Source organism: Herminiimonas sp. GW821-FHT09C12, assembly GCF_059416385.1.
Window position 1 is genome coordinate 632,044 of the sequence record NZ_JBWKPC010000002.1, and the last position, 115,343, is coordinate 747,386.

The window sequence follows — 115,343 nt, forward strand, 5'->3', positions numbered from 1 at the left end:
GCCAGCAACTACCGCAAAACCGCGCCCATGTTCACCGGCACGAGCCGCTTCGATGGCTGCATTGAGTGCCAGCAAATTGGTGCGGGCAGCAATTTCACTGATGACTTCAGTGATGCCATGAATGCTACGTGATTTGTCCTGCAGTACACGCATCATTTCCGACGCTGCTTGTGCATCATCGCGCGCCTTGCTGATCTGTTCCAGTCCCAGATTGACCTCAGCGCGGCCAGCGACACTTTCCGTACGCACTTCGGCCGCAACTTGGGAGGCACGTTCAGCATTGGCGGCAATTTGCTCAGTGGTGCTGGCATTTTGCTCTGAACCTGCAACGATGCCATTGGCCGCCTGCACATCCTGCGCAATTTTATTCTTGATCGAATCGACGAAAAAAGAAGTCTCGGCAGCACCGATCATGATGTGATCGATTTCGCTGCCTACCTTGTTAACAAAGTCCAGACTCTTGCCGCCGCCGCGATGATGCAGCAACTCGAGCAAACTAGCGCTGACCAGCGCTGCTATCAACAGCAGCCAGGGCAATGCCAATGTGCTGTCGGTCAGTTGCCAGGTGCCGAGCGCTAATCCGACACCCACAGCAACTGCTGTCAACAGCGTCGCGGCCCGTGTTAGCCACCGGGGAAAACTTTTGTTTTTATTCCTGAACATATCGCGGTCTCCACGCAAATGATCTGTCGTGCCTTGATTTTTTTGCTTGGCAGGATGCAGATTGGACTTAAAAAACGACAAGTTTCAATGCCACTGAGGCTTTTAGACGAGGGCGACATTCCTAGCTTCTTCTTGTGGCAGACGTGTAATTCTTGTTTTATGCAACTTGATACTACTCACACTAACTTACGCCGAGCTTATGCCGAAGTGCGTTAGATGTAAGCAGGAACAGGAATTTTCTAACTCTAAAACTCACTACGATATGGTGTGAAAATGAAAACATTCAATTTTCACAAACTAGGACTCAGCCAAAATTTGGCTCTATTTAGGCGATCTGATCCGTAGTGGGACAAGGTGATCGGTATGTACGAATTCCTGCACGCAGATCAATTAAATCAAAGAGTTAGGGATTTTGGGAGGCAGGTTGGCGATGTGGCGAAGATTCGTGCAGGTGCATTCATATCAGGTATGCGGATGGTACCTATATGCAAAGATACGCATATTGGAGATGTTTGCAATGATGCGTACTATGGCAGGCAAGTTGGCCATGCACTCGCTGCTTTGATGAAAACCTTTGTCAAAATGTTCACAATAAGAATGATCATGGTGATTCAATTCACTCCTTTATGGCGCAGGCAGAAACTTCACTGATGATCAATCCTCCATTACTGTTGGCCGCCGGTAGCTTGCGCACTGTGATGGATGAAATCATCATCGCTTATCAGGCGCAGGGTGGTGCTGTTTTTAAGGCGAAGTACGGTCCGTCGGGGAAGTTGAAGCAAGAGATAGCAGCGGGTGCCAAAGTGGATGTATTCGCTTCAGCATCGACTGATCATACTGAAGCACTGGCGCAGCAAAAGCTGCTTGCGGCATCAACGGTATTTACACATAACGAGCTGTGCGTGCTTGCGCGGCCGCAACTAGATGTGCGTGAAGATAATCTGTTGGAATTGCTGACGGATCCGACGGTACGGGTGGCGACTTCTACGCCGTTAAGTGATCCTATGGGTGATTACACTTGGCAGTTCTTTCAGAATGCAGATAAAAAGCAGCCAGGGTTTTATCAAACACTCAGTGCCAAGGCTTTGAAATTATCCGGTGCAAGCATGCCGGTAGCTGGCGAGAAGCTGCCTTACATTACTGCTTTTGAAGACGATAAAGCCGATGTCTACATCATGTATCGCACCAATGCTCTTGTAACGAAGCAAACCTTGCCGGAGTTGAATGTGGTGCGGATACCGGATGACTTGAATGTGCGCAGTGCTTACGGAATTGCAGCGGCTTCGCAATCTGAAGAGGGCAAGCGTTTTGTGCATTTTGTTCTGTCATCGGCAGGGCAGGAGATTTTGCAAAGACATGGCTTTAACGAGCAATGAACGATAACGGTTTTAGAAGAAAAGAATGAAGAACAGTACGACTCAAGATGTAGTCAGTCGAGCAGATACATTTGTTATTGGCGGCATCGTTTAATCATGCAGGGACTTTTTGACTTCGAACAAGATGGACGCTATCCATTGCGTCGTATTCCCATGGTCATGCGCTTCAATTTGGATGCATGCGGAATTAGAATTTCTCTCACAGCATGGATCACCTTGAGTCGTGACGAGCGCGAATTACTGGTGACCTTGCCATGCTCGTCTGACGCTGAACAGCGTGTCTATCGTGAGCGTTTGACTGCGATGCTGGCACCGCATGCCGATAATCCAGATGCAGCAATTGAGTCTGTAGAAATTGATACATCTCCTGCCTGGAGAAATACGCAGCTGATTCCACCAGCTGTCATTGCCAGCCTTACTGAACTTGCTCTGCCACTACCTACAGTTGCACAGTGGCGTTCTCTGAGTGATCTGCAACGATTCGCATTGATCAAGCTAACGCGTTCTGGTCACAAGAATGCGAATCTCCTGCCAGCGATGAAAGAGTTTGGTTTGATCTGACGTTTATTCAGAGCGAATATCATCCCTATATTTAACGAGAAGAATTCTTGCACTGAATATATTGTCTCCATGGAGTAATTGCACTACCGCTTGTCCTACGTGACAATCAGACGTGTCCGATATCTATATCCGTTGAGTATCTATAACATTCGTTGCAATTACCGGAGCCGGCGGTTCGAAAATATACCGGCACCAATTCTCCGCAATATCTAGTTGAGTCGCATAGTCTGCTTCTTAACTTTCTCAAAAAATCCAATACCACATCAACAATCAACGGCTTTACGCTATCCTGTTGGCCATGATCAAGCCAACCATTCGGAAACAAGTGATGACTATCAAAATCAGTTCCCATTTCGATGCCGGAGCAATCGATGTGCTGCGCGCCGAGTCGGCGCAATCTATCGAGCTTAATTTGCGCAAGGATTCCAATGCAGATATTGCGCAGTGGTTTTATTTCCGTCTGCAAGGCACGCGTGGAGAGCGCTGTACATTGCGTTTTCTGAATGCAGGCGATGCTACTTATCCGGATGGCTGGAAAAATTATCAGGCTGTTGCCAGTTACGATCGCAAGAATTGGTTTCGTGTTGCGACGGCCTTCGATGGCAAGGTCATGACGATTGCACATACGCCGCAATTCGACAGCGTGTATTACGCCTACTTCGAGCCATATCCATGGGAGCGTCATCTGGATTTACTGGCGCGTGCACAAATGTCTGCACTAGTACGTGTGGAGGATTTGGGCAGTACCGTTGAAGGTCGCGATATGAATGTGCTGGTGATCGGTGATCCATCAGCATCGAAAAAAATATGGGTGATCGCACGTCAACATCCAGGTGAAACGATGGCGGAATGGTTTGCGGAAGGTATGGTAGATGCTTTACTTGATCAGTCAAATGCGCTTGCGCAAAAACTATTGAAACATGCTGTGTTCTATATCGTTCCGAATATGAATCCGGACGGTGCGATACATGGAAATTTGCGCACCAATGCAGCAGGTGCCAATCTGAATCGCGAGTGGATGACGCCAACACTGGAAAGCAGCCCAGAGGTATTTCATGTCAAAAATAAAATTCATGAAACCGGTTGCGATCTGTTCCTCGACATACACGGTGATGAAGGCTTGCCTTATGTCTTCGTGGCCGGGAGTGAAATGCTGGAAGGTTTTTCGCCACAACAAGCCAGCGAGCAGGAAAATTTCATCGAGCAATTTTTGCGTGCCAGTGAAGACTTTCAAACCGAGGTTGGTTATAGCGCAGGGAAGTATCGTGCGGATATGCTGAAGCTAGCTTCCAAATACATAGGCCATACATTCAAATGCGTTTCTTTGACGCTGGAGATGCCATTCAAGGACAACGCACGCTTACCAGAACCGAAAGTCGGCTGGAATGGTGCGCGCAGTGCGAATCTGGGTAAAGAAATACTGTCACCGATTCTGGATCATCTTGAGCGTGGTGCAAGATGAGCGTCGAGATAGAACGTAAATTTTTAGTTCGGGGTACGGACTGGAAAAAATTGGGGCAGGCTGTTGCAATACGCCAGGGTTATCTTTCGTCAGATCGTGATCGTATCGTGCGTGTGCGTATCGAAGATACATCGGCAACCTTGACGATCAAGGGACGCATGGTCGGCATCACGCGCGGCGAATGGGAATATTCGATTCCCATTGATGAGGCCGATGAGTTGCTGAATGGTTTATGCGAACGACCGTTAATCGAGAAAACACGGACACGCATTGTTCACGATGGTCTGGTGTGGGAAGTGGATGAATTTTTTGGCGATAACCAAGGTCTGGTTGTGGCCGAGATCGAGCTGGAAAGTGAAGGGCAGGTCTTCAGCCAGCCGGATTGGGTCGCCGAAGAAGTGACGGACGACCCGCGCTATTTCAATGCCAATTTATTGCGCCACCCATTTACTGCTTGGTAAGTTTGGTTTAATAGATGGCGCGCTGATCTTAGTGCAGATGTGTTGATCCTGCAGGCGCGCCTTCTGGCATTTCTGCATGGACCAATTCTGCGCTCATATCAGCGTAGAGTGGCGAGCCACAATCGTCGCAAAACTCCATTGCAAAACATTCCGTGTGGCGTTTGACATTCACGATGCCGCATTCTTCCAGCAGGGCGAGAATTTCTTCAATTGGCGACTTGCGTTCGATGTCAGCAGAGATCACCGGATCTGTTGATGTTTCGACGCTGCGATACTGCAGCTCTGCATCATCTTCTTCGCCATACAGTGGCCACACGATGCCATAAACCACATCAGTATCTTTTTCCAGCGTAAAGCCGATACGATATTCATCGACGCGGCCGTCTGTGGATTCTTCACCAAAGCTACCGATAATCGCCTGCAATGCACTGGGCTCTACGTTCAGCGTATGTGTCAGGTAATGCACCGCTGCACGTATCGATGCCGGACGGATTTGCTTGTCGCCTTCGCGACAGGCGACGAAGTAGGCTTCTGGCAGCAATAACTCAATACCGCAGCCTGGCAACAAGCGCGCGATATTTGGCATGGCTTGCGCATTCCATTGCGCCAATGCTTCATCACGTTCTGCCAGATTAGCCGACGCTTGCCAGCGGAATAGCGGTTCGCCTGCGACGGCAGTGACAACGGCCAGCAGATAGCGTGTATCGGCGAGAAAGGGCGCTGTTTCGGGCGCTTGTGTAGGTTGCTTCAGTGCGGCGCCTTTTAGTGCCGCTTGCGCCATGCGGTGCGTGAATGCAAAAGTTTCTGCATGATTGCGTGGCAATTGATCGATTGAAAATAATGCAGATGCCATGACCATCTTGGTATCGGTGGCCAACATGTGTGCATGTAAATGGGCGGACAGAGTCGTGGTCACATCTGTCGGTATTGCACCGGACGCAATGGAAAATCGTGTCCACGCCAATATCGGCATGGCAATCAGCAGTGCATCGTAAAGTACGCCATCCTGTTCAATCTGACAGGATTCGCTGGCGGCTTCCGCGCATTCCATCAAGGCGTCGTAGGCAGCAGATTCCTGTTTGAACAAATGATCGAGTGCAGCATCGATGGTGTCTTGGTGATCATTTTTTAACAGCTTGCGCAGCAATGTATCCAATTGCCGTTCCCAGTTACGTTCTTCCAGGCGGCTCGCGGCTTGAATGATGGCTTGGGCGAGCGTTGCCAATCGTTGGCTGTCGACAGACAGTTTCTGGCTAGTATTTTTGGACGGACGACGCATGAATGAATAATCTGCAGAAGGAAGATGAACTTGTATTGTAGTGGATTACACCGACACCAAGTGCTTGCATGCGACTTTGGACATGAAGCGTGTAGATATCGTCCACACATTAAAAAAGCCGCATGAATGATTCATGCGGCTTTTTGCATTCCATGCGCAGAAAGCGCATGAAATAAAGTCAGCTTACGCAGCCAGCAATTGGCGAAGAACGAATGGCAGAATGCCGCCGTGCTTGTAGTAATCGACTTCGATCGGTGTATCGATGCGCAACAGCACTTTCACTTCTTGCGCTTCGCCATTGGCACGATGGATCACCAGCGTCACTTCTTGTTGTGGGCGCAGATTGCCTTCGAGACCTTTCAGGTCGAAGGTTTCCTTGCCTGTGATGCCAAGTGTGGTGACGCTGTCGTTACCGAGGAATTGCAATGGCAATACACCCATGCCGACCAGATTCGAGCGATGGATACGTTCGTACGAACGTGCGATCACAGCTTTAACGCCCAACAGTTGTGTACCTTTGGCCGCCCAGTCACGCGACGAACCTGTGCCGTACTCTTCGCCAGCGAAGACCATGGTAGGCGTACCGTCATTGACGTAACGCATTGCTGCGTCGTAAATCGACATTTCTTCACCGCTAGGTTGGTGCAGAGTGATGCCACCTTCAACACGCGAACCGTCTGGTTTGACTGGAATCATCAAGTTCTTGATACGCACGTTGGCGAAGGTGCCGCGCATCATGATTTCGTGATTGCCGCGACGTGAGCCGTAGGAGTTGAAATCGGCTTTCATCACGCCTTTTTCGCTCAGGTATTTACCAGCTGGGCTGGTGTCCTTGATCGAACCGGCAGGCGAGATGTGATCGGTAGTGATCGAATCGCCAAAGACGCCCAATGCGCGTGCAGCAGTGATACCGGTTGCAGCCGCTTTTGGCTCCATCGTGAAGTCGTTGAAGAACGGTGGTTCAGCGATGTAGGTCGATGTTGGCCAGTCGTAGACTTGACCTTCAGCGACGCCCTTGATGCCTTCCCACAGCTTGCCTGGTGCAGTTTTGACTTGTGCGTAGTTGTCTTTGAAGACTTTGGCATTCATCGCAAACTTCATCAGCTTGGCTACTTCCTGGCTGGTTGGCCAGATATCGCCCAGATAAATGTCACGCATCTTGCCATCAGCACCTTTGCCGCGACCGACTGGCTCAGTCATCAGATCGCGTGTCATGTTGCCGGCGATCGCGTAAGCGACAACCAACGGTGGCGAGGCGAGGAAGTTGGAGCGAATGTTCGGATGAATACGCGCTTCAAAGTTACGGTTACCGGACAATACGGCCGATGCCACGATGTCGTGCTGCACAATCGCTTCGTTCATCGCTGGTGTCAGGTCGCCAGCATTGCCGATACAGGTTGTGCAACCGTAAGCGGTAACGCCGAAGCCGAGTTTTTCCAGGTACGGCAGCAAGCCGGCAGCTTGCAGATATTCCGTCACAACACGTGAGCCAGGCGCGAGCGAGGTCTTGATGTGTGGCGATACTTTCAAACCTGCTTCGACTGCTTTCTTCGCCAACAGACCTGCAGTCAGCAAGACGCTTGGGTTTGATGTGTTGGTGCAGGAAGTGATGGCTGCGATTAGCACATCGCCGTTTTTGACTTTAACGCCGTCGCTGTTGGTATAGACCGCATCCAGATCTTCGATCTTTTTGTTGAAACCGTTTTCCGACGTTGGTTTGGCAAACAGATCTGCGAAGTTTTGTTTGACGTGACCGATTTCGATACGATCTTGTGGACGCTTAGGACCAGCCAATGATGGTGCAACGGAACCGAGGTCCAGCGCGACGACATGGGTGTAATCGATTTCGCCGGATTTTGGTACGCCGTACAGGTTTTGTGCTTTGAAATAGGACTCGAACGCGTCGATTTCAGCTTTGGTACGACCTGTACCTTTGAAGTAATCAATGGTTGCATCATCGACAGGGAAGAAGCCCATCGTTGCGCCGTATTCTGGAGCCATGTTGGCGATGGTAGCGCGGTCGGTCAACGACAGCGATTCTGTACCTTCGCCGAAGAATTCGACGAATTTTCCGACAACTTTTTCTTTGCGTAGCAATTCAGTGATGGTGAGGACCAGATCGGTCGCAGTCACACCTTCACGCAATTGACCTGTCAAGTTCACACCAACAACGTCAGGTGTCAGGAAATAAACCGGTTGGCCCAACATGCCAGCTTCCGCTTCAATACCGCCGACACCCCAACCGACTACGCCAATGCCATTGATCATGGTGGTGTGCGAATCAGTACCGACCAGTGTGTCTGGGTAGTAAACGTTGTCTTTCTTGTGTACGCCGCGCGCCAGGTATTCTAGATTGACTTGATGCACGATGCCGAAGCCTGGTGGCACAACACCGAAGGTGTCAAATGCCTGCATGCCCCATTTCATGAACTGATAGCGCTCATTGTTGCGCTGGAATTCCAGTTTCATGTTCAGGTCGAGCGCATTCTTTTGACGGAAGTGATCGATTTGAATCGAGTGATCGACGACCAGATCTACTGGCACCAATGGTTCGATGCCTTTTGGGTCCTTGCCCAATTTGCTGGCGACGTTGCGCATGGCAGCCAGATCGGCCAGCAATGGCACACCAGTGAAATCCTGCAGCACAACGCGTGCAACGACGAAAGGAATTTCATCGGTGCGAGTAGCATTTGGCGACCAGTTGGCCAATTGCTTGATGTGTTCCTCGGTAACTTTTTTACCATCGCAATTGCGCAGTACTGATTCCAGCACGATACGGATGGAAACCGGCAAACGGGAAACGTTCACGCCGAGTTTTTTGCCCAACGCAGGCAAGGAGTAGAACTCGCCTTTTTTGGAACCTGAAATATTGAATTCCTTGAGTGTATTCAATGTATTGCGCGACATGATTTCTCCTTAATACTAATAACCGATACGAAATTTAATGCACGATGCCGTCAGATTTCGGCGGCGGCTTGCGGCATCGCTGTAACTATTCAACCTTTTGTGGCTTGTGCTTTTGCTTGTTCTGGATTTCTGCATTCATTGGCCAATTGCTGGCCTTTCTTTGAGTCGAGCAGCATGGCTTTGGATGGAATGTTGATCCATACCAGACCTGCTTTACGATTTTCAAAACGGTTTGCGCCGGTGCTGGTGCCGATGCGGCCTAAACGATGGACTTTGTCTTTCCAGCGGATGGCGATGTGCTTGTCGTCGTTATCGTTGGTGTAGATGGTGACCTTGTTGCCAAGCTCGCAGTTGAAGTTGGTCACAACAGAGCCTTCGATATTGGCTTCGCCAAGATCTTCCTGGTTATCATCATCGGCGACTGCTGCGGCAGCAGGAGCTGCAACGGCTGCTGCTTTCTTGACTGTTTTTTTAACTGGTTTTTTGGTGGTCGTGCTTGAGGTTGCGGCGCTTGCTTGTGCAAAAGCAGGAGCGATTGCCGACGACATGCCGATCATCAGAAATGCGCAGAGTATTTTTTTCATGCCGGAATCTCCAGTAATTGATTCAACTGCAGTAATTTTTCTGCAGAGGAACTGTATTCATAAAATAGTGTGTGCTGATTCAGGCAGCGGTATTCCGCTGGCCTGCGCACGCTGCAATATCGTCCAGTAATAACGGTAACTGGCGCGATCGTGCAGCTTTCCATTGTGTTGTATCGGGCCCCATTGAACGGCTTGTGCTTGCGACAGTATTTCTGCCGCCTCGTTCACTTCGGATAGTCGTGGTGCAAATGATTTCAATATCGGTTTGATCTGGCTCGGATGTATGCTCCACATCCGTGTATAGCCAAATTCAGCTGCGGCGCGATGTGCGTCGCTGGCAACGACGGAGGTGTCGTTGATTTCGGTTGTGACATTGTGCGACGGTGTTTTGCCATGAGCATGGCAGGCGGCTGCGATTTCCAGCTTGGCGCGCACCAATAGTGGATGCGTAAATTGTCCCGGAGTGCGCATGGCATTACCAGGAATGGCACCGTAGTGAGCAGAAACAAAATCCATCACGCCGAAGGACAAGCATTCAACTTGCGGTAAGGCGGCAATGGCAGATGCGTCGGCGAGTGCGCCATGCGTTTCTATCAAGACGTGGACGGGTAAATTGTCACGGCCTTGCTTTTTTGCATGATGATTGATGAGCGTAATCGCGTTTTCCACATCGGCAACACTATCGACTTTAGGCACGACTAAATAGGCTAGTCGTTGCGCTGCGTGTTGCAGAATGATTTCGATGTCCTGCTCGAAGAATTCGCTGGTGACGTCGTGTACACGAGCACCAATTCGGCCGAATAAATTTTCTTCGCCGGCAACGAGTGTGCCGAGCAAATGCGCATGGGCGGCTTCATTGCCATGTGCTGCGCCATCTTCACAATCAAATGTAATGTCGAAGACCGGACCTAGTTCCTGTTGCAGCGCCAGGGATTTGCGCATCAATTTTTCGGAACCGGCATAGTGATCACATACCGGGATAGAAACCGGCGGACATTTGCCTTGAAAGAGGACTTCTGAAGGATGCATGTGTGGTGCGTTAATGACGTAATGGTCAGACTTGCTACGAGAAAAATGGACAAGCGATCCTGCGATCACTTGTCCATCGCTGTGAACATCAGCCTAAGAGATGCTTCACACCTTCACGTTCTTCCATCAATTCCTTCAGGGTCAGATTGATGCGCTCTTGCGAGAATGCATCGATTTCCAGGCCTTGAACGATTTTGTATTCGCCGTTTTCAACAGTGACCGGGAAACCGAAGATGGTGTCTTTCGGAATGCCGTAGGAGCCGTCCGATGGAATACCCATGGTGACCCATTTACCGTTGGTGCCGAGTACCCAATCACGTACGTGATCGATGGCAGCATTGGCAGCCGATGCCGCGGAAGATACGCCGCGTGCGTCGATGATGGCTGCGCCGCGTTTGCCAACTGTAGGCAGGAATACGTCTTTGTTCCAGACTTCGTCGTTGATCGCATCTTTAACCGATTTGCCATCGATCGTTGCGAAGCGATAATCTGGATACATGGTTGGCGAGTGATTGCCCCAGACCGTCAATTTTTCAATTGCGGTGACTGGCTTGCCGGTTTTTGCCGCGATTTGCGACAAGGCACGGTTGTGATCTAGACGCAGCATGGCGGTGAAGTTTTTCGCTGGCAGGTTAGGTGCCGATTTCATCGCAATGTATGCGTTAGTGTTGGCTGGGTTGCCAACCACCAGTACTTTGACGTTGCGCGATGCGACTGCATCCAGCGCTTTGCCTTGTACCGTGAAAATTTGTGCATTTGCTTCCAACAGATCTTTACGTTCCATGCCTGGGCCGCGTGGACGTGCACCTACCAGTAATGCGACGTCGATATCCTTGAACGCTGTCATTGGATCGCTGTGTGCAGTTACGCCAGCCAGCAATGGAAACGCGCAATCGTCGATTTCCATGATCACGCCTTTCAGCGCTTTTTGTGCTTTTTCATCGGCGATTTCCAGCAATTGCAAAATGACAGGCTGGTCTTTACCAAGCAAATCGCCGTTAGCGATGCGGAACAGAAGGGAATAGCCGATCTGGCCGGCGGCGCCGGTAACGGCGACACGCATTGGGGCTTTAGCCATGTTGAATCTCCAAGGTAATGATGAAGTTAAGGTCAGGTATTTGGAAAATATTCCGCGTGGCGCAATGATACAGTTGTATACCTGAGAAGTCAGCGCGGTTATTTAAATGCATTGGTCAATAATTGACCTCGATCCGAATAGCGGAAAGAGGTTAGGGCTGTGTTGATCGCGAGTTTAGGCTTCTGTGATTTGGCTGTCAATATATATCTTATGTCTTATATAAGACATGTTAATTTCCATCTTTTGCTAGACGGCAAAGGTGGTTTTGTGGTGAAATCCACACTATGAGTTCAGCACCTACTTCTTCGCCGAATAAAAATGCAGCCAGCCCTGCTGCTGGCGGGGCTGCGAGTTCTTCCCCAACATTCAGCCCGCTTTATCAGCAAATCAAGGCATTGATACTGCGCAGTCTGCAATCCGGTGAATGGCGTCCTGGCGAGCTTATTCCGAGCGAAATGGACTTGGCAACTCGCTTCAAGGTTAGCCAAGGCACAGTGCGCAAAGCCATTGATGAGCTTTCTGCGGAAAATCTCGTCGTGCGCCGGCAAGGGAAGGGCACATTTGTCGCAACGCATCATGAAGCACGTGCGCAGTTCCGTTTCTTGCGTCTGAAGCCCGACGTTGGCGAACCACTTTATCCCGATAACACCATTATTGATGCCAAGCGCTTGCGTGCGCCTGCAGATATTGCGCGCCAGCTTGATATCAAGGCAGGGGATTCAGTTGTTTTTCTCAAGCGCATGCAGACATTCGATGGTGCACCAACGATTTTAGAAGAGCTTTGGTTGCCGGGATCGATTTTCAAAGGTTTATCGGTTGAGCGCGTATTGCAATACAAAGGGCCTATGTACGCTTTGCTGGAAACTGAGTTCGGTACGCAAATGATACGTGCGGTCGAAAACATCAAGGCCGTGGTTGCCGATCAAGTTGCTGCGGATTTATTGCAATTGCCGGTCAATACGCCTTTACTCAGTGTGACGCGGATTTCATTTAGTTATGGTGATAAGCCGGTCGAGGTGCGACGCTCCTTTTATGTGACAAATAATTATCATTATCGCAATGAGTTGAATTAAGCATGCATCGCAATATGCATTTTTATTCGATTAATTATTAAATAGGTAGATCAGTACGTATGAGTAATACATTATGTTGGTGCACATTATGACAAATAATATGTATTGGTGTGGTGCACCAAAATCGGTGAAAATCAGCGGTTCATCTCGTTTGGGAAAGTCACGCCATGTCTGATTCACTCAAAACAAGCAAGAAGCAGTTCCGTAACATCAACATTACTGACCTCGGTCATTATCGTTTGCCCTTAGCCGGGATTTTGTCGATATTGCACCGCGTCAGTGGCGCCTTGATGTTTGTGTTGCTGCCATTCATTTTGCTTTTGCTCGATAAAAGTTTGTTGTCAGAAACCTCTTTTGAGCATTTCAAGGGCATAGCTTCTCATTGGTTCGTCAAACTGATTATCCTCGCGTTGGCATGGGCTTATCTGCACCATTTCTGTGCGGGTATTCGTCACTTGTTGATGGACGTGCATGTCGGTCTGGATAAAAACACGGCAAAAAAATCGGCTGTCATCGTCTTTGCGTTCAGTCTGCCTTTGACCGCACTCGTCGCACTTAAATTGTTTGGAGCATTCTGATGGCGAATGACAATATCGGACCACATAGACTGGTCGTCGGCGCCCACTACGGTTTAAAAGACTGGTTGGCACAACGCGTAACCGCGATTGTGATGGCATCTTATACGCTGGTTCTGCTGATCGCTTTCTTGACCGCGACTGACTTCAGTTATGAAGGTTGGGCGGGCTTGTTCGCTCAGCAATGGTTCAAGATGTTTTCGTTTGTGACTTTCCTTTCCTTGTTCTATCACGCGTGGGTTGGTATGCGTGATATCTGGATGGATTACATCAAACCGGTTTCTATACGCCTCGCATTGCAGGTTGCCACGATCTTGTGGCTGGTCGCTTGCGCCGGATGGACGGCGCAGATTCTCTGGAGAGCGTAACGTGACAGCAATTAAAAGCAGCATTCCCTCACGCCATTTTGACGCCATCATCGTCGGTGCCGGCGGTTCCGGCATGCGCGCATCGCTACAGCTTGCAGAAGCAGGCTTGAACGTTGCGGTCTTGTCGAAAGTATTCCCAACGCGTTCGCATACTGTTGCCGCTCAAGGCGGGATCGGTGCTTCGCTCGGCAATATGGCGGAAGACAATTGGTATTGGCACATGTTCGATACGGTCAAGGGTTCGGATTACCTCGGTGATCAGGATGCGATCGAGTTCATGTGCCGCGAAGCGCCGAAAGTGGTCTACGAGCTGGAACATTTCGGTATGCCTTTTGACCGTAATTCGGACGGTACGATTTATCAGCGTCCATTCGGCGGTCACACTGCGAACTTCGGTGAAAAGCCAGTACAACGCGCTTGCGCTGCGGCGGATCGTACCGGTCATGCTTTGCTGCATACACTCTACCAACGCAACGTTCGCGCTCGTACCCACTTCTTCGTGGAATGGATGGCGATCGATCTGATGCGCGACGCCGAAGGCGACGTGATCGGTGTCGTGGCGCTGGAAATGGAAACCGGTGAAGTGATGATGCTGGAGGCCAAAACCACTTTGTTTGCAACCGGTGGTGCAGGGCGCATCTGGGCAGCATCGACCAATGCATTTATCAATACCGGTGACGGTATGGGCATGGCGGCACGTGCAGGCTTGCCACTGGAAGATATGGAATTCTGGCAGTTCCACCCAACCGGCGTCGCTGGTGCGGGTGTACTGATTACCGAAGGCGTGCGCGGTGAGGGCGGTATTCTGGTGAATAGCCAGGGTGAGCGTTTCATGGAGCGTTACGCGCCTACGCTGAAAGATCTGGCGCCACGCGATTTCGTTTCGCGCTCTATGGATCAAGAGATCAAAGAAGGTCGCGGTTGCGGTCCTCTTAAAGATCACGTGATGCTGGATTTGCGTCACATTGGCGCAGAAACCATACAAAAACGCCTGCCATCGATTCTGGAAATCGCACACAAATTCGCCAACGTCGATGCGACGCGCGAACCGATTCCAGTCGTACCGACTATCCATTACCAAATGGGTGGCATTCCAACCAATATTCACGGTCAAGTTGTTGAACCGAAGAATGGCAACCCGAATCATGTTGTGAATGGCTTGTACGCGATCGGTGAGTGTGCCTGCGTATCAGTGCATGGCGCGAATCGTTTAGGTACCAACTCATTGCTGGATCTGTTGGTGTTTGGTCGTGCAGCGGGTAATCATATCGTTCAGAGCAATCTGAAAGGCCGCGAACATAAGCCATTGCCAGCCGATGCCGCTGATCTCGCTTTGTCGCGTTTGTCGCACTTGGAAAACAGCACGGGCGGCGAGCGTGTGCAGGATGTCGCTAACGACATTCGCTCGACCATGCAACGTTATTGCGGCGTGTTCCGTACTGATGAATTGCTGCAAACCGGCTACAAGAAAATCATGGAATTGGATGAGCGTCGCAAGCATGTGTCGTTCAAGGACAAATCCCGTGTTTTCAATACCGCACGTATCGAAGCATTGGAACTTGATAACTTGATCGAGACCGCCAAGGCAACCATTACCTCAGCGGCAGCGCGCAAAGAATCGCGTGGTGCACATGCGCATCGTGATTTTGAAAAACGCGATGATGAAAACTGGATGAAACACTCGCTGTTTTATTCCGAAGGCAACCGACTTGATTACAAGCCAGTGGTGACCAAGCCGCTGACAGTTGACACCTTCAAGCCTAAACCACGTACTTTCTAAAAGGTCAGAACATGGCACGGACTCTCAGACTTCAGATTTACCGCTATGATCCTGACAAGGATGCAAAACCGTACATGCAGGACGTGACGGTTGAGTTGCAAGATCATGACAAGATGCTGCTGGACGCTTTGCAGCGTATCAAGGCCGATGTCGATGATTCGCTGGCGCTGCGTCGCTCCTGTCGCGAAGGTGTGTGCGGCTCGGATGCAATGAACATTAACGGCAAGAACGGTTTGGCATGCACGACCAACTTGAATGAGTTGAGCGAGCCTATCGTTTTGCGCCCATTGCCAGGTTTGCCAGTGATTCGCGATCTGATCGTGGACATGACGCAATTCTTCAAACAGTACGACTCGATCAAGCCTTACCTGATTAACGATACAATCCCGCCTGAGAAAGAGCGTTTGCAGACACCTGCAGAGCGCGAAGAACTCGATGGCTTGTATGAGTGTATCCTGTGTGCTTGTTGCTCGACTTCCTGCCCGTCGTTCTGGTGGAACCCTGATAAATTTGTCGGCCCGGCCGGCTTGTTGCAGGCCTATCGTTTTATCGCCGACAGTAGGGATCATGCGACCAGCGATCGACTGGATAATTTGGAAGATCCATACAGATTGTTCAGATGTCATACAATTATGAATTGTGTGGACGTTTGTCCTAAAGGTTTGAACCCGACACGCGCAATCGGAAAAATCAAGGAATTGATGGTCCGTCGCGCTGTATAGTGCGCGGATATTGACGAAACGCATGACGATTTTGTCGTGATGCGTTTCTTCCGCAAGAAGCAATGACGTGGAAAAGCGTTAAACAGGTTGAATAAGAGTCCATGTCCATAACCCATCAAGCTGATCCTGTAAAACGTGCGCGCCTGAGATGGCGTGGTCGTCGCGGTTTGCTGGAAAATGATTTACTTCTGACGCGTTTCCTGGATAAGCATGAGGAAACGCTGACGGATGAAGAGGTCGAAGCCTTTTCGATATTGATGGAGTTGCCAGACAACGATTTACTGAATTTGCTATTGGCACGCAATGAACCGGATGGTGAAGTAGATACACCTCAAGTTCGTGCGCTGTTAAGCAGATTGCGTGCAATTTAAAGCGCACTGCAATACCGATTTTATTTTGCGATTTATTCATAAATCGACTCACCCCCTCGTTATTAGAAGGAAGAGCCATGCCCCACTCCCAATCTGACATCAAAGCCACACTGTCGTTTTCTGACGGTTCGCCATCAGTGGAGTTGCCGATTTACAAGGGAACAATAGGCCCTGACGTAATCGATATTCGCAAACTCTACGGTGCCAGCGGAAAATTCACGTATGACCCAGGCTTTATGTCGACTGCATCGTGTGATTCAACGATCACTTACATTGATGGCGACAAAGGCGAATTGCTGTATCGCGGTTATCCGATTGAACAATTGGCAGTGAAGTGTGACTTCCTTGAAACTTGCTACTTGTTGCTTAAAGGCGAGTTGCCGAACGTAGAGCAGAAGAAAACCTTCGTCAACACCGTGACCAAGCACACGATGTTGCATGAACAAATGCAATTCTTCTTCCGTGGCTTCCGCCGTGATGCGCATCCGATGTCGGTACTGGTTGGTACGGTTGGCGCGTTGTCTTCGTTCTATCATGATTCGCTGGACATCAATGACCCGCATCATCGTGAAGTATCCGCGATTCGTTTGATCGCGAAGATGCCAACGCTGGTTGCGATGTCTTACAAATATTCTGTTGGCCAGCCATTCGTGTATCCACGCAATGACTTGTCGTACAGCGCGAACTTCATGCATATGATGTTCTCGACACCAAGTGAAGAATACAAAATCAGTGACGTGCTGGTACGTGCCTTGGATCGCATTCTGATCTTGCATGCAGATCACGAGCAAAATGCATCAACTTCGACAGTGCGTCTTTCCGGCTCCAGCGGTGCGAATCCATTCGCCTGTATCGCTGCTGGTATCGCTTGTCTGTGGGGCCCTGCGCACGGTGGTGCAAACGAAGCCGCATTGAACATGTTGAAAGAAATCGGTTCAGTCGACAATATTCCGGAATTCTTGGCTAAAGTGAAAGACAAGAACTCCGGCGTCAAGCTAATGGGCTTCGGTCACCGCGTTTACAAAAACTTCGATCCACGTGCCAAACTGATGCGTGAAACCTGCCACGAAGTGTTGGAAGAGTTGGGTCTGCATGACGACCCATTGTTCAAACTGGCAATGGCACTGGAAAAAGTGGCCTTGGAAGACGAATACTTTGTGTCGCGTAAGCTGTACCCGAACGTCGATTTCTACTCAGGTATCGTGCAGTCGGCATTAGGTATTCCTGTTTCCCTGTTCACAGGTATTTTCGCGATGGCGCGTACCGTGGGTTGGGTTGCTCAATGGAATGAAATGATTTCAGATCCTGAACAAAAAATTGGCCGTCCACGTCAATTGTTCATTGGTGAAAAACAACGTGATGTCTCGGATATAGCGAAGCGTCCATAAATTAGTAAATAAGGCAGAAAGTGAGTCATGAGATTCGCTTTTTGCCGATTTGTTTTATGTTATTCTCGTTTCAGATTATTAGATTTCAGCAGCTATAGATTAAAACGTCCTTCCCCACAACTTGATGTGCAATCCGCTAACCGGTCAGGCCGTGCCGCGGAAGGTTAAATTAACCCGCTAATCTCGCGAAACGCGAAGAAAGGTGAGCAAGATGATGCAACAAAGCCAATCCAATTCTTATTTGTTTGGAGGGAATGCACCGTACGTTGAAGAACTGTACGAAGCATATCTCGACAATCCCGGTTCCGTACCAGACAACTGGCGCGCGTATTTCGACGCCATGCAGCATGTGCCTGCCGTTGATGGTTCAACCAAGCCTGACGTCGCGCATGCGTCTGTCATCGCATCTTTTGCCGAACGCGCCAAGAATGGCCCGATACGCACAGTTACCGCATCCGAAGATGTTGAAATGGGACGCAAACGCGTCGCTGTTACGCAACTGATTGCTGCTTACCGCGTGCTGGGTAATAACTGGGCCAATCTTGACCCATTGCAACGCCAGGAACGTCCATCGATCCCGCAATTGGAACCTAGCTTTTACGGCTTTACCGATGCGGACATGGATATCGTGTTCAACATCAGCAATACCCATTTCGGTACAGAAACTTCATCGCTGCGCGATTTGCTGAATGCATTGCGTGATACATACTGCCGTTCGATCGGACCGGAATTCATGTACATCAGCGATCCTGCGCAAAAGCTTTGGCTGCAGGAACGTTTTGAATCGGTACGCTCCACCCCAACTTTTTCCAGCGAAAAGAAAAAGCACATTCTTGAACGCCTGACGGCAGCGGAAGGTCTGGAACGTTATCTGCATACCAGATACGTTGGACAAAAGCGTTTTTCGCTAGAAGGAAGCGAGAGTTTCATCGCTGCGCTTGATGAAACGATACAACGTGGTGGTGAAAAAGGCGTGCAAGAAATCGTGATCGGTATGGCCCATCGCGGACGCCTGAACGTACTGGTTAACACCCTCGGTAAAATGCCGCAGGAATTGTTCGCTGAATTCGAAGGTCGTCATGGCGACGATCTGCCATCCGGCGACGTTAAGTACCATCAAGGTTTTTCATCCGATATCAGCACGCCAGGCGGTCCTATCCATCTGTCGCTGGCGTTTAATCCTTCACATCTGGAAATCGTTAACCCAGTGGTGGAAGGTTCAGTGCGCGCACGTATTGAGCGTCGCGGTCAGAACGATCCGTCGCAGCAAGTACTGCCTATCCTGATCCACGGCGATGCAGCGTTTGCTGGCCAAGGCGTGATCATGGAAACGCTGAATCTGGCGCAGACTCGCGGCTACGGTACAGGTGGCACCGTACACATCATCATCAATAACCAAATTGGCTTTACCACGTCAGATCCACGCGACTCGCGCTCGACGTTGTATTGCACCGACGTTTCGAAGATGATCGAAGCGCCCGTGATTCACGTTAATGGTGATGATCCTGAAGCGGTTGTTTTCGCAGCGCAGATCGCACTGGATTACCGTCTTGAATTCCGTAAGGATATCGTGGTCGACATCGTTTGCTACCGCAAATTGGGTCACAACGAGCAAGATACACCAGCGCTGACACAGCCACTGATGTACAAGAAAATTGCTGCACATCCCGGCACACGCAAACTGTACGCCGACAAATTGGTGACACAGGGAACGATCGCTGCGGATGAAGGCGATGCCATGGTCGCGGAATACCGCGATGCAATGGATGCAGGCAAGCATACGATCGATCCTGTTATTTCCAACTTCAAGAGCAAATACGCAGTCGACTGGATGCCGTTCCTGAATCGCAAATGGACCGATGCCGCTGACACTGCAGTCCCGATGACGGAGTTGAAGCGTCTGGCTGAACGTATTACAACCTTGCCGGAAAACTTCAAAGTTCATCCACTGGTTGAAAAAGTACTGGCTGACCGCGCAAGCATGGGCCGTGGCGAAATCAATCTGGATTGGGGCATGGGTGAGCATCTGGCCTACGCATCATTGGTCAGCTCCGGTTATGCCGTGCGTTTGACAGGTCAGGATTCTGGTCGCGGTACATTCGTCCATCGTCACGCAGTTCTGCATGATCAAAATCGTGAACGTTGGGATGCAGGTACCTATGTACCTCTGCAAAACGTCTCGGATCAACAAGCCTGGTTCCGTGTCATCGATTCCGTTTTGTCGGAAGAAGCTGTGTTGGCTTATGAATACGGTTACTCCACAGCTGAGCCAAATACGCTGGTTATCTGGGAAGCGCAATTTGGCGATTTCGTCAACGGCGCACAAGTTGTCATCGATCAGTTCATCAGCTCCGGCGAAGTGAAATGGGGTCGTGCATCAGGTCTGGTCATGATGCTGCCGCATGGTTACGAAGGTCAGGGACCGGAGCATTCATCCGCACGTCCAGAACGCTTCCTGCAACTGTGCGCAGACAACAATATGCAAGTGGTACAGCCGACTACTTCGGCACAAATCTTCCATTTGTTGCGCCGTCAGATGATTCGTCTGTTCCGCAAGCCATTGGTGATTTTGACGCCGAAATCGCTGTTGCGTAACAAGGATGCCGGATCGCCGTTGAGCGAACTTGCCAAAGGTTCGTTCCAGACCGTGATCGGTGAAGTAGATGAGAAGATCGATGCGAAGAAAGTGAAGCGCGTCATCGCATGTTCAGGTCGCGTTTATTACGATTTGGTCGCTGCTCGCAAGGAACGCGGACAGAACGATGTTGCCATTATTCGTGTCGAACAGCTTTATCCGTTCCCACATAAAGCGTTTGCGGCTGAACTCAAAAAATTCCCGAATTTCAATGAATTGGTGTGGACTCAGGATGAACCGCAGAACCAAGGTGCCTGGTTCCAGATCCAACACAATATTCTGGAAAATATGGCAGACGGACAGAAACTTGCCTATGCCGGCCGTCCAGCCAGCGCATCGCCTGCCGTGGGTTACTACGACAAGCATTACGCACAGCAAAAAGCACTGATTGATGCTGCATTTGCCAAATTAAAAGGTTTTGTACAAACCAAATAAAGACCCTGCGGCATTCCAGAAGCTGGGATGTCGTATGAACAACCCGAAACGGAGAGTTAAAAATGGCAATTCTTGAAGTAAAAGTTCCGCAACTGTCGGAATCTGTTGCAGAAGCAACACTGCTGCAATGGCATAAAAAAGTAGGTGAGACCGTCGCTCGCGACGAAAACCTGATCGATATCGAGACCGATAAAGTCGTGTTGGAACTACCTGCGCCTGCCGCCGGTGTGATTACACAAATCGTGCGCGACGATAACAGTACAGTCGTTGCCGGCGAGGTTATCGCGCTGATCGATACGGATCTGTCCGCGGTGGTTATTCCTGCGCCTGCTGCTGCAGCCGCTGCGGCGCCAACTGCATCGGTAGCATCCGCACCGGCAAGTGCTCCAGCATCATCGAATGCAGCTAGCGGTATCGCAATGCCGGCAGCTGCAAAAATGCTGTCAGAAAACAATCTGGCCGCAGGTGATGTTGCCGGCACCGGTAAAGATGGTCGCGTCACCAAAGGTGATGTCATCAATCAACTGGAGAAGAAACCAGCGCCTGCACCAGTGGCTGCCGCCAAACCTGCGTTGCAACAAGTTGCTACGCCAGCGCCATCCCTTGCTTCGCTCGCGAATCGTCCGGAAGAGCGCGTGCCTATGAGCCGTTTGCGCGCACGTATTGCAGAACGTCTGTTGCAATCGCAGGCAAGCAATGCCATCTTGACGACCTTCAACGAAGTCAATATGCAGCCGGTAATCGATCTGCGTACCAAGTACAAAGACAAGTTCGAAAAAGAACATGGCGTCAAACTTGGCTTCATGTCCTTCTTCGTTAAAGCGGCCGTTGCTGCGTTGAAAAAATATCCAATCATCAATGCATCTGTTGATGGCAACGATATCGTCTACCACGGCTATTTCGATATCGGTATCGCAGTCGGTTCGCCACGCGGTCTGGTTGTGCCTATCCTGCGCGATGTTGATCAAATGTCGATCGCTGAAATCGAAAAGAAAATTGGCGAATTTGGTAACAAGGCCAAAGAAGGCAAGCTGACGCTGGATGATTTGACCGGTGGTACTTTCTCCATCTCGAATGGCGGCATCTTTGGTTCGATGTTATCGACACCGATTATCAATCCACCACAATCCGCGATTCTGGGTATCCATGCGACCAAGGAGCGTGCTGTTGTTGAGAACGGCCAAATCGTGATTCGTCCAATGAATTATCTGGCGATGTCCTACGATCACCGCATCATCGACGGACGTGAGGCTGTATTGGGTCTCGTTGCGATGAAAGAGGCATTGGAAGATCCTGCGCGCTTGTTGCTGGATCTCTAAAACCGGGTAAATAAAAGACACAAAGGCGCAACCATTTTGCTGCCTGCGTGTCTTTTTTTCTAAGTGGATAATTTAGCGGGATAAAGATATGTCGAAGAATTTTGATGTGGTGGTGATAGGCGGCGGCCCTGGCGGCTATGTTGCAGCGATACGCGCGGCGCAGTTGGGATTTACCGCTGCCTGTATTGACGAATGGAAAAATGAAAAAGGTGGTCCTGCACCTGGTGGAACGTGCACCAACGTTGGTTGCATTCCATCGAAAGCATTGTTGCAATCGTCGGAAAACTACGACCATGCAGCGCATGCATTTGCCGATCACGGGATCGAAGTAAAAGGCCTGTCGCTGAATCTGAAGAAGATGGTGTCGCGCAAGGACACGGTCGTTAAACAGAATAACGACGGTATTCTGTATTTGCTCAAAAAGAACAAAGTGACTTTTTTCCATGGTCGTGGATCGTTTGTAAAAGCGATCGATGGCGGTCATGAAATCAAGATAGCCGGTGCGACTGAAGAAAGCATTTTTGCTAAACACGTCATCGTCGCGACAGGTTCAAATCCGCGCGAATTGCCAGGCGCTGCATTTGATGAAAAGCTGATCTTGTCGAATACTGGTGCGCTTGCAATGACGGATGTGCCTAAGCGTCTTGGCGTGATCGGTGCAGGCGTGATTGGTCTGGAAATGGGTAGCGTATGGCGTCGTCTTGGTTCTGAAGTGACGGTGCTCGAAGCATTGCCAGCTTTCCTCGGTGCAGTCGATGGACAAGTTGCGAAAGAGGCGTTGAAGCAATTCACCAAGCAAGGTCTTGCCATCAATCTGAGCGTCAAGATCGGTGCGATTACTGCTGGCAAGAACGATGTGACCGTCAACTATGTTGATGACAAAGGCGCTGCGCAAAAAGCAGTCTTCGACAAGCTGATCATATCGATAGGCCGGATTCCGAATACTATCGGTCTGAATGCAGAAGCCGTTGGTTTGAAGCTCGATGAACGTGGCTTCATCGCAGTTGATGGCGATTGCAAAACAAGTTTGCCAAACGTATGGGCAGTAGGCGATGTGGTACGTGGTCCTATGCTTGCGCACAAGGCTGAAGAAGAGGGCGTTGCGGTCGCAGAACGTATCGCCGGTCAGCATGGTCATGTTAATTTCAACACCATTCCTTGGGTGATTTACACCTCACCGGAAATCGCATGGGTTGGCAAAACAGAGCAACAACTCAAGGCGGAAAACATCGCTTACAAAGCTGGTTCTTTCCCGTTCCTGGCAAATGGTCGTGCGCGCGCATTGGGTGATACCACTGGTTTCGTGAAGTTTCTTGCTGATGCAAAAACGGATGAAATCCTCGGCGTGCACATCATCGGCCCTATGGCATCGGAACTGATTTCAGAAGCTGTGGTCGCAATGGAGTTCCGTGCATCATCTGAAGATATTGCACGAATCTGTCATGCTCATCCTTCTTTGTCGGAAGCAGTAAAAGAAGCAGCGCTGGCAGTGGATGGTCGGGCGTTGAATTTCTAGGAGCGTAGATGCGATACGCAGCTTTGCTATTACCTTTACTCTTGAGTGCCTGTGCATCAACAGGTTCTGGAGATGGTCGCGTGTTAATTACGACTGCAAGTAACGGGCAGGAGTTTGGTGGTGCTAATTGCGTTGTGATGACCAATGCTTCCAGCTGGAATGTGGTCACACCGGCTTCTGTGCAAGTTGGGAAAAGTAATGGCGAACTGCGTATTATCTGTAATAAATATGGTTACAGAACGTCGGAACTAAGATTGCCTCCTTATGGAGGTCAGCCAACGGGTTCCAGAGTTGGTCTTGGTCTCGGCGGCGGTAGTGGTGCTGTGGGACTCGGTTTGGGTCTCAGTCTTCCGATTACGTCGGGTGGCGGTGGTTACCCGGCACGTGTTGTGGTAAACATGAATCCGCAGTAAGCACGTAGTGCTGTTGACATACTTGGGCGAGCAATGACTCGCCCATTTTTATCTTGAGAGTCCATAAAAATTGGGCAGGACCATAAAAATGAATTGGATTTTCACCGAATGAATGTTCGCGAATTTTATGATCAGGCTTTGTCGCAACGTGGATTCATTGCCGATGAATCGCAGCTCAATGCCGTCAATCGTTTGCAGCAAGCGTATGACGAATGGGTAGAGTACAAGGCGCAGCGCGCCAATGCCTTTTTACGTTTTTTGCGACCTCCGGAAATTCCGCGCGGCATCTATATGTGGGGAGGTGTTGGTCGCGGCAAATCCTTCTTGATGGATAGTTTCTATTCGGTGGTGCCGCTAGTACGCAAGACGCGTGTGCATTTCCATGAATTCATGCGCAGCGTGCATCGCGAGCTGGATGAGCTGAAGATGATCGCCAATCCACTGGATGAGGTGGCGAAGCGGATTGCCAAGAAATACCGTCTGATTTGTTTCGATGAATTCCACGTCATCGATATTGCTGACGCGATGATTCTCTACAATCTGTTCAAGGCACTGTTCGAAAACGGTGTGTCTTTCATCATCACCTCGAATTTCCATCCCGATACCTTGTACCCGGATGGACTGCATAGAGATCGTATGTTGCCGACTATCGAATTACTGAAAGAAAAACTCGATATCGTTAATGTCGATAGTGGCAATGATTATCGCAAGCGTGCATTGGAACAGGTCGACGCCTATTACTGGCCGTTGAATGAAAAATCGAGTGAGGCAATGCGTGTTGCGTTTGCCCGTATCGCTGAAACTGTCGATGAAAATCCGCATCTGAGAATCGAAGGGCGTGATATCCAGGCGCTGCGGCGTGCCGGCGGTGTAATATGGTTTGACTTCGCGACGCTATGTGGTGGGCCGCGCTCGCAAAATGATTATCTTGAACTGGCCAGCCGTTTTCATACGCTTTTTCTATCTGACGTTCCGGTGATGTCTGCTGGTATGTCTTCGGCCGTACGGCGGTTTATCTGGTTGGTGGACGTGTTATATGACCACAAGATTAAATTGCTGATATCGGCCGAGGTGCCGATGGAGGAGTTGTATACTGATGGTGCCCAGATTGCTGAATTTCAACGTACCGTTTCACGCTTGATTGAAATGCAATCATCCGAATACATGGAAGCCGAGCGTCGCCATGAGGGCAATTCAATTTTGTAGGTTGTATAGCTAGGGTTTAGTTAATGTGGATGCACAGTATATGAAACAGGTATTGAACATATTCATCGCCGGCTCGATTCTGTTATCGAGTCAATCGGTCTTTGCCCAATCAACTACGACAGTTGAGGCTGATTCACAATCGTACTCAGTGAGTGCCTTGATTGAACGTTATCCTGCCAATTCGATTCAATCATCAGCGGCAGCAAGCAGTGCATTAGCCGATGTGACAAAAGCACGGTCGTTTATTGAGTCGCGTTTTGCTGCGGGTCAACGTGCATGCTACAAGGAGTTTTTTACAAATTCCTGCCTGGCCAAGGTTAAGGAACAAAAACGCGCTGATTTAGAGGTGATCAAGCCGATTGAAATCGAAGCAAACGCATATACACGCCATGCCAAGGTGGCAGAGAGTGATCGTCGTTTGGCAGAAAAGGCGGCACAAAGCGAAGGTAAGGCAATATCAATGCAGAACAAGACTGACGCTGCAGCTGGCAAGTCGACTGAAGCTAATGATTTGACGAAAGATGCACAACGCAAAGTACGTGCCGAGAATTACGCTAAAAAGAACGCCGACTATGCCGAGCGGCAAAAGTTGTTGCAGGAAAATGAACAAGCCGATGCCAAGAAGCGCGCCGAAAATGTTGAAAGATATGAAGCAAAGGTGCGGGAATCAGAAGCGCGTCAAAAAGAAGTTGCTGCAAAGAAAGCTGAAAAAGCACGCGAACAGGCGAACAAGCAATAAATTCGGCAATGTTTGTGTAATTCATAATGCTTGTACAAATGGCATGAGCAGAAGTGAATTACAGGTTTTAAATAGACGGACAAGAAGTGAGTGGGGCGATGTCTCAAAGCAATATTAAGAGATTATCAAAATTTAACTCTTTTCTCTTTTATCCGGTATAATCAAGCATCGTTGAGATTCGAGTTAGTAGTGCAGTATTAGTCTGTCATTCCTGTCTTGGTTGAAACGATCTAACGGGCAACTGCCCAACTTAACTGAAATTAGGAATTGCAATGGCAACTGGTATCGTAAAATGGTTCAATGATTCGAAGGGCTTCGGCTTTATTACACCTGACGAAGGCGGCGAAGATTTGTTCGCTCACTTCTCGGCAATTCAGTCGAGCGGCTTCAAATCACTGCAAGAGAACCAACGCGTTTCTTTTGAAGTGACTGCTGGCCCTAAAGGCAAGCAAGCTTCGAACATTCAGCCTATCTAAGCTGAATCTAGCGAAATAAAAAATCCCCGGTTCGCTGGGGATTTTTTTTGCCTAAAAATTCGTTGAGGCTAAATGTTTGTAGCGTTGGCGAGGTTTAGGCCAATTGAATAGCGGTCAAGATTGTGTCAGTGCTTGTCGCAGATTGCGTTCCAACTGCCACTCTTTATATTCGGCGCTGCTTTGCGTTTGCACCTTGCGCTCAGATGTGCTTTTCTCTGCGTGAGAAGTGACGAGGCGATGCGCAATGCGATGATCGGGCATGGTCGTGCCATAAAAAACGACATCGTCACCGTGTTGAATTAACAGCGTAGGGAAGTTCTCCACATCGAAGTCGCCCACGAGGTCGGCACGATCCTCGATATCAATCCAGATGAAGAGCTTGTCAGGGTGTTGTGATGCCAGCTCGTCAAATCCTGGGCGATAGTTTGTGCAGACGTCGCACCAAGCCGCGCACAGACATGCCACGACCCATACGTCGTCTTTCATGCGCTGGGCTAACTGCTGCTGGTTTTCCGGTTCTAGTGTGATGCTTGGCATAGCGGTATTTTACCGGTTTCTGCCGCTGCTAGAGCGACCGTCCTTTTATGAAATGAAGAATGCCTGCGTAGAGTTGTATTTGTTCTCAGCACCTACTGCTATGCACACGGTAAAATACCGCTATGTCTACTATTCTCGCTATCGAAACATCCTCTGAGCTGGCATCGGCTGCCTTGTTGTGCAATGGCATAACGACGAGCAGAGAAGCGGCCGGCGTCACTACGCATTCGCAAAGCATCTTGCCTATGGTGCAGACTTTGCTGGCGGATGCAGGAATTGCATTGAGCGATTGTGATGCGATTGCTTTCGGCGCAGGACCTGGTTCGTTTACCGGTGTGCGTACCGCTTGCGGTATTGCGCAAGGTTTGGCGTATGGTGCAGACAAGCCGTTATTGCCGACGGTTACATTGCTGGCGCTGGCGCAAGCCTGTCGAGAACAAACTGGCGCATCCGATGTGCTTGCTGTATTGGATGCACGCATGGGAGAAGTGTATTGGGCGCAGTATCGTTTTGTTGCCGAGTGGCAGATCATCATTCCGCCGATTTTGTCTGCTGCGGTTGATGTGTTACCGCAGGGAGATGTCATTGCATGCGGTAATGGCTTGCAGGCTTATGCTGCAGATTTCGCTGCGCGTTCATTTTTTGCGAATGGTTTGAAAGATATGCTGCCGCATGCGGTGCAGATTACGACATTGGGTGCAGCTGCATTTGCGCAAGAATTGGGCGTATCTGCCAGCGTGGCAGAGCCGCTGTATCTGCGCAACAAGGTAGCGCTGACAACGAGTGAACGTCTGGAAAAGGCTGCAAAGGAGGCTGCATGAGTTCTGTGCAAATTCCTATCCCTCATTTTGAATCTGGGTCATCTGCGCTCAAGCTTTATTTTTATCGCATGCAACCGACTGATATCAGTGATGTGCTGGCGATTGAAAATGACGTCTATCCGTTCCCATGGACGCGTGGGAATTTTCTGGATTCCATTAATAGTGGATACGAAACATGGATATTGCGCGATGGTTCCGGGGCATTGAATGGCTATTTTTTATTGATGCCTTCGTTTGATGAGGCGCATCTGCTGAACATTACAGTGCATCGTGATCTGCATGGAAAAGGCATAGGGCTTTTGCTATTGAACAAGGCGAAAGCAATTGCGATGGAAAGAAAGCTGGAAGCGATCTTGCTGGAAGTTCGTCCGTCGAATACGCGTGCAGAAAAAATTTACCAACGCTATGGGTTTACCCGTATCGGCGTACGCAAGGGTTATTATCCTGCGCCCAATAATCAGCGTGAAGATGCGCTAGTCATGAAGTTAGCCCTATGAGCAATCAAGATCGTCGTACGGCATTTCTGAATGAAATGGGATTGGGGCCAGTTTGGTCGCAACGTACGGCTGCATTGCAAACACTCGAGCATGAGTCTGTACTATTGACGGAAAGTGCGGAGACGGTAGAAATTTCTGTGCCAGTCGCAGCTCCAGTGCCACAGCAACGTGTCGCCGAGCCGACGTTATCGGCCTGGGGCGATGAGACTCCGGCCGCGCCCGTAACTGTACCTATGACTACAGCTGTCAGCGCAGTGGTGAAACCCGCCAGTGATATCGCCAATATGGGTTGGGAGCAGTTGAAAGAGGTCGTCAGTAATTGCACGGAATGCGGTCTATGCAAAGGTCGGACGCAAACGGTGTTCGGCGTCGGTGACCAAAAAGCAAAATGGTTATTTATCGGAGAAGGCCCTGGCCGGAATGAGGATTTTCAAGGCGAGCCCTTCGTCGGTCCTGCCGGAAAACTGCTCGACAATATGTTCATTGCAATGGGCTTGAAGCGTGGCGAGAATGCATATATCGCCAATATTGTGAAATGCCGACCGACCGATGCGAGCAAACGCGATCGTCCACCTACAGCCGAAGAAGTCGATGCATGCATGCCATATCTGCAACGACAAATTGCCTTGATCAATCCAACCGTGATTGTTGCACTTGGCAAGACGGCAGCACTATCCTTGCTGAAGCAGGATCCGGCAACGCCGGTCAGCAAGTTGCGTGGCACAGTGCATCGTTACGACGAGATACCTGTTGTCGTGACTTATCATCCGGCCTATCTGTTACGTAGTCTCAAGGACAAGAGCAAAGCCTGGGCAGATTTGTGTCTAGCCATGCAAACTTATACCGCCAGGGAAAACGGCTAAGTTGGCCGATTCTTTCCAACATCAATTTCACCAGCGTTGGGGCCATCTCAACGATACACATGTGCGCGCATTGGCATGGTTGCTGGATGCGCCTGATCTACTCGATCCACAAGCGCCACAATGGCAGGGCAAGATCGCCACGTTGCAAGGCAGCTTGCCGGACGACGTCGCTGATTGGTTGCTTGCACTTGATCGTCAGCCTGACGCTCTGCATCGCTACTTGGACGTACAGGCTTTCACGCGTTTGGGACGTTATGCAGAAAAGCTGATGGCTTTCTACTTCGAGTATCGCGGCATACTCGCGGCGCATGGAGTTCAGGTAAGAGCAGGGAGGAACAGCACGATAGGTGAGTTTGATTTTCTATTACGGATAGGTAATCAACTTCTGCATTGGGAATTCGCCACCAAGTTTTATCTTCTTGAATCTAGTGGTGCTGGTGAAGATGCCGATTATTTTGTCGGTCCCAATCTGGCGGATACGCTGGGTGCAAAAATGCACAAGATATTGGATCGCCAACTCTTGTTATCGCAACATCCCGCAGCACAAGTACATCTCCCAATTCCTGTGAGTCAAGCGCAAGCTTTGGTGAAGGGATGGTTGTTTTATCACAGCGCTGATGAGGCTGATGCGATCGCATTCGGAACTCATAGCGAGCATTGCCGTGGATTCTGGTGTGCGTTGAATGAGATGGAAAGCGTGCAAGCGGAACGCTATGCAGTTTTGCCGCGTTTGCATTGGCTGGCTCCAGCGAAATTAGCGCTGAACCAAACAATGGACAAACAGGCTCTGCAGGATTTGCTGACCGAGCACTTTATCGATGACACGATGCCAGTATTGGTTGTTCTACTGGAAGTGGAGGGCGAGAACGCGATTGAAGCCAGCCGCGGATTTATCGTACCCAACGATTGGCGTACTCGTGCCGGACAGCGGATAAAACTGGTTCATCCGCTTACCTAGGAATTGCTGGGTTAGTGTTTTGGTTCGCCTATGAGCGACAAGGAATCGTGTTCACGTTGATTGGCTGCGTGTCTGCGCATGATCAAGAACATGATGCCGGAGACGGACATGCCGAACAGTACGATGACGATATTGATATTCAGATTCAGTTTGACCATCAGTGCATAGAGCAGCAGCATGGTTAGTACTGACAGATTTTCATTGAAATTCTGTACAGCGATGGAATGTCCTGCACTCATCAACACGTGACCGCGATGCTGCAGCAAGGCATTCATAGGCACGACAAAATAACCGGATAGTGCGCCTACCAGTACCAGCAGCGGATACGCCAGCCAAACGTTATGTACCATCGTCATGACAATGACGACCAATCCCATGATGACGCCGAGCGGCATGACGGATAGCGATTTCTTTAACGGAACAAAGCGTGCCGCGGCAATTGCCCCAATTGCGACGCCAACGGCAACAATACCTTGCAGAATGGCTGCCTTGTCTAGAGGCATGTTCAGGGATTGCTCCGCCCATTTCAATACGATGAATTGCAATGTTGCACCAGCGCCCCAGAACAAAGTGGTGACCGCGAGCGAAATTTGACCGAGTCTGTCTTTCCACAAAGTGGTGAAGCAATTGGCAAAATCACCAATTAACTTGATCGGATTGCGTTCTTGATGAGGATAGCGTGCGCCGGTATCAGGGATACGGAGATTGAAGAGTGCCGCGAGCAAATAGGAAACTGTAATGATGCAGAGAGCGGCTTCTGCTGGCGTATCGATACCGAAATTGATGATAGGGAAGTCAAAGGCAAGTAACTTGGCGGCGAGCTGAGGGTTGATCAATGCACCACCCATCACGGTGCCCAGAATAATAGAGGAAACGGTGAGGCCTTCAATCCAGCCATTGGCTGCAACCAGTTTTTCAGCTGGCAATAATTCGGTCAAAATTCCGTATTTGGCTGGCGAGTAAGCTGCAGCACCAAAACCGACCACAGCATAAGCGAATAGGGGATGTACATCGAAGAACATCATGCCGCAACCGAAGATCTTGATCAGGTTGGTGATGAACATGACGCGCCCTTTGGGCAATGCGTCTGCAAAAGCGCCGACAAAAGCGGCAAGTAATACATAAGACAGGACAAAGAATAGCTTTAGTAATGGAGTCATCCATTCGGGTGACTTCATTACCGTTAATAAGGCTATGGCCGCTATTAGGAGGGCGTTGTCGGCGAGCGAAGAAAAAAACTGCGCCGCCATGATGGTATAAAAACCGCGATTCATTCGCATTAATCTATTTTTACTATTGTCTCTGGCTGACTTTATACCATGAAACTATGGGCCTCCGAATGAATTGCACATCAGTAGCGCAACACGTCCGGTAAAATAAAGACATTCAACTTAACCGAATGTCACGATTTAACTTTTTTCACATTCCCGTATGCCTAGACCGCTTGTAGCTACCATTGATATTAACGCTTTGCGAACCAATTTGGAACGCGCGAAAAATTGCGCGCCACGTTCTAAAGTCTGGGCCGTCGTCAAGGCGAATGCTTATGGCCATGGCTTGGAACGTAGCATACGCGGTTTTGCTGATGCAGATGGATTAGGTTTGATTGAATTGGATGGTGCGGCAAAGTTGCGACAACTTGGTTGGCGCAAACGAATTTTGTTGCTGGAAGGTTTTTTTGATCCATCTGATCTGACAACCATTTCTGATTACCAGCTGGATACGGTTGTGCATTGCAGCGAACAGCTGGGGATGCTGGAAAAAACCAAGTTAACGGCAAAAATCGATGTTTATCTCAAGATGAACAGTGGCATGAATCGTCTGGGCTTTACGCCGCAAAACTATCGCGCAGCTTATGAACGCTTGCGCGCAATACCTGCCGTGCGCGATATCTCCTTCGTCACACATTTCGCCAATGCAGAAGATCCGAGCAATGCAGGGTTGAGCTTGGCTGAACAATTGAGACGTTTTTATGAGGCGACAGAAGGTTTGCCAGGCGAAAGATGTTTGTCCAATTCGGCTGCAGATTTGATGCATCCAGAATGTGCTGCGGATTGGGTGCGTCCAGGCGTCATGCTTTATGGTGGAACTCCGGGCGACACAACAGCCGAAGAATTCGGTTTGTTGCCGTCTATGACTTTGAACAGTGAAATTATCGGCATACAGCATATCGTTGCTGGCGATGCAGTTGGCTATGGCAGCGCTTTCGTTGCAGACAGGCCGATGACGATAGGCGTGGTGGCTTGCGGTTATGCAGATGGTTATCCAAGGCAGGCACCGACAGGGACACCGGTTGTTGTCGATGGCGTGAAAACACAACTGATCGGGCGTGTTTCTATGGATATGATTACTGTCGATCTCACGCCGATTGCCACTGCACGTGTCGGCAGCAAGGTCACCTTGTGGGGGAATGGCTTGCCTATCGATGAAGTGGCCAATGCCGCAGGTACGGTCGGTTATGAATTGATGTGCGCGATTGCACCACGCGTACAAATCGTTGAACTCAACTAGAAGAATAGAAATCCATCCAGATGGCAAAAGCCAAAACCAATTACACCTGTAGCGAATGTGGCGGCGTCACCAACAAGTGGGGCGGACAATGTCCCGCCTGCGGTACCTGGAACACGCTGGTAGAAACCGTTATCGAATCAGGCTCGAATCGTTTTTCCACGCAGCATCAAGGTCTGGCGCAAACTGCGCCGGTGTTGAGTTTGGCCGACATTGAAGCGATAGACGTACCGCGCTTTGGTACCGGCATCGAGGAATTCGATCGCGTGCTGGGCGGCGGATTAGTCGCCGGTGGCGTGGTGCTGATTGGTGGCGATCCTGGTATTGGTAAATCGACCTTGCTGTTGCAAGCCTTGGCTAATCTTTCGCGCATCAAGAAAGTTTTGTACGTTAGTGGCGAAGAGTCGGGCGCGCAGATCGCATTACGCGCGAAACGTCTGGCAGTCGATGCCAAGGATTTGAAGCTGCAGGCTGAGATCCAGTTGGAAAAAATTCTGAATACGTTGGCCGAGCACAAGCCGGATGTAGCAGTAATAGATTCTATCCAAACTGTGTACTCCGATGCACTGAGTTCAGCGCCGGGTTCGGTTGCACAGGTGCGTGAATGTGCTGCGCAGCTAACACGTATCGCCAAGCAAACTGGTGTCACCATCATCATGGTTGGGCACGTGACGAAAGAGGGCGCATTGGCAGGCCCACGTGTGCTGGAGCATATTGTTGATACGGTGCTGTATTTTGAGGGTGATACACACTCCAGCTTCCGCCTGGTGCGTGCGATCAAGAATCGTTTTGGAGCAGTCAATGAGCTAGGCGTTTTTGCAATGACGGAAAAAGGCTTGAAAGGTGTTTCCAACCCTTCGGCACTTTTCCTCTCGCAACATGACAATCCTGTGCCTGGTGCCTGTGTGATGGTGACGCAAGAAGGTACGCGACCATTGCTGGTAGAGATACAAGCCTTGGTCGATACCTCGCATCTACCTAACGCGCGACGTCTTTCCGTCGGTCTGGAACAAAATCGTCTGGCGATGTTGCTGGCGGTTCTGCATCGTCATGCAGGTATCGCTGCTTTCGATCAAGACGTTTTCATCAATGCAGTCGGCGGTGTGAAAATTACAGAACCGGCAGCCGATCTGGCAGTTTTGCTAGCAATACATTCTTCAATGCGCAGTCGACCTTTGCCACGTGGTTTAGTCGTGTTTGGTGAGGTTGGCTTGGCTGGTGAAATTCGTCCTGCGCCGCGTGGTCAGGAACGTTTGCGCGAAGCGGCCAAGCTGGGATTTTCTCTCGCACTGATTCCAAAATCGAATATGCCCAAGCAAAAAATTGAAGGCTTGACCGTCATAGGCGTGGAACGCATTGATGAAGCCTTGAACCGTGTGCGCGAACACGAATAGCTTGCAGGCGACTTATAGAGTCAAACGAAATGCTGTTTCAGTAAGGTAGCGGCTTTGACGCCGCTGCGTACTGCAGATTCCAGTGTTGCAGGATAATCGCTGGCCAGATAATCCCCGGCGAGAACGAGATGGGGAAACACGGTTTTTTCTTCCGGACGTTGCAAGCCCGGCGTACAGGAAAACGTCGCACGTTTTTCTGAAATGACCTTGCTCCATTGCGGCTGCGCCAATTGTGGCATTTGTAGCGAGCTGGCCAGTTGCGCTGCAATCGCTGCAGACAAGGCTTCTTGTCCCAGTTCAGTTGCCGCTGTTGATACGCTCACTACCACTGCAAGCAAGCCATCCTGGCTTGCATCTAGTTGCCCACGATCAAAAACAAATTGCCCCCAATATCCTTGATCCGCATCGTCGGCCAATGCATAGAAGGGTGCGGCGAGTCGCGTCTCTGCGGGGTATTGCAAATAGCAGGTAGTGATGGGTTCGTAGTCGAACGTTGGGACTTGTGCCTCTGCTGCTGATCCTGCCAATAATGCCGCTGCTGTCGTCGCTGGCGTTGCTATGACGACAGCGTCAAATAATTCTTCAATCGATTCTTCGTTTTTCAGCGTGAGCAGCCATTGTTGATCACTGGCTGTTATTTTTTGTACGTTAGCGCCTGCTTTGACGAGACCTTTGTTTTGCTCAATAAAAGCAGCGGCTTGTTGTGGCAGCAAGGATGTCAGGTCTGTGCGCGGGATCAGCATATCGGATGCTGCGCGTGCAGCACCGAGACTATCTCGTAATACATTCAGAAATACTTGCGCAGATGCGCGTTCCGGCGGTGTATTGAGCGCCGCTATACATAGTGGTTGCCACATCAGTTTGATCAGGCGTTCGGTCTGGTCGAAACGTTCCAGTAATTCACTTACGCTGCAATCAGTATGCAAGCGCCAATCCATCCAACGCGCGGTAGTGGAAAAACGTGCGAGCGCCATCTTGTCTGCACCGCCCAAACCGGTAGCACGCAACAGTGCAGCAAGCAGATGCAAAGGCGCTGGTAGGCGAGGTGCAACAAAGTCCATGCCGTCACAGCCGGATGGATAGCGCATTTGCAGCGGCAGACGTAGCAGTGCATCGTCTGCTGCCACACCTATGGTTTTTAACAGGCGTAGGGTTTCGGTATAGGCACCGAGCAGGATGTGTTGTCCGTTGTCCAGCAGCTTGTCTTGAATCTCGACGGCGCGAGCGCGGCCGCCCAAGGTACGTGATGATTCGAATAGTGTGACGGCATGTCCGGCAATTGCCAGTTCGACCGCCGCTGAGCAACCTGCCCAGCCAGCCCCGATGACTGCAATTTTTTTTGCTTCAGCCATTAACCGCGTACATAGGTGATCCACGCCAGCCATAACTTGCGGATAGGCGTGAGAGAAATGCGCTGGTTCAATACATGAAAGCCATCGCGTTCGACTTCGGTCAGTACGGCGCGATAGATCGCAGCCATGATCAGGCCTGGACGCTGCGCGCGTCTGTCTTCTTTAGGTAATAAGGCAAAGGCTTCGTCATACAATTTTTGCGCGCGTGTGGCTTGAAATTGCATGAGCTTTTCGAAGTTGTCGCTGTGGCGTGCATTCAGGATGTCGGCTGCGGTGACGTTGAATTGCTGCAGTTCGTTGACGGGTAGATAGATGCGGCCTTTGCGTGCATCTTCGCCGACATCGCGGATGATGTTTGTCAGTTGAAATGCCAATCCCAATTTTTCAGCGTATTGCAATGTTTGCGGATTCGTCACACCAAAAATCTTGGCGGATAAAATGCCGACCACGCTGGCAACGTGCCAGCAATACTTTTGCAAGCCGATAAAGTCGAGATAGCGATTCTGGTCGAGATCCATCTCCATGCCATCGATGATGGCAATCAGGTGTTCGATATCGAGGTCATATACGCTCAGATGCGGTTGTAGTGCTTTAGTGACTGGATGTGTAGGTGTGCCAGATGTCATCGTGGCGACTTCCTTGCGCCACCAGATCAGTTTGGTGCGTGCAATTGATACATCAGTACATTCATCAACAGTGTCATCGACTTCGCGGCAAAAAGCGTACAGCGCGGTAATGGCGCGACGGCGATCCGGCGTCAGGAACAGAAAGCTGTAATAAAAGCTGGAACCGCTTTGAGCGGTTTTTTGTTGGCAGTATTCGTCGGGAGACATAAATAGGTAGATGCGAGTAGGGCGCTAGACGCTGAATGAAGCCGCTATGCTAGCCGACTAAGGCAATCGGAACAAATAATGTCTGGCGATTTCGAGTAATTTGTTGGGTGAAGCACGTTTGAACGCTGGGATTGCAAATTAGGCTTGACGAATTATTGCGCCTTCATGCGGATTGCACGCCACAACAAAATCAGCCAATCGCTTTTTCCTAGTTTCGGGCGATGGCGAAACATATCGTAATCTGACGCTTCTATGCGCTCCAATATGCGCAAACCGCCTTGCACAACCAGACGTAGCTCCCAGCCTATGCGCCCGGGCAGGCGTAATGCCAGTGGTGCGCCGGACACCAGCATGGTGCGTGCACGTGCCACTTCAAATTGCATTAGCTTGCGCCATGCATCGTCTACGTCCTGGCTGGCAATTTGTTTTTCAGCAATGTTGAACGTCTGCATATCTTCCAGAGGCAGATAAATACGTTCTTTTTCCCAATCGATCGCGACATCCTGCCAAAAATTGATGAGCTGAAGCGCAGAGCAAATGGCGTCTGAGTCACGCAGATTTTCTGCATTGGCCGCACCGTATAAATGCAGCATCAAGGTACCGACCGGATTGGCAGAGCGACGGCAGTAATCCAGCAGAGCATCAAAATTCGCATAGCGCGTGGTGACAACATCCTGCTTGAATGCAGACAGCAGATCGCGGAATGGTTGCAAAGGCAATTGATACTCTGTCACGACTTGTTCCAATGCCCTGAACAGAGCCATATCGGGCGTTTGTCTTGCCTCGATTTGATCCAGACCTTTTTCGTATTCTGCCAGTGCCGCTAATCTTTCCTCAGGAGTGGCATCGCCTTCGTCGGCCAGATCGTCTGCGCTACGGGCAAACGCATAAATGACCTCAACTGCCGGACGCAACTTGGCTGGCAAGAGTATGGATGCAACAGGGAAGTTTTCGTAATGATCAACGGACATGGATGCTTGAGAGGCGTAATCGGTAAGTGAAGGCTAATTTCTTTATTGGCAAAGAGTAAAAGTTTCTTTGCGGGATGCTGATTGCTAGCCCGCATAGTAATTGAAAATAGATGCGCAGCTGTCAAATCAGCTAGTGTTTCTCGTCTATTGATCAGTAACTTTGTTGCTTGCAGCAGTCTTAATTCATTGCTTAAATGCGAGATAAATTTGCCTGTCTAAGCATGCACTTGATTGGCTAGAGTAGGCAAAGTGTCAAAAATCAGCGCAGGCTTCGTAAAATCCAGTAAAATCCCGGGTTGAAGTTGAACAGCCGATACAAAAGGCAGTGCAGGGCGACCCTAATTTTCACTTCGTGGTCGCCTTTTGCTTTTGTATTTGCGCACTTAGTGCACATTCCCGCGAGGATGGCGAAATTGGTAGACGCACCAGGTTTAGGTCCTGACGCCAGCAATGGTGTGGGGGTTCGAGTCCCCCTCCTCGCACCACAGAATTTTTTATTTTTTGGACGATTCACATGGCAACTGCAGTCGAAACTCTGGACAAACTTGAACGCCGTATCACGATCACCGTGCCTATGGCTGATGTACAAGCGGAAGTTGAAAAACGCCTGAAAGTCCGTGCTCGTACGGTCAAGGCGCCTGGCTTCCGTACTGGTAAAGTGCCGATGAAAATGGTCGCGCAACAGTACGGCTATCAAGTCGAAAACGAAGTATTGAACGACAAAGTAGGTCGTGCATTCAACGAAGCTGCTAGCGAAAACAATCTGCGCGTTGCTGGTTTTCCAAAAATCGAACCGAAAACTGACGATGCTGCTACAGATGGCACCATGGTTTTCAATGCAACGTTTGAAGTTTACCCAGAAGTTAAAGTGGGTGACTTGTCGGCAGCCGAAGTGGAAAAAACCACGGTTGACGTTAGCGATGCAGAAATCGATAAAACTATCGACATCCTGCGTAAGCAACGCGTGCACTACCACGTCAAAGGCGAGCAAAGCGCGCACGGCGATGGCGGCTCCGATCTGACAGCTAAAAATGGTGATCGCGTCACTATCGACTTCGTCGGTACTATCGACGGCGTTGAATTCCAAGGCGGCAAAGCTGAAGACTACGCTTTCGTCTTGGGCGAAGGTCGTATGTTGGCTGAATTTGAAGCTGGCACTATCGGCTTGAAAGTTGGCGAATCGAAAACCTTCCCATTGGCTTTCCCTGCTGATTACCACGGTAAAGACGTGGCAGGCAAAACAGCTGAATTCACGATCACATTGAAGCAAATCGAATGGGCGCATCTGCCGGAAGTCGATGCTGAATTTGCAAAATCGCTGGGCATTCCAGATGGCGACCTGCAAAAAATGCGTGAAGATATCAAAGTTAATCTGCAGCGCGAAGTCAGCAGCCGTATCAAGGCCAAGACCAAAGACAGCGTCATGGATGCACTGATCAAGAACAGCGAGTTGGACGTTCCTAAAACTCTGATCGATCAAGACGTAGAGCGTTTGATGGAAATGACGCGTCAAGATATGACTCAGCGCGGTATGAAAGTCAGTGACTTGCCATTCCCACCTGAATTGTTCACCGAGCAAGCAGAGCGTCGCGTACGTCTTGGTTTGATCTTGGCAGAAGTCGTGAAAGCGAACGATCTGCAAGCAAAACCAGAACAAGTTAAAGCGCAAGTTGAAGAATTCGCGCAGAGCTACGAAGACCCACAACAAGTTCTGAAGTATTATTTCAGCGACCGTAGCCGTTTGGCCGAAGTTGAAGCCCTTGTATTGGAAGAAAACGTCGTCAACTACGTGCTGGGTAAAGCGAAAGTAACCGAGAAACCGGTTGCATTCGATGAATTGATGGGTAACAACGCACAAGCTTAAGCACTTGTGCGCTCATAAGGAAAGCACATGACCACAAGCATGACTCGTACTTCTGCTCTTGATACCGATATGCTCGGTATGGTTCCAATGGTGGTCGAACAGAGCGGTCGCGGTGAACGCGCATACGATATTTATTCGCGTTTGCTGAAAGAACGCATCATTTTTCTGGTTGGTCCAGTGAATGATCAATCGGCTAATCTGGTTGTTGCGCAGTTGCTGTTCCTGGAAAGCGAAAATCCAGACAAGGATATTTCCTTGTACATTAACTCGCCAGGCGGCTCGGTTTCGGCCGGCATGGCGATTTATGACACGATGCAGTTCATCAAGCCGAATGTCTCGACTTTGTGCACAGGTTTGGCTGCGTCGATGGGTGCTTTCCTGTTGGCAGCTGGTGAAAAAGGCAAACGTTTCTCCTTGCCTAATTCACGCATCATGATTCATCAGCCTTTGGGCGGTGCGCAAGGCCAAGCTTCGGATATCGAAATCCAGGCACGCGAAATCTTGTATTTGCGTGAAAGATTGAACGGTATTCTTGCTGAAAGAACCGGCAAAACGATAGACGAAATCAGTAAAGATACTGATCGAGACAATTTCATGTCGGCCGATGCTGCTGTTGAGTACGGCATGATCGATAAAGTTTTGACAACGCGCGCTTGATTCGTTGGCTATGTAATAAGTGACGCCCGGGCGCATCAACGTTCGGGCGTTTTGTTTTGTGGCGCAGGCCATTTCACACTAACTTTTTTGCATGGCGTGACGAATTTGTAATTCGCAGGTAATATCAATCCATACCCAACCATAGATAACGCGCACCATGTCAGAGAAAAAATCCTCAACCGGCGAAAAACTGCTCTACTGCTCGTTTTGCGGCAAGAGCCAGCACGAGGTGAAAAAGCTCATTGCTGGGCCATCCGTGTTTATTTGCGATGAATGTATTGATTTATGCAATGACATCATCCGCGATGAAGCATCGAGTGTAGAAAGCGTTGCTGGTCCGCGTACGGATCTGCCAACACCACAAGAATTATGTGAATTGCTGGATCAATATGTGATCGGGCAGAATGCGGCAAAACGCATTTTGTCAGTCGCTGTCTACAATCACTACAAACGTCTGAAGCATCTCGGCAAGAAGGACGATGTAGAACTGGCGAAGAGTAATATTTTGCTGGTCGGTCCTACTGGTTCTGGCAAGACCTTGCTGGCGCAGACACTGGCGCGCACTTTGGACGTGCCGTTCGTCATCGCCGATGCAACGACGCTGACTGAAGCTGGTTACGTTGGTGAAGATGTGGAAAACATCATTCAGAAGCTTTTGCAGAACTGTAACTACGAAGTCGAACGTGCGCAAAAAGGTATCGTCTATATCGATGAAATCGACAAGATCTCGCGTAAGTCCGATAATCCATCGATCACACGTGACGTTTCCGGTGAAGGTGTACAGCAAGCTTTGCTGAAGTTGATCGAAGGTACGATGGCTTCAGTGCCACCACAAGGTGGTCGCAAGCATCCGAATCAGGATTTCGTACAAATCGACACGACCAACATCATGTTCATCTGCGGTGGCGCATTTGATGGCTTGGCGAAGATCATTTCCGAGCGTTCGGAGAAGAGCGGTATCGGCTTCTCGGCTAGCGTGAAGAGTCGTGAAGAGCGTACTGCCAGCCAGGTCATGCTGGATACAGAACCTGAAGATTTGATCAAATTCGGTTTGATTCCTGAATTGGTCGGTCGTCTGCCTGTGGTTGCAACATTGCGTGAATTGGATGAAGAAGCATTGATCCAGATCTTGCTCGAGCCAAAGAATGCGCTGATCAAGCAATATTCCAAACTATTGCAAATGGAAGGTGCAGAACTGGAAATCCGTCCTGCTGCCTTGCAGGCAATTGCGAAGAAGGCAATTGCACGCAAAACTGGTGCACGCGGTTTGCGTTCGATACTTGAGCATGCATTGCTGGACGTCATGTTCGAATTGCCGAATGAGCAAAATGTTGCCAAGGTTGTCATTGATGAAGGTACGATCACAAATGGCGCGAAGCCATTGCTGATCTATCATGAACAGCCGAAAGTATCTGGAGCAAAACAGTAAAGTTTTGTAAAAACAGGCAGAAATTACCAAAAACGGGCTTTTTTAGCCCGTTTTTCAATTAAAACGCAGTACAATTAAAACCAGCAGGGATCATTCAGGCTTCCATAGTAAAGCCACTTCGAAGACAACTTCGCGGGTGGCTTTTTTATTTTTCTGGATGATTTTTGTTGCTGTCCGGGCTTGTGTTTTGGCCGTTAGCGCCAACATCATTAACACGTTTATAGATAAGGCTCGCCATGACGACTACTATTTCCACTGAACAAACCCAACTGCCGCTGTTACCGTTGCGTGATGTCGTTGTCTTCCCGCACATGGTAATTCCTCTGTTCGTCGGTCGTCCTAAATCAATCAAGGCGCTCGAAGCTGCGATGGAGCAAGGCAAGAGCATTATGCTTGCCGCGCAAAAAGCCGCTGCCAAAGACGAACCGTCAGCCGATGATATTTATGAAATCGGTTGCGTCGCCAATATTCTGCAAATGTTGAAGCTGCCAGACGGCACCGTAAAGGTGTTGGTCGAAGGCGCGCAACGTGCACGTATCCATCACATCAGTGAGCTGGATACGCATTTCGTTGCTGATCTCACGCCGATTGAGTCCGAAGCGGGCGATGAGTCCGAAGTGGAAGCGATGCGTCGCGCGATCGTTCAGCAGTTCGATCAATACGTAAAACTGAACAAAAAAATCCCGCCAGAGATTTTGACATCGCTGGCAGGCATCGATGATGCCGGCCGTCTGGCTGACACCATCGCTGCGCACTTGCCGCTCAAACTTGAGCAGAAGCAAGTCATCCTGGAAATCTTCAACGTAGCGAAACGCTATGAGCATCTGCTCGGCCAACTGGAAGGCGAACTCGACATTCTGCAAGTTGAGAAGCGCATCCGTGGTCGTGTAAAGCGCCAGATGGAAAAATCGCAGCGCGAATACTATTTAAACGAGCAAGTCAAAGCGATTCAAAAAGAATTGGGCGAAGGCGAAGAGGGCGCTGATCTCGAAGATCTCGAGAAGAAAATTATTGCCGCCAAGATGCCTAAGGAAGCATTGGCCAAGGCTCAGAATGAGTTGAAGAAACTCAAGCTGATGTCGCCGATGTCAGCCGAAGCAACGGTCGTGCGTAACTACATCGATACCTTGCTTGGTTTGCCTTGGAAGAAAAAATCGAAAGTGAACAACGATCTGGCCAATGCGGAAAAAGTATTGGAAGACGATCACTACGGTCTCGACAAGGTGAAAGAACGCATTCTGGAATACCTCGCCGTGCAACAACGCGTCGACAAACTGAAAGCGCCTATCCTGTGCTTCGTTGGTCCTCCAGGCGTGGGTAAAACCTCGCTGGGTCAGTCGATCGCTCGTGCGACGAACCGCAAGTTCGTGCGTATGGCCTTGGGTGGTGTGCGTGATGAAGCCGAGATTCGCGGTCATCGTCGTACTTACATCGGTTCTATGCCTGGCAAGATTTTGCAAAGCCTGGCGAAAACCGGCGTGCGCAATCCGTTGTTCCTGTTGGATGAGATCGACAAACTTGGTATGGATTTCCGTGGCGATCCGTCGTCGGCTTTGCTTGAGGTACTTGATCCTGAGCAAAACCACACGTTTTCGGATCATTACGTTGAAGTCGATTTCGATTTGTCGGACGTGATGTTTGTTGCGACGTCGAACTCGTACAACATCCCGCCAGCTTTGCTCGATCGTATGGAAGTGATTCGTCTGTCGGGTTATACCGAAGATGAAAAAACCAGCATCGCGCAACGTTACTTGTTGCCTAAGCAGATCAAGAACAATGGTCTGAAAGAAGACGAGATTAGCGTGGCTGAATCCGCGATACGCGACATCATTCGTTACTACACACGTGAAGCCGGTGTGCGTTCGCTGGAACGGGAAATTTCGAAGATCTGCCGCAAGGTCGTGAAAATGTTGCTGCTCAAAAAGCAGGATAAAAAAGTCACGATCTCGACCAAGAACCTCGATAAATTCCTTGGCGTGCGCCAATTCGATTTCGGTGTGGCTGAGAAAGAAAACCAAATCGGCCAGGTCGTCGGTTTGGCATGGACCGAAGTCGGTGGTGATTTGCTGACGATCGAATCGATGGCGATGCCAGGTAAGGGCGGCATCATTCGTACCGGTACCTTGGGCGACGTGATGAAGGAATCGATCGAAGCAGCGCGCACAGTTGTGCGTAGCCGCGCGAAGAAACTGGGTATCAAAGCCGATATCTTCGAAAAGAGCGATATCCATATCCACGTACCTGAAGGGGCAACGCCTAAGGATGGTCCATCGGCTGGTGTAGCGATGACCTTGGCGATGGTGTCGGTGTTCACGGGTATTCCTGTGCGTGCTGATGTTGCGATGACGGGCGAGATTACCTTGCGTGGCGAAGTGCTGCCTATCGGTGGCTTGAAAGAGAAACTGTTGGCGGCGCATCGCGGTGGTATCAAGACTGTTTTGATACCTGAACAAAACGTGAAGGATCTTGCAGAGATTCCAGACAATGTGAAGAACAAGCTTGAAATCGTTCCAGTTCGCTGGATCGATAAAGTGCTTGAAATCGCATTGGAACGCGCGCCAGTACCATTGACGGATGAGGAAGTTGCGGTGGTTGATACTGCTGTTGCCAAACCTGCTGAGCCAACTGATCCCAGTGTCATGAAGCATTGATAGTTAGCATTTAAAAAGCGCTCTTCGGAGCGCTTTTTTTTCGCGTGAAAATATCGTATGCATGAATGTTGAGAATCCAAAACAGAAAAAAATGTTAATTTTCAGAGGTAAAAGCTTTGCAAAGCGCTTGACACAAGGCTTTGCGGCTTGTTTAATACTTCCTGCAGATTTTTCTGCGTCCGCATCGTCGTCTTACTACTTTTTCGTAAGAACGAGATGCGGTATTAAACCTTTGTGAGGGGACGTAAGTGAATAAAACCGAATTGATTGACCACATTGCTGGTTCCGCTGATATTTCCAAAGCTGCGGCAGCACGCGCGCTTGACGCTGTGATCGGTGCAGTCAAAACCACATTGAAAAAAAATGGCACTGTTACCTTGGTTGGTTTCGGTACATTTTCCGTAGGTAAACGTGCAGCACGTACGGGTCGTAACCCACGTACTGGCGAAGCCATCAAAATCAAAGCAGCTAAAGTGCCTAAATTTAAACCAGGCAAGGCTTTGAAAGACGCGGTTAACTAGTAGCAAATTGATTCAACATACTGTAAAATAATTTCTTTTGCGGCGTGGTGACAACGCTGTATGTTTGTCTGGTTAAGCAAAGATTTGGGTGCTTAGCTCAGTTGGTAGAGCGGCGCCCTTACAAGGCGTAGGTCGGCGGTTCGACCCCGTCAGCACCCACCATCAGTCAAACTCGCAAAATAAACATCAAGTAGTTTAGGAGTGGTAGTTCAGCTGGTTAGAATACCGGCCTGTCACGCCGGGGGTCGCGGGTTCGAGTCCCGTCCACTCCGCCAAAAACCAAAAAGGCGAACGAGAGTTCGCCTTTTTTCATATATGCGACGTATTGATCGCGCTTTGTCTGTGATTGGTTAGCCATGTTTGATTTCATTCGCACCCACCAACGTCTGATGCAGTTTTTGCTGCTGCTGGTAATTTTCCCTTCGTTCGCATTGTTCGGATTGGAGAGCTACACCAGTATGGGCGACTCTTCCACGACTGTTGCAAAAGTTGATGGTCAGCCGATTACGCAACCGGAATGGGATGCGGCGCAACGCGACCAGATGGAGCGTTTCCGCCAAATGTTTGGCGAGCAATTCGATCCGAAGATGTTCGATACGCCAGAAGCGAAACAAGAAGTTCTGGAGAATCTGATTGCACAACGCGTGTTGGCAGTCGAAGCCAAGCGCGAAAAATTATCCGTCTCGGATCAAACCTTGCAGCAAACCATTATGGGCATGGGCTTGACCACGGCCGATGGCAAGTTTGATATAGAACGATACAAGTCACTGTTGGCAGCGCAAGGCATGACGCCAACGATGTATGAAAGCAATTTGCGTCATGACTTGACCATGCAGCAAGTCAATGCAGCGATCCAAGCAACAGCGTTTGCGCCGGACTCACTGGCCAAGCGTTTGTCTGAGCTGGGCGAGCAAGAACGTGAAGTGCAATACCTGACTTTCAAGGCACCTGACTATGCTTCACAAGTCAAGGTGACGGACGACATGCTCAAGGCGTATTACGACAAGAGCAATGAGTTTTCCGTGCCGGAAGAAGTGAAGGCTGAATACGTTGTGCTGACGGCTGATGCGCTGGCTTCGCAAATCAATGTGAGCGATGCCGACATCAAGTCGTACTACGAGCAAAATGCAAAGCACTATGGCGTGGATGAACAGCGCCGTGCCAGCCACATTCTGGTCGCAGTGAATAAAGATGCATCCGATGCAGACAAGGCCGCAGCGAAAGCCAAGGCTGAGAAATTGCTGGAAACACTGCGCAAGAATCCAGCGGAATTTGCCAAACTGGCGAAAGAGAATTCGAACGATCCAGGTTCTGCAGAGCGTGGTGGTGATCTCGGCTTCTTCAGCAAAGGCATGATGGTCAAACCATTTGAAGATGCGGCTTTCAAACTGAAACAAGGCGAGTTGAGTGATCTGGTGCCATCGGATTACGGCTTCCACATCATCAAAGTGACGGCGATCAAGCCCGCCACGACCAAATCTCTGGATGAAGTCAAAAGCGAAATCGCCAACGACATCAGAAAACAACTGGTGGTGAAAAAATATGCGGAAACCGCAGACGTTTTCAACAATACGGTCTACGAGCAAGCTGATAGCCTGAAAACAGTGGCCGACAAACTGAAGCTGAAAATTGAAACAGCTAATAATCTGTCGCGCCAACCGAATCCTGCTATCGCACCGACTGCACCGTTCAATAATCAGAAATTCCTGGCTGCATTGTTCTCCGAAGATTCGTTGAAAAACAAACGCAACACGGAAGCAGTAGAAGTTGCGCCAAATACACTGATCGCTGGTCGTGTGATTGAGTACAAGCCTGCAAGCAAGCGTCCTTTCGAAGAGGTGAAGGCGCAAGTACGTGACCGCGTGATTCAGGTTGAAGCTACTGCTCTGGCTAAAAAAGCTGGCGAAGCAAAATTGGCTGAGTTGAAAGCGAAAGATGATGCGACTGGCTTCTCGGCAACGCAAACAGTCTCGCGTGCGAAAAGCCAAGGCGTGAATCCAGCCTTGTTCCTGGCAGTGATGAAGGCAGACACCAGCAAGTTACCTGCGTATGTTGGCGTTGAAGTGCCGAATCAAGGTTACGGTGTATTGCGCATAGTGCGCGTGGTACAACCAACGAAGGTTGATGATGCCAAGCGTCAAGCCGAGAAGCAGCAAATTACTGCAGCGCTGGCTCAGGAAGAGATGCAGGCATATATCGATGTCTTGAAACAAAAAGCCAAAGTGAAGATTCTTAAGCCTGCTGTTGCCAAGACAGATGCTGGAGAATAAAGACTTTATGCACTAAGGTGCATTGAATAAAAAAGCCGCTGAAAAGCGGCTTTTTTATTATGTGCTGCATGCGTGATCAAATAATCAGGTCGATGGCGGCAAGTCGATTTGCTCTGCTGCAGTATTGAACTCGGCGTCAGATAATCCTGATAGATCGATTTGTTGCGCCTCCTTTACATGCACAAAATTTCTCTCGATTGATCGGCTATATGCGGGGTCATAGTGATCTCGCAGTAATTCACCGACCAGTTTTTCCATCTCTTGATTGGTAGCCATTGCTTGCCATAGTGCGATCTTTTCGCGACCGTGGAGTTGTACCAGACAAGCAAGTTGGGTATTCAGCAGAGTCGGATCATTGAGGAAGTGTGAGTAATCCTGCATGAGTAACTTGATTCTGTTGTCGTGACTCAGATTGAGGGCTATGCATTTGGATTTACGCATGCTTTCGATCAAGGCATCCGGGACACGCAGATCGCCGACTTTTTTGCTTTCTGACTCTATGTAGATGACTCGTTGAGGATCGAATTGGCGCAAGGTTTGCCAGATATCGCTTTCAAATTTTTTCTGCGAAGGTTGCGCTTCACTTGGTAAATTGCCGAGTACCGAACCGCGATGTGATGCCAGTTTTTCCAGATCAAGAACTTGAGCGCCGTTGCGAGCGAGTGTTTGCAGCAAACGACTTTTACCACTGCCGGTCGGGCCGCAAATAACCTGAAAGGTAAAGCGCGATGGCAGCTCGGCCAATTCTGTATTTACAAAGCGGCGATACTCTTTGTAACCACCTTCTAGTTGCACTGCCGGCCAGCCTATGCGCGCCAGTATGAGTGCCATGGCGCCGCTGCGATTGCCGCCGCGCCAGCAGTAAATTAAAGGTTTCCAGTTTTGCGGTTTGTCTATGAATTGCGTTTCGATATGGCTGGCGATGTTGTGCGCAATCAGTGCGGCACCAATTTTTTTTGCTTCAAAAGAGCCGATTTGTCTGTACATCGTGCCGACGCGATGACGCTCTTCATCATCCAGCACCGGACAATTGATCGCGCCAGGAATATGATCCAGTGCAAATTCGCTGGGACTGCGGACATCAATGACGGCATCGAACTGCTCCAGCGTCGGCAATAATTCAGCAAAAGGGAGCAGGGCGGGGTACTTCTTCATGTATTCACTTTGTGAGCAATGGCTTGAGTTGCGGCCAGATATTGTTGAGTATGATGGGATGCGCTTCTGCTGCGGGATGCATGCGATCAGCTTGAAAGAGTTGCGGTTTGTCAGCGACATCTTTCAGCATGAAAGGCACGAGTGCGGATTTTGTGTCTTTGGCAATTTTAGGGAACAGGTCAGCGAACTGTCGTGTGTAATCGGTGCCGTAGTTAGGCGGTATTTGCATGCCGACCAACAGCACTTTGGCTTTCGCATTCTTTGCTTCCGTCACCATGCCGCGTAAATTCAACTGGGTGGAAATGAGCGACAAGCCACGTAATGCATCGTTGGCACCAAGCTCAATCACGACGATGGCAGGTTGATATTTATCGAGCAATGTTTGCAAGCGTGTCTTGCCGCCGCTGGTTGTTTCACCACTAATGCTGGCATTGATAATGGATGCGCTGATTTTTTCTGCGGCCAGTTTTTCCTGTAGCAGATTGACCCAGCCTTCACCACGTTGCAAGCCATATTCTGCGGATAAGCTGTCACCGAGCACGAGTATGGTTTTTGATGCAGAATAAGCGCTCATTGTGAACGATGCGAGTGCGATCAATGCAATGGCTCGCAATACTTTCCCCACCTGATACGAAAACTTGAAATCAATCGGCATGCCTGAATCCTCTACTTTGTATCCTGCAATCGAAGCGCTCAACCTGACTAAACGTGTAGCTGACGCGACTGGTGAACTGACTATTCTGCAAGCTGTTGATTTTACCGTGCAAGCGGGCGACACGCTTGCTATCGTTGGTGCGTCCGGATCGGGCAAGTCGACTTTGCTTGGTTTGCTGGCTGGACTGGATACGCCTTCCGAAGGCACGGTCAAGCTGGATGGCACCGATATCTTTGCCTTGGATGAGGATGGACGTGCTGGTTTACGTAAATCCAGACTAGGTTTTGTCTTTCAATCGTTTCAATTGCTGGGACATTTGAATGCGGTAGAAAACGTCATGTTGCCATTGGAGTTGCGTGGCGATAACAAGGCGAAGGAAAAAGCTGAAGCCATGCTGGCACGTGTTGGTCTGGCTAGCCGTTTGAAGCATTATCCAAAATATCTGTCCGGTGGCGAGCAACAACGGGTGGCATTGGCGCGCGCGTTTGTGAGTGAGCCGCCATTATTGTTCGCCGATGAGCCTACCGGCAGTCTGGATGCGGCAACAGGTGCGTCGGTGATTCAGTTGATGTTTGAATTGAATCGCGAGCGTGCATCGACGCTGGTGCTGGTGACACATGATCCTTCGATTGCTGCTTTGTGCAAACGAACGATCACGATTGCCGCGGGACGTCTGGTCTAATTTATTCGTGCTGGTTTTGCATAAACCAGACGATTCAAGATAGAGCGAATTTCAGGAATCAGTTCGCTCGCGGTAAGGCCTATCGGCCCGATTCCATTTTCCACTAATTCATCCGCTGCTTTGCCATGCAGCCATACTGCAGCGACGGCTGCTTCCCATGCCGGATAATTTTGCGCGAGCAAAGCGCCGCATAAGCCGGCCAATACATCGCCAGAACCTGCCGTTGCCAATGCTGGATTGCCCGTGGTGTTGATGACGATCTCGCCGTCAGCTGTCGCGATCACTGTACCAGAACCTTTTAGTATTGCTGTCGCCTGGAATGTCGCAGCCAGAGTGCGTGCTGCTGCGAGGCGGTCTGCTTGCACCTGTTGCGTTGTGATACCAAGCAGACGCGCAGCTTCCAGTGGATGTGGCGTCAAGATGGTAGGTGCGTGACGTAACAGTAATTTTTGTCTCAAGCCTGATTCGACCGCGATGAGATTCAATGCGTCGGCATCCAGTACTAAGGGTGTGTTGGCAAGGATCGCTCTGGCGAGACAGTCGTGTGCCGGTCGCGATGTTCCTAATCCTGGACCGGCGACTGTCGTCGTGCTCTCGTAATCCATATTGCCAGCCAAACGGCACATCAACTCGGCTTGCTGATTGTCATAAGTAATTGATTCCGCCAGGCTGGCGATAAACACACGTCCGGCTCCGCATTTGGCCGCAGAACGTGCGGCGAGTACGGCGGCACCGACCATGCCATGTGCACCGCCAAGTATGCTGACGTCGCCATAACTACCTTTATTGGAATTGTGTCGTCTGGGACGTAAAGTGCTACTGAACAATTCGGTGCGACTTAATTGCATGTGAGATGTCGGGAACAAATCCTCTGCAATATCCAGAGTCGCTACGCTGACTTCGCCGGCATGATCGCGCCCGTCACATGTATGCAAGCCAGGTTTGTTGCCGATAAAAGTAATGGTGTGCGTTGCTTGAACGACGATGCCGAGATCGTCGCCGACGATGGCACCAGTGTCGGCGTTTAATCCGCTAGGTACATCCAGTGCGAGAATCTGGCAAGGTAAAGTATTGATTGCAGCAATTAGATCATGCGTACTACCTGTGATTGCACGCGTGAGGCCAATGCCGAACAGACCATCGATGACTAGCGCCCAATCGGTGGTGTTCAACGTAGCAGTATCGACGGTTTCCAGAAATGTGGCTTTGCCGGTTTTGGCGCGTTTCAATGCTTGCTGTGCATCGGCCGGAAGATTCTCTGCAGCAGATGTCAGAAAAATAGAAACGTTCAGACCGGCATTCGCCAGCTGGCTTGCCGCTTCAAGTGCATCGCCACCGTTATTGCCAGGGCCAGCCAAAACCAGAATGCGACCGGCTTTGTCACGTTCTTGTTGCAGCGTGTAGGCAAACTCTGCCGCGGCTTTGCCGGCACGTTGCATCAAGGTGTAAGAGGGTAGTGTCGTGAGCGCCGCTTGTTCTATCTTGCGAATATCGGCAACGGTGTAAAGCGTATGGATGTCGGTCATGGTCGGATCTGCAATCAAATGAGTGCGATGGCATGGGCGATCGCTGGCGCATTTGATTTTAGACCAATTACATCCGCATTAATTACCGATAGCGTAAAGGCGTTAGTCCATCGATATCGATATCAGGTGTGCGATCAGAAATGATGTCGGCCAATACTTTGCCCGATCCTGCTGCCATTGCCCAACCGGTAGAACCGTGGCCGATATTGACGAAGACGTTTCTGACTGAAGTGGCACCGATAACTGGAGGACCGTCAGGCAACATCAGGCTGGTACCTGACCAGAATGTGGCGGTGTTGTAATTGCAGGCATCGGGGAACCAGTCGTATCCGACTTTCAGCAAGGTGTTTAATGCGGACTGACGCAGCTCTTGTGCAGACGAGCCTAATTCGGCTGTGCCTGCGACACGGATGCGCTTACCCATGCGCGTGATGGCAACTTTGTAGGTTTCATCCATCACAGCCGCGACCGGTGCAGATTCAAAGTTGCGGATAGTCGTCGTTGCGGAATAACTTTTCACAGCGCAAAGTGGAAGATGCAATCCCAGTGGCGCGAGCAGCTTGGCACTGTCTGCGCCAGTCGCGAGGACGACACTATCTGCGCTAAAGCTGCGATCATCAATCTGCATGACTACGCCGCGCTCGGATTGCTGGATTGTATTGACCTTGCTACCGAAATGAAACTCCACACCCATGGCTTGCGCAAGAGCGCGAATCTGACGCGTAAAGAGCGGGCAATTGCCTGATTCATCCTCTGGTAAATACAAGCCGCCGGCAAGTGGCGTATTGGGATTGAGTCCCGGTTCTAACGCGTGTGCATTGGCAGCGGTGAGTACATTGTGCGGAATGTTGAATTCGGTGAGGAAGTCGAAAGCGGTTTGTGCCAGTCGCAGATCCTGCTCAGAGCGAAACAGTTGCAGATAGCCGGGAGTTTGTTCGTAATCGAGTTGATGCTGTTCGCGCAATTGCTGCATGAGGTCGCGACTGTAAAACGCGATGCGCTGCATGCGTTCGCGATTGATGCGATAGCGTTCGAGATTTGATTCTTTCAACCAGCGGCGCATCCAGCGCAACATGGAAGGCTTCCATACCTGGTTGAGCGCTAATGGAGATTCTGCTTTCAGTAGATAAGATAGGAGGGAGCGCGGAACGCCAGGCGCTGCCCATGGTGCGATGCTGCTGGGAGCCAGAATGCCGGAATCGCCAAAGCTGGCTTCTTCTGCCACATTGTTGTGGCGTTCTATGACGACAACTTCGTGTCCTGCTTCAGCCAAAAAATAGGCGGTACTTACCCCAATGACACCTGCACCGATAACCGCTACTTGCATTACTTCTATCCTTCCCAGAATTAGCCCATCATGTTACCAAGCGGATACATATAGACACCAGCAGTAGCAATGCAATTTTTTGAAAAAACGTTGGAAAATGGTTGTAAAGCGTGATTTATCTATGGTTTGACACAAGCTATATGAGGATTTGGACGCTTGCTTGCGTAAAAGCAGATAGCCGACGATGTCATCTGGCAATAAAAAAGCCGCGCCAAGCTGGCACGGCTTTTTCGGATAAATGGCTCAGATCAATACGTATGACGCGATCTGAAAAGAGATGCCTGAGTTGTCACAAAGGCTTGCGGCCACTGATGATACGCAGTAATACGATCACGATAGCGATGACCAGCAGAATATGGATGAAGCCGCCTATCGTATAGGAACTGACCAAACCGACCAGCCACAGGATAACGAGTACAACAGCAATGGTATAGAGCATGAGATCTCCTTTTTGATCAGGTTCATAAATGTGCCTGCCCTTATGCATGCAGATATTCACCTTCCTTTACAAGATAAACAATAAGCAACTTGTCGTCCGTGCGTTATCGTACATAGGGCAATGGTGCCTCTTCACGCATAGAAATTGCGATGCGTGATTGAAATGCATGTGGGACAATCTTTTTCATTCTTCTATTCCATTTTTAAAGGCGCGGTTTTATTCATTGCGCCATTCCCCTAAACACAAAATGACTGATAAAAATATAGATCCGGTGGCGTCACAGAGCACGGATGTCGTTACTGGCATACCAGCCAATCAGACCGGCACGACGACAGTCATTCATTTGCCGGTTAATTCGCGTGGTGTGGCGTTGACGATTATTGCGATCGTGGCGTTTGTCTTTGCACTGTCGGTTGCACATGCTTTTTTTATCCCGCTGTTATTCGGTATTTTTATTGCCTATACCTTGAACCCATTGGTCGTCTGGCTGGAGCGCATACGTATTCCGCGTTTGCTGGGAACGTCGCTGGTGATTGTTGCACTTCTGTGCAGCGCATTATTAACAGCAAATAATTTGCGCGATGAATTCAATTCGATACTGGTCAGCTTGCCGACGGCGACGCAAAAATTGTCACGCTCACTAAAGAACTTGCAGAAGGGACAAACCAGTACGATTCAGCAAATGCAAGCAGCGGCAACAGAAATTGAAAAGGCAACCAATCAAGCCGCAGGTGTACGGCCGGTGATCAAGAGTACGGCGACTGAGCAATCTGTTTTTAATCTGAGCCAGTGGTTATGGGCAGGATCGATGGGCGCGGTCGGATTTTTGAGCCAAGCGGTGATGGTGGTGTTTCTGGTGTTTTTCTTTTTGCTGTCAGGCGATACCTTCCGGCGAAAATTGGTGAAAATCAGTGGCCGTTCCTTATCGTCCCGCAAGATCACAGTACATATTCTGGATGCGATCAATAAGTCGGTTCAGAACTACATGTTCATGCTGTTGGTGACGAATGTTTTATTCGGTTTGCTGGTGTGGATCGCTTTGCGCTGGATCGGTTTGGAAAATGCTGGTGCATGGGCGGTTGCTGCAGGCTTCCTGCACATCATTCCTTATTTCGGGCCGCTGTTGATTGTGGCTGCGACCGGAGTGACGGCATTCATGCAGTTTGGGACGTTTTCATCTGTCCTGGCCGTCGGTGGCGCGACGCTGGCGATTGCAACTATTGTTGGTACCTTTGTGACGACATGGATGACGGGCCGTATCGCCAAGATGAATGCTGCTGCGGTATTCGTTTCCCTCTTGTTTTGGGCGTGGCTCTGGGGCGTATGGGGTATGTTGCTTGGTATTCCCATCATCGTCATCATCAAGGTGATATCCGAGCATATCGACGGCTTGCAAGCGGTGGCAGAATTACTGGGTGAATAGTTACATTGTTGTTTGAATGACTTGCCACATTGCTCAAATGCAGGCGTATTATATTTACAGCAATATGCCCGGCAGGCTGGTGAGACGTCTCATCGCTCTGTCTATCATCAACCTAAACAAGGATGAGCAACATGCAGAATACTGACGATCTTGGAAAGTTACTTTTGCGCTTGGTGTTGGGCGGACTGATACTGCTGCACGGTATTGCAAAACTTATTGCAGGACCTGCATTCGTCATTAGTGTGGCGACTGATGCAGGGTTGCCGGCGGCAATTGGTTATCTGGTGTATTTGGGTGAAGTGGTTGCGCCTATTCTGTTGATCGTCGGTATCTGGTCGCGTGCGGCGGCGCTGATTATTGCCGGCAATATGGCGTTTGCCATATTTTTGGTCCACATGAAGCAGCTTTTTACCTTGAACGACCAAGGTGGCTGGGCGCTGGAATTGCAAGGCATGTATCTGATTACCGCGCTGGCTTTGGTGTGCCTGGGAGCAGGGCGCTTCAGCATAGGCGGCCGTTCCGGTAGATGGAATTAACAGATAGATAACAGCTAATTGCTGGTGGAAGATAAGGGGCGACATGAGAATGTGGCCCCTTATTGCATTTTTACCTAATGTTTGGCTTCGGTTTCGGCAGTCTAGGGGGCGTGTCGCGGTATAATCATGCTTTCTGATTTAACTCGCGGGATGGCGGCCGTATCTGTCCGTTTTTTCGCATCAACTACCTTCTCGCCATGCTGATTTTGCCAGGTTCCAACGCCCTGTCTGCTTTTCGTACCGAACGCCTCTTAACCCAACTGCAACAAGTCGATCACGCCATAGTCGGCGTCACTGGACGTTTCCTGCATTTTGTTGATTCCGCTGCGCAGCTTTCGCCGGATGACATCAAACGTCTGGATGCTCTGCTGACCTATGGCGAACCGTTCACAGCGAAGCTGGAAGGCGATGAGTTTGTCGTGATTCCGCGTTTCGGCACAATTTCACCGTGGGCCAGCAAGGCAACCGATATCGCGCATAACTGCGGGATGGCAGACATTCACCGTATCGAACGTGGGATAGTCTATGTCGTGCACTTGAAATCAGGCTTGCTCGGCGGCGCGAAAAAACTGTCGGATGAGAGCATTGCAGCAGTGCAAGCTCTGCTGCACGATCGTATGACCGAAATGGTACTGCGTAGCGCGGATGAGGCGGCTGGTTTGTTCGGCGAGTTGGATGCCAAACCTTTGGCCTTTATCGACTTGATCCAAGGCGGTAAAGACGCATTGGTCAACGCCAATACTGAACTCGGTCTCGCATTGTCTGACGATGAAATCGATTATCTGCTGGCTGCATTTACGACTGCCAAGCGTAATCCGACTGACGTTGAATTGATGATGTTTGCGCAAGCAAATAGCGAACATTGCCGTCATAAAATCTTTAATGCCGACTGGACGATCGACGGCGTAAAACAGGATAAATCCCTGTTTGCAATGATCAAAAATACGCATCAACTGGCGCCGCGCGGCACCGTGGTGGCGTATAGCGATAACTCGTCCGTCATCGAAGGCGCAACGGTTACACGTTTCTATCCACGTGGTGCAGCAAGCGGCAACGTGTACGAAACGTCGGAAGAGTTGACGCATATCTTGATGAAAGTCGAGACGCATAATCATCCGACCGCAATCTCCCCATTCCCGGGCGCATCGACAGGCGCAGGCGGCGAAATCCGTGACGAAGGTGCAACCGGTCGCGGTGCCAAGCCTAAAGCAGGTTTGAGCGGTTTCACTGTTTCCAACCTGATGCTGCCGGATGCCGTGCAAGCATGGGAAAACGATCATGATGTGACTGCGCCAATCGCAGGTGCTGCGTCATCGCAAGCTTATGGCAAACCAGACCGTATCGCGTCTCCATTGGAGATCATGGTCGAAGGTCCTATCGGTGCCGCAGCTTTCAATAACGAATTCGGTCGTCCGAACCTCGGCGGCTATTTCCGTACCTACGAACAAAACATAGCAGGTTCGGTCAACGGTTATCACAAGCCGATCATGATCGCCGGTGGCATCGGTAGTATCGCTGCCAATCATACGAAAAAACACGATTTGCCAGTCGGCAGCCTGTTGATTCAGCTTGGCGGTCCTGGCATGCGCATCGGTATGGGCGGTAGCGCTGCGTCGTCGATGGCGACCGGTACCAACACTGCGGATCTGGATTTTGATTCAGTGCAACGCGGTAATCCAGAGATGGAGCGTCGTGCGCAAGAAGTCATCAATGCTTGCTGGGCAATGCAAGATGCCAATCCGATTTTGTCGATTCATGACGTAGGTGCTGGTGGCTTGTCGAATGCATTCCCGGAAATCACCAACGACGCCAAACGCGGCGCGATTTTCGATTTGCGTAAAGTCCCGCTGGAAGAGAGCGGCATGGCACCTAAGGAAATCTGGAGCAACGAATCGCAAGAGCGTTATGTCTTGGCGATTGCGCCGGAAAGTCTGCCGCAGTTCACCTATCTGTGTGAGCGCGAACGCTGCCTGTTTGCAGTGGTCGGTACAGCGACGGAAGAGCGTCAACTGAAAGTGATCGATCCTGAAAACGGCAATAATCCAGTCGATATGCCGATGGACGTATTGCTGGGCAAACCGCCAAAAATGCATCGCGACGTGCAGCACGTACAGCAGGATTTGCCGGCGATCGATGTCACTGGCATCGATTTGCTGGAAGCATCAATACGCGTCTTGCGTCTGCCTACAGTTGCTGATAAATCCTTCCTGATCACGATTGGTGATCGTACTGTTGGTGGCACGACTGTGCGCGATCAAATGGTCGGTCCATGGCAAGTGCCGGTCGCCGATTGCGCGGTCACCACGATGAGCTTTGATGGTTATCTGGGTGAAGCGATGGCGATGGGTGAGCGTACACCGCTGGCTGTCATCAATGCTGCTGCATCCGGTCGCATGGCCGTGGGTGAAGCATTAACCAATATTGCGGCCGCGCCGATTGCCGATATCTCCGATATCAAGCTTTCCGCCAACTGGATGGCAGCATGTGGCCAGCCTGGACAGGATGCTGCTTTGTTCGATACCGTCAAAGCAGTTGGTATGGAGTTGTGCCCAGCCTTGGGTATCAGCATTCCGGTCGGTAAAGATTCGCTGTCTATGCGTACCACATGGAAAGATGAGGGCGAAGACAAAGCTGTTATCTCGCCAGTGTCGCTGATCGTATCGGCATTTTCACCAGTGTATGACGTACGTAAATCGTTGACGCCGCAATTGCGTACGGATGCAGGCGATACCGTCCTGATCGCGATTGATCTGGGACGTGGCAAGAATCGTCTGGGTGCATCGTGCTTTGCACAAGTCATGCAGCAAATTGGTAATGAAACGCCGGACGTCGATAGCGCAGAAGACCTTAAAGGTTTCTTCAACGCGATCCAGCGTTTGAATAAAGAAGACAAATTGCTGGCTTACCATGATCGTTCCGATGGTGGCTTGTTCACCACCTTGTGCGAAATGGCATTTGCCGGTCACAGCGGTTTGTCGGTCAATCTGGATATCCTGACGCTGGAAGGCGAACACGCCAGCGATGGCGGCGATGCGAAGAACTGGGCGACGCAAGTTGCCGAGCGTCGCAACGATCTGACTTTGCGCGCCTTGTTTAGCGAAGAGCTGGGTGCTGTGATTCAGGTACGTGCTGAGCAGAAGTCGGACGTGATGAATGTTCTGCGTGAATACAATCTCGGCGCATGCAGCCACATCATCGGTAAACCAAATGGCACCGACACGATCGAGTTCACACGTGATGCCAAGGCTATCTACAGCCAGTCGCGTATTGATCTGCATCGTTTCTGGAGCGAAACCAGCTGGCGTGTCGCGCGTCTGCGCGACAACCCTGATTGTGCCGACGCAGAATACGATCGCATCCTCGACAAGCTCGATCCAGGCATTACGCCGAAATTGGTTTTCGATCCGCAGGAAGATGTCGCAGCACCATACATTGCGACCGGCGTGCGTCCTAAAGTGGCAATCCTGCGTGAGCAGGGCGTCAACTCGCATATCGAAACCGCGTATGTGATGCACAAGGCTGGCTTTACTGCAGTCGACGTACACATGAGCGATTTGATTACTGGTCGCGCGCATCTGAGCGATTTCAAAGGCGTGATCGCTGTCGGTGGCTTCTCTTATGGTGACGTGCTGGGCGCAGGTGAAGGTTGGGCAAAAACGATTCTGTTCAATATCCAGTTAGCTGAACAATTTGCGACCTTCTTCAGCCGTCAGGATACTTTTGCATTGGGTATCTGTAACGGCTGTCAGATGATGAGTAATCTGAAATCGATTATTCCTGGCGCACAAGCATGGCCTAAGTTCACGCGTAACAAGGCTGAACAGTTCCAGGCGCGTTTCTCTATGGTCGAAGTGGCAGATTCCCCATCCATCTTCTTCAATGGCATGGCGGGTACGCAAAGTGCGATTGCGATTGCGCACGGCGAAGGTTATGCAGACTTCTCGTTGACTGGCGATATTAATGAAGCGTTGGTGGCTATGCGCTTTGTGGATAACAAGGGTCGTGCGACAGAAACCTATCCGTACAATCCTAACGGTTCGCCGCAAGGTATTACTTCGGTAACGACGCCGGATGGTCGCTTTACTGTGTTGATGCCGCATGCAGAACGTGTGTTCCGTAGTGTGCAGCAGAGCTGGCATCCTGAGGCTTGGGGTGAGGATTCGCCTTGGATGCGTATGTTCCGTAATGCGCGTAAGTGGGTGGGTTAATGTTGTGATGGGCTGCAGGCTTGTTTGATTGCAGTTGGAATAAAGATGCCGTTCAGTTTTTGACTGGGCGGCATTTTTTTCGCCAATGTTGTTTGTTATTTCCGCAAAGGTGGAAATCAAGGATTGCGAAGAGCATTCAGTACTAATGAAAAAGCAGGAGAAGAATTTCGACGGCTTGGGTAATACAGATGGTAGCCCGGGTAGGTCGTGCACCACTCTTCAAGTACCGGTATCAAGCGGCCCTCGGCAATATGTTGTTGCACGGTATCTTCCGGCGCATAGGCCAGACAGAACCCCTCCAGGGCGGCTGTTAGCATTTCGGGCGAGGTATTAAAAATCAATTGCCCTTGTACGTGCACATGCAGTTCCTGCCCGTCTTTCGCAAATTCCCAGGCATAGAGACCGCCGTGCGTAGGTAGGCGTAGGTTCGCGCAATTATGATCAGTGAGGTCTTGCGGCGTTGCTGGTATTTTGTGTGTCGCAAAATACGATGGTGAACCTACAACGATCATCCTGAAGTCGGGACTGATGCGGACTGCGATCATGTCTTTGGCGACTTGATCGCCTACCCTCACACCAGCATCGAAGCGCTCGGCGACAATATCGATCAGCCCGTAGCTGATTGTGAGTTCAATTTTTATCTCTGGATATGCAGGCAATAGTTTCGATAGTTTCGGCCATAGGATTGTTCGAACCGCATGGTCGTGCGAATTGATTCTAATAGTGCCCGCTGGCTTGTCTCGTTGCTCACTCAGCGAAGCCAATTCAGTTTCAATCCCTTCACAATAAGGACCGACACTTGCGAGGAGGCGCTCGCCCGCCTCGGTGGGAGATACGCCGCGTGTCGTACGTGTAAGCAATCGAATGCCGAGTCTTTCCTCAAGCACGCGAATGGTATGGCTAAGCGTCGATTGCGAGAGTCCAAGCTGAGCAGCAGCTCGCGTAAAACTACGCTCCCGCGCTACTACGACAAAAGCCGCAACGTTGTTAAGATTTACACGGTCCATTTATTGAAATTTTGCATATCGGTTTGCAAAGTATATGCCTTCTCAAGGGAACTGTGGCGACCTATAGTTTGGTCCGTGGCCATCGTCGGCGGCCGGACAATGTTTAGTCGGCACAAATCTTGGAGAACGCTATGCAAAAACGTAAATTGGGAAATAACGGCTTGGAAGTGTCGGCAATCGGACTGGGCTGTATGGGTCTAACCTTCGGCTACGGCCCTGCAACAGACAAAGCAGACGCGATTGCGCTCATCAGAGCTGCATTCGAGCGTGGTGTCACGCTATTTGACACGGCAGAAGCTTATGGTCAGATAAATGAAGAAATGGTCGGTGAGGCGGTGGCGCCTTTCCGCGATCAAGTAGTGATTGCAACTAAATTCGGTTTCAAGGATGGCAATGCGGCCACTGGACTCGACAGCAGACCGGAGCGTATTCGCCTGGTCGCGGAACAATCCCTCAAGCGATTGAAGACCGATTGCATCGATCTGTTCTATCAGCACCGTGTCGATCCGAATGTTCCTATGGAAGACGTTGCAGGTGCAGTTCGAGATCTCATCAAGGAAGGCAAGGTCAAGTACTTCGGCATGTGTGAAGCCGGTGTGCAGGCTATCAATCAGGCACACGCCGTGCAGCCGCTCTCCGCCTTGCAGAGCGAATACTCGATGTTTACGCGTGAGCCGGAAATCGAAATCCTGCCGACTCTTGAGAAATTAGGCATTGGCTTCATTCCATTCAGTCCGCTTGGAAAAGGTTTTCTCACCGGCAAGATAGACGCCAATACGACGTTTGCCAGCGGTGACGTCCGCAATAACTTGCCCCGTTTCGCAGACGAGGCACGTGAAGCCAATCACAATCTGGTTTCCTTGATTGGAGAGGTGGCGAAGCGCAAACAAGCCACTCCGGCTCAAGTCGCATTGGCATGGCTTCTTGCTCAGAAACCCTGGATCGCACCTATTCCCGGCACGACAAAACTGCATCGTTTGGCAGAGAACGTCGGTGGTGCCACTGTCGAACTTACCAATGCAGACCTGCGTGAAATCGGTGACGTTTTGGCCAAGGTTCCGGTGCAGGGTGAGCGATATAACGCGCAGATGATGAAGACGATCAACCGCTAAGTCCAAGGCCATGGGCAGCGATGATGTTCTTCTCGCACATCGCTACCTGTACAAAATTTTTTAAAGGAAAAAATGATGAGTAATCAAACACTCAGGGGGCGTGTCGCGCTCGTCACCGGTGGGACAAGCGGCCTTGGTTTCGGTGCCGCGAAACGTCTTATTGAACACGGTGCCATTGTCTATGTCACAGGTCGGCGGCAAGAGGTGCTTGATGCCGCAGTAAGTAAACTTGGCGCAAGTGCTGTGGGAATTCAGGCCGATGTCACAAGCAAGAGTGACATGCTGCGCGTGGCAGAAACGATCAAGAACGCGCATGGTCAACTGGACATTCTGTTCGCGAATGCTGGTGGTGGTCATGCAACACCACTCGCACAATTGACTGAAGAGCAGATTGACAGCGAACTCAGTATCAACATCAAGGGAGTCGTTTTAACAGTGCAGAGCATCCTTGGCATTCTGCGCGACGGCGCATCCATTATTCTCAATGCGTCCATTACAGCTGATATGGGCTTGCCGGGCTTTGCTGTTTATGCAGCGACCAAGGCCGCGGTGCGTTCACTCGCGCGTAGCTGGACCACCGATCTCAAGCACCGGAAGATTCGGGTCAACACGATCAGCCCTGGCGTGGTACCTACTGAAGGATATAGCCATGAGCAAAAAATGACCGATGCCGAGGTCGCAGACTACGTCAGCCGCGTATCGACAGAGATTCCGGCAGGGCGGGTTGGAACGGCCGAAGATATTGCTGATGCCTTGGTGTTCCTTGCGTCAGATGCGAGCAGTTATATCTGCGGCATCGACCTGGTGGTCGATGGTGGCATGACCCGTGTATATGCTGGCAAAAATTGATGGTGGCAAGAATGGAAAATATTAAAGCACAGGAGCGCCACATCGTTTGTGAATTGCGTTGTGAGACTGCGGATCGGGAACGGGTTCGGGAACTCGTTCTGCAATTCGTCGAACCAGCCCGACGTGAGGCCGGTTGCCTCTATTACGATCTCCACCAAAAAATGGATGACCTTAATACTTTTTACATCATCGACGGATGGGTAGATGAAGAAGCAGTTGCTGCTCACGCTGCCAATCCACACGTCGCCAAGGTGATGAAAGAACTTGGACCGCTCCTCGTATTCGGACCGTCAATCACACTATTTAAGCGTGTAAGTGACTAAAAGAAAGGGCTTCTTTACGGAGCTGAAAGGCGCTCGTAATTTTCACCATAGGATTCATGACATGACTAAAGAATTAACAGCTGCACAAAAAGGTTTTGGCGATTTCTCTCCCAAATTGGCCGAACTGACGGACGATGTACTGTTCGGCGATGTCTGGGCTCGCCCAGAGTTATCGCAACGCGACCGTAGTCTCATTACAGTCGCAGCGCTAATCGCTATGGATCGCCCCGATCCGTTACGCTTTCATCTGAAAAAAGCGCTTGAGAATGGTGTCCAATTACAGGAACTGAAAGAGGTGATAACGCATCTTGCTTTCTATTCCGGCTGGCCGACGGCGATGAGTGCAATCTTCATTGCCAAAGAAATCTTTTCGAAAGAGTAAGTGTCACACTCGTTCAAGACTTGATATCGGCTTACCTACTGAAATTCAATAAAACTATCTAACCCAATAAAAAAGGCGCTCCGAAGAGCGCCTTTTTTCATACCAGTAGAAGATTATTGAATCTTCGCTTTGGCACGCAATTGCTGTTGGAACGCCTGCAGTTTTTTCTGTTGCAGCGATTCAGCGATTTGCGGTTTTACTTCTTCCAATGTTGGCACTTTTGCTGTGCGTACATCGTCGAGTTTGATTACGTGGTAACCGAATTGGGTTTTAACTGGTGTTTCCAGCAATTGACCTTTTTGCAGTCCAACCATCGCGTCCGAAAACGGTTTCACGAAAGAGGCTGGGGAAGCCCAATCCAGATCGCCGCCATTTGCTGCGGAACCAGGATCTTTTGACGATTGCTTGGCCAAATCTTCAAATTTGGCGCCGGCTTTCAGCTTGGCGATGATCGCTTTTGCTTCGTCTTCTTTTTCAACCAAGATGTGACGAGCGTGATATTCCTTGTCGCCAGCTTGTGCTTTGAAACGGTCATATTCAGCCTTGATGTCGGCATCCTTGACTGGATTCTTTTTCAGATAGTCGGTAACCAGTGAGCGAATCAGGATCGATTGACGTGCGATTTCGATCTGGTTTTTGACATCGGCTTGTGCGTTCAAACCCAATTTGTCGGCTTCTTGCACCAGGATTTCACGGTTGATCAGTTCATCCTTGACCATCGCGCGCAGTTCAGGCGAATCTTGCTGACCTTGTGAGGTCATTTGCTTGATCATGACATCTGCACGGGATGACGGGATAGGTTTGCCATTCACGACTGCCAGGTTTTGTGCCATCGCAGGCAATGCTGCTGATACGATTAAAGCGGCCAGCAAATGAGCAGGTTTTAAGGTCATATATTTTCCTAATGGAAGTTATTTTATTAGAGAGTGACAGCTATTAATTTTTGGCGCGCGTCAGACTTCGGATGGCGCTAAAGCAGTAATGGCTAATGCATGTATTTCTTTGTGCATCATGTCATCGAGACAATCATACACCAGCCGATGGCGATTTATACGGCTCTGCTTTTCAAATTGCGTGGAAATAATACGCAGCCGGAAATGCCCACCACCAGAGGCCGCGCCTGCATGACCAGCATGCAATGCGGATTCGTCCTCCAGTTGACATTCCAGTGGCGTAAAAGTTTCCGTCAACCTGGCTCGAATGGTGTCCATCCTTGTACTCATTGCGGTTCTTTCACGTGTTTAGACAAGAGCAGGCTTTGTACAACGATGAAAGCAATCATCAATCCCATGCCACCGAACAACTTGAAATTTACCCAAGTCGCGGTAGAGAAGTTGAAGGCGACATACAGATTAATCAAGCCCATCGTGATAAAAAAAGCAACCCAGGACAAATTAACGCGATGCCAGATGCCCTCAGGCAAGGACATTTGCTTCTCCATCATGGAGCGAATCAGGTTTTTTTTGAGGAAAATCTGGCTAAACAGCAGTGCTGCGGCGAAACACCAGTACAAGACGGTTGGCTTCCATTTGATGAAAGTTTCGTTATGGAAGTAAATCGTGGCGCTGCCGAAGACGACGATGATGGCGAGTGAGAGCCACAAGGTTTTGTCGATTTTTCTGCCTCTTGCCATCAGGTAGCCGATCTGGAAGACGGTTGCAATGATGGCGATGGCCGTTGCCAGCAGAATAGGTGCTTGCGTTGCCGTCACTAGGCCATCGGAAACCACGCCTGACAGATATTGCTGGCCGAAGGCCTGCGCTGCTTCGGTATTGCCTTCGCCCCATTTAAAGACGCCGAAGAAGAGAATGACGGGGAATAGATCGAACAGGAATTTCATTTCAACATAGCCTTATTTCAAATCGGGAGCTGGATCGAAGCGTAACGATGCAGAATTGATGCAGTAACGCAGGCCGGTTGGTGGCGGGCCGTCATTGAAGACGTGGCCCAGATGCGCATCGCATACATTGCAGATGACTTCTGTGCGGATCATGCCATAGGCACGGTCTATCTTTTCTTTGACGTTGGCAGGGTTCAGCGCCTTGAAATAGCTGGGCCAGCCGCAGCCGGAATCGAATTTGGTATCGGATGCGAATAGCGGCGTATTGCAGCAGACGCAGGTGTAAATGCCGAATTCGTGATGATCCCAATAGCGTCCGGTAAAAGGTGCTTCGGTCGCAGCATGACGTGTGACGTCATATTCTTCGTCATCCAGCATGGCGCGCCATTCGGCGTCGGTTTTGATTACTTTGTCTATCATGATGAACAACTCACTTCCAGATCGTTGGCCCAGTCGGGCGGTAAGGCGGCATATTTCTCGTTTTCCGGCTGTTCGTCAAACGGTTTTTCCAACACTTGCAGTAATTTTTCTACTTCGGAAAAGTCTTTATTCTGCGCTTTTTCGATCGCGACTTGTGCGAGGTAGTTGCGCAGGATGTATTTTGGGTTGACCGCATCCATTGCAAGCTTGCGCTCGCTGTCTATGCTGTTTTCCTGCTTCAAGCGTGCGACGTATTGTAGCGCCCAGGCATCGTAGGCGGCACGATCGATAAATAGATCGCGTAAAGCTTCTTGTGTTTCGCTGTCTGCGATTTGTACATTGCCTAGTTGGCGGAAGAAAGTCGTGAAATCGACATGACTGTCTTGCAAGATGCCAAATAATCCGTCGAACAGCTTTCTGTCATCGGACTGCTTTGTTTTCAGACCGAGTTTTGCACGCATGAGTTCTTCAAACTTTTCAGCAAAAGCAGGCTTGTAGATTCTGAGTGCGGCTTGCGTTTCATCCACGTCGCCTATCAGTGGCAATAGGGCTTGGCCTAATGCATAGCAATTCCATTCGCCGATCTGCGGCTGACGTGCATACGAGTAACGACCTTGTTGATCAGTGTGATTGCAGATGTGGGTTGCATTGAATGCTTCCATGAAGCCGAACGGACCGTAATCCAGTGTCAGGCCGAGTATAGACATATTGTCGGTATTCATCACACCATGCATAAAGCCGACGGCTTGCCAGTGCGCGATCATCTGCGCAGTGCGTAGCGTTACCTCAGTCAGTAAGGCTTTGTATGGATTGTCGCTGCTACGGAATTCTGGGTAGAAATTGTCGATGACGTAGTCAGCTAACGTCTTCAACTCATCGTGTTTCTCGTTGTAGAACCAATGTTCGAAGGAGCCGAAACGCACGAAGCTTTGTGCCACACGGGTGGCGACTGCTACGGTTTCACGCTGTTCGCGCATGACGATTTGATCCGATCCGGTGACGCAGAGCGCACGCGTGGTCGGGATGCCAAGTGCTGCCATCGCTTCCGAACAGAGGAATTCACGTATCGACGAGCGTAATACTGCGCGGCCATCACCCATGCGTGAGTAGGGCGTAAGTCCCGCGCCTTTCAACTGCAATTCCAGCCTGCCGGACGGATAAACATGGGGAGCAGGAACATCGCCGAGCAAAATGGCGCGACCATCACCCAGTTGACCAGCCCAGACACCGAACTGATGACCGGAATAGACGGCCGACAATGGTTTGGAATTATCTAGAATCCGATTGCCGGTGAAGGTCTCAATAAAAGATGGAGTTTCGACTTCGGAAAAATCCAGCCCTATCAATGCTGCAGTCGATGCGCTGGCGCATACCAGATACGGATTAGGTAAAGGCGTAGGCATCAATGCGGTGTAATGCGCCGGAGGCAAAGCCGCAAATGAATTACCTATCGGTAAATTATCCATGCTGCTCATGTGATCGGCGGGGTACGGCGGTTTCGGGGCATTCATCTACATTCCTTGGGCATCTGCATGATCAATCGCGCGTATTGTCGATCGGCATTGTATGCGTATGTGCTTGTCTATTGCGTGTATCGCTACTGACGTAAAACGCGTATTTTGACAGAGAAGAGAGAATGAGATGTGTTCGGGAGCAAATTGCCGCGACCTTGCCCTTGGGCAAATCAAATATCCCATGTTTATGGTATAAAACCATCACTTGTACAAAAGACATTTAATCAATGACTATTCGCATTTCTTCTCTTCTCCTGACTGCTGCCTTCTCATTTTCTGCTTCCCACGCGTTGGCGGAAAATGTTCGGATTGCTTTCATTGATCCACTCTCCGGGCCATTTGCGCCTGTCGGTCAAAATCTTTTGCGTAGCTTCCAGATGCTGGCAGAGCTATCGAATGAAAAACAATGGGGCGGAAGTAATACAGTTGAGGTGGTTGGCTTCGATAACAAGGGTAGCCCGCAGGAATCGCTGATTCAGTTGAAGTCTGCCATCGATCAAGGTTATCGCTACATTACGCAAGGTAATGGCTCCGGTGTCGCATTGGCGCTGATCGATGCGGTGAATAAACACAATGAGCGCAATCCGGGCAAGGAAGTACTGTTCCTGAATCATTCAGCTGGCGATCCAGCGCTGACAAACAGTAAATGCAGCTTTTGGCATTTCCGCTTCGATGCGAACTCGGAAATGAAGATGGAATCGCTGACTACCTTCATCGCCAAAGATTCGAAGATCAAGAAGATTTACGTCATCGGCCAGAACTATGCGCTGGGTCAGGAAGTTTCGCGTTCGACTCGCGCTTATATGGCGCGCAAGCGACCGGATGTGAAGATAGTCGGCGACGACCTGCATCCCATCGGGCAGGTAAAGGATTTCTCGCCTTATGTGGCGAAGATGAAGGCTTCAGGCGCAGATACGATCATTACCGCAAACTGGGGTGCCGATCTGGCTTTGCTGGTGAAGGCCGCGCGGGATGCAGATCTGAAAGCTAATTTCTATACCTTCTATGCTGCAACGACCGGTGTGCCGACTGCCATGGGTGCGGCCGGACTGGATCGCGTGAAGTACGTGGCTTACTGGAATTTGAATAACGAGAGCTATGCCGGCAAGGACATCATCGAGAATTTCAAGAAGAGATATAACGATGATTATTACGCGATGGCCTCTTATACAGTGATGGCAATGCTGGGCAAGGCATTCCAGCAGGCAGGTTCGACCGATCCATTGAAAGTGGCACTGGCGATGGAAGGCATGAAAGTAAAAAGCTTGAATGGTGATGTGGAGATGCGCAAATCCGATCATCAGGCGCAGCAACCCTTGTATATTGCTACCTGGGTGAAGCAGAACAACACCGATGTGAAGTTCGATCAGGAAAATACTGGTTATGGCTGGCGCACCGATCAAAAGATCGACGCCTATGTCGCGGCACAGCCGACATCGTGTCAGATGAAGCGCCCACGCTAATTGACGTGATGCCTGCATCGCAGGGCATCTTCCTTCCAGAGTATCAATGACAAATCGATCGTGTCTATTAGCGATCGAACAGGAGAGAGCAGAGTTGTGGAATTTACGCTGATCTCATTGCTGAACGGTTTGAGCTACGGATTGCTGTTGTTCATGCTCTCATCCGGGCTGACGCTTATTTTCAGCATGATGGGCGTATTGAATTTCGCGCATGCCAGCTTCTACATGATAGGTGCGTACTTCGCCTATAGCATCAGTACGGTTACTGGTTTCTGGCCGGCGTTGGTGCTGGCACCGCTGGCGGTTGGTTTGCTCGGTGCGCTGGTCGAGCGTTACGGTTTGCGTGCCATCCATAAATACGGACAGATTCCCGAACTGCTTTTCACTTTCGGTTTGTCGTATGTGATCGTCGAAGTAGTGCAACTGATCTGGGGCCGCGTCGCCGTGCCTTACGAGATCCCGGCGGAACTGCAAGGTTCGCTCTTCACGCTGTACACCACCACTTTTCCAATTTATCGTGCCTTCATGATGCTGATTGCCATTCTGATGCTGCTGGCGATCTACATTACCTTGACGCGTACTCGCATAGGCTTGGTGATACAGGCGGCATTGACGCATCCGCAGATGGTCGAAGCGCTCGGCCATAACGTGCCGCGTGTATTCATGTGGGTGTTTGCCGGCGGTTGTGCGTTGGCGGGTTTGGCTGGCGTAATAGGTGGGAATGCCTTCGTGACCGAACCGAATATGGCGCATGCAGTTGGCAGCATCATTTTCGTTGTCGTCGTCGTGGGCGGCATGGGTTCGCTGGGCGGCGCATTGCTGGCTTCGCTATTGATAGGCATATTGCAAACCTTTGCCGTTGCGCTGGATTATTCGCTGTTGAATGTATTGACGCCACTTGGTGTGAGCGTGAATGAAACGACGTTCGGCTATAGCGTGATGAAGCTGACGATTTCGCAGATTGCGCCTATCTTGCCGTATCTCTTACTGGTGCTCATTTTGATCTTCAGGCCTAAGGGTTTGCTGGGTACGCGGGAATCTTGAACGTGCGTACATCTTTCAATATCAGTCGTTGGATAGTCTGGGGTGGTTTCGCGCTCATCTTGTTGATTGCGCCGCTGATCTTCAGCAAAGGTGCATCACTATCGGTGTTGTGCCAGATGGGTACTTTCATTATTTTCGCCTTGTCGTACAACATGTTGCTGGGGCAGGGCGGCATGTTGTCCTTTGGTCATGCAGTGTATTCAGGACTGGGCGCATTCTGCGCTATCCATGCGATCAATCTGGCGACGGCAGGCAGCTTGTCTATTCCGATTACGCTGATTCCTTTGGTCGGCGGGATTGCCGGACTTTTCTTTGGCGCATTGTTCGGTTATGTCACGACGAAGAAATCAGGTACGACTTTTGCCATGATTACACTGGGTATCGTGGAACTGGTCTTCGCTTGCTCGCTGATGTTTCCTGGCTTCTTCGGTGGCGAAGGTGGGATTTTCACGAATCGCGTCATAGGCCAGCCTTTCTTCGGCATTACTTATGGACCGCAGATAGAAGTCTATTACCTGATCGCATTCTGGCTGTTTATCAGTACGGTGGCGATGTTTGCATACACGCAGACGCCGCTGGGCCGCATGATGAATGCGGTGCGCGACAATCCGGAACGTGCTGAATTTGTTGGCTACGATCCGCAATGGGTGCGTTATATGACCTTGATGCTGTCAGCATTCTTTGCCGGTATCTCTGGCGGTTTGACGGTGATCAATTTTGAAATCGTCAGTGCCGAGAATGTGAGTGCTTTACGTTCCGGCCTCATTCTTCTATTCACCTTCATCGGCGGTATTGGTTTTTTCTTCGGTCCTATTCTGGGGGCGATTGTCGGGGTGTTTCTGACTGTGGTGTTGTCCAATTACACAAGTGCATGGCAGCTTTATTTGGGTGTTTTTTTCGTCTTGATCGTGATGTTTGCACCGGGCGGAATTGCGGGTGTGATTATGCAAATGGTGCGTTTGCAGAAATATGGACAATTCAAACGCCTACTGCCGCAGCTTGTGATCGCATCGTTGGCCTGCTTATTGATTGCATGCGGTTTCGTGCTGATGGTCGAAATGCTGTATCACCTGACCATGGATGCAGCACACGGTAGTGTGGTGAGTTTGTTTGGCTTGAGGATCGATGCGGAAGGAATGCACGGCTGGCTGTGGGCTGCTGCATTGATCGTTATTGGTTTTTCCGGATGGTGGCGTGTACGCGGAAAATTGCGAAGTGCGTGGAGTGCTGCCCATCTTGAAATTGAAACTATGCAGCAGGTGCAGACATGAACAGCTTTGCACTTGAACTGAAAGATGTACACAAGAGCTTCGGCAGGGCGGAAATCATACGTGGCGTCAATTTGCAATTACAGCAAGGTCAGCGCTTCGCCTTGATAGGACCGAATGGCGCGGGTAAATCGACCTTGTTCAATTTGATCTCTGGTCGTTTCCCGCTCAGTAGCGGCGATATTCTGTTGAACGGCTTGAGTGTTGTTGGACGCAAACCTTATGAAATCAATCGACGCGGTTTGTCACGCAGCTTTCAGATCACAAACATTTTTCATCGTTTAAGTGTGTATGAAAACCTGCGCTGCGCAGTACTGTGGTCGCTCGGTTATCGCTATTCATTTTGGCAACGCTTGAATGGTTTGAAAGATGCGAATGAACGCACGGAGCAAGTGCTGGAAGAAATCGGCTTGCAGGCGCGTCGCCATATAGAAGCAGATTTGCTGACGTATGCAGAACAGCGCGCGCTGGAAATCGGCATCACGATCGCTGGTGGAGCGAATGTGATTCTGCTGGATGAACCAACTGCAGGCATGAGTCGTTCTGAATCCGATGCGGCGGTCGAATTGATACGCAAGGTAACAGTCGGTAAAACCTTGTTGATGGTCGAGCACGATATGGATGTGGTGTTCGGTCTGGCCGATCAGATCGCCGTGCTGGTCTATGGCGAAATCATTGCCTGCGACACGCCGAGCAATATTCGCAATAACGCATTGGTACAAGAAGCTTATCTGGGCAACACGATCACAGCGTCAGGTGCACTATGAGCGCACTGCTGGAAATCAAAAATATGCATGCCTTTTACGACAAGAGTCATGTGCTGCATGGTGTTGATCTTGTGATCAATCAAGGTGAGATCGTCAGTCTGTTGGGGCGCAATGGCGTAGGGCGCTCGACCACAGTAAAAGCTGCGATGGGTTTGGTAGCGGCGACCGGCTCAATACGCTTCAAAGGTGAAGAAATCCTTGGTCTGAAAACCTTCCAGATTGCACACAAGGGTTTGGGTTATGTGGCGGAAAGCCGCGATATCTTCCCGACGCTAACGGTGGCGCAAAATCTTTTACTTGGTGAGAAGAGCGGAATGCAATCGCGCTGGACGACAGATGATATGTACCAACTATTTCCACGTTTGAAGGAGCGTCAGCATGTGCAGGCTGGTGTGTTATCCGGTGGTGAGCAGCAAATGCTGGCCTTGTGTCGCACTCTGATGGGTGATCCCGATTTGATCATGATAGACGAACCGACTGAAGGCTTGGCACCGCAAATGGTGGCCTTGGTTGCTGACTTCTTGAAAGAATTGATGAGGCGTGGTGTATCGGTTTTGTTGATAGAACAGAAGCTCGCGATTGCCTTGGAAATATCGCAACGCGTCTATGTAATGGGACACGGAAAAATCGTGTTTGAAGGAGCACCGCAAACCTTGCAGGCAGATGCGGCAATCAGGCAAGAGTGGTTGGGAGTCTGAGCTGCATATAAGGCAAAAACAACTTGCTTCCACATGACATGCCGTCAGGATGCAAAGCCAAGTTTTTAAAGCAACGATAAAAGTGATTTAAGCGCTCAATAGCTTAGATAGTCTCGCTCAATGACACACGATTGCGGCCTTCTGCCTTGGCTACATACAACGCCTTGTCTGCGATACGTATCAGATCCTGCGGCGCGCTGTTGCGTAGTGGCGTGATGGCAGCAGCACCGGCACTGATGCTGACCAGGCCACCTGCATTTGACGTATGTGTGAGCCCCAGATCAAGGACTGCGCAGCGTATTCGTTCTGCAACCGAGACTGCACCGTGGGTGCTGGTGGAAGGGAGTAGTACCGCAAATTCTTCGCCGCCGTAGCGCGCAACCAGATCGCCGGGACGTGCAGGTATGGCCATCAGTGCCTGCGCGATTTTTTTCAAGCATTCATCACCTTGCAGATGGCCATAAGTGTCGTTGTATTGTTTGAAGCGATCGACATCAAGAATGATCAGCGCAAGCGGTTCTGCGTTTCTCATGGCGCGCGCATATTCTGTCTCTAGCGCCACGTCAAATCGGCGGCGATTAGCCAGGCCAGTCAAGCCATCTTGTAGTGCCAATGCCGCGAGCTCTTCATTTTTTCTTTCCAGATCTTCTTTTGCCTTGCCCAGTTCAGTCTGGGTTTGTTCTTCTATGGCGATCTGACGCGCCAGACGCAGTCCCAGAAACCAGAGCAAAGCAATGACCAAGCTGCTACCTGCTGCCAGTCGCATGGTCTGATGGCGCCAGTTGGCAAGAATTTCGTTCTTCGATAAGGCGGCTGAAATGATAAGGGGATAGGTGTCGAGATGACGATAGCTGTACAAGCGCTCAACATTGTCGACCTTGGCTAGCAGCATCGCGCTTCCTGAAGGTCCGTGGGATAGGTACTCTTGAAAAAGTGGACCTTGCGAGAAATTTTTACCTATGAATTTTTCATCGAATGGATTGCGTACGATCAAGGTACCGGTGTCGTTTAACAGGACGATCGCACCTGAATTGCCTATATCAAAGCTTTCATAAAAAGACCTGAAATAAGCCATTTCGACAGTTGCCAGCATGACGCCGGCAAAGCTGCCATCAGGGTGATTCAATCTGCGTGAAATGGTAACTATCCATTCGCCCGTTGAACGACTGCGTACAGGAGGACCGATGTGCGGGCCACGATCGCTGGAGTTGCGGTGATAGATGAAGTATTCGCGATCAGCATTATTCAGATGCTTCATCAGCGTTTTCTGCGAATTGACCACCCATCGTCCTGTTTCGTCATAGACGAAGAGGCCGTGTAACAAAGGGATTTCCGATACGCGCTGCTGCATGAATTGATGTATGCGTTCGAGATGAGGCGCATCCAGTTTGTCTGTTTCCAGAATTTCGACCAGACCGACGATCACATTATCGACGCTACCTATGATGTCATTGGCATTCTGTGCCAATGCACGTGTCATGTTGGTGGTGGATGTCTCTGCCTGCCGTAGTACTGTGACACGCGCATTCCAGCTATTCCACACCATGAATGCGACAAAGAAAAATGTCACCAGGATGCCAAATGCAAGCGCAGCGCGTTTGAGCGAACGTTTCTTTACTACAGGGCCTGTGGGGAGGGATTGCTTGGTCAAGTCGCGTACCAGAGGGAAAACCAGTGAATTATAACGTACCGAGTTTTGCCTCCTTTTTAGCTCACTCTTCGAGAAAGCTATGCTGTGTAGCGAGTACTAAATATGTGGCTCTAAAATCATAAAAACTATCGATTCCATAAAATCAATCAATTTTCTATTAAGTGTCTTTCTCCTTACACTGCATTCATCAATGCTTAACCGAGAAGGCTGCGAAATGAATGACAAACAATCTGAGCTATCCCGTTTGGTAGCGCATCTCGTATTCATCTTGCCGATAACCAAAATTTCATCACTCGACTCTCACTCTGGGTTAAGTTACAGATAACTTGGGATAGTCACTGTCTATTCGATATAGTTAAATAACAAAATTCTATTTTTAATAGTTTTTGCATAAACTTTGCAGGTCGTCACTATCAAGGAGTCTGTATTGTCCCGTTCATTGTTTCAGTCGTCATCGCCACTTTGGCTGGAAGTCCTGGCAGCTTTGGCACAAGCCCATTGAGCGGGATATCGAGCAGTGGTTTGTAGCGGTTCATTCTTTTTCATCAATTTTTAGCGGTTCATTTCGAACCGTGACAACTCAAAGGAGACTCCGTCATGTCAGCCGAAGCCAAGTGCCCATTTCATGCCGCCGGTGGTGGTACGACCAATAAAGACTGGTGGCCTAACCAGTTACGTGTTGACTTGCTGCACCAGCATTCCAATAAGTCCAATCCGCTGGGTGAACAGTTCAACTACGCCGAAGAATTCAAGAAGCTCGACTACAAGGCACTGAAGGCCGATCTGGTCAAATTGATGACGGACAGCCAGGATTGGTGGCCTGCTGACTTCGGCCACTATGGTCCGCAATTCATACGCATGGCCTGGCATGGCACGGGCACATACCGTACTCAAGATGGACGCGGCGGCGGCGGGCGCGGGCAACAACGCTTTTCGCCACTCAATTCCTGGCCTGATAACGTCAACATCGACAAGTCGCGCCGCCTGCTGTGGCCGATCAAGCAAAAGTACGGTCAGAAAATTTCCTGGGCTGACTTGTTTGTGTTGACTGGTAACGTGGCGCTGGAATCTATGGGTTTTCGCACTTTTGGCTTTGCCGGTGGCCGCGCGGATGTATGGGAACCAGATATCGACGTGAACTGGGGTGCGGAAACTACCTGGTTGGGTACGGACAAACGTTTCCACGGCGACCGCGAGTTGGATCCAAATTTGGCTGCAACGCATATGGGCCTGATTTATGTGAACCCGGAAGGTCCGAATGCCAGTGGCGACTATATGGCTGCGGCCAAGGATATACGTGCCACTTTTGGACGCATGGCGATGGATGACGAGGAAATCGTTGCGCTAATTGCCGGCGGTCACACTTTCGGCAAATCTCACGGTGCGGCACCTGAGTCACACAAAGGGCCAGAGCCGGAGGGCGCGCCGATAGAAGCGCAAGGCTTGGGTTGGATCAGCAACTTCGGTCAAGGTCACGGCAAGGACACCGTTTCCAGCGGTCTGGAAGTAACCTGGACCAAGACCCCGACACTGTGGAGCAATAACTTCTTTGAAAACCTGTTCAAGTATGAATGGGAAATTACTAAATCGCCTGCTGGCGCGAAGCAGTGGGTGGCCAAGGATTCCGAGGACATCATCCCGGACGCGCACGTCAAGGGCAAGTTCCACAAGCCAACGATGCTGACCACCGATCTGACGATGCGTTTTGATCCGGAGTTCGGCAAGATTTCCCGGCGCTTTTTTGAAGACCCGCAAGCGTTTGCTGAAGCCTTTGCCCGTGCCTGGTTCAAGCTGACGCATCGCGATATGGGTCCACGTGCACGCTATCTTGGTCCTGAGGTACCGAAGGAAGAACTGATTTGGCAAGACCCGATTCCGGCTGTGGATTACAAGCTGGTGGATGCTGCTGACGTGGCTGCGCTCAAGGCCAAGTTGCTGACCTCGGGTTTGTCGGTGAGCGAACTAGTGGGTACGGCGTGGGCTTCGGCTTCGACTTTCCGCGGCTCTGACAAACGCGGCGGTGCCAACGGTGCACGTATTCGTCTGGCACCGATGAAGGATTGGGAAGTCAACCAACCTGCGCAACTGGCTAAAGTGCTCAAGACGCTTGAGAGCATACAGGCTGACTTCAACAAATCAGCTGCGGGTGGCAAGAAGATTTCACTGGCCGACCTGATTGTGTTGGCGGGCAGCGCGGGGGTAGAGCAGTCGGCCAAGGCTGCAGGCGTGAGCGTGACGGTGCCATTCACACCAGGGCGCAACGATGCGCGTCAGGATCAGACTGATGTGGATTCCTTTGCCGTGCTTGAACCGCCAGCTGACGGTTTCCGCAATTACGATAGCAAGAAGTACGCTGCATCTGTTGAGGCTTTGCTGATAGACAAGGCACAGTTGCTGAATTTAAGCGCGCCTGAACTGACGGTGCTGATCGGCGGCTTGCGCACGATTAACATCAACGTTGGCGGCGCCAAGCATGGCGTGTTCACTAAAACGCCGGGCGTGCTGAACAATGACTTCTTCGTCAACTTGCTCGATATGGGTACACAGTGGAAACCGCTGGCGACCGATGCCGAGGTGTTGGAAGGTCGTGATCGCAAGAGCGGTGATGTCAAGTGGACCGGCACGCGGGTGGACTTGGTATTTGGCTCCAACGCTGTGTTGCGTTCTGTGGCCGAGGTGTATGCCGAATCCGACGCGAAGGAAAAATTCGTCAAGGACTTCGTCACTGCCTGGGTCAAGGTGATGAACGCTGATCGCTTCGATTTGGCGTAAAGCGATCTTGACTAGTTAGACTGCTTGAAAAAATGAAAGCGATGCATCTGTTAGGGTGCATCGCTTTTTAATTTGCGCACTAATATAAATCGGCCATAATCGCTGCTCGTATAAATCCAGACAAACTGCCATGCAAATATCCTCCGCTATCCCGATCATCCGCATCTTTGACGAAGCCAAGGCGAAAGAGTTTTATCTCGATTTTCTCGGCTTTACAACTGATTGGGAACATCACTTTGGGGATAATTTTCCCTTGTATCTGCAAATAAAACGCTCGGATTTGATTTTGCATCTGAGCGAACATCATGGCGATGCAACGCCAGGCTCCGCGATTTTTATTCCTATTGACGATATCAATACCTTGCACACGGAACTCCTGAACAAGGATTACAAGTATGCAAAACCTGGCGTACAAGATTTACCTTGGGGACGCATGATGGATATTGCCGATCCATTTGGTAATCATCTACGTTTTTGCCAACAGGTTTGAGGAGACGCTAGAAGATCTACTCGTCTTAAGTCTGATTAAAAACAATGCACCATGTCAAAAATAAAACGATCAAGACGATGTAGATGGACGTGATAGAAAATAAAAAACGCTATGACCACCAGAAGCGGTCATAGCGTTTTTGATGCCATTACAGATTGAGAATTAGAACGCCCAACGTGCCTTAACAGAAGCAGTTTGATTATCGAAGTCCTTACGCACTTCAAAATCATAACGAGCAGAAATCTCCAGCGTCTTGCTCACCTGGCCGATGATGCCGACACCACCACGTGCCAACCACGGACTAGGATTGATACCCGTCGTCGTAAACGCCAGAGTCGGTGCACCAGCAAAAGAAGAGGTCAGACTCGTCCCTTCATTGATCACATCGTAACCCACGCCCAGATTAGCAATCAGAGCAGCACGCTTCGACAAGGCATGCGACACCTTGCCATCCACACCCAAAATCAATTCTTTGGCATTGTTCTTGTTCACATTCAGATTCAATGCGCCTACACCTGTTTCGCTATACCCATCATTGCGTACCCATGTGTAATCTGCACGGATCGAAGGCTTAAACACAGTCTTGTCATCCAGACGCAAGTTGTGTCCCAAAGCGACACCGGCGTGCGTACTAATGCTGTTATAAGACGAACGTGCAGTGCCTATGCCATTGATTTGACGCGTGCCATCATTGTCATGCACACCGATATCGAACTGATAATCCAGATGTGTTGCTGAAGTCACCTTATGACTACCGTAGACAATCGCTTGATAACTACTCACGCTCGCATTTTGTGTGGCAATACTTGAATTTCCATCGATTTTGCTGCGTGCATACGCAAACGCAGCACCGATACGACCCACATCAGAAATATCACCATCCACGCCAAACACCATGCCGTAAGTATTAGCGCTATAACCAGACGCACCACCGCGGTCTGACTGATTCGCCCAGCTACCAAAAGGCTTCATCCACACATGTTTGTCGCTATACAAGGTATCGCCTGACGACGCACCGAGGACTGCATTGTTAATGCCATCCTGGCGTTGCTGTACCACACCCGACATGCCATGGATCGCTCCGACGGTTGCCTGTGTGGTACCTGCACCGATGGTTGGGAGGATTTGCGAAACACGATCAGCGACTTGACGCTCGGTGGTTAAGCCAGCGCTGGTCAGCGATGCGAGGAAAGTATTGATCTCTGCTGGTTGGTTAACCATATTGACCAAGAGTGTATCGAGCACGCTGGCTGCGCCAGAAGCCGAAGATAAACCTGCTCCTTGTACCGCACTGAGAACGGTACTTAAGCTTGTCGCGGTAACGGCGAGTAGGTCGATTTGTTGGGCACCGTTTGAATAGGCATTAAAGTCCATACCCAGAATATTGTCGATGACGCGAAGGTCGGACAATTTGCCGGAGCCTGTGATGACATTGCCTGCGACGGTAATAGTGCCAAAGGGAACCTGGACAACCTTTGTGATGATGTCACCGATAACGAAGGTATTGGTTGGCGTTGCGTTGACTTGTATGGTGCTGCCTGCAGCGAAGTTTGCATCTCCAAATATAGCTAAGCGGCCATGCTGGGTCGCATTGGTCGCGTCGAACTTGAATATACCGCTAGCGCCTTGGCTATAGTTTCCACCTACATAACTTGCATCATTGTGAGTATCAATCGTGCCGTTGTTGTCGAGGTTAATGCTGCCGTTTAACGTTACTTTTCCATCCAGCAGGCCACCAACAAAGTTGTTGACGGTACCAGCACTGGAAGATGCGTTCATATAGAGTGAATTGACAGATTGCCCACTTCCACTTGCTACGATGGTGCCGTAGTTATTAAGAGTGCCACCAGCAAAGTCATCGACAATGAGGCCTCTTGCATCTTGTGAAGAGGTGGCGCTGATAATGCCGCCTTTTAAGTTGTTGAGGGTATCGCTAAACGTTTTGAGGTAGATGCCATTAGCAGTTGTGCTGTGCAGTGCAGTAGCTGTAGATGACGCTGAAGCGCTGATGGTACCGGAGTTATTGATGGCGCCAATGCTGAAATTTTCAGTATAGATACCATTAGCGGTAGCTTTGTTTGTTGCAACAGATGTTGCGCTGATGGTGCCGGTATTGTCCAAGCTAGCGTTGCTGGAGGTAGTCGCTGCAACAGTGAATAAGGTTGGTGCTGGCGTGTTGTCTACACCAGAGAGAATATAGATGCCATTGGTTTTAGCATCTATTGCAGTAGCTGAGGTGCTGATGCTGCCTGCGTTTTCCAATTTCCCCGTAAAACTGTTGATTTCGACAGCGTTAGCAGTAGCATCAGGGTTGACGTTTGATCCTAGTGCATTAGCACTGATGGTGCTGTTTTTCAAGTTGCTGACTGTACCGGACAGATCATCGATATAAACAGCAGCAGCATAAGCACCTGTTGTACTGGTCGTTGTAGCGTTGATCGAACCAGAGTTGGTGAATATTCCAGATAATCTATTGTCGAACAAAATGCCATAAGTACTCTGTAGCGAGGTGTTTGTGTCTATCGCGCCATTGTTAATAAAGGTAGCGCTGAATGAAGTGCCAATGGTTACCGCGGTACCTGTAGCAACCTTGATGCTGCCGGTGTTACTGATTGTGACGTCTTCATCGCCAAAACTTTGCGGCGAGGTCAATGCGGAGTCGAGGCTAATCGGACCTGGTACAGCAGCTGCGATACCAGGAGCGAGTAGCAGTGTTGCTACAGCGGTTGCAATAGCCGTACGTGTGGACGAAGATTTGCCTTTGGCTTTGGCGTTTTCACCTGTTACGACAAAACACTGACGCACGGCACTCCAGATAACCCGGTGATTCTTGTTCATTACTACTCCCTGAGAATTTTATTATTAGTGATGAGGTGTATGCCTGCGTTTGTTGCCCTGTCACCGTTAATCGCAGCGACCATCAAACAATCAAGGAAATGCGACCTTGCGGCCGTTTTGCCAACTCACGCGGAATCCAAGCTGCGAGATTGTGGGGGCAATCCTGAAGGCGGCTATACCATGCGTCTCGTTTTGCGGCGGAAATGAGAAATATATTTTGCGAGGTGAGGTAATTAGCCCGTAGCCGAGGTTTTTAAGCAGGCTGGAAGTTTGAATGTGTATTGAACGAGAGAAATGGCGGAGTGTCGATCAGCGTAGGCTGGTTCGATGATGTTGGGACGCAGATAACGTCTGATGGTATTGCGAGAGATATCCAGTTGTTTGGATATCTCCCCCAGAGAGACCTGGTTTAGTTCCGCGCGTGAGTGAGCTGAAATCCAGTAAGATTTTTGATTTCTTTCAGTTGCTCGGTCAGCAGAGTAATTGTTTCTCCGCGTGTGCGATCAATGATCGTGGCAATAAAATGCCATTCAATTTTATGATCACTTTGAATTACAGAAAGTGATCGTTGGGCAATCACGTATCCGTGCGATTGAGCGAATTGATACAGCACATCTGTGTCAGGGACTTCATCGTGATTGAACTCCATGACGACAGCAATTCCTTCCTGCGAAGGTAATAAATTTTCCAGTTTGCTACCGTAAGCCATACACGCACTGGAGAGCAGTGAAAGACCGATAGCGGCTGGATAGAGTTCAAGTCCAACTAAGATGCCGATCGCGGAAGATGCCCAAATGGAGGCGGCCGTTGTGAGTCCGTGCGTCGAGTATTGCTCATGTACGATCACACCAGCACCCAGGAATCCAATACCGGTCACTATGCCCTGAATCACGTGTGTAGGATCAGGTGCTGCGGTCGCTAGTGCGCGTGCACCAAACCATGCGTCAGGGTGTCCGAGAACTGCAACCAAAGCTGCTGACGCCATGCAAACCACACCATAGGTGCGCATACCTGCTGCATGGCCATGATAAAAACGTTCGTAGCCTACTAACGCACCTAGTACCAAGGCTGCTAATAACGTAAAGCAAAGGTGAATGCTGGCATCGAGGATGGGCCCTGACCAATACACGGAAAAAGCGTGATCGAATGAAGACATAAGTGAGTTGGTTAGTACTACCGTTTTAAAGGATGGTCATCAAGGGCAAACAAGCCTGCATCGTATGCTTCGCAATATATACACCAGTCATCTTTGACTTGATCTGCGAGCTCATGGCAAATAGAGAGTAAGTTACTACGCCATTTTTTACGTCCGGAAAAATCGATGAGCGTGTCAGCAATCGCTGAACCTTCACGTCCCGAGCTACGCAACTGTGCCCATGCGACGCATTCTCCCATTACTTTAACAACACCGATTAAATGATCGATATGGTGCTGTTGACCTGTGAGTGGGACGCGATCTTCCGTGGGCTGTAAAGCACGCAAGACATAGGGCTGATCTTGAATTTCAACTGCGTGCAAGAAGGCGATGGAAACTGCCTGCATTCTTTTTTGCAAAGTGACGACACGTTCTGCATGACTTTTCCATTTAGGCTGAAGGTGCCCTAAATGCTTTGCGATTGATGAGGGCAGGGCTTGCTTCAAATCGAGTAAATAGTTCTGGTTAGGCGAGCCTTTTCCCTCGACCAGAATCGCATAGCGCGCAACACCAAGACTCCCTGTCCCAGCAACGCGACGTGCGATATCAATGACCTTGTAAAAATCAGGCTTATCTTGCGTTCGGGCGAAGCTTTGCATAAAGCGATGTATCCGATTTCTATCTATGTCTGAAACCGGTAACAGTTTCTTTCCATCGACGCGAAAATGGCGTTGTCCTTTTTTGTTTTGCGTTCTCTTATTCAGGAAATCGACTCTTGAGCGTAGACGTACTTGCTCTAGTAACTCGCCTACCAAGCCTGAAGAAGTCTCCCTTTCTACCCATCTGGCTTTGCCTGTGGCAAGCGCATCGACGTAGGCAGAGATAAATTCCTGCGCAAGGATAGTGGCATCCGTATTGGACAAACCAAGTAAAGGAACGCCGACGAGAATGCTGACAATCAGCCGAGATAGTTCCCATGGTATTGGAGCGAGTACGGCCTCATCAAAATCATTGATATCAAAATAGGGGAGTCTGTTATCGCCTTTGTAGCTGCCTAAATTTTCGATATGCAAATCGCCGCAACACCAGACCAGAGGTGACGCTTTAAACATGCCGTTCTTAGGCAATCGGTCATAGAACAAGTGGCAAGTCCCACGCAGAAACACGAATGGGTCAGTACGCATCGCGGCGTACTTCATCGCGAGTCGTTCAGGATCTCGCCCTTGATTTGCCTTGCGTATGCGATTGATGACTTTCATGCGACTTCCTTGATCGGATTGTAAAAATACGAATCAAATGTGAAATCAGATCTTTCCGGCTTGGCTCTAAGTTATCAGACTTTGTCTCATCTAAAGAGTAATTAAATGAGCTTGAGTAATATTGAGGTGAGGCCTCAGGTGCAGCTTCAGATGAGCCTTCGTCAGGCTTGGCTAAGGATACCAATCACCGGATGACGTTACCGTTCGTGCTTTAGCAGTTTTCAGCGAACACTTTGTTAACTCATTAAACAGAAGTTGCAAAAGTTGAAGTGGTAGTAAAATTATGCACGTCTAAATTAAGACGGGTTTCCACTCGGAAATTGATTGCCTAATTGATCACGATTTGGTCGCATTTGACCCTCGTGGTGCTCCTGTGACTTGCTGCATCAGTACTCTGATGATCAGTCTATGTCCTCGTGTTTTCTATGTCGCGTACACCGCTGCATAGTGAGCATGAAAAATGGATGTCATTTTTAATGAACGTGGATTAAATAATGTTTAAAAAAAACTACCTTGCCTTATTGGCTTTTGCTTTGTCTCTGGTTGTCATGCCTGTGCATGCAGCAGAAATCAAAAAAGTAGATGTCATGCTCATCGGCGGCGGCATCATGAGTGCAACCCTGGGTATTTGGCTCAATGAGCTGGAGCCTACCTGGTCCATGGAAATGGTCGAGCGACTCGACGGTGTTGCCAAGGAAAGCTCAAACGGCTGGAACAATGCAGGAACTGGCCATTCAGCCTTAGCTGAACTGAACTACACGCCGGAAAACAAGGATGGCAAGGTTGAGATTGCCAAGGCTATCGAAATCAATGAAGCGTTCCAGATTTCACGTCAATTCTGGGCGTGGCAAGTCAAGAACGGTATCTTGAAAAATCCTCGCTCCTTCATCAATTCGACACCGCACATGAGTTTTGTGTGGGGCGATGAGAACACCAAATATTTGAAGAAGCGCTATGAAGCGCTGCAAGCCAGCCCTTTATTCAGAGGCATGCAGTACTCTGAAGATCCTGAGCAGATCAAGAAGTGGGTTCCGCTCATGATGGAAGGACGTCCTGCGAATCAAAAGATTGCTGCTACCTGGACGCCTATCGGCACGGACGTAAACTTTGGCGAGATCACGCGCCAGTTCGTCGGCACTCTTCAAACGAAACCGAATTTCTCCCTGAAGCTTTCCAGTGAAGTACAAGACATCACGCGTAATGCGGATGGCACTTGGCGCATCGCTTACAAGAATCTGAAGGACGGTACCAAAACACAAACTGATGCCAAGTTCGTGTTCATCGGCGCTGGTGGTGGTGCTTTGCATCTGCTGCAAAAGTCAGGTATTCCGGAAGCCAATGAATATGGCGCATTTCCTGTAGGCGGATCTTTCCTTGTTACCGACAACCCAGCCATTGCTGAACGCCATTTGGCCAAAGCTTATGGTAAGGCATCGGTAGGTGCTCCTCCGATGTCGGTTCCGCATCTGGATACCCGTGTTCTGGATGGCAAGCGCGTTATTTTGTTTGGACCATTCGCGACTTTTTCTACCAAGTTCCTGAAGGAAGGTTCGTATCTGGATCTGTTCACGAGCGCGACTACGCACAACGTTTGGCCTATGGTGCGAGTTGGTGTCGAGCAGTATCCACTGGTTGAATATCTGGCTGGTCAACTGATGCTGTCTGACGATGATCGCCTGAAAGCATTACAGGAATACTTCCCGAATGCGAAAAAAGAAGATTGGCGTTTGTGGCAAGCCGGTCAGCGCGTACAGATCATCAAGCGCGATGAGAAAAAGGGCGGCGAGCTGAAACTGGGAACAGAAGTTGTTAGTTCCAAAGATGGCAGCATTGCAGGTTTGCTGGGTGCTTCTCCTGGTGCATCGACTGCAGCGCCTATCATGCTGAACGTGCTTGAAAAAGTGTTCAAGGACAAGGTCGCGACACCAGCTTGGCAGAGCAAGATACGCCAGATCGTTCCGAGCTATGGCACCAAGCTCAACGACAGCCCTGACAAGGTCTATCAGGAATGGGTATATACCAGCCAGATTCTTCAGCTGACACCGCCTCCTGCAATCGATCGCACGGTAGTTCCGCAAGCTGCACCTGCGCGACAACCTAAGAATGAACCAGCTGATCTGGCGTTGTAATGTTCACTTGCTCGAAACCTGATCCACGAGCCGCATAGTTGGTATTCAGGATTGAGCAATAGTTATAAAAAAATCCTACTCATGAAAATGAGTAGGATTTTTTTTGAGCTGATCGATGTGGACTTGCTTGAAATGATTTGAAGCTGCCGAAGTGTAGTGGATGATGACACTTCTATAACCAGTATTCCAAACGTCGTGCCATCCATTCGCGCATGCGATCCGAGAATGGGCGTTGTGCCCATTGCTCAGCAGTGATTTCTATTGAATTACTCAAATCTTCGTTGAATGCGCTTTCCATCACATCTCCAAAATTCTTGTCCAGTGCAATCAGATTGACTTCGTTATTGTGCAAGAAGCTGCGCATATCGAGATTGGTGGAGCCGACGGTGGACCAGTAGCCATCGATGACAGCAGTTTTGGCATGTAACACGGATGCCTGCAGTTCAAATATGCGCACGCCGCTGGCAAGCAACTCGGTATAAAACGAACGTCCTGCATGCATGACTAGTCCCGCGTCAGATACGCCGGGGAATACCATCTTCACATCCACGCCACGCTTGGCTGCATCGGTAAGCGCTTGTATTAATTGCACATCCGGAACGAAGTAGGCATTCGTAACGTGTATGGATACTTTTGCTTCCTGCATCGCGAGTACATAGGCTTTGTACACCGCGTAATCGCCGTCGGGTACGCTGGCAATGACGCGCACGATTTTTTTTCCCATGGGTTTTAACGGCGGGAAGTAATTCCGTTCAGCGAGATTGTCTGGCTTATGACTTGCCCATGTTTGCATGAATAGCCATTGGAACGAAGCGACAGCCGGTCCTTCTACTTGTATATGCGTATCGCGCCAACCTAGATCAACGTTATCTTTTTTACGTGAGCGGAATAACGATTTAGATGAGTAATCGCTGGTGATGTTGATGCCGCCGGTGAATGCAATCATGCCGTCGACGACTAGAATTTTGCGATGATCGCGATTATTCAAGTGCCAGGAAAAGAGCTGCTTGAATGGGTTGACGGGATTAAATTCGAGTAAGTTGATACCACTGTCACGCAATTGCTGGAAAAATTCTGGTGGTGTGCCGATGGAACCGATGCTGTCATAAATGATGTTGACCTGTACGCCTTCGCGCTGCTTTTGCATGAGTAGTTCTGCGAACTCTTTGCCCAAAGCATCTTGATTGAAAATATAGGTTTCCAGATTGATGTGATTTTTGGCATTTTTGATGGCGGCGAGCATGGCTGCCATTGTTTCCGGACCATCGTTGAGCAGGGTGAGTTTATTGCCCGCGATGAGTGGACTGCCAGTTGCGGCTTCTTCCAGAGCAGCTAATTCCGGTAGATTGACGTTATCGCTACGCAAGCGTTTTGCCAGCAAGGATTCTGATTTTTGTTTGGATAGATTGCCTTGGCTGGTTTGTATCGAGATTGAGTCTTGCGGTGTTAATGATGTTTTTAAATAGCGAACATCAGGCAGCGAGGCGCAGGCAGTAAGTGCAAGGCTGAGTAGCAGCAGAGAGAGTCGAGTGAAAAATGAAACGCGTATAAGGTTACGGAGCATTTTTGTCTGATATTTCGTTGGCTATTTCACGGGGATCATTATTCATCTTGCCATCAATTTGTACTTGAAGCAGGGTTAATTTTTATTCACCCAAATAGCCGTGACATTGGAAAAAATATCTGTGATTTTATTACTTTGTATGCAAATGTCAGAATGCGCTAGCTCGCTGTAATAGAACATGGTTCTTTGCTGCTCGAACATATATATCGGAAAATGATGGGTGTAAAAGAAAAGCCCATTTAAGCGGGCTTTTCTTTGTTCAGCGCAGCGTATCGTTGTTTTTGACGATAAATGCGGCAAGGCTGCTCAAGCAGGCAGGGCAGTATTTAATGCAAGTCCCACATTCTGATCATGCAATTTAAAGCTCCCAACAGTTTGTGCTAAGTGCTCCGCCTGATTTTGCAATGACGTAGCGGCAGCGGCTGCTTCTTCTACCAAGGCAGCATTTTGTTGCGTTACTTCGTCCATTTGGCTGATGGCTTGATTGACCTGTTCAATTCCTGCGCTTTGTTCCTCGCTGGCCACTGTAATTTCCGCCATGATGTCGGTCACGCGTTTTACGCTGTTAACGATTTCATCCATAGTCGTGCCTGCTTGTTCGACCAGTTTCCCACCGGTATCGACTCTTTCCACTGAATCTCCTATCAAGGCTTTGATTTCTTTTGCTGCAGATGCAGAGCGTTGTGCGAGATTGCGTACTTCTGCTGCAACTACTGCAAAGCCACGTCCTTCTTCCCCAGCTCTGGCTGCTTCAACTGCAGCATTCAAGGCAAGGATATTGGTCTGGAATGCAATGCCGTCGATGACGCTGATAATGTCGACGATTCTTTTCGATGCATCGTTGATCGCCCCCATCGTCAATACGACCTGAGATACGACTTCACCACCTCTGATTGCGATGTCTGAGGCGTTTGCTGCCAATTGGTTGGCCTGCTTGGCGTTATCTGCATTTTGTTTGACAGTAGAGGTGATTTCTTCCATCGAAGATGCAGTCTCTTCAAGCGCGCTGGCTTGCTGTTCTGTGCGGGCAGATAAATCGAGATTGCCCGCCGCAATTTGATTTGAACCCGTCGCAATTGCATCCGTACCATTGCGAACTTTCGTCACGATGCGCATGAGATTTTCATTCATGTCTTTCAAGGCATGAAGGAGCTGGCCAGTTTCATCCTTGGATGTGACGTTTATCTGTGTCGTGAGATCGCCTGATGCAACTGTGCGGGCAATATCAATCGCGTCGTTCAAAGGGCGTGTGACGCTAGTGATAATCCAATAGGTGAGGGTGGCTCCAACAACGGTCAATATTGTCAGTGCGAGTAAAATTGTTTTCGTCGCAAGATCATTTTGATCCTGTGCAGTGATGCGATTTTGTTCACGAATTTTTGCAGAGCCTTCACTGACGAAGGTGACAATTTGATCGATTTTTTGCGTAGGCTCGCGATCCAAACCTTTTACCAATGCATCGACATCTTGTGCACTCGTTTGCTTTGCATGGTCGTACTGCGTCAGTGCTTCAAGATAATTTTTTTCCAACTTAACCAATGCTGTATTTGCTTCATCTACCAGTGCTGTGCTGAGCTGGAGTTTACTGAGTACGCCGCTCAGTTTATTCAAACCTTCGTGCGTCTCTTTACCTTGTTCAATGAACGCTGCTTTGTATTTAGTGAATGCATCAATATCGTGACCACGCAGCAGAATGTTTTTCCATTCTTGAATTTGAATCTTGAAGTCGACTTGTGCTTTTCTGGCCGTGTCGACGGCATGTTCGACGTTAGAAGCTTGTTCAAGCGTCAACGTCATGAGCGCATTGGTTCTGTTGAGAGTACTCCAGCCTGTCAAGCCCAGAGCTACTGATCCTAGAATCAAAAAAGTACTTAACAGAATCAGACGACTGGAAATCTTTACATTTTGTATACGCATAAAACTACTCTCATGAATCAGGCAAGACGCCATAACCTTTTAACGGCGGTGAGCACATAAACTCAAGCAATTACCAGCATATTTGGTGGATTAAGAAATCTCATCAATCAAGTGCGATACGTGTAAAGAATTTCGCAGATGTGCCGATAAGATAGATGAAGCGTCATTCCCGGCGTATTGATTTGAGGCGAATATGGACGTAAGCAATATTGCAAGTTTGGCGACCAGCATGGCACAGCAGCGCACGAATAGCGACGTGTCTCTGACCGTGTTCAAGAAGGCGATGGACATTCAGAGTGCAATGGCGACGACTTTGATCGATGCAATCCCGAAAGTGAATTTACCTGCGAATATCGGCCAAAACATCAATACCAAAGCCTGATCACCGACTTCCAGATCGGTAGAAGCTATGCGACTATAGCGACACGATTTTGGAGTAAGGGAGCAGGTATGCCGGTAGAAACGATAGCATCGATACTTGAGTTCTGGTTTGGTACGGACGAGGACGATGCCAAAGCAGCCGAACAGCAAGGCAAGCTTTGGTGGTCCAAGGATACGACTGTTGATCAGACGATCAGGGATCGCTTTCAAGAATCTACTCTGGCAGCCGCGAATGGCGAGTTGGATGTATGGGCAGCGACGCCGCGTGGTTTGCTTGCGCTGATCCTGTTGACGGATCAATTTCCGCGCAATATGTATCGCGGCTTGTCGACTTCTTTTGCCTTCGATCCTCTGGCTCTGCAATGGAGTCTGATGGGACTTGATCATGGCTTCGATCAAGCGTTACGACCTATAGAACGCGTTTTTCTTTATCTTCCGCTGGAACACTCCGAGAATATTACGCATCAGGAACGCTCAGTCGCTTTATATGAGCAGTTGTTGCGTGATGCACCGGCTGCACAAGAAAAAACTTTTTCCGGCTTTGTGCAATTTGCGATTCGGCATCGCGATATCGTTGCGCGTTTTGGTCGCTTTCCGCATCGGAATGCGATTCTGGGGCGTGAAACGACAGAAGAAGAGCGTGCGTTTTTGCAAACGGCAGGCTCTTCCTTCTAATTTTCCTTCAGTGAATTTTTAAATAGCGGGATTTGCAGTCCAACCAGCAGTCCGCTGTCTTACTTGGCGGCAGGCCAGGCGCGCATTGCAGCAGATGCAATCGCGAGTAATTTGTCTCGATCACCAGTATCTCTGGCTTGCGTCGACATTCCCTGTATCACCGTTGCGTAAAAACTGGCGAGTGCGCTGGCATCGGTGCCGGGTGGCAATTCACCTTTGGCCATACCTTGCTCAATTCTGGTCTTGATCATGACTTCCACATTATCGCGGCGCTCTGTCATTGCGCTTTGCACGTGCTCGGCCGAGGCGGAGCAATTGGTGGTGGACGTGACGACCAGGCAGCCGGGTGGATGGCTAGGGCAGGTATTGTCTATGGCGCTGCTTTGCAACAAACGTTCGATGGCGTCGCGCGCGGTTGGTGCTTCATCAAACAGGCATTGCAGGGCATCGCAGCTTTTCGTTGAATAACGCTCTACCGCCTCAAGAAACAATTGTTCCTTGTCGCCGAACGCAGCGTACAGGCTGGGCGGTGTGATGCCCATGGCAGATGTCAGTTCGCTCAGCGATGCAGCTTCGTAGCCATAACGCCAAAAAACCAACATTGCGCGCTCCAGAGCCGTTTCTCTATCAAAAGAGAGGGGACGGCCGGTTTTTTTGCGCGGCTTTTCGGATTTGTTTTCCATTTCCATAGCGATCGATAGTAAACACCTTGACAGCTTAAGACAAGCAATATACAGTCACATCATACTTTCATAGCGATCGCTATGAAATATAAAAGTGACATGAATCGGAAATATTTTTATTGCGTTGCTTTAGGCAAAACGCCGTTTTGGTTTTTGTCTCAGTTTCTATCTATCAATATTTTTTATCTGTGTAATCAAAAGCGAGTGTGCCAAATGAAAAACCGTCTCTATCAAATCACCATTATTGCTGCCAGTACCTTTGCATTGTCTGCTGCGATGCATAACGACGCGCTGCAAGACATGATTTACGACAGTGCCTTGACAGGTGGTGGCGTATTGGCTGGTGCGACGGTATCGCTTGGTAACTTTGGGCAATCGGTAGCGGCAAAGCGCTAACAGTCATGCACAAGACCGACATGATGCCACTAAATGCGGATGCTGGCTGGCAATCCGCATTTTTTGTCGATTTCACAACTGCGCTGAAGACATCTCGCCGCGGGGGAGCTGCGTCGCGATGTTGATGCTTACGCATGCATCGGCTCAAACATTTGCCAATTAGTGGCAAGCACTATTTCTTAAAGATCATCTTTTTTGCAGATCACATTTCAGGGAATGAAAATGAAAGTATCAACTACACCACGTTTTTCCCGCAGTACTGTCGCGATTGCCGCGGGCATCCTCATCATCGCCGGCGCGGCGACAATTTCTCTGACTGGTCGCGCAGAAAAACCGCCAGTTGCAGCACCGGCAGCAGTCGGCGTAACAGTCGCCAATGTGCTGGAGCGCTCGGTAACGGAATGGGATGATTTTTCCGGTCGCGTCGAAGCTGTTGAGCGTGTTGAAATTCGTCCGCGCGTTTCCGGCACTATCGACGCTGTGCATTTTCAGGATGGGCAATTAGTGAAGAAGGGCGCTTTGCTGTTCACCATCGATCCACGTCCTTATAAAGCTGAACTGGCTCGTGCCGATGCAGCACGCGCAGGTGCATCAGCTCGCTTGTCATTGGCAAAAACAGAATTGGATCGTACCAAACGCTTGCTGGAAGATCGTGCGGTCGCGCAACGCGAACTCGATCAACGTGAAAATGCATTGCATGAAGCTGATGCCAATCTGAAAGCCGCCGACGCCGCAGTACTTACAGCCCGCTTGAATCTGCAATATACGGAAATCACTGCACCGGTCGCCGGCCGCGTCTCACGTGCCGAGATCACGGTAGGCAATCTGGTCGCAACAGGACCAACTGCACCGACACTGACGACGCTGGTTTCGGTATCGCCTGTTTATGTCAATTTTGAAATCGACGAACCAACTTACATCCGTTATTCAAGCAGTGGCGCTGTAGGTAACACTGGCGTGAATCGCGTCCCGGTTGCGATGGGTCTGACCAGTGAAGAAGGTTATCCACGTCAGGGTCATGTCAAATCTTTTGATAACAGAGTTGATACCGGCTCCGGCACGATACGCGTACGCGCTGTATTCGATAACGAAAACGGCAGCCTGACGCCAGGTATGTACGCCCGCGTACGTACCGGTGATTCCAACGCCAAGAATGCATTGTTGATCGACGACAAAGCAGTCGGTACCGATCAAGACAAAAAATACGTGATGGTAGTTGGTGCAGACAACAAGGCGGTGTATCGCCAAATCACATTGGGACCGATGGTCGATGGCTTGCGTGTAGTACGTACCGGCTTGAAAAAAGATGAACGCATCGTCGTCAACGGTTTGCAACGCATACGTCCGAATGACACCGTCACACCGGAAGTCGTGAAGATGGATGCACGTGTCGCCAGTGCAAATACAGTGAAGCCGACAGGGCAGGCGGCTTCCAGCGCAGTCAACTAAATCGGAACCCGACAGTAGCTGACTCCGCTCACCACATTTAAGAAGAAAAACTGAAATGAATATCTCTCGATTTTTTATCGATCGCCCCATCTTTGCCGGCGTTTTATCGGCCATCATCCTGATCGGTGGTTTGATCTCGATGTTGAACCTGCCGATCTCTGAATATCCGGAAGTCGTGCCGCCATCGGTCGTGGTCAAAGCCAACTTCCCGGGTGCCAATCCGCAAACCATCGCGGAAACAGTCGCCACGCCGATCGAAGAGCAGATCAACGGCGTAGAAGGCATGTTGTATATGGCGTCGCAGGCAACCTCCGATGGTTTGATGACACTGACCGTCACATTCAAACTTGGCACGCCGCCGGATCTAGCGCAGCAGTTGGTGCAAAACCGTGTGAACCAGGCCTTGCCACGTCTGCCCGACGTGGTGCAGCGTTTGGGGGTTACCACGGTCAAGAGTTCGCCAGACATGACGATGGTGGTCCATCTGGTTTCGCCAAATGATCGCTACGACATGACGTATTTGCGTAACTACGCGGTGCTGAACGTCAAAGACAATATTGCGCGTTTACCTGGTGTCGGCTCGGTCCAATTGTTCGGTGCCGGCGATTATTCGATGCGGATCTGGCTTGATCCACGCAAGGTAGCGGAGCGTGGCTTGTCCGCCAACGATGTGGTTGATGCGATCCGTGAGCAAAACGTGAACGTCGCTGCCGGCGTAATCGGTGCATCGCCATCGGTCCCTGGTGTGGATTATCAAATGTCGGTCAATGCACAAGGCCGTCTCAAAACTGAAGATGACTTCCGCGATATCGTGATTCGTACTTCGCCGGATGGCGTAGTCACGCGTTTGCGTGATGTGGCACGTGTTGAATTGGGTTCCAGCGAATATGCATTACGCTCGCTGCTGGATAACAAATCGGCGGTCGCGATGCCGATCTTCCAATCGCCAGGTTCTAACGCGCTGGAAATTTCAGACAACGTTCGTAAAACGATGGCTGCATTGAAAAAAGATATGCCGGAAGGCGTTGATTACAGTATCGTCTACGATCCAACTCAGTTTGTTCGTTCGTCGATTGAAGCGGTTATTCATACCTTGCTGGAAGCAATTCTGTTGGTTGTGATCGTTGTGATCATCTTCTTGCAAACATGGCGTGCATCCATCATTCCTTTGCTGGCGGTACCGGTATCGGTGATTGGTACCTTTGCGGTGATGATGGGACTTGGGTTCTCGATTAACGCACTCAGTTTGTTCGGGTTAGTGCTGGCGATCGGTATCGTCGTCGATGATGCGATTGTGGTGGTAGAAAACGTCGAGCGGAATATTGAAGACGGTTTGACCGCACGTGAAGCAACCTATAAGGCGATGCGTGAAGTGTCCAGTCCGATTGTTGCGATCGCACTGACTTTGTCGGCAGTATTTATTCCACTCGCATTCGTTAGCGGTTTGACTGGGCAGTTCTTTAAGCAATTTGCGTTGACGATTGCCATCTCGACCGTGATCTCGGCGTTCAACTCATTGACCTTGTCACCAGCGTTGGCAGCATTGCTGCTGAAAAGCCACGGTGCACCTAAAGACAAATTCCAGTTGTTAATCGATAGATTGTTTGGCTGGTTCTTCATTCGCTTTAATAAAGTGTTCCATCGCGGTTCGCAAAATTACGGCACCGGTGTGACCACTGTATTGAAACGTAAATCAGCTTCGCTGGCAGTGTATGCAGTGTTGATTGGTGCGACGATGTTCTTGTTCCATCACGTACCGGCTGGCTTTATTCCAGCTCAGGATAAACAGTATCTGGTTGGCTTTGCACAATTACCTGATGCCGCTTCGCTGGATCGTACAGAAGACGTGATCCGTCAAATGTCCGAAATCGCGATGAAAACACCAGGCGTTGAATCGGCAGTGGCTTTCCCAGGTTTATCGATCAATGGTTTCGTGAATAGTCCTAACTCAGGCATTGTGTTCACAACGCTTAAGCCGTTCAACGAACGCAAGAGTGCAGATTTGAGCGGTGGTGCGATTGCATTGAAATTGAATCAGCAATTCGCTGGCATTCAAGGTGCGTATACGGCGATGTTCCCACCGCCACCGGTGCAAGGTCTGGGTACTATCGGCGGCTTCAAACTGCAGATTCAAGATCGTGGTGCACTCGGTAAGGAAGCATTGAACGATGCATTGAAAGCCTTCCTCGCGAAAGCCTATCAAGCGCCTGAACTGGCCGGCATGTTCTCCAGCTATCAGATCAATGTACCGCAACTGTATGCCGATCTTGATCGTACACGTGCGCAGCAACTTGGTTTGTCGATACCGGCTGTATTCGATGCCTTGCAAATTTATTTGGGTTCACTGTATGTCAATGACTTCAATCAATTTGGTCGTACCTTCCAAGTGCGGGTACAGGCAGATGCACCTTTCCGTGCCCATGCTGAAGATATCGGTTTGTTGAAAGCGCGTAATACCAAGGGCGAAATGGTGCCTTTGTCTTCAGTGCTCAAAATGACGCAAAGCTATGGTCCAGATCAATTCATTCGCTACAACGGCTTCCCGGCTGCTGACGTGAATGGTGGTCCGGCTCCTGGTTACAGTACAGGTCAAGCACAAGCAGTAGTGGAACGCCTGTTGGCGGAAACTCTGCCACGCGGCATCAGCTACGAGTGGACCGAGATCACGTATCAAGACAAGATCGCCGGCGATACGCTGTTCATCATTTTGCCGTTGGCGATGTTGCTGGTGTTCTTCGTACTTGCTGCGCAATATGAAAGTCTTGCCCTACCGTTGGCTGTCTTGTTGATCGTGCCTATGGGCTTGCTGTCTGCCATCTTTGGTGTCTGGCTGACCGGTGGTGACAACAATATCTTTACGCAGATCAGTCTGATTGTATTGGTCGGGCTAGCCTGTAAGAACGCGATTCTGATTGTGGAATTCGCTCGTGAACTGGAGCATCAGGGACGTGAGACGTATGCAGCAGCCATTGAAGCAGCACGTTTGCGTTTGCGTCCGATCTTGATGACATCGATTGCATTTGTTGCTGGTGTGGTACCGCTGATTATTTCTTCCGGTGCAGGTTCAGAGATGCGTCATGCGATGGGTGTAGCGGTGTTCTCCGGCATGATCGGTGTGACGGCCTTCGGTCTGTTCTTGACGCCGATCTTCTATGTGTTGCTGCGTACGCTGGAGAAAAAATTCAGCCGCAAGACGGAACCGGAAGGCGAGGCCTATGCGGGGCACCCGGCTCCTGTCGCAATCGATACTCAGCATAATTACGAGGGTTGATCATGAAAAAATTTAATTTAACTCTTACCGCTTTAGTCGCAGCACTGGTACTTGCCGGCTGCTCTACGGCGAGGCCGCCGGATCAGCTCAAACTCGACTTGCCGACGCAATACCGTGAAAAATCCGAGCAACTGGATGGGGCATGGAAAGTTGCAGCACCAGCAGACAATACAGATCGCGGCGCATGGTGGAAAGTCTATGGAGACAATGATCTGGGCAACCTGATCGTTGAAGCGACTACATCGAATCCAAATCTGGCAATGGCCTTGGCTCGTGTGAAGGATGCACGTGCTGCTGCCGGTGTGGTGGATGCGGATCGCGGCGTGCAGGTTGACGTAGGTGTAGGTCCAACTCGCGTTGGCAATGCGCAGACTACATCGACCACTTATCGTGCACCTGTGTCGTTCTCGTACGAAGTTGATTTGTTCGGTCGCCTGTCTGATTCCAGCCGTGCTGCACGGCTAGATGCAGAAGGACAGGAGGCTGCGTATCGTTCAGTTCTGCTCGCATTGCAATCGGATGTCGCGCAACTGTACTTCACAATACGTTCACTTGATTCGGAAATCGACGTCCTGCAAAAAACGATCGCTTTGCGTCAAGAAGCATTGGATCTGGCACAGCATCGTTTTAATGCAGGTGACACCAGCGAACTGGATGTGGCACAGGCAAAAACAGAATGGGCAACCACCAGCGCCGAACTGGAAGGCGTAAACCGTGAACGTGCACGCAGCGATCACGCCTTGGCAATTTTGCTAGGCAAAGCGCCAGCTGAATTTACCTTGGTCGTCGCGCCGTTCAATGCACCTATCGTGACCGTACCGGCCGGTTTGCCATCCGATTTGCTGGAACGCAGGCCTGATATTGCACAGGCTCAACGTCAACTTGCGGCATCCAGTGCACGCATTGGCGCAGCCAAGGCAGCTTTCTTTCCTAAGTTGCTGTTGACCGGTTCGGCCGGTTACGAGTCCAACGAATTACGTGACCTGTTCAAATGGTCTAGCCGTAGCTGGATGTTAGGGCCTGTGGTTGGCACCATGTTATCGATGCCATTGTTTGATGGTGGACGTAACAGATCCAATCTCGCGCGCGCAGATGCAAACTACGAAGGCATGGTTGCCAACTATCGTCAGCAAGTACTGGTTGGCTTCCGCGATGTTGAGGACAACCTGAGTGCTTTACGTACACTGGATCGCCAAATGGTATTCGAAGAGCAAGCTATTAAATCGGCACAACTTGCCGCACGCCTGGCAGACTCACGTTATCGCAACGGTTCAGCCAGTTACTTTGAAGTAATCGATGCACAACGCTCTAATCTGTCGTCGCAGCGTTCACGCGTACGCAGCGCAGGTCAGCGTGCAGTGGCGTCGGTTGGGTTGATACGTGCGTTGGGTGGTGGTTGGGAACCGATACCGGCTAAAGAAGATGTGGCACTAGCAGCCAAGCAATAGATCAAGCAGTAAGTCGTACGAAGTCGACATTGTTGCCACGCTGATTGGAACGTATTGTTTCAGTCAGCGTGGCATTTTTATTGGCTCAAGTAATTAGATCAAGCCAATGTATCGACTACGCCACCATCAACTCTGAGTGCAGCGCCTGTCGTGGCTGACGCTTGCATGGATGCGGTATAGACAACCAGATTTGCCACTTCTTCCACGGTTGCTGCGCGTTGGATGATGGAGCTAGGTCTATGTTTCATCACGAAAGCGGCGGCGGTTTCTTCCATCGTTTTTCCGCTGGCGATCTGCTCTGTTTTCAGCATCGCTTCTACGCCATCCGACAAAGTAGGGCCGGGCAGTATTGCGTTGACGGTAACGCCAGTGCCGGCGACACGTTTGGCCAAGCCACGCGAGATTGATAGATTCGATGTTTTGGTGAAGCCGTAATGAATCATGTCGGCCGGGATGTTCAAGGCTGATTCTGAAGACAGAAATATCACACGTCCCCATTGATGCTGCACCATGCCTGGTAGATAAGCGCGGGACAGACGCACGCCTGACATGACATTCACCTCAAAGAAGCGTGACCATTCTTCATCTGGAATATCGAAGAAATCCTGTGGGCCATAGATCCCAACGTTGTTAACCAAGATATCGGTAGCGGGTTGTGCCTCAACCAGGATCGCGCAACCATCTGCAGTGCCGACATCGGCAGCGATGCCAAGAATTTCTGCTTGCGGCACTTCAGCTTTCAATTGCGCGACAGCGCGTTGAACAGCGGCTGCAGTACGGCCATTGACGGTGACTTCAGCACCGGCTTGCGCTAAACCTTTGGCGATGGCGTAACCGATGCCGGCTGTGGAGCCGGTGACGATGGCGGTTTTTCCAGAGAGGTCGATGTTCATGACGTTTAATCCTTCGCTGAAGATGAGTAAGTCTGTGAGCTAATCAATGCTGCGTGTTCGTGGCTATTGCCTAGGCTGGGTCATGTTACCTCTATCTTCAAAACGGGATGAGCGGCGCAGTGTCCATGGAATGATTGTTGCGATAATATTAAGTAAATATTCATCATGCAGAGCAATCTGTTCTTAATGACGTTTTCTTCCAAACGCACAATGACATTTTTCTACGGTAACTTTTTTGATGGCTCTCTTCATATAAAGAGGGTGATATTGCGTATAGCTACATGTGTGCTTGCCTTCGTCTTCCTTGCATCGTTCTCATCGGCACGAGGGCAAAGCAATCCAGCGCCTGTCATGCTGGCGAATGTCTATCATCCTGGCGTTAATTTGAACGATTACTGGGTGAGCGAAAAATACGATGGCATACGCGCTTATTGGGATGGAGAGAAACTGCTGACACGTGGTGGTGAACTTATTCATCCGCCTGCATGGTTTATTGCCGGTTGGCCGAAGATGCCATTGGATGGCGAATTGTGGGCAGGGCGTGGCAAATTCTCTGATGCAGTTTCTACTGCACGTCGTCAGGTGCCTGACGATACCGCTTGGCGCAGAATGCGTTTTATGGTGTTCGATCTACCCGGTCACGCAGGAAGCTTCGATCAACGTTTGCCTGTGTTGCAATCCACGGTGAACAAGTTAGCTTTGCCATGGGTGCAGTCGGTCAAGCAATTCAAGGTAAACGATCGTCGCGCTTTGCAACAGTTATTGAAAGTGACGACGAAGGAGGGGGGAGAAGGATTAATGCTGCATCGTGGCGCTTCGCTGTATCGTGCTGAACGCAATGATGATTTACTCAAAGTTAAATTGCATGAAGATGCCGAAGCCAAAGTCATTGCCTATGTGCCGGGAAAAGGTAAGCATCAAGGAAGACTTGGTGCATTATTGGTGGAGACAGCGACAGGACAACGTTTTAAACTGGGTACCGGATTCAGCGATGTGCAAAGAGAGACGCCACCGCCCATCGGTAGTTTGGTGACGTATCGTTACAGAGGTTTGAATGACAGTGGCATTCCACGTTTTGCCAGCTTTGTGCGTAGTCGTGATGATTTAAATGAAGTAAATACACGTCGTTGAAATAAAAAGAGTGCATTATTCCATTCATCGTTATTTATTGAGGAGGCACCATGTCTATTCATCATTTCTCTAAAACGGCGCTGACGGTTTCGCTAAGTTTGATCGCTACTGCTGCTTTTGCCTTGTCCTTGAATGATCTGAGCAACACGGATGCATCCAGCGGTGTGAAGGCTGCGCTGGAAAAAGGCGCGACAGTTGCTGTGTCCAAACTAGGTGTAGAGAACGGTTTCCTGAATAATCCAAAAGTAAAAATCGGCGTGCCTAGTGTGATGGAAAAGGCGATGCCTATTCTGCGCATGACAGGACAAGGGAAGAAAGTGGATGAGCTGACGGTATCGATGAATCACGCCGCAGAATCTGCCGTCTCTTTGGCCAAGCCTTTATTGCTGAATGCAGTCAAGTCGATGTCGGTCACCGATGCTAAAAATATCCTGACTGGCGGCGATACCGCAGTGACTGATTTCTTCCGCCAAAAAACAGCGGCGCCATTGAACGAGCAATTCCTGCCTGTGGTGAAGAAGATCACCGATAAGAACGGTCTCTCAGCGCAGTACAACGCTGTGATGGGTAAGGCTGGTTCCAGCGGCTTGGTATCGAAAGACGAAACGACAGTAGAAGGCTACGTAACCAAGCGCGCACTGGATGGCTTGTACACAATGATCGCCGAGGAAGAAAAAGCAATTCGTGCTGATCCTGTTGGTTCCGGTAGCGCAATTCTGGGCAAGGTATTCGGCGCGTTGAAATAACGCGTTTATCATTACTCGATTAGTTTGAGCAGAACCAGAAACGTCACGGCAGGCAGCAGTTCAATATCTTATTGAACACGATGCTGTTGGCTGTGGCGATTCGCAAGGATGATGGCTGACCTCATATTGAGGTTGTTGCGGATGCGTAGAGAGTAATTGTTTTTGTACAGATCTTTCGTTTCTACGGTACTCGCAAGGAGAAATCGATAGATGTTTGCGGAATAATTTTGATACGTGTTCGCCATTTAAAAATCCACAGCGCCGAGCAATTTTATCGACTGGTAAATCCGTTTCGGTCAATTGCTGTCGTACCGCCTCTAGTCTGAGGTGTAATAAAAATTCATGCGGCGTCCATCCGGTTTCACGTTTGAACTGACGCTGAAAATTCCGCTCGCTCATCGATACAAAATTAGCTGCGTTAATGATATTGATAGGTTCTGCCATGTGATCAATAAACCAGCGCGATGCTTGCTGGATTTTATTGTTTTTGCAGGTTTCGCTTAGTCGAACTGGGCGAACTGCAGTTGGATTGTCACGGCGACGCTGACACACAACCAGGCTGTCTGCAACGCGTTTGGCAACGCTGGCACCAAGATCATTTTCGAGAAAACTGAGTGCCATGTCTGAGGCCATACCGACATCGCTGGCGGTAAAAATTCCCTCATCCTCCGTCATCGTTGCCTCCCGTTCTACCTCGATCTGTGGGAATTCGTGTATCAACTTATCCTGTAGCGCCCAATGTGTAGTGGCACGACGATTGTCGAGCAAGCCAGCGGCTGCCATGACAAATACGCCTGTGCATATCGCGCCTATGCGGCGAACTTTGTTTTTCGCTTTTTGCAGCCATTCGATCAAGCCAGGTTCGAGATATGCATTGAAATTGCCTGTCCCACTCGCGATCAGCAAGGTGTCAAACGAGTGTGGATCATGGGAAGTTAATGGCAAGGTCATGATCTCGACGGAAGCAGAAGATCGTATGATGCCACCGTAAAGAGATAACAAGGAGATGGCATAGCCGGTCTCGCCAGCAAAGACGGAGGAGATCAATTTATCGCCAACGCCAAATACATCTGCTGCGCCAATCACGTCCGCCAATATCACCCCTTCGAAAACAATAATGCCTACATGTTTGATGGATCTTTTGTTGTCGGTCAGAGCCGGCATTTTGAAGGACATCCGTTCCATTTTTATCTCCAATCAAGCTACTATTTTTATTACTTTCGCTTGCTGATCGAGCACCTTAAGTTAATTTCTTTATGGAAATAAATTGATGCAAAGAAATTTATTGGTGCTGTCTAATACTGATGCTGCGACTACAAACTTAAAATGTGCTTAAAGAAAATATTTAATTTCTGCATTTTTAGAAGCTTGATGACAGTGCCTTTTAATTTGCATGACACTGTCATTAAATTGTTATTTCGGTTTGTCATTTTTCTTTTAATTTGTCTCTCAAACGCGCATTTTCCAAAGCGAGTTCAGCGACGATTTGTTTCAGCTTGATGTTCTCTTCTTGCAGACATTTCAAATCCTGCGGGAAGCCGGGCATGACGCTATAACGTTTCTTCCAGTCAAGAAAAGTGTGTTCGGATACACCTGCTTGTCGAATCACATCTTTCAATGGCATGCCCAATTCCTCTTGTTTCAAGGCTGCTGCGATTTGATCGCTCGTTATCGCTTTCTTCATCGCATGACCTTTGCTTTCTTTTCTGTGTCGCATCAACACTGTCGGAAAAGTCGATCTCATTTTTCTGCTGATAAATCAGGCAACCCCATACGTTTGCGTACGATAGGGTCGGTATATTCACCGGACGATTCTGGCGAGTTGACTGAGTAGGTCGTTACGCCTTGCTCAGGGGCTTTTGCTTGAGCTGGTTGCGTGCCGGGACAAGTGCGGCCGGTTGCTTCAACAGCTTTGCGATTGGCAGGACTTTGGCATAGCAGTGCGAGTGCTACATCATTCAATCCCATCGCACGGAATTCACGCGAATCAAGACGACGTACGCACGCTTCATCAACCATAGTCGTACCACCTGACAGACCCCAGCCGACGGCGGATATGCCGGCCGATACTGATCCCATGCAAGTGTCGGAAAGTGTGGTGGTAAGTGCGGGTGCGATTGTGCTTGGCACATTTTTCACGGTATAGCTGCCACCGTAATCAACTGTAGCCATCGTATTGTTGGCACTGCTACCAGGAGCTCCCACCGCTCCAAGTGCGGCTGGCGTTGCGCCGCTACCAGAACCTGAATTCACTGAAACGTTTACATTCGACGCGCCACCAGAGCCGCCTGTTGCGGAGCCACCAGTCGCTGAACCGCCGGTTGCTGAACCACCTGCGCCACCTGCGCCACCTGTTGCGGAGGACGATGCAGATGTGCCTGAACCGGAGCCGTTATGCATGTTTCCCGACCACGCTGGCAAAGCTAAGAACATTGAGGCTGCCAGCACACCTAGAATTTTGCTTTTCATGGCGACTCCATCACATTATGTTTCTTGAAATTCAGGGAGAGAGATTGCTCTCTCCCTGTCTTTCGGACTGCCTTAGCAGTAGCCGGTTGCGTAGCGCTTAATGAGAAAGCGAAAACGCTGCAGCACCAGAGTTGCCGCCAGCGCCGCCATTGCCGCCGAATGCTGCACCGCTCTTGGTATCGCCACCTATCGTTACCGATTTTCCATCGCCAGCGTAGTTGCCGTTATTGCTGCCTGAGCTGGCATCGCCGGTGGAGGCAGATGTTTGTCCGCCTACGGCCACAGAATTACCGTTGAGGCCCTGCGTCGTACCTGCTGATCCCGACTTAGCACCACTACCTTTATGGCCCCAACTGCCGCCGCCGCTGCCGGTTGCGTTGCTGCTGGTGTTGGCTGCTGTGTTGCCACCAGTTGATTGGGTGCCGCCTGTGGCTGTAAAGTTGCCGCCTGTGTTTGCTGGGCCGCCGTTGTTGATTTGAAAGGCATTGCCACCACTTGCGTTGCCTCCGTTGGTTGCGCCACCAGTGACATTTCCTGAGGTTGCGCTACCGCCGCCGCCGCCATTGCCGCCAGTTGAAACGGCACTTACACCTGCCGTTGTTGGCATGTGTGATGGAGGAGGTGGGCCATTACCACCAGCAAATGCTGCGACAGCGAACATTGATGTAATGGCTACTGCAATGATGTGACGTTTCATTTTTGATTCTCCTGAATATGGTGGGTGTCGTTACCTTGATGTCTCATTCGTATGGTCCCGACTGGCAGATATGATTTAAAAAATGATTCTGATATCTGCCATTCGGGTTAATCCATTTGCGCCAGCGCTTGTCTGGTTTCATCTGGATTGGATTGATAATAGGTCGCGCCACTTTTTTCTTTACGACAAAACCTTGTCTACTTCAGACAGCCGCGTATGGCGGTTTTTGGCAGCTTTTTTATTGAAGAGAATGCGGGTGATGCAAATATTTTTTCTGTGTACAGACTGCTATATCAATACGCAATGCGACAAGAAAAAATGGAATTTCTCAGAGGAGAAAAGAAGGAGTTTTCGAAAGAAGATTTAGATTTTATTGATGGATTTTTTGATGGAAAATACGCGCATAAATGACGTAAAAAAAGCATCCGTAGCCAACGAATGCTTGTTTTTTTAATACTTTAAAATCGCTTGAAAAAGACAGATCGTTCTATCTTTTTATGAAAGCGAAAATGGATGCAAATCTTTTTTCATTTCTTAATATTTTTTCAGAATTCATTTCTTAATACTTCTTCAGAATCCTTCCAGTACGATTTTCCCTTTGGAGGTATTGCTTTCCAAAAGTGTGTGCGCACGACGCAAGTTTGCAGCGTTGATGGTGCCGAAGTTTTCAGCGATCGTGGTCTTGATCGTGCCGGCGTCTATCAAGCGAGCGATTTCATTCAGCAGGTCGTGCTGCTTTTGCATGTCGGGTGTCGTGAACATGGAGCGAGTGAACATGAATTCCCAATGCAAGGATATGCTCTTGCGTTTCAACTTCACGACGTCGAGTGATGCCGGATCGTCGATCAATGCAAATTTTCCTTGAGGCGCAATCGACTCAACGATCTCGGCAAAATGATGATCGGTCTGGTTCAGACAGGCGACATATTGCACGTTATCGAAACCGATTTTTTTCAATTCTTTGGATAAAGGCTGGGAGTGATCAATCACGTGATGTGCGCCCAGGTTGCGTACCCATTGTTCAGTTTCCGGACGTGATGCAGTTCCAATCACGGTGAGACCGGTTAACTTGCGCGCTAACTGGACAAGGATGGAGCCAACGCCACCAGCGGCACCGATGACGAGCAGTGCACCCGTTGATTGTGGTGTGACACCAAGACGGTCGAACAACAGTTCCCATGCTGTGATGGACGTCAGTGGCAATGCCGCAGCTTTTGCAAAAGTATGTGATCCCGGCATGCGGCCGACGATACGCTCATCGACCAGATGCAATTCACTATTGGTGCCGGGACGCGTGAGCGAACCCGCATAAAAAACGCGATCACCCGGTTTGAACAAAGTGACGCCATCGCCGACTGCGCGCACGACACCGGCAGCATCCCAGCCGATCACTTTATATTCGCCGTCCGCTGGATTGGCGCTGCTGCGTACTTTGACGTCGACTGGATTAACTGAAATTGCTTTGACTTCAATCAACAGGTCGCGTCCGGTTGCGATTGGATCTGGCAGCGTAACGTCGAGCAGTGCGTTGTCGTCGCTGATGGGCAATGCTTTTTTGTATGCGATGGCTTTCATTTGGATCTTCCTTTTTGAAATGTGTGGCTGGCGACTTCAGACTTGTCAGCACTATGCATGCAGTTTCCGCTATATTCTCTTTATTGAAAATACGTTGAATTAACTATCACTTTCAAAAATAAAATGAAAATACCGCGTATCGAGGATTTGATGCTGTTTGTGCGTGCCGCCGATTGCGGCGGTTTGTCAGCTGCCGCGCGCGAATTGGATATGGCACCTGCTGCTGCAAGTGCTGCACTGAAGCGCTTGGAGACGGCATTGGGTGCGCGCCTGTTTGTGCGTTCAACGCGCAGCCTGCGTCTGACGACAGATGGCGAACGTTATCTGGTGCATGCACGTGAAGTATTGCTGGCATTGGAAGAGGGCGCGGCCAGTGTGGCGCGCGATACGCAATCGATCAGTGGCGATCTTAATTTATCTATTCCGTCAGATCTGGGGCGTAATGTGATGTTGCCTTGGCTGGATGAATTTCAGGCATTGCATCCCGGCATTCGATTCCGTATTCGTATCAGTGACCGTTTGGCGGATCTATATCGGCAAACTATTGATGTGGCGATACGTTATGGCGAACCAGAAGATTCCGGCATGGTGGCGTTGCCGCTGGCACCGGACAATCGTCGCGTCTTGTGCGCGTCGCCGAATTATTTCAAGAAGCATGGCGCTCCGAAAAAACTCGCCGATCTACAGGCGCATAACTGTCTGCGTTTTGTGCTGGGCGAAACGGTGCATGAGCGTTGGTCCTTTCATCGCAACAAGAAGATGGAGGCTGTGACCGTGCACGGCGATAGAGTCAGTGATGATGGCGATCTGGTGCGACGTTGGGCGATTGCCGGGAATGGTCTGGCGTATAAATCGCGACTGGATATCAGTCAGGATTTAAAGAAAGGTCGCCTGATAGCCGCGCTGGTCGACTATCAGGGAGAACTTGCTCCGCTGAACCTGGTGTGCGCGCATCGTCTGATGCTGTCGCCTGCCGTCGTCAGCTTGCGTGATTTTTTACGTCAGCGCTTGGAGCAATTGAAGGAGTAGCTTGCAGTTGCTTGGCTTAAACCGTCATATCGTTTGTGATCCAGTCGAAGACTGAAGTATGCGTCGGCTTCCAACCCAATTCCTTGCGTGCCAGATCAGCGGTGACGCGGCTGTTGGAACCGAAGGAATACACGGCATGACCGAAGCCCCATTCCTTGATCGCTTCGTCCACTGGCCATGATTGTGGCTCGCCCAGATTCAAGCGTTTGGCGATGGCAGCGACGATGTCGGCATACGATGCTTCGCCGTTTTCCACAAAATAGAATGAACCGGCCGGTGCATTTTTCAATGCGAGCAGATACAGCTCGACCACATCCTTGATATGTACATTCGACCAAACGTTGACGCCCTGGCCGACATAACGTGCGATGCCGCTTTTTTGCGCTTGTGCGACCAGTGGCGGGATTTGCACACTATTCGCGCTGGCACCCAAGCCCGTACCGTAGATCATCGTATTGCACAGGATGACGGAACGTACGCCGCGCTGTGCTGCATCACGGATCAGTTTGTCGAGTGAGGCACGGGCTGCTTTTTCCGGCACGACAGTAACTGGTGTGTCTTCTGCATAGACCTTGTCCGACTTCCATTCACCACGCGCATCGTCGCCGACTACGCTGGAGCCGCTGGTATGGATGAAGGCTTTGCCGGAACCCGCCAGCGCATCCAGCATCGCTTCCACCGAGGCGCGATGATCCGAGCTGGCAGCATTGATGACGGCGTCAGCTTGTTTAGCTTCGCGTGCCAGGAGTTCGGCATCCTCCAAGGTGCCGATGACTGGTTCTATGCCGAGTTGCTTGATGCGATCTGCTTGATCCTGCTTGCGTACCAGACCGCGCACTGTATGACCTTCCTTCAGCAAACGTGCTGCGACTGAACCACCGATATAGCCTGCTGCGCCTGTAACGAATATCTTCATGATGTGTCCTTTTTATTGGTGACTGCTGTATTCGCCGCAAGTTGATGATGTCGTAATACGGCTTCAAACGTGTGCTTGAAAGCAGATGACCACACTATGCAGGCATTTATTGTTGAGAAAAATAGCTGTACTATCAAATAATATTTGCGTTAGATTCAACAATGGACATTAATTCAGACGATTTGAAGACCTTTGTCGCTGTCATTGATAGTGGCACTTTAGGCGCTGCAGCTCAGCATCTGGGGCAAACCACGTCGGCAGTGAGTCGTGCTTTGTCGCGTTTGGAAGAGAAGCTGGCAACGACCTTGCTGACGCGCACCACGCGCCGGATGGAGTTGACTGACGAAGGTCAGCTATTGCTGAAACAGGCGAGGGCCATCCTCGCAGCGATGGACGAGGCGGAGGAATCCATACGCGTGCGTCGTCAAAGGCCGAGCGGACGTTTGCGTATTGATGCGGCATCGCCATTTATCCTGCATGCAATCGTGCCGCACGTAGGCGAGTTTCGCGCCTTGTATCCAGAGATCACGCTGGAGCTGACGAGCAATGATCAGATCGCCGATCTATTGGAACATCGCACCGATATTGCTATTCGTGTCGGTGAGTTAGCCGATTCCACTTTGCATGCGCGTCCATTGCGACCAAGTGCGATGGCGATTTTGGCCAGTCCTGCTTATCTTAAGCAGCACGGTGTGCCACAAAAACCGGAGGACTTGGCCGCGCATCAAACCTTGGGCTTCCTCCAATATGAGTTGGGCAATACCTGGCCGTTACGACATGACGGTGGTGAAAGTTTTACCGTCAGTCCTGTGATGTTTGCGTCCAGTGGTGAGACTTTGCGCGCTCTGGCTGTTGCCGGGCAGGGCATCGTTTGCCTGTCTGACTTCATGACGAAAGAAGATATCGCTGCCGGCCGCTTGGTGCGCATACTGGAAAGCGCTTACACCGGTTATCGCCGTCCCATCCACGCGGTGTACTACCGCAATACGCAGTTATCACGACGCATCAGCTGCTTCCTGGAGTTTTTGCAGCAGAAGATGTAGGGATGTTTATGGATGCGAGCGGGATGGATTTATTCCGTTTGCGTCTTTGCTTCAGTCGGCTGAAAACACCAGTGCCACGGCTCGTAAATGAAACCCAAGGTGTTATTACGCGGGTAAGACAAGGTAAAGCCGAAGCGATTTGCATGGGCACTTAACCAGCGGAATGCTTCGGTATCCTGAAACTCTTCTTCGGTCGCCATGCAACCCGGCGTATTGATATCGATGGCGCGGCCGGTGTGATGTTCGCTATAACCGGGTGGCGCGCTCAGCGTCAGAATTTTTTCCATCGGCATGTAGCGATCCAGCTTGTATTTAATGATCGCTATCTGACGTTCGATGGAGCGAAAAGCAGAAACCACTTCCAGTACGACACCATCTTGCGAGGCAGCTTGCTTCATCGCGCCCCATGCTTGCGCAGTGGCTGGCGTCATCTGATATTCGCGACCATCGGCATCGGTTTCAGCGATAGTCAACTCTTCAGCTTCCGCATAAAAAGGCAATTGCTTCTGCGCAATCAATTCCAGCGAGATGCCGAGTTTGTCCAGTTCCTGATGGATACGGTCTTTGTAGGTGAGGGGAGCAATATCGTTTTTCATGCAAGGGTACCGATCAGCTTAAGCAAGGCTCAAGCTTACATCGGAACCGGTTTGTATTCACGGGCCTGTGTTGTGCAGAACGATTTTAAGATGATGCATCAACAAGATTGCCTTGTATGCAGAAGGAGCGAATCTCGGTCGCGCAATCGAACTGCGTTATTATGCGTGCCAAAGAAAACTACGAGGTGACGTGTGAAATTCAAAATGGCTCAAAATTCGATCTTTGCCTTGCTGCTGCGTTCGCCGTGGTGGGTGAGTGCCGCAATAGCGCTCGCGATTGCCCTGATTGCAATGGCCGTTGTGCCGACCAAGTACGTAGGCTACGGTGTGTTTACCGGCATGCCGTTCATGATCGTCAGCATGATGGCCTTGTGGCGTCAGTGGGGCAAACCGAGTAATGCGCGTGCGGCAGAAATATTGGCTGCTGTACGTGGAATGTCATGGCGCGATTTTTCAGTGGAGATCCAAAAGGCTTTGGAGAACGATGGCTTTGTCGTCAAGCGTATCGATTTGCCAGAAGCTGATTTCTCCATCACTAGCGAAGGACGTACCGCACTGGTGAGTTGCAAGCGCTGGAAAGCGGCAAGTACCGGCATCGAGCCTTTGCGTGATTTGTGCAAAGCGAAAGAATCCAAGGCCGCGCACGATTGCTTCTATATCACTGCCGGTGACTTCACCCAGAATGCGATGCAGTTTGCGGTAGAAAACAAGATGCGTTTGGTGCATGGCGCAGGTTTGGCCAAGCTGCTGCGCAAAATGAAGATAGAGAAGAGCAAGAGCTGATAGCACTCTTGTCATTCTTGCCTTCCTCGCTCTGCTGTTAGGGCGAGCGAGGAAAATTCTTGGATACGGTTTCAGTCACAGTTTTCATCTGGAGTGACGATGCGTATTGGACGAGTCCCGATCTTTGCTCCCGTGATTTCATCGACGGCTACAGGTTTAATTTCTGTTCCTGTCTCAGCATCGAAGAACTGTACCAACTTGCCATCACCACGGTGCTGGCGTCCCCACGTTCCTATCATGAAGAGCACCGGCAAAAAATCGTGACCGGCAGCTGTCAGCAAGTATTCCTCACGAGGCGGATGCTCTGAGTAGCGCCGCTTTTCAAGCAGACCTTCCTCTGTCAGTGTAGCTAGCCGCCGCGTCAGCATCGTCGGGGCAATACCCAAATTTTTTCGAAATTGATCGAAGCGCGTGAGGCCGGCATGGGCGTCGCGCAGAATCAGCATGCTCCATGCATCGCCAAGAACAGTAAGGGTGCGTGCGATCGGGCAGGACGTGGCGGAAGAATTTTCTGAGTTCATATTAAATATGTAGTGACTTGCTTTTAAAATGCTGATATTGTTAGTACTAAATTGATAGTAACACTTGGTCGGCAGTCAAACAAGTCCACATGGAGAGTTAATTTATGAACAAGAACACTGTGCGTGTCGCCTTGGTTACCGGTGCCTCTTCAGGCATAGGTGCAGCTACGGCGGAGCGGCTAGTCAAGGCTGGTTACAAGGTATATGGCACTAGTAGACGAGCAAGTTCGCCGGGACAGCGATCGTTTGAGATGCTGCCTTTGGATGTGACCAGCGATGAGTCCGTTGAGGCTGTCATCAAAGAGGTAATTCAGCGCGACGGGCGCATTGACTTGCTCGTGAATAATGCTGGCTTCGGTGTTGCCGCCGCTGGTGCTGAAGAGAGTTCGCTTGACCAAGCTCGGGCGATCTTCGATACCAACTTCTTTGGCATCGTCCGTATGACGCGTGTCGTTGTGCCGTATATGCGCCAGCAGGGTAGCGGCCGCATCATCAATATAGGATCAGTACTGGGTTTTCTGCCTTTGCCCTATATGGCGTTGTATTCCGCTACTAAACACGCAGTTGCGGGTTATTCGGAAGCGTTAGACCATGAATTGCGGACGATGGGTATACGTGTTTTGTTGGTTGAGCCTTCCTATATCAATACACCCTTCGATGCGAACTTGCTGAAACCAGATGCACCTATCGATGTGTATCGCGATATCTCTGCAGGCGTTGAGAAGCGAATGAAGGATGTGCTGGTGGGTGCAGATGGACCTGATGTTGTAGCCAAGAGCGTGGTGGAGGCGGCGATTGCAAATCGTCCCAAGCTTCACTACACCCCCGGACTAGCTCGCAGCACGCGTTTGCTGCGTAGATTTGCACCTGCCAGTGTAGTGGACGCAGGAGTTCGAAAAAACCTAGGCTTAAAAGCGTAGTATGAAATTCAATTTTTCCAACCTCTTCATCCTTGTCGCGTTGATTTGTTTTGTTCTGGCGTTCTTGTATGAGACACGCGTCAAGAAACTACAACCACGAAAGTTAACGTCATGAAAGCATTCATACTCGAACAATATGGAAAAAAGAGCAGCGTGCGTCTAGCCGAAATGCCTGAGCCGGACCTGCGTGATGACGAAGTGTTGGTCAAGGTGCATGCCGCAGGCGTGAATCTGCTGGACGCCAAGATCAAGAATGGTGAGTTCAAGCTGATTTTGCCTTATCGCTTGCCGCTCATACTTGGTCACGATGTGGCTGGAGTTGTCGTCAAAGTCGGGCCTAGCGTCAGCCGATTCAAGCTGGGCGACGAAGTCTACTCACGGCCAGATGATTTCCGCATCGGCACTTTCGCTGAATTTATCTCGATCAAGGAAGATTCGCTGTCGCTCAAGCCGATCACACTTACGATGGAAGAAGCCGCCTCCATTCCGCTGGTTGGTTTGACCGCGTGGCAAGCGTTGATCGAGAATGCCAATCTGAAGAAGGGGCAAAAGGTTTTCATCCAGGCCGGCTCTGGCGGCGTCGGGACTTTCGCTATCCAGTTAGCCAAGCACGTAGGAGCCTTCGTTGCTACGACAACGAGCACGGCGAATGTTGGTTTGGTAAAGGGCCTTGGTGCTGACCTCGTCATCGACTACAAGAAGGATGACTTCGAAAAAATTCTGCAAGACTACGACGTCGTCTTGAACAGCCAGGACAGCGCAACGCTAGCTAAATCCCTGAACGTTCTCAAGCCCGGTGGAAAGCTCATCTCAATTTCTGGTCCACCTGATCCTGCATTTGGAGAAGAGATCAATGCACCATGGTTTGTGAAACTGATCCTGCGCCTCTTGAGTTCTGGCATCAGGAAAAAAGCTAAAGAGCGCAAGGTCAGCTTTTCATTCCTCTTCATGAGGGCAAACGGCAAGCAGTTACGGGAAATTGCTACTCTTATCGATTCTGGTGAGATTCGACCAGTCGTTGACCGAGTCTTCCCGTTCGCGGCGACGCAAGATGCAATGGCTTACGTCGAAACTGGGCGCGCCAAAGGCAAGGTTGTTGTCAAACTCTGATGAAACGTCCGCTTTCGACTCAAAGTGGATATTCAGCCATCTACTTGACTGGTCAAGACATTAGCCTTTTGCTTGCTGTGCCAATATCGCCGACAACAAGCCTGGAAAGCGACTTTCAATGTCCGCACGTCGCAGCGTATTCATATGGTTTGTACCGTTGCTCTCCGTGAATACCAATCCAGCTTCACGTAACACCTTGAAATGATGAGAGACAGTGGACTTGGGGCGTCCTCCATCCAGCTCACCGCAGGTTGCTGCTTCAACGCGCGCAAGATGTCGAACAATGTCGAGTCGAATGGAGTCGCTCAACGCATACAGCATACGTTCGAGGGAAAACTCACTAGCGGCAGGATGTTTGAATGGGCGCATAAGCAGCATCATACACTTTGGGCTATACTTATTCCATTGTTCGTATATCTTCGAACTAACGAATAAATGTCTCATTCTCCTAAAGGTTATCCATGTCTGCGCTGTTTCAACCATTCAAGCTTAAAGAAGTTACCCTGCGCAATCGAATTGCGATCCCGCCTATGTGCCAATACATGGCGGTCGATGGACTAGTCAACGACTGGCATCTGTCGCACTACACAAGTTTGGCGCGCGGCGGTGCCGGACTGGTCATCGTTGAAGCAACTGCCGTTTCTCCCGAAGGACGCATCACTCCGGCTTGTACCGGCATCTGGAACGATGATTTGGCACAAGCGTTTGTTCCTGTTGTACAGGCCATCAAGGCTGCCGGCTCGGTACCCGGGATTCAAATTGCGCACGCGGGTAGGAAGGCGAGTGCAAATCGTCCTTGGGAAGGCGACGACCATATTGCTGAAAACGATAAGCGCGGTTGGCAGACGATTGCTCCCTCAGCCATTGCGTATGGAAAAGGCTTGCCTAAGCTCCCTCTTGCAATGACATTGGATGACATCGCTCGCGTGCGTCAAGACTTTGTTGATGCAGCCAAACGGGCACGTGATGTTGGCTTTGAATGGTTGGAACTTCACTTCGCGCATGGCTATCTGGCACAGAGCTTCTTTTCCGCACATTCGAACCAACGTGACGATATCTACGGCGGAAGTGTTGAAAACCGCGCACGGTTCCTGCTCGAGACCTTGAAGGCAGTACGTGAAGTTTGGCCAGAAAACCTGCCGCTGACTGTACGCTTTGGCGTGATTGAATACGATGGACGTGATGAGCAAACACTGCTCGAGTCGATTGGCCTTGTACGTGATTTCAAAGCCGCAGGCATGGACATGATTAGTGTCAGCATCGGTTTTACAATTGCTGAAACCTCGATTCCGTGGGGACCCGCTTTCTTGGGAGCGATTACAGAACGCGTTCGTCGCGAAGCGGATGTGCCGGTATCTTCAGCATGGGGTTTCGGCACGCCGGAGATCGCCGAGCGCGTTGTCAAAGAGCAGCAACTCGACGTCGTCATGGTGGGAAGAAGTCATTTGGCGAATCCGCATTGGACTTATTCGGCCGCAAAGGAGCTGGGTGTTGAGCGTGCATCGTGGACGCTGCCAGCATCGTATGCGCACTGGCTCGAACGTTATTAAATGAAAATGGCGAACCAGGGTTCGCCATTTTCTTATTTGCGTGGAAAATTTAACGTCACTCATCAGTAGCTGTGCCGACGGCCCATAGTCATTTCCATTTCTAATCAAGTGCAAATACAATGGGTGCTCTGAAAACCTCATATTAAAAAATGCAATCCAAGCTAAAACAGGCAAGTAAATCAGCCATCACTGATGTAACGGATGCAAAGCCTGGTCGTAAGCGTAGGGGGGAAGTTGCGATTATTCGTCCCGGTATTTTTATAGGTAATTCCATTTCTATCGGCCCTGGAAAAATTGAGCTCCTTAGAAAAATTTCTGAGTTAAATTCGATATCCGCAGCAGCGCGTGCCCTCGGTATGCAATATAAAAACGCATGGCTCGTTATCGAGTCCTTGAATCAGGGATTTGGCAAACCAGTCGTTGCAACAGTCAAGGGTGGAAAAGGAGGGGGAGGGGCGCGTCTTACTGAGCTGGGGGACGACATACTTTCTACATATTCAGCTTTAGAGGCACGTATTAACACGGCGGCATCCGCAGAGCTGGCGCGATTGGTGCAACTGGCTTCGATGGCAGAAGCGGAAAAAGAGTAATTTTGTAGAATGCAAAGCGTACTATTCCGCCTGCCAGCTGTATCGTTCATATCCCATCATACTCAACACAGAATTCAACACAGAATGCGCTGAACAGACGATTGCTTTTGTTCAGGATTCTCGTGATTTTTCAGACGAATTCATCCTTGCCAAGTTAAGCCTTCTATCTATCGCCATAACTGATTCCAGTTTGGCCGGTCACAGCAATATGCCGCTACAGCATTGCTTTTAGCGTGTTGTAACCATCAATTGCGCATGGATTTTTTCCGTACACCTTATTGCGTATAGACAACAGTTGCAAAGCGTTATTTTCGTTTGGGTATTGCGTAATCGATATGTCGTTATGTACCATATCGACTTTTTAGGGCAAACCCAAGATGCAATCATACGGCGCAGACCCGATCAATGAAGCACAGTGGCGTGCGCTGGATGCCATAGGCAAACGCTGGTCGCCACCACATGAGGACGATTGGCTACTGGCCATTGATGACACCGACAATCTGACTTCACGTGGCACAGGTTTTCTTGCGCGGCAGCTTGCATTGCGCATGGCAGAAGCCGGTATTGCCGAAGTAAAGGCGATCACGCGTCATCAGTTGCTTGTCGATCCACGCATTCCTTATACCTCGCACAACAGCTCGGCCTGTCTGGTTTTGCAATCGATAGTCGATCGTCAAACGATCTTCGATTACACCTGTCGCTACCTGCTGGAAGAAAGCGCGGAAGGTTCGGATGCCGGAACCGTGCTGGTGCAACGCAAGGACTTGCCTGATGTCGTCCAGGAGTTCGGACGTGCAGCCAAGGGGCAGGTGCTGGAGCAAGCTGACGCACGCAAGCTGATCGTCGGATACGCGATAGACATGGCCGGACTGACAGGAACACATGGAGGCGTGATAGGTGCGCTCGCAGCGGTAGGTCTGAATGCAAGTGGACGTGATGGTCGCTTCCTCTGGCTCAAGCAACTGCGCAGTCTGTCCTGCGAACTATGGACGGCAGGTGCACTTGAACAGGCAACGGGTGTGACGGTACAAAGCAAGCAAGGAGCTGAAGTGGTGATTGCCGCAGAAGATCGCATCGATCTGGGTGAATGGCCACGCGCAGTTTTTTTGCAGGGACAAGCAACTTTATTAGTGGAGAAAGCAGATGAAAACGATTTCAACGGATGGCGTGCAGCTTCCAAAAACTACGTCAAACGCTTTTAGCTGGCCGGGTAGCCGCGATCAGGCTGATAAATATCCGCTCGCGCTTGAATTGGTGCTGTTGCTGGCCGTCGGCGTGCTGGCGGCAGTGCTGCATCAATCGTTCCGTATTCCATTGCGCATGCCTGGCTATCACGGCATGGAATGGTTTGCACTGTTGATACTTGCTCGCTTGCTTTCCAATCGCGGGGCCGCTGGCATGGTCGTTGGCCTCGGCGCAGCAGCGACGGCTTGCATCTATGCGGGCGGCATAGGTCTGGATGGCAAATCTGCGCAGATGATGACTTATCTGCTGCAAGGATGCATCGTGGATGCACTGGTTTTTCGTACCGATGCGCGCATACGCTCGCTTTTGCCTTATTTCATTTGGTTGCCAGTCGTTGGTGCGCTCACGCACATGATTGCGCCACTGACGCGTAATGTATTCAGCGGCATGAGTGCAGGCACGATTGAATTTGGTTCGCTCATCAACGGTATTGGCTATCCGCTCTCTACCCATGCGCTTTTCGGCGCTATCGGTGCGTTCTTGGGCTTGCTGCTTTATTTGGCTACCACTCGCAAGCACCGTCACTAATCTGTTTTTCATGTAGTACCAGTATTAACACCAGCGCCGGTCCAGGGCTGGTACTTTTTTATCGTTATATTCCATCCGCTATAACCAGAAAGTCATTATGAACAAACCAGCACGCCATTCCTTGCTGATAGCAGGGTTAGCTAGTTGCGCCTTCGGCACGCAGGCATTTGCCGATAACGAAGCTTACACACTAGGTCAGATCGAAGTTGCGGGTAGCCAGCAAGCCGATGTCGCCGAGAAATCCACCACCGTCTGGCGCATCACTGCCGAGGATATCGAGCGTCGCGGTGCACGTACGCTCGACGAAGCGCTGGCACAGATACCGGGTCTGAACATCCGCACCGGCGGTGAAGGATCCCCTCGTATCGATATGCGCGGACAACGCACGCGTCAGATTAAATTGCTGGTGAACGGGATACCAGTCAACTCGAATGCCGATGGTCAGTTCAATCCTGCGCTGATACCCGTGACGCAAATTGACGAAATCGTGGTGCGTAGTGCGACTTCGTCGGTGCTATATGGCGAAGGTGGTACGGCTGGTGTGATCAACGTCATCACGCGTCGCGGTAACGCGGACCACACGACTGCTTCGGTCGATGCGCGCTTTGGCACCAACGCTTCACGCGCTGTCAGTGCCAGTGTTGGCGGTCAGGCCGGTGCGCTCGACTGGTTTATCGCAGCTGATCATCAGGAACATGGCAATACCCGCTTGTCCACTGATTACGCTGGCACTGCCGAGCAGCCACGTGGCAAGCGTCGCAACAGCGATTTTGACAGCACCACCGTCACGGGTAACTTTGGCTATCAGGTCAATCGCGATTTGAAAATAGGACTAGGCATCAATGCCGGCCAAGGTAGTCAGGGCAAGCCGCCAGGCATTTATCCAAGTACAGATGTCTTTGCACAAGTACCTCGCTACGAACGTAATGACAATATTTCGCAGCTTTCAGCACAGCTATCTGCGGATTGGGCGATTACTGATCGCACGCGCTTGCGTGGTTGGATCTATGCGAGCCAATTGCGTCAGGATGAACGTCGTTTTGATAATGCCGATTACGCTCTTTTGCAAAGCAACAGGATTAACGGTGGTTTCGATAAAACATCGGACAGCCGCAGCCTTGGTTATCACCTGCAAGTGGAACATCTGGCTACCGATCGCCTGACACTGAGTGCTGCTGTAGATACGCGCCGTGACAGCTACGGTGAAAACGGCCGTATTCGTGACGTCGCTGCTGGCGGCGGTGGGGGTGGAGGAGGCGGCGGAGGTGGTGGCGGTGGTGCAGGCACCTTTAATATTCGTGCCCTCAATTTCAGTCAGCAGACCCATGTCGATACTTTTAGTGGTGAAGCTGCCTACAAGATCAACGACATTAGCGGTATCACTGCTGGCGCAGGCTGGGTAAGCCAACGCCGTGATGATGGTGGCAGTGATCAGTCGGCTCCGATTGCGGCTTTGAGTGGCTATATTGATGTCGATCCGGCTCTGCGTCTGAAGGGGGGCCTGTCACGCAAGGCACGTGCACCGAGTTTGTCGCAGCTCTATGAGAGTTCGCGCGGCAATCCGAATTTGAAAATGGAAGAATCGACCACGGCCGAAATCGGTGTGGTTTGGAAAGCGGGCCAGCAGACCACGGTAGATGCGACGGTGTTTAACTCTGCCATCCGCAATTTCATCCAGCCAGACAGCAATAGCGTGCAGCAGAATCAGGATCGTTTTCGTAATACAGGGCTGGAAGTATTGGCACGTACGGCAATCGGCAAAG

The 115,343-nt window shown here is 50.1% G+C and carries 105 protein-coding genes and 3 tRNA genes (2 of these 108 only partly in view); 69 read left to right on the plus strand and 39 right to left on the minus strand.

Features of this window, described 5'->3' with window-relative positions:
* On the minus strand, positions 1–663 hold the 5' end (the start) of the coding sequence (locus AC07N2_RS12930; RefSeq protein ID WP_494778610.1) for a methyl-accepting chemotaxis protein. It extends 1,035 nt beyond the left edge of the window; the window shows 663 of its 1,698 coding nt (coding positions 1–663); the start codon lies at positions 661–663; its stop codon lies off the left edge, out of view.
* A 363-nt stretch (positions 664–1,026) separates the two neighbouring features.
* On the opposite strand from AC07N2_RS12930, the gene AC07N2_RS12935 reads away from it, so the two are divergent.
* The 5 genes from AC07N2_RS12935 to AC07N2_RS12955 all read left to right on the plus strand — a co-directional run bounded on the left by AC07N2_RS12935 (position 1,027) and on the right by AC07N2_RS12955 (position 4,523).
* Positions 1,027–1,314, plus strand: coding sequence for a hypothetical protein (locus tag AC07N2_RS12935; RefSeq protein ID WP_494778611.1), 288 nt, complete (start codon positions 1,027–1,029; stop codon positions 1,312–1,314).
* A complete protein-coding gene (gene modA, locus AC07N2_RS12940; RefSeq protein WP_494778612.1) occupies positions 1,314–2,039 on the plus strand; it encodes a molybdate ABC transporter substrate-binding protein in 726 nt (241 codons plus the stop codon). The genes AC07N2_RS12935 and modA overlap by 1 nt, the downstream gene beginning before the upstream one ends.
* Before the next feature lie 96 nt (positions 2,040–2,135).
* A complete protein-coding gene (locus AC07N2_RS12945; protein ID WP_494778613.1) occupies positions 2,136–2,600 on the plus strand; it encodes a nitrate reductase associated protein in 465 nt (154 codons plus the stop codon).
* 328 nt (positions 2,601–2,928) lie between these two features.
* Complete coding sequence (locus AC07N2_RS12950; RefSeq protein ID WP_494778614.1) at positions 2,929–4,062, plus strand: M14 family metallopeptidase; 1,134 nt, start codon at positions 2,929–2,931, stop codon at positions 4,060–4,062.
* Positions 4,059–4,523: a CYTH domain-containing protein gene (locus AC07N2_RS12955; protein ID WP_494778615.1), complete on the plus strand. Its 465-nt coding sequence runs from the start codon at positions 4,059–4,061 to the stop codon at positions 4,521–4,523. The genes AC07N2_RS12950 and AC07N2_RS12955 overlap by 4 nt, the downstream gene beginning before the upstream one ends.
* A gap of 28 nt (positions 4,524–4,551) precedes the next feature.
* Here the strand turns inward: AC07N2_RS12955 and AC07N2_RS12960 are convergent, their stop codons facing one another.
* The 5 genes from AC07N2_RS12960 to AC07N2_RS12980 form a co-directional block, all read right to left on the minus strand.
* On the minus strand, positions 4,552–5,802 hold the full coding sequence (locus AC07N2_RS12960; protein ID WP_494778616.1) for a DUF2863 family protein: 1,251 nt from the start codon (positions 5,800–5,802) through the stop codon (positions 4,552–4,554).
* Between the two features lie 183 nt (positions 5,803–5,985).
* Positions 5,986–8,709 (minus strand): aconitate hydratase AcnA, encoded by a 2,724-nt coding sequence (gene acnA / locus AC07N2_RS12965; protein ID WP_494778617.1) that lies wholly within the window; start codon positions 8,707–8,709, stop codon positions 5,986–5,988.
* Positions 8,710–8,798: 89 nt separating this feature from the next.
* Positions 8,799–9,293 carry a hypothetical protein gene (locus tag AC07N2_RS12970; RefSeq protein ID WP_494778618.1) on the minus strand — a complete coding sequence of 165 codons (495 nt, stop codon included), beginning with the start codon at positions 9,291–9,293 and terminating at the stop codon, positions 8,799–8,801.
* 57 nt (positions 9,294–9,350) lie between these two features.
* Positions 9,351–10,322, minus strand: a complete 972-nt coding sequence (locus AC07N2_RS12975; protein ID WP_494778619.1) for an HpcH/HpaI aldolase/citrate lyase family protein — start codon at positions 10,320–10,322, stop codon at positions 9,351–9,353.
* Positions 10,323–10,410: 88 nt separating this feature from the next.
* Positions 10,411–11,400 (minus strand): malate dehydrogenase, encoded by a 990-nt coding sequence (locus tag AC07N2_RS12980; protein ID WP_076591526.1) that lies wholly within the window; start codon positions 11,398–11,400, stop codon positions 10,411–10,413.
* Positions 11,401–11,684: 284 nt separating this feature from the next.
* Here AC07N2_RS12980 and AC07N2_RS12985 point away from each other — a divergent pair, with 284 nt between their 5' ends.
* The 14 genes from AC07N2_RS12985 to AC07N2_RS13050 all read left to right on the plus strand — a co-directional run bounded on the left by AC07N2_RS12985 (position 11,685) and on the right by AC07N2_RS13050 (position 26,416).
* Positions 11,685–12,473, plus strand: coding sequence for a GntR family transcriptional regulator (locus tag AC07N2_RS12985; protein WP_494778620.1), 789 nt, complete (start codon positions 11,685–11,687; stop codon positions 12,471–12,473).
* 167 nt (positions 12,474–12,640) lie between these two features.
* Positions 12,641–13,051, plus strand: a complete 411-nt coding sequence (sdhC, locus tag AC07N2_RS12990) for a succinate dehydrogenase, cytochrome b556 subunit (RefSeq protein ID WP_076591524.1) — start codon at positions 12,641–12,643, stop codon at positions 13,049–13,051.
* On the plus strand, positions 13,051–13,416 hold the full coding sequence (gene sdhD / locus AC07N2_RS12995) for a succinate dehydrogenase, hydrophobic membrane anchor protein (protein ID WP_494778621.1): 366 nt from the start codon (positions 13,051–13,053) through the stop codon (positions 13,414–13,416). The genes sdhC and sdhD overlap by 1 nt, the downstream gene beginning before the upstream one ends.
* 1 nt (position 13,417) lies before the next feature.
* Positions 13,418–15,196 (plus strand): succinate dehydrogenase flavoprotein subunit, encoded by a 1,779-nt coding sequence (gene sdhA, locus AC07N2_RS13000; protein WP_494778622.1) that lies wholly within the window; start codon positions 13,418–13,420, stop codon positions 15,194–15,196.
* 11 nt (positions 15,197–15,207) lie between these two features.
* Positions 15,208–15,918 carry a succinate dehydrogenase iron-sulfur subunit gene (locus AC07N2_RS13005; RefSeq protein WP_076591521.1) on the plus strand — a complete coding sequence of 237 codons (711 nt, stop codon included), beginning with the start codon at positions 15,208–15,210 and terminating at the stop codon, positions 15,916–15,918.
* 101 nt (positions 15,919–16,019) lie between these two features.
* On the plus strand, positions 16,020–16,289 hold the full coding sequence (locus tag AC07N2_RS13010; protein WP_076591520.1) for a succinate dehydrogenase assembly factor 2: 270 nt from the start codon (positions 16,020–16,022) through the stop codon (positions 16,287–16,289).
* Positions 16,290–16,366: 77 nt separating this feature from the next.
* Positions 16,367–17,677 carry a citrate synthase gene (gene gltA / locus AC07N2_RS13015; RefSeq protein ID WP_076591519.1) on the plus strand — a complete coding sequence of 437 codons (1,311 nt, stop codon included), beginning with the start codon at positions 16,367–16,369 and terminating at the stop codon, positions 17,675–17,677.
* A 211-nt stretch (positions 17,678–17,888) separates the two neighbouring features.
* Positions 17,889–20,747: a 2-oxoglutarate dehydrogenase E1 component gene (locus AC07N2_RS13020; RefSeq protein ID WP_494778623.1), complete on the plus strand. Its 2,859-nt coding sequence runs from the start codon at positions 17,889–17,891 to the stop codon at positions 20,745–20,747.
* 62 nt (positions 20,748–20,809) lie between these two features.
* On the plus strand, positions 20,810–22,066 hold the full coding sequence (gene odhB / locus AC07N2_RS13025; protein ID WP_494778624.1) for a 2-oxoglutarate dehydrogenase complex dihydrolipoyllysine-residue succinyltransferase: 1,257 nt from the start codon (positions 20,810–20,812) through the stop codon (positions 22,064–22,066).
* Positions 22,067–22,154: 88 nt separating this feature from the next.
* Positions 22,155–23,582 carry a dihydrolipoyl dehydrogenase gene (gene lpdA / locus AC07N2_RS13030; protein ID WP_494778625.1) on the plus strand — a complete coding sequence of 476 codons (1,428 nt, stop codon included), beginning with the start codon at positions 22,155–22,157 and terminating at the stop codon, positions 23,580–23,582.
* An 80-nt stretch (positions 23,583–23,662) separates the two neighbouring features.
* The gene (locus tag AC07N2_RS13035; RefSeq protein WP_494778626.1) at positions 23,663–23,995 is read left to right on the plus strand and encodes a hypothetical protein; all 333 of its coding nucleotides are present in this window, start codon (positions 23,663–23,665) and stop codon (positions 23,993–23,995) included.
* Between the two features lie 108 nt (positions 23,996–24,103).
* Positions 24,104–25,201 (plus strand): cell division protein ZapE, encoded by a 1,098-nt coding sequence (gene zapE / locus AC07N2_RS13040; protein ID WP_076591514.1) that lies wholly within the window; start codon positions 24,104–24,106, stop codon positions 25,199–25,201.
* A 40-nt stretch (positions 25,202–25,241) separates the two neighbouring features.
* Entirely contained in the window at positions 25,242–25,940 is a 699-nt protein-coding gene (locus tag AC07N2_RS13045) for a hypothetical protein (RefSeq protein WP_494778627.1), read from the plus strand.
* Positions 25,941–26,212: 272 nt separating this feature from the next.
* Positions 26,213–26,416 carry a cold-shock protein gene (locus AC07N2_RS13050; protein WP_009665193.1) on the plus strand — a complete coding sequence of 68 codons (204 nt, stop codon included), beginning with the start codon at positions 26,213–26,215 and terminating at the stop codon, positions 26,414–26,416.
* 114 nt (positions 26,417–26,530) lie between these two features.
* On the opposite strand, the gene AC07N2_RS13055 is transcribed toward AC07N2_RS13050, so the two are convergent.
* Positions 26,531–26,953, minus strand: coding sequence for a thioredoxin family protein (locus tag AC07N2_RS13055; RefSeq protein WP_494778628.1), 423 nt, complete (start codon positions 26,951–26,953; stop codon positions 26,531–26,533).
* 122 nt (positions 26,954–27,075) lie between these two features.
* Between AC07N2_RS13055 and tsaB the strand changes: the two genes are divergently transcribed.
* The 4 genes from tsaB to AC07N2_RS13075 are packed head-to-tail and all read left to right on the plus strand — an operon-like array spanning position 27,076 to position 30,092.
* Positions 27,076–27,774 (plus strand): tRNA (adenosine(37)-N6)-threonylcarbamoyltransferase complex dimerization subunit type 1 TsaB, encoded by a 699-nt coding sequence (gene tsaB, locus AC07N2_RS13060; protein ID WP_494778629.1) that lies wholly within the window; start codon positions 27,076–27,078, stop codon positions 27,772–27,774.
* Positions 27,771–28,271: a ribosomal protein S18-alanine N-acetyltransferase gene (rimI, locus tag AC07N2_RS13065; protein WP_494778630.1), complete on the plus strand. Its 501-nt coding sequence runs from the start codon at positions 27,771–27,773 to the stop codon at positions 28,269–28,271. Before tsaB ends, rimI begins: the two co-directional genes overlap by 4 nt.
* The gene (locus AC07N2_RS13070; protein WP_494778631.1) at positions 28,268–29,134 is read left to right on the plus strand and encodes a uracil-DNA glycosylase; all 867 of its coding nucleotides are present in this window, start codon (positions 28,268–28,270) and stop codon (positions 29,132–29,134) included. Before rimI ends, AC07N2_RS13070 begins: the two co-directional genes overlap by 4 nt.
* 1 nt (position 29,135) lies before the next feature.
* Positions 29,136–30,092 carry a DUF1853 family protein gene (locus AC07N2_RS13075; RefSeq protein WP_494778632.1) on the plus strand — a complete coding sequence of 319 codons (957 nt, stop codon included), beginning with the start codon at positions 29,136–29,138 and terminating at the stop codon, positions 30,090–30,092.
* An 11-nt stretch (positions 30,093–30,103) separates the two neighbouring features.
* Here the strand turns inward: AC07N2_RS13075 and lplT are convergent, their stop codons facing one another.
* Positions 30,104–31,366, minus strand: a complete 1,263-nt coding sequence (gene lplT, locus AC07N2_RS13080) for a lysophospholipid transporter LplT (protein WP_494779251.1) — start codon at positions 31,364–31,366, stop codon at positions 30,104–30,106.
* A gap of 157 nt (positions 31,367–31,523) precedes the next feature.
* Here lplT and alr point away from each other — a divergent pair, with 157 nt between their 5' ends.
* Both alr and radA read left to right on the plus strand, forming a co-directional pair.
* On the plus strand, positions 31,524–32,603 hold the full coding sequence (alr, locus tag AC07N2_RS13085) for an alanine racemase (protein WP_494778633.1): 1,080 nt from the start codon (positions 31,524–31,526) through the stop codon (positions 32,601–32,603).
* A 20-nt stretch (positions 32,604–32,623) separates the two neighbouring features.
* Positions 32,624–33,994 carry a DNA repair protein RadA gene (gene radA, locus AC07N2_RS13090; RefSeq protein ID WP_076591505.1) on the plus strand — a complete coding sequence of 457 codons (1,371 nt, stop codon included), beginning with the start codon at positions 32,624–32,626 and terminating at the stop codon, positions 33,992–33,994.
* A 20-nt stretch (positions 33,995–34,014) separates the two neighbouring features.
* Here radA and hpnE read toward each other — a convergent pair whose 3' ends face one another.
* From hpnE to hpnC, 3 genes are all read right to left on the minus strand, one after another.
* Positions 34,015–35,346: a hydroxysqualene dehydroxylase HpnE gene (gene hpnE, locus AC07N2_RS13095; RefSeq protein WP_494778634.1), complete on the minus strand. Its 1,332-nt coding sequence runs from the start codon at positions 35,344–35,346 to the stop codon at positions 34,015–34,017.
* Positions 35,346–36,179 (minus strand): presqualene diphosphate synthase HpnD, encoded by an 834-nt coding sequence (gene hpnD, locus AC07N2_RS13100; RefSeq protein ID WP_494778635.1) that lies wholly within the window; start codon positions 36,177–36,179, stop codon positions 35,346–35,348. The genes hpnE and hpnD overlap by 1 nt, the downstream gene beginning before the upstream one ends.
* Positions 36,180–36,331: 152 nt before the next feature.
* On the minus strand, positions 36,332–37,150 hold the full coding sequence (hpnC, locus tag AC07N2_RS13105) for a squalene synthase HpnC (protein WP_494778636.1): 819 nt from the start codon (positions 37,148–37,150) through the stop codon (positions 36,332–36,334).
* A 398-nt stretch (positions 37,151–37,548) separates the two neighbouring features.
* Here hpnC and AC07N2_RS13110 point away from each other — a divergent pair.
* From AC07N2_RS13110 to AC07N2_RS13150, 9 genes are all read left to right on the plus strand, one after another.
* A tRNA-Leu gene (locus AC07N2_RS13110) sits at positions 37,549–37,635 on the plus strand.
* A 29-nt stretch (positions 37,636–37,664) separates the two neighbouring features.
* The gene (tig, locus tag AC07N2_RS13115; protein WP_076591501.1) at positions 37,665–39,014 is read left to right on the plus strand and encodes a trigger factor; all 1,350 of its coding nucleotides are present in this window, start codon (positions 37,665–37,667) and stop codon (positions 39,012–39,014) included.
* Positions 39,015–39,041: 27 nt separating this feature from the next.
* On the plus strand, positions 39,042–39,671 hold the full coding sequence (gene clpP / locus AC07N2_RS13120; protein ID WP_076591500.1) for an ATP-dependent Clp endopeptidase proteolytic subunit ClpP: 630 nt from the start codon (positions 39,042–39,044) through the stop codon (positions 39,669–39,671).
* A gap of 157 nt (positions 39,672–39,828) precedes the next feature.
* A complete protein-coding gene (gene clpX / locus AC07N2_RS13125) occupies positions 39,829–41,100 on the plus strand; it encodes an ATP-dependent Clp protease ATP-binding subunit ClpX (RefSeq protein ID WP_076591499.1) in 1,272 nt (423 codons plus the stop codon).
* 236 nt (positions 41,101–41,336) lie between these two features.
* Positions 41,337–43,751 carry an endopeptidase La gene (gene lon, locus AC07N2_RS13130; RefSeq protein WP_076591498.1) on the plus strand — a complete coding sequence of 805 codons (2,415 nt, stop codon included), beginning with the start codon at positions 41,337–41,339 and terminating at the stop codon, positions 43,749–43,751.
* A gap of 248 nt (positions 43,752–43,999) precedes the next feature.
* Positions 44,000–44,272, plus strand: a complete 273-nt coding sequence (locus AC07N2_RS13135) for an HU family DNA-binding protein (protein WP_076591497.1) — start codon at positions 44,000–44,002, stop codon at positions 44,270–44,272.
* Between the two features lie 86 nt (positions 44,273–44,358).
* Positions 44,359–44,434: transfer RNA gene (locus AC07N2_RS13140), tRNA-Val, on the plus strand.
* 36 nt (positions 44,435–44,470) lie between these two features.
* A tRNA-Asp gene (locus AC07N2_RS13145) sits at positions 44,471–44,547 on the plus strand.
* A gap of 81 nt (positions 44,548–44,628) precedes the next feature.
* On the plus strand, positions 44,629–46,542 hold the full coding sequence (locus AC07N2_RS13150; RefSeq protein WP_494778637.1) for a SurA N-terminal domain-containing protein: 1,914 nt from the start codon (positions 44,629–44,631) through the stop codon (positions 46,540–46,542).
* Between the two features lie 84 nt (positions 46,543–46,626).
* On the opposite strand, the gene mnmH is transcribed toward AC07N2_RS13150, so the two are convergent.
* Positions 46,627–47,697 (minus strand): tRNA 2-selenouridine(34) synthase MnmH, encoded by a 1,071-nt coding sequence (gene mnmH / locus AC07N2_RS13155; RefSeq protein WP_494778638.1) that lies wholly within the window; start codon positions 47,695–47,697, stop codon positions 46,627–46,629.
* Between the two features lie 4 nt (positions 47,698–47,701).
* Complete coding sequence (locus AC07N2_RS13160; protein ID WP_494778639.1) at positions 47,702–48,352, minus strand: arylesterase; 651 nt, start codon at positions 48,350–48,352, stop codon at positions 47,702–47,704.
* On the opposite strand from AC07N2_RS13160, the gene AC07N2_RS13165 reads away from it, so the two are divergent.
* Positions 48,351–49,034, plus strand: a complete 684-nt coding sequence (locus AC07N2_RS13165; protein WP_494778640.1) for an ABC transporter ATP-binding protein — start codon at positions 48,351–48,353, stop codon at positions 49,032–49,034. The genes AC07N2_RS13160 and AC07N2_RS13165 overlap by 2 nt on opposite strands.
* Here AC07N2_RS13165 and AC07N2_RS13170 read toward each other — a convergent pair.
* From AC07N2_RS13170 to AC07N2_RS13180, 3 genes are all read right to left on the minus strand, one after another.
* Positions 49,031–50,560, minus strand: coding sequence for an NAD(P)H-hydrate dehydratase (locus tag AC07N2_RS13170; RefSeq protein ID WP_494778641.1), 1,530 nt, complete (start codon positions 50,558–50,560; stop codon positions 49,031–49,033). The two genes, AC07N2_RS13165 and AC07N2_RS13170, sit on opposite strands and share 4 nt — an antisense overlap.
* Before the next feature lie 82 nt (positions 50,561–50,642).
* Positions 50,643–51,887: a D-amino acid dehydrogenase gene (locus tag AC07N2_RS13175; RefSeq protein WP_494778642.1), complete on the minus strand. Its 1,245-nt coding sequence runs from the start codon at positions 51,885–51,887 to the stop codon at positions 50,643–50,645.
* A 289-nt stretch (positions 51,888–52,176) separates the two neighbouring features.
* Entirely contained in the window at positions 52,177–52,326 is a 150-nt protein-coding gene (locus AC07N2_RS13180) for a lmo0937 family membrane protein (protein ID WP_112992551.1), read from the minus strand.
* Between the two features lie 247 nt (positions 52,327–52,573).
* Between AC07N2_RS13180 and AC07N2_RS13185 the strand changes: the two genes are divergently transcribed.
* From AC07N2_RS13185 to purL, 3 genes are all read left to right on the plus strand, one after another.
* The gene (locus tag AC07N2_RS13185; RefSeq protein WP_494778643.1) at positions 52,574–53,749 is read left to right on the plus strand and encodes an AI-2E family transporter; all 1,176 of its coding nucleotides are present in this window, start codon (positions 52,574–52,576) and stop codon (positions 53,747–53,749) included.
* A 122-nt stretch (positions 53,750–53,871) separates the two neighbouring features.
* Complete coding sequence (locus tag AC07N2_RS13190) at positions 53,872–54,285, plus strand: DoxX family protein (RefSeq protein WP_494778644.1); 414 nt, start codon at positions 53,872–53,874, stop codon at positions 54,283–54,285.
* A gap of 197 nt (positions 54,286–54,482) precedes the next feature.
* A complete protein-coding gene (gene purL, locus AC07N2_RS13195) occupies positions 54,483–58,493 on the plus strand; it encodes a phosphoribosylformylglycinamidine synthase (protein ID WP_494778645.1) in 4,011 nt (1,336 codons plus the stop codon).
* A 116-nt stretch (positions 58,494–58,609) separates the two neighbouring features.
* Here the strand turns inward: purL and AC07N2_RS13200 are convergent, their stop codons facing one another.
* Positions 58,610–59,500 (minus strand): LysR family transcriptional regulator, encoded by an 891-nt coding sequence (locus tag AC07N2_RS13200; protein ID WP_494778646.1) that lies wholly within the window; start codon positions 59,498–59,500, stop codon positions 58,610–58,612.
* A 131-nt stretch (positions 59,501–59,631) separates the two neighbouring features.
* Between AC07N2_RS13200 and AC07N2_RS13205 the strand changes: the two genes are divergently transcribed.
* The 4 genes from AC07N2_RS13205 to AC07N2_RS13220 all read left to right on the plus strand — a co-directional run bounded on the left by AC07N2_RS13205 (position 59,632) and on the right by AC07N2_RS13220 (position 62,166).
* Positions 59,632–60,612 carry an aldo/keto reductase gene (locus AC07N2_RS13205; RefSeq protein WP_494778647.1) on the plus strand — a complete coding sequence of 327 codons (981 nt, stop codon included), beginning with the start codon at positions 59,632–59,634 and terminating at the stop codon, positions 60,610–60,612.
* Between the two features lie 72 nt (positions 60,613–60,684).
* Positions 60,685–61,461 (plus strand): SDR family NAD(P)-dependent oxidoreductase, encoded by a 777-nt coding sequence (locus AC07N2_RS13210; RefSeq protein ID WP_494778648.1) that lies wholly within the window; start codon positions 60,685–60,687, stop codon positions 61,459–61,461.
* Between the two features lie 11 nt (positions 61,462–61,472).
* Positions 61,473–61,784 (plus strand): putative quinol monooxygenase, encoded by a 312-nt coding sequence (locus AC07N2_RS13215; RefSeq protein WP_494778649.1) that lies wholly within the window; start codon positions 61,473–61,475, stop codon positions 61,782–61,784.
* A 61-nt stretch (positions 61,785–61,845) separates the two neighbouring features.
* Complete coding sequence (locus AC07N2_RS13220) at positions 61,846–62,166, plus strand: carboxymuconolactone decarboxylase family protein (RefSeq protein ID WP_494778650.1); 321 nt, start codon at positions 61,846–61,848, stop codon at positions 62,164–62,166.
* Positions 62,167–62,279: 113 nt separating this feature from the next.
* Here AC07N2_RS13220 and AC07N2_RS13225 read toward each other — a convergent pair whose 3' ends face one another.
* The 5 genes from AC07N2_RS13225 to AC07N2_RS13245 are packed head-to-tail and all read right to left on the minus strand — an operon-like array spanning position 62,280 to position 65,937.
* Entirely contained in the window at positions 62,280–63,059 is a 780-nt protein-coding gene (locus tag AC07N2_RS13225; RefSeq protein ID WP_494778651.1) for a peptidylprolyl isomerase, read from the minus strand.
* Positions 63,060–63,119: 60 nt separating this feature from the next.
* On the minus strand, positions 63,120–63,389 hold the full coding sequence (locus AC07N2_RS13230; protein WP_494778652.1) for a BolA family protein: 270 nt from the start codon (positions 63,387–63,389) through the stop codon (positions 63,120–63,122).
* Positions 63,386–64,006: a septation protein A gene (locus AC07N2_RS13235; RefSeq protein WP_076591486.1), complete on the minus strand. Its 621-nt coding sequence runs from the start codon at positions 64,004–64,006 to the stop codon at positions 63,386–63,388. The genes AC07N2_RS13230 and AC07N2_RS13235 overlap by 4 nt, the downstream gene beginning before the upstream one ends.
* Before the next feature lie 12 nt (positions 64,007–64,018).
* Positions 64,019–64,426 carry a peptide-methionine (R)-S-oxide reductase MsrB gene (gene msrB, locus AC07N2_RS13240; protein ID WP_076591485.1) on the minus strand — a complete coding sequence of 136 codons (408 nt, stop codon included), beginning with the start codon at positions 64,424–64,426 and terminating at the stop codon, positions 64,019–64,021.
* A complete protein-coding gene (locus AC07N2_RS13245; RefSeq protein WP_494778653.1) occupies positions 64,423–65,937 on the minus strand; it encodes a protein adenylyltransferase SelO in 1,515 nt (504 codons plus the stop codon). The genes msrB and AC07N2_RS13245 overlap by 4 nt, the downstream gene beginning before the upstream one ends.
* A gap of 230 nt (positions 65,938–66,167) precedes the next feature.
* Here AC07N2_RS13245 and AC07N2_RS13250 point away from each other — a divergent pair, with 230 nt between their 5' ends.
* From AC07N2_RS13250 to AC07N2_RS13270, 5 genes are all read left to right on the plus strand, one after another.
* Positions 66,168–67,403 (plus strand): branched-chain amino acid ABC transporter substrate-binding protein, encoded by a 1,236-nt coding sequence (locus AC07N2_RS13250; RefSeq protein ID WP_494778654.1) that lies wholly within the window; start codon positions 66,168–66,170, stop codon positions 67,401–67,403.
* 96 nt (positions 67,404–67,499) lie between these two features.
* Positions 67,500–68,447, plus strand: a complete 948-nt coding sequence (locus AC07N2_RS13255) for a branched-chain amino acid ABC transporter permease (protein ID WP_494778655.1) — start codon at positions 67,500–67,502, stop codon at positions 68,445–68,447.
* A gap of 2 nt (positions 68,448–68,449) precedes the next feature.
* A complete protein-coding gene (locus tag AC07N2_RS13260) occupies positions 68,450–69,718 on the plus strand; it encodes a branched-chain amino acid ABC transporter permease (protein ID WP_494778656.1) in 1,269 nt (422 codons plus the stop codon).
* Entirely contained in the window at positions 69,715–70,482 is a 768-nt protein-coding gene (locus tag AC07N2_RS13265; RefSeq protein ID WP_494778657.1) for an ABC transporter ATP-binding protein, read from the plus strand. The genes AC07N2_RS13260 and AC07N2_RS13265 overlap by 4 nt, the downstream gene beginning before the upstream one ends.
* The gene (locus tag AC07N2_RS13270) at positions 70,479–71,180 is read left to right on the plus strand and encodes an ABC transporter ATP-binding protein (RefSeq protein WP_494778658.1); all 702 of its coding nucleotides are present in this window, start codon (positions 70,479–70,481) and stop codon (positions 71,178–71,180) included. Before AC07N2_RS13265 ends, AC07N2_RS13270 begins: the two co-directional genes overlap by 4 nt.
* 103 nt (positions 71,181–71,283) lie before the next feature.
* Here AC07N2_RS13270 and AC07N2_RS13275 read toward each other — a convergent pair whose 3' ends face one another.
* A complete protein-coding gene (locus AC07N2_RS13275; RefSeq protein WP_494778659.1) occupies positions 71,284–72,831 on the minus strand; it encodes a sensor domain-containing diguanylate cyclase in 1,548 nt (515 codons plus the stop codon).
* Between the two features lie 597 nt (positions 72,832–73,428).
* Here AC07N2_RS13275 and katG point away from each other — a divergent pair.
* Positions 73,429–75,603: a catalase/peroxidase HPI gene (gene katG, locus AC07N2_RS13280; protein WP_494778660.1), complete on the plus strand. Its 2,175-nt coding sequence runs from the start codon at positions 73,429–73,431 to the stop codon at positions 75,601–75,603.
* Positions 75,604–75,733: 130 nt separating this feature from the next.
* Positions 75,734–76,093 (plus strand): glyoxalase superfamily protein, encoded by a 360-nt coding sequence (locus AC07N2_RS13285; RefSeq protein ID WP_076591477.1) that lies wholly within the window; start codon positions 75,734–75,736, stop codon positions 76,091–76,093.
* Positions 76,094–76,255: 162 nt separating this feature from the next.
* Here AC07N2_RS13285 and AC07N2_RS13290 read toward each other — a convergent pair whose 3' ends face one another.
* From AC07N2_RS13290 to AC07N2_RS13300, 3 genes are all read right to left on the minus strand, one after another.
* A complete protein-coding gene (locus AC07N2_RS13290) occupies positions 76,256–78,931 on the minus strand; it encodes an autotransporter domain-containing protein (RefSeq protein ID WP_494778661.1) in 2,676 nt (891 codons plus the stop codon).
* 409 nt (positions 78,932–79,340) lie between these two features.
* A complete protein-coding gene (locus AC07N2_RS13295; RefSeq protein ID WP_494778662.1) occupies positions 79,341–80,087 on the minus strand; it encodes an MgtC/SapB family protein in 747 nt (248 codons plus the stop codon).
* A gap of 17 nt (positions 80,088–80,104) precedes the next feature.
* Positions 80,105–81,325: a DUF2252 domain-containing protein gene (locus AC07N2_RS13300; protein WP_494778663.1), complete on the minus strand. Its 1,221-nt coding sequence runs from the start codon at positions 81,323–81,325 to the stop codon at positions 80,105–80,107.
* A 494-nt stretch (positions 81,326–81,819) separates the two neighbouring features.
* On the opposite strand from AC07N2_RS13300, the gene mqo reads away from it, so the two are divergent.
* Entirely contained in the window at positions 81,820–83,454 is a 1,635-nt protein-coding gene (gene mqo / locus AC07N2_RS13305; protein WP_494778664.1) for a malate dehydrogenase (quinone), read from the plus strand.
* Positions 83,455–83,626: 172 nt separating this feature from the next.
* On the opposite strand, the gene cls is transcribed toward mqo, so the two are convergent.
* Together cls and AC07N2_RS13315 are read right to left on the minus strand one after the other, a co-directional pair.
* Positions 83,627–85,018, minus strand: coding sequence for a cardiolipin synthase (gene cls / locus AC07N2_RS13310; RefSeq protein ID WP_494778665.1), 1,392 nt, complete (start codon positions 85,016–85,018; stop codon positions 83,627–83,629).
* A gap of 306 nt (positions 85,019–85,324) precedes the next feature.
* Positions 85,325–86,815, minus strand: a complete 1,491-nt coding sequence (locus AC07N2_RS13315) for a methyl-accepting chemotaxis protein (protein WP_494778666.1) — start codon at positions 86,813–86,815, stop codon at positions 85,325–85,327.
* Between the two features lie 313 nt (positions 86,816–87,128).
* On the opposite strand from AC07N2_RS13315, the gene AC07N2_RS13320 reads away from it, so the two are divergent.
* Positions 87,129–87,317: a YjfB family protein gene (locus AC07N2_RS13320; protein ID WP_076591471.1), complete on the plus strand. Its 189-nt coding sequence runs from the start codon at positions 87,129–87,131 to the stop codon at positions 87,315–87,317.
* Positions 87,318–87,385: 68 nt separating this feature from the next.
* Complete coding sequence (locus AC07N2_RS13325) at positions 87,386–87,991, plus strand: DUF924 family protein (protein ID WP_494778667.1); 606 nt, start codon at positions 87,386–87,388, stop codon at positions 87,989–87,991.
* Between the two features lie 59 nt (positions 87,992–88,050).
* Here AC07N2_RS13325 and AC07N2_RS13330 read toward each other — a convergent pair whose 3' ends face one another.
* Positions 88,051–88,674, minus strand: coding sequence for a TetR/AcrR family transcriptional regulator (locus AC07N2_RS13330; RefSeq protein WP_494778668.1), 624 nt, complete (start codon positions 88,672–88,674; stop codon positions 88,051–88,053).
* A gap of 213 nt (positions 88,675–88,887) precedes the next feature.
* Here AC07N2_RS13330 and AC07N2_RS13335 point away from each other — a divergent pair, with 213 nt between their 5' ends.
* The 4 genes from AC07N2_RS13335 (at position 88,888) to AC07N2_RS13350 (ending at position 95,238) form a co-directional block, all read left to right on the plus strand.
* Positions 88,888–89,070 carry a hypothetical protein gene (locus AC07N2_RS13335; protein ID WP_076591469.1) on the plus strand — a complete coding sequence of 61 codons (183 nt, stop codon included), beginning with the start codon at positions 88,888–88,890 and terminating at the stop codon, positions 89,068–89,070.
* A gap of 222 nt (positions 89,071–89,292) precedes the next feature.
* Positions 89,293–90,519 carry an efflux RND transporter periplasmic adaptor subunit gene (locus AC07N2_RS13340; RefSeq protein ID WP_494778669.1) on the plus strand — a complete coding sequence of 409 codons (1,227 nt, stop codon included), beginning with the start codon at positions 89,293–89,295 and terminating at the stop codon, positions 90,517–90,519.
* A 55-nt stretch (positions 90,520–90,574) separates the two neighbouring features.
* Positions 90,575–93,790: an efflux RND transporter permease subunit gene (locus AC07N2_RS13345; RefSeq protein ID WP_494778670.1), complete on the plus strand. Its 3,216-nt coding sequence runs from the start codon at positions 90,575–90,577 to the stop codon at positions 93,788–93,790.
* Positions 93,791–93,792: 2 nt separating this feature from the next.
* Positions 93,793–95,238 carry an efflux transporter outer membrane subunit gene (locus AC07N2_RS13350; RefSeq protein ID WP_494778671.1) on the plus strand — a complete coding sequence of 482 codons (1,446 nt, stop codon included), beginning with the start codon at positions 93,793–93,795 and terminating at the stop codon, positions 95,236–95,238.
* 98 nt (positions 95,239–95,336) lie between these two features.
* On the opposite strand, the gene AC07N2_RS13355 is transcribed toward AC07N2_RS13350, so the two are convergent.
* Complete coding sequence (locus AC07N2_RS13355) at positions 95,337–96,131, minus strand: SDR family NAD(P)-dependent oxidoreductase (RefSeq protein ID WP_494778672.1); 795 nt, start codon at positions 96,129–96,131, stop codon at positions 95,337–95,339.
* 264 nt (positions 96,132–96,395) lie between these two features.
* On the opposite strand from AC07N2_RS13355, the gene AC07N2_RS13360 reads away from it, so the two are divergent.
* Together AC07N2_RS13360 and AC07N2_RS13365 are read left to right on the plus strand one after the other, a co-directional pair.
* A complete protein-coding gene (locus AC07N2_RS13360) occupies positions 96,396–97,262 on the plus strand; it encodes a DNA ligase (RefSeq protein ID WP_494779252.1) in 867 nt (288 codons plus the stop codon).
* 50 nt (positions 97,263–97,312) lie between these two features.
* Entirely contained in the window at positions 97,313–98,008 is a 696-nt protein-coding gene (locus AC07N2_RS13365; protein ID WP_494778673.1) for a DUF4197 domain-containing protein, read from the plus strand.
* A 60-nt stretch (positions 98,009–98,068) separates the two neighbouring features.
* On the opposite strand, the gene AC07N2_RS13370 is transcribed toward AC07N2_RS13365, so the two are convergent.
* The 4 genes from AC07N2_RS13370 to AC07N2_RS13385 all read right to left on the minus strand — a co-directional run bounded on the left by AC07N2_RS13370 (position 98,069) and on the right by AC07N2_RS13385 (position 101,174).
* Positions 98,069–99,193: a GlxA family transcriptional regulator gene (locus tag AC07N2_RS13370; RefSeq protein ID WP_494778674.1), complete on the minus strand. Its 1,125-nt coding sequence runs from the start codon at positions 99,191–99,193 to the stop codon at positions 98,069–98,071.
* A 241-nt stretch (positions 99,194–99,434) separates the two neighbouring features.
* A complete protein-coding gene (locus AC07N2_RS13375) occupies positions 99,435–99,752 on the minus strand; it encodes a transposase (RefSeq protein WP_494778675.1) in 318 nt (105 codons plus the stop codon).
* On the minus strand, positions 99,749–100,477 hold the full coding sequence (locus tag AC07N2_RS13380) for a histidine kinase (RefSeq protein ID WP_494778676.1): 729 nt from the start codon (positions 100,475–100,477) through the stop codon (positions 99,749–99,751). The genes AC07N2_RS13375 and AC07N2_RS13380 overlap by 4 nt, the downstream gene beginning before the upstream one ends.
* A 97-nt stretch (positions 100,478–100,574) precedes the next feature.
* A complete protein-coding gene (locus AC07N2_RS13385) occupies positions 100,575–101,174 on the minus strand; it encodes a hypothetical protein (protein WP_494778677.1) in 600 nt (199 codons plus the stop codon).
* Between the two features lie 216 nt (positions 101,175–101,390).
* Here AC07N2_RS13385 and AC07N2_RS13390 point away from each other — a divergent pair, with 216 nt between their 5' ends.
* Positions 101,391–101,585 (plus strand): hypothetical protein, encoded by a 195-nt coding sequence (locus tag AC07N2_RS13390; RefSeq protein WP_494778678.1) that lies wholly within the window; start codon positions 101,391–101,393, stop codon positions 101,583–101,585.
* Positions 101,586–101,744: 159 nt separating this feature from the next.
* Here the strand turns inward: AC07N2_RS13390 and AC07N2_RS13395 are convergent, their stop codons facing one another.
* Positions 101,745–102,749 (minus strand): zinc-binding alcohol dehydrogenase family protein, encoded by a 1,005-nt coding sequence (locus AC07N2_RS13395; RefSeq protein ID WP_494778679.1) that lies wholly within the window; start codon positions 102,747–102,749, stop codon positions 101,745–101,747.
* Positions 102,750–102,878: 129 nt separating this feature from the next.
* On the opposite strand from AC07N2_RS13395, the gene AC07N2_RS13400 reads away from it, so the two are divergent.
* The gene (locus tag AC07N2_RS13400) at positions 102,879–103,778 is read left to right on the plus strand and encodes a LysR family transcriptional regulator (protein ID WP_494779253.1); all 900 of its coding nucleotides are present in this window, start codon (positions 102,879–102,881) and stop codon (positions 103,776–103,778) included.
* A gap of 16 nt (positions 103,779–103,794) precedes the next feature.
* Here the strand turns inward: AC07N2_RS13400 and AC07N2_RS13405 are convergent, their stop codons facing one another.
* Entirely contained in the window at positions 103,795–104,694 is a 900-nt protein-coding gene (locus tag AC07N2_RS13405) for an NAD-dependent epimerase/dehydratase family protein (protein WP_494778680.1), read from the minus strand.
* 161 nt (positions 104,695–104,855) lie between these two features.
* Between AC07N2_RS13405 and AC07N2_RS13410 the strand changes: the two genes are divergently transcribed.
* The gene (locus AC07N2_RS13410) at positions 104,856–105,737 is read left to right on the plus strand and encodes a LysR substrate-binding domain-containing protein (RefSeq protein ID WP_494778681.1); all 882 of its coding nucleotides are present in this window, start codon (positions 104,856–104,858) and stop codon (positions 105,735–105,737) included.
* A gap of 29 nt (positions 105,738–105,766) precedes the next feature.
* On the opposite strand, the gene AC07N2_RS13415 is transcribed toward AC07N2_RS13410, so the two are convergent.
* Positions 105,767–106,333 carry a M15 family metallopeptidase gene (locus tag AC07N2_RS13415; RefSeq protein ID WP_494778682.1) on the minus strand — a complete coding sequence of 189 codons (567 nt, stop codon included), beginning with the start codon at positions 106,331–106,333 and terminating at the stop codon, positions 105,767–105,769.
* Positions 106,334–106,525: 192 nt separating this feature from the next.
* On the opposite strand from AC07N2_RS13415, the gene AC07N2_RS13420 reads away from it, so the two are divergent.
* A complete protein-coding gene (locus AC07N2_RS13420) occupies positions 106,526–107,116 on the plus strand; it encodes a restriction endonuclease (RefSeq protein ID WP_494778683.1) in 591 nt (196 codons plus the stop codon).
* A 71-nt stretch (positions 107,117–107,187) separates the two neighbouring features.
* On the opposite strand, the gene AC07N2_RS13425 is transcribed toward AC07N2_RS13420, so the two are convergent.
* Entirely contained in the window at positions 107,188–107,637 is a 450-nt protein-coding gene (locus AC07N2_RS13425; RefSeq protein WP_494778684.1) for a winged helix-turn-helix transcriptional regulator, read from the minus strand.
* Positions 107,638–107,741: 104 nt separating this feature from the next.
* Here AC07N2_RS13425 and AC07N2_RS13430 point away from each other — a divergent pair, with 104 nt between their 5' ends.
* Complete coding sequence (locus AC07N2_RS13430) at positions 107,742–108,557, plus strand: oxidoreductase (RefSeq protein ID WP_494778685.1); 816 nt, start codon at positions 107,742–107,744, stop codon at positions 108,555–108,557.
* Positions 108,558–108,668: 111 nt separating this feature from the next.
* Positions 108,669–109,667, plus strand: coding sequence for an NADP-dependent oxidoreductase (locus AC07N2_RS13435; RefSeq protein WP_494778686.1), 999 nt, complete (start codon positions 108,669–108,671; stop codon positions 109,665–109,667).
* Positions 109,668–109,727: 60 nt separating this feature from the next.
* Here AC07N2_RS13435 and AC07N2_RS13440 read toward each other — a convergent pair whose 3' ends face one another.
* The gene (locus AC07N2_RS13440) at positions 109,728–110,036 is read right to left on the minus strand and encodes an ArsR/SmtB family transcription factor (protein WP_494778687.1); all 309 of its coding nucleotides are present in this window, start codon (positions 110,034–110,036) and stop codon (positions 109,728–109,730) included.
* A gap of 92 nt (positions 110,037–110,128) precedes the next feature.
* Here AC07N2_RS13440 and AC07N2_RS13445 point away from each other — a divergent pair, with 92 nt between their 5' ends.
* The 5 genes from AC07N2_RS13445 to AC07N2_RS13465 all read left to right on the plus strand — a co-directional run.
* On the plus strand, positions 110,129–111,217 hold the full coding sequence (locus tag AC07N2_RS13445; protein ID WP_494778688.1) for an NADH:flavin oxidoreductase/NADH oxidase: 1,089 nt from the start codon (positions 110,129–110,131) through the stop codon (positions 111,215–111,217).
* A 149-nt stretch (positions 111,218–111,366) separates the two neighbouring features.
* Positions 111,367–111,807 carry a winged helix-turn-helix domain-containing protein gene (locus AC07N2_RS13450; protein ID WP_494778689.1) on the plus strand — a complete coding sequence of 147 codons (441 nt, stop codon included), beginning with the start codon at positions 111,367–111,369 and terminating at the stop codon, positions 111,805–111,807.
* 377 nt (positions 111,808–112,184) lie between these two features.
* On the plus strand, positions 112,185–113,009 hold the full coding sequence (locus AC07N2_RS13455) for a hypothetical protein (RefSeq protein ID WP_494778690.1): 825 nt from the start codon (positions 112,185–112,187) through the stop codon (positions 113,007–113,009).
* Positions 112,951–113,580, plus strand: coding sequence for a hypothetical protein (locus AC07N2_RS13460; protein ID WP_494778691.1), 630 nt, complete (start codon positions 112,951–112,953; stop codon positions 113,578–113,580). The genes AC07N2_RS13455 and AC07N2_RS13460 overlap by 59 nt, the downstream gene beginning before the upstream one ends.
* Positions 113,581–113,677: 97 nt before the next feature.
* Positions 113,678–115,343, plus strand: partial view of a TonB-dependent receptor domain-containing protein gene (locus AC07N2_RS13465; RefSeq protein ID WP_494778692.1) — the 5' portion only. 368 nt of this gene lie beyond the right edge of the window; 1,666 of the gene's 2,034 nt are visible here — the first part of the coding sequence; it begins with the start codon at positions 113,678–113,680; its stop codon lies off the right edge, out of view.

Excerpts from the sequence above, each read along its gene's own strand:
- AC07N2_RS12935 (WP_494778611.1), top strand. The coding sequence starts at position 1,027 with ATGTACGAATTCCTGCACGCAGATCAATTAAATCAAAGAGTTAGGGAT.
- modA (WP_494778612.1), top strand. The coding sequence starts at position 1,314 with ATGATCAATCCTCCATTACTGTTGGCCGCCGGTAGCTTGCGCACTGTG.
- AC07N2_RS12945 (WP_494778613.1), top strand. The coding sequence starts at position 2,136 with ATGCAGGGACTTTTTGACTTCGAACAAGATGGACGCTATCCATTGCGT.
- AC07N2_RS12950 (WP_494778614.1), top strand. The coding sequence starts at position 2,929 with ATGACTATCAAAATCAGTTCCCATTTCGATGCCGGAGCAATCGATGTG.
- AC07N2_RS12955 (WP_494778615.1), top strand. The coding sequence starts at position 4,059 with ATGAGCGTCGAGATAGAACGTAAATTTTTAGTTCGGGGTACGGACTGG.
- AC07N2_RS12960 (WP_494778616.1), bottom strand. The coding sequence starts at position 5,802 with ATGCGTCGTCCGTCCAAAAATACTAGCCAGAAACTGTCTGTCGACAGC.
- acnA (WP_494778617.1), bottom strand. The coding sequence starts at position 8,709 with ATGTCGCGCAATACATTGAATACACTCAAGGAATTCAATATTTCAGGT.
- AC07N2_RS12970 (WP_494778618.1), bottom strand. The coding sequence starts at position 9,293 with ATGAAAAAAATACTCTGCGCATTTCTGATGATCGGCATGTCGTCGGCA.
- AC07N2_RS12975 (WP_494778619.1), bottom strand. The coding sequence starts at position 10,322 with ATGCATCCTTCAGAAGTCCTCTTTCAAGGCAAATGTCCGCCGGTTTCT.
- AC07N2_RS12980 (WP_076591526.1), bottom strand. The coding sequence starts at position 11,400 with ATGGCTAAAGCCCCAATGCGTGTCGCCGTTACCGGCGCCGCCGGCCAG.
- AC07N2_RS12985 (WP_494778620.1), top strand. The coding sequence starts at position 11,685 with ATGAGTTCAGCACCTACTTCTTCGCCGAATAAAAATGCAGCCAGCCCT.
- sdhC (WP_076591524.1), top strand. The coding sequence starts at position 12,641 with ATGTCTGATTCACTCAAAACAAGCAAGAAGCAGTTCCGTAACATCAAC.
- sdhD (WP_494778621.1), top strand. The coding sequence starts at position 13,051 with ATGGCGAATGACAATATCGGACCACATAGACTGGTCGTCGGCGCCCAC.
- AC07N2_RS13005 (WP_076591521.1), top strand. The coding sequence starts at position 15,208 with ATGGCACGGACTCTCAGACTTCAGATTTACCGCTATGATCCTGACAAG.
- AC07N2_RS13010 (WP_076591520.1), top strand. The coding sequence starts at position 16,020 with ATGTCCATAACCCATCAAGCTGATCCTGTAAAACGTGCGCGCCTGAGA.
- gltA (WP_076591519.1), top strand. The coding sequence starts at position 16,367 with ATGCCCCACTCCCAATCTGACATCAAAGCCACACTGTCGTTTTCTGAC.
- AC07N2_RS13020 (WP_494778623.1), top strand. The coding sequence starts at position 17,889 with ATGATGCAACAAAGCCAATCCAATTCTTATTTGTTTGGAGGGAATGCA.
- odhB (WP_494778624.1), top strand. The coding sequence starts at position 20,810 with ATGGCAATTCTTGAAGTAAAAGTTCCGCAACTGTCGGAATCTGTTGCA.
- lpdA (WP_494778625.1), top strand. The coding sequence starts at position 22,155 with ATGTCGAAGAATTTTGATGTGGTGGTGATAGGCGGCGGCCCTGGCGGC.
- zapE (WP_076591514.1), top strand. The coding sequence starts at position 24,104 with ATGAATGTTCGCGAATTTTATGATCAGGCTTTGTCGCAACGTGGATTC.
- AC07N2_RS13045 (WP_494778627.1), top strand. The coding sequence starts at position 25,242 with ATGAAACAGGTATTGAACATATTCATCGCCGGCTCGATTCTGTTATCG.
- AC07N2_RS13050 (WP_009665193.1), top strand. The coding sequence starts at position 26,213 with ATGGCAACTGGTATCGTAAAATGGTTCAATGATTCGAAGGGCTTCGGC.
- AC07N2_RS13055 (WP_494778628.1), bottom strand. The coding sequence starts at position 26,953 with ATGCCAAGCATCACACTAGAACCGGAAAACCAGCAGCAGTTAGCCCAG.
- tsaB (WP_494778629.1), top strand. The coding sequence starts at position 27,076 with ATGTCTACTATTCTCGCTATCGAAACATCCTCTGAGCTGGCATCGGCT.
- rimI (WP_494778630.1), top strand. The coding sequence starts at position 27,771 with ATGAGTTCTGTGCAAATTCCTATCCCTCATTTTGAATCTGGGTCATCT.
- AC07N2_RS13070 (WP_494778631.1), top strand. The coding sequence starts at position 28,268 with ATGAGCAATCAAGATCGTCGTACGGCATTTCTGAATGAAATGGGATTG.
- lplT (WP_494779251.1), bottom strand. The coding sequence starts at position 31,366 with ATGAATCGCGGTTTTTATACCATCATGGCGGCGCAGTTTTTTTCTTCG.
- alr (WP_494778633.1), top strand. The coding sequence starts at position 31,524 with ATGCCTAGACCGCTTGTAGCTACCATTGATATTAACGCTTTGCGAACC.
- radA (WP_076591505.1), top strand. The coding sequence starts at position 32,624 with ATGGCAAAAGCCAAAACCAATTACACCTGTAGCGAATGTGGCGGCGTC.
- hpnE (WP_494778634.1), bottom strand. The coding sequence starts at position 35,346 with ATGGCTGAAGCAAAAAAAATTGCAGTCATCGGGGCTGGCTGGGCAGGT.
- hpnD (WP_494778635.1), bottom strand. The coding sequence starts at position 36,179 with ATGTCTCCCGACGAATACTGCCAACAAAAAACCGCTCAAAGCGGTTCC.
- hpnC (WP_494778636.1), bottom strand. The coding sequence starts at position 37,150 with ATGTCCGTTGATCATTACGAAAACTTCCCTGTTGCATCCATACTCTTG.
- tig (WP_076591501.1), top strand. The coding sequence starts at position 37,665 with ATGGCAACTGCAGTCGAAACTCTGGACAAACTTGAACGCCGTATCACG.
- clpP (WP_076591500.1), top strand. The coding sequence starts at position 39,042 with ATGACCACAAGCATGACTCGTACTTCTGCTCTTGATACCGATATGCTC.
- clpX (WP_076591499.1), top strand. The coding sequence starts at position 39,829 with ATGTCAGAGAAAAAATCCTCAACCGGCGAAAAACTGCTCTACTGCTCG.
- lon (WP_076591498.1), top strand. The coding sequence starts at position 41,337 with ATGACGACTACTATTTCCACTGAACAAACCCAACTGCCGCTGTTACCG.
- AC07N2_RS13150 (WP_494778637.1), top strand. The coding sequence starts at position 44,629 with ATGTTTGATTTCATTCGCACCCACCAACGTCTGATGCAGTTTTTGCTG.
- mnmH (WP_494778638.1), bottom strand. The coding sequence starts at position 47,697 with ATGAAGAAGTACCCCGCCCTGCTCCCTTTTGCTGAATTATTGCCGACG.
- AC07N2_RS13165 (WP_494778640.1), top strand. The coding sequence starts at position 48,351 with ATGCCTGAATCCTCTACTTTGTATCCTGCAATCGAAGCGCTCAACCTG.
- AC07N2_RS13160 (WP_494778639.1), bottom strand. The coding sequence starts at position 48,352 with ATGCCGATTGATTTCAAGTTTTCGTATCAGGTGGGGAAAGTATTGCGA.
- AC07N2_RS13170 (WP_494778641.1), bottom strand. The coding sequence starts at position 50,560 with ATGACCGACATCCATACGCTTTACACCGTTGCCGATATTCGCAAGATA.
- AC07N2_RS13175 (WP_494778642.1), bottom strand. The coding sequence starts at position 51,887 with ATGCAAGTAGCGGTTATCGGTGCAGGTGTCATTGGGGTAAGTACCGCC.
- AC07N2_RS13180 (WP_112992551.1), bottom strand. The coding sequence starts at position 52,326 with ATGCTCTATACCATTGCTGTTGTACTCGTTATCCTGTGGCTGGTCGGT.
- AC07N2_RS13185 (WP_494778643.1), top strand. The coding sequence starts at position 52,574 with ATGACTGATAAAAATATAGATCCGGTGGCGTCACAGAGCACGGATGTC.
- AC07N2_RS13190 (WP_494778644.1), top strand. The coding sequence starts at position 53,872 with ATGAGCAACATGCAGAATACTGACGATCTTGGAAAGTTACTTTTGCGC.
- purL (WP_494778645.1), top strand. The coding sequence starts at position 54,483 with ATGCTGATTTTGCCAGGTTCCAACGCCCTGTCTGCTTTTCGTACCGAA.
- AC07N2_RS13200 (WP_494778646.1), bottom strand. The coding sequence starts at position 59,500 with ATGGACCGTGTAAATCTTAACAACGTTGCGGCTTTTGTCGTAGTAGCG.
- AC07N2_RS13205 (WP_494778647.1), top strand. The coding sequence starts at position 59,632 with ATGCAAAAACGTAAATTGGGAAATAACGGCTTGGAAGTGTCGGCAATC.
- AC07N2_RS13210 (WP_494778648.1), top strand. The coding sequence starts at position 60,685 with ATGATGAGTAATCAAACACTCAGGGGGCGTGTCGCGCTCGTCACCGGT.
- AC07N2_RS13215 (WP_494778649.1), top strand. The coding sequence starts at position 61,473 with ATGGAAAATATTAAAGCACAGGAGCGCCACATCGTTTGTGAATTGCGT.
- AC07N2_RS13220 (WP_494778650.1), top strand. The coding sequence starts at position 61,846 with ATGACTAAAGAATTAACAGCTGCACAAAAAGGTTTTGGCGATTTCTCT.
- AC07N2_RS13225 (WP_494778651.1), bottom strand. The coding sequence starts at position 63,059 with ATGACCTTAAAACCTGCTCATTTGCTGGCCGCTTTAATCGTATCAGCA.
- AC07N2_RS13230 (WP_494778652.1), bottom strand. The coding sequence starts at position 63,389 with ATGAGTACAAGGATGGACACCATTCGAGCCAGGTTGACGGAAACTTTT.
- AC07N2_RS13235 (WP_076591486.1), bottom strand. The coding sequence starts at position 64,006 with ATGAAATTCCTGTTCGATCTATTCCCCGTCATTCTCTTCTTCGGCGTC.
- msrB (WP_076591485.1), bottom strand. The coding sequence starts at position 64,426 with ATGATAGACAAAGTAATCAAAACCGACGCCGAATGGCGCGCCATGCTG.
- AC07N2_RS13245 (WP_494778653.1), bottom strand. The coding sequence starts at position 65,937 with ATGAATGCCCCGAAACCGCCGTACCCCGCCGATCACATGAGCAGCATG.
- AC07N2_RS13250 (WP_494778654.1), top strand. The coding sequence starts at position 66,168 with ATGACTATTCGCATTTCTTCTCTTCTCCTGACTGCTGCCTTCTCATTT.
- AC07N2_RS13265 (WP_494778657.1), top strand. The coding sequence starts at position 69,715 with ATGAACAGCTTTGCACTTGAACTGAAAGATGTACACAAGAGCTTCGGC.
- AC07N2_RS13270 (WP_494778658.1), top strand. The coding sequence starts at position 70,479 with ATGAGCGCACTGCTGGAAATCAAAAATATGCATGCCTTTTACGACAAG.
- katG (WP_494778660.1), top strand. The coding sequence starts at position 73,429 with ATGTCAGCCGAAGCCAAGTGCCCATTTCATGCCGCCGGTGGTGGTACG.
- AC07N2_RS13285 (WP_076591477.1), top strand. The coding sequence starts at position 75,734 with ATGCAAATATCCTCCGCTATCCCGATCATCCGCATCTTTGACGAAGCC.
- AC07N2_RS13290 (WP_494778661.1), bottom strand. The coding sequence starts at position 78,931 with ATGAACAAGAATCACCGGGTTATCTGGAGTGCCGTGCGTCAGTGTTTT.
- AC07N2_RS13295 (WP_494778662.1), bottom strand. The coding sequence starts at position 80,087 with ATGTCTTCATTCGATCACGCTTTTTCCGTGTATTGGTCAGGGCCCATC.
- AC07N2_RS13300 (WP_494778663.1), bottom strand. The coding sequence starts at position 81,325 with ATGAAAGTCATCAATCGCATACGCAAGGCAAATCAAGGGCGAGATCCT.
- mqo (WP_494778664.1), top strand. The coding sequence starts at position 81,820 with ATGTTTAAAAAAAACTACCTTGCCTTATTGGCTTTTGCTTTGTCTCTG.
- cls (WP_494778665.1), bottom strand. The coding sequence starts at position 85,018 with ATGCTCCGTAACCTTATACGCGTTTCATTTTTCACTCGACTCTCTCTG.
- AC07N2_RS13315 (WP_494778666.1), bottom strand. The coding sequence starts at position 86,815 with ATGACGTTGACGCTTGAACAAGCTTCTAACGTCGAACATGCCGTCGAC.
- AC07N2_RS13320 (WP_076591471.1), top strand. The coding sequence starts at position 87,129 with ATGGACGTAAGCAATATTGCAAGTTTGGCGACCAGCATGGCACAGCAG.
- AC07N2_RS13325 (WP_494778667.1), top strand. The coding sequence starts at position 87,386 with ATGCCGGTAGAAACGATAGCATCGATACTTGAGTTCTGGTTTGGTACG.
- AC07N2_RS13330 (WP_494778668.1), bottom strand. The coding sequence starts at position 88,674 with ATGGAAAACAAATCCGAAAAGCCGCGCAAAAAAACCGGCCGTCCCCTC.
- AC07N2_RS13335 (WP_076591469.1), top strand. The coding sequence starts at position 88,888 with ATGAAAAACCGTCTCTATCAAATCACCATTATTGCTGCCAGTACCTTT.
- AC07N2_RS13340 (WP_494778669.1), top strand. The coding sequence starts at position 89,293 with ATGAAAGTATCAACTACACCACGTTTTTCCCGCAGTACTGTCGCGATT.
- AC07N2_RS13345 (WP_494778670.1), top strand. The coding sequence starts at position 90,575 with ATGAATATCTCTCGATTTTTTATCGATCGCCCCATCTTTGCCGGCGTT.
- AC07N2_RS13350 (WP_494778671.1), top strand. The coding sequence starts at position 93,793 with ATGAAAAAATTTAATTTAACTCTTACCGCTTTAGTCGCAGCACTGGTA.
- AC07N2_RS13355 (WP_494778672.1), bottom strand. The coding sequence starts at position 96,131 with ATGAACATCGACCTCTCTGGAAAAACCGCCATCGTCACCGGCTCCACA.
- AC07N2_RS13365 (WP_494778673.1), top strand. The coding sequence starts at position 97,313 with ATGTCTATTCATCATTTCTCTAAAACGGCGCTGACGGTTTCGCTAAGT.
- AC07N2_RS13370 (WP_494778674.1), bottom strand. The coding sequence starts at position 99,193 with ATGGAACGGATGTCCTTCAAAATGCCGGCTCTGACCGACAACAAAAGA.
- AC07N2_RS13375 (WP_494778675.1), bottom strand. The coding sequence starts at position 99,752 with ATGAGATCGACTTTTCCGACAGTGTTGATGCGACACAGAAAAGAAAGC.
- AC07N2_RS13380 (WP_494778676.1), bottom strand. The coding sequence starts at position 100,477 with ATGAAAAGCAAAATTCTAGGTGTGCTGGCAGCCTCAATGTTCTTAGCT.
- AC07N2_RS13385 (WP_494778677.1), bottom strand. The coding sequence starts at position 101,174 with ATGAAACGTCACATCATTGCAGTAGCCATTACATCAATGTTCGCTGTC.
- AC07N2_RS13390 (WP_494778678.1), top strand. The coding sequence starts at position 101,391 with ATGGCGGTTTTTGGCAGCTTTTTTATTGAAGAGAATGCGGGTGATGCA.
- AC07N2_RS13395 (WP_494778679.1), bottom strand. The coding sequence starts at position 102,749 with ATGAAAGCCATCGCATACAAAAAAGCATTGCCCATCAGCGACGACAAC.
- AC07N2_RS13405 (WP_494778680.1), bottom strand. The coding sequence starts at position 104,694 with ATGAAGATATTCGTTACAGGCGCAGCAGGCTATATCGGTGGTTCAGTC.
- AC07N2_RS13410 (WP_494778681.1), top strand. The coding sequence starts at position 104,856 with ATGGACATTAATTCAGACGATTTGAAGACCTTTGTCGCTGTCATTGAT.
- AC07N2_RS13415 (WP_494778682.1), bottom strand. The coding sequence starts at position 106,333 with ATGAAAAACGATATTGCTCCCCTCACCTACAAAGACCGTATCCATCAG.
- AC07N2_RS13425 (WP_494778684.1), bottom strand. The coding sequence starts at position 107,637 with ATGAACTCAGAAAATTCTTCCGCCACGTCCTGCCCGATCGCACGCACC.
- AC07N2_RS13430 (WP_494778685.1), top strand. The coding sequence starts at position 107,742 with ATGAACAAGAACACTGTGCGTGTCGCCTTGGTTACCGGTGCCTCTTCA.
- AC07N2_RS13435 (WP_494778686.1), top strand. The coding sequence starts at position 108,669 with ATGAAAGCATTCATACTCGAACAATATGGAAAAAAGAGCAGCGTGCGT.
- AC07N2_RS13440 (WP_494778687.1), bottom strand. The coding sequence starts at position 110,036 with ATGCGCCCATTCAAACATCCTGCCGCTAGTGAGTTTTCCCTCGAACGT.
- AC07N2_RS13445 (WP_494778688.1), top strand. The coding sequence starts at position 110,129 with ATGTCTGCGCTGTTTCAACCATTCAAGCTTAAAGAAGTTACCCTGCGC.
- AC07N2_RS13450 (WP_494778689.1), top strand. The coding sequence starts at position 111,367 with ATGCAATCCAAGCTAAAACAGGCAAGTAAATCAGCCATCACTGATGTA.
- AC07N2_RS13455 (WP_494778690.1), top strand. The coding sequence starts at position 112,185 with ATGCAATCATACGGCGCAGACCCGATCAATGAAGCACAGTGGCGTGCG.
- AC07N2_RS13460 (WP_494778691.1), top strand. The coding sequence starts at position 112,951 with ATGAAAACGATTTCAACGGATGGCGTGCAGCTTCCAAAAACTACGTCA.